113 protein-coding genes and 2 riboswitches (2 of these 115 running past the window's edge) are annotated in these 115,343 nt (G+C 35.9%); of the genes, 27 read left to right on the top strand and 86 right to left on the bottom strand.

What is annotated here, in order from left to right:
- A protein-coding gene (lgt, locus tag AAAT26_RS02095; RefSeq protein WP_024061640.1) for a prolipoprotein diacylglyceryl transferase crosses the window boundary here: on the bottom strand, positions 1-239 show its 5' end (the start). 586 nt of this gene lie to the left of the window's left edge; only the first 239 of its 825 coding nucleotides appear in the window; it begins with the start codon at positions 237-239; its stop codon lies beyond the left edge, outside the window.
- A gap of 156 nt (positions 240-395) precedes the next feature.
- Between lgt and AAAT26_RS02100 the strand changes: the two genes are divergently transcribed.
- From AAAT26_RS02100 to AAAT26_RS02110, 3 genes are all read left to right on the top strand, one after another.
- Positions 396-2,078: a glycosyl hydrolase family 18 protein gene (locus tag AAAT26_RS02100; protein WP_008601000.1), complete on the top strand. Its 1,683-nt coding sequence runs from the start codon at positions 396-398 to the stop codon at positions 2,076-2,078.
- 90 nt (positions 2,079-2,168) lie between these two features.
- Entirely contained in the window at positions 2,169-4,637 is a 2,469-nt protein-coding gene (gene leuS / locus AAAT26_RS02105; RefSeq protein WP_349208785.1) for a leucine--tRNA ligase, read from the top strand.
- Between the two features lie 75 nt (positions 4,638-4,712).
- Positions 4,713-5,192: a deoxycytidylate deaminase gene (locus AAAT26_RS02110; RefSeq protein ID WP_008713967.1), complete on the top strand. Its 480-nt coding sequence runs from the start codon at positions 4,713-4,715 to the stop codon at positions 5,190-5,192.
- A gap of 143 nt (positions 5,193-5,335) precedes the next feature.
- Here AAAT26_RS02110 and AAAT26_RS02115 read toward each other — a convergent pair whose 3' ends face one another.
- Positions 5,336-6,565, bottom strand: a complete 1,230-nt coding sequence (locus tag AAAT26_RS02115; protein WP_278621922.1) for an aminopeptidase — start codon at positions 6,563-6,565, stop codon at positions 5,336-5,338.
- Positions 6,566-6,676: 111 nt separating this feature from the next.
- Between AAAT26_RS02115 and AAAT26_RS02120 the strand changes: the two genes are divergently transcribed.
- The 6 genes from AAAT26_RS02120 to AAAT26_RS02145 all read left to right on the top strand — a co-directional run bounded on the left by AAAT26_RS02120 (position 6,677) and on the right by AAAT26_RS02145 (position 15,168).
- Entirely contained in the window at positions 6,677-7,246 is a 570-nt protein-coding gene (locus AAAT26_RS02120; RefSeq protein WP_077708441.1) for a ComEA family DNA-binding protein, read from the top strand.
- The gene (locus AAAT26_RS02125) at positions 7,203-9,431 is read left to right on the top strand and encodes a ComEC/Rec2 family competence protein (protein WP_349208786.1); all 2,229 of its coding nucleotides are present in this window, start codon (positions 7,203-7,205) and stop codon (positions 9,429-9,431) included. Before AAAT26_RS02120 ends, AAAT26_RS02125 begins: the two co-directional genes overlap by 44 nt.
- A gap of 11 nt (positions 9,432-9,442) precedes the next feature.
- The gene (gene holA, locus AAAT26_RS02130) at positions 9,443-10,420 is read left to right on the top strand and encodes a DNA polymerase III subunit delta (RefSeq protein WP_024061647.1); all 978 of its coding nucleotides are present in this window, start codon (positions 9,443-9,445) and stop codon (positions 10,418-10,420) included.
- A 2-nt stretch (positions 10,421-10,422) separates the two neighbouring features.
- Positions 10,423-14,214, top strand: coding sequence for a PolC-type DNA polymerase III (locus AAAT26_RS02135; RefSeq protein WP_119562971.1), 3,792 nt, complete (start codon positions 10,423-10,425; stop codon positions 14,212-14,214).
- A 127-nt stretch (positions 14,215-14,341) separates the two neighbouring features.
- Positions 14,342-14,653 (top strand): hypothetical protein, encoded by a 312-nt coding sequence (locus AAAT26_RS02140; RefSeq protein ID WP_229055772.1) that lies wholly within the window; start codon positions 14,342-14,344, stop codon positions 14,651-14,653.
- Between the two features lie 56 nt (positions 14,654-14,709).
- Positions 14,710-15,168, top strand: coding sequence for a hypothetical protein (locus AAAT26_RS02145; protein WP_316073066.1), 459 nt, complete (start codon positions 14,710-14,712; stop codon positions 15,166-15,168).
- Positions 15,169-15,263: 95 nt separating this feature from the next.
- On the opposite strand, the gene poxB is transcribed toward AAAT26_RS02145, so the two are convergent.
- Positions 15,264-17,006, bottom strand: a complete 1,743-nt coding sequence (poxB, locus tag AAAT26_RS02150; RefSeq protein WP_316073067.1) for a ubiquinone-dependent pyruvate dehydrogenase — start codon at positions 17,004-17,006, stop codon at positions 15,264-15,266.
- A 293-nt stretch (positions 17,007-17,299) separates the two neighbouring features.
- Positions 17,300-17,415, top strand: a riboswitch (FMN riboswitch).
- Between the two features lie 67 nt (positions 17,416-17,482).
- Between poxB and ribD the strand changes: the two genes are divergently transcribed.
- The 9 genes from ribD to AAAT26_RS02195 all read left to right on the top strand — a co-directional run bounded on the left by ribD (position 17,483) and on the right by AAAT26_RS02195 (position 27,021).
- The gene (gene ribD, locus AAAT26_RS02155) at positions 17,483-18,697 is read left to right on the top strand and encodes a bifunctional diaminohydroxyphosphoribosylaminopyrimidine deaminase/5-amino-6-(5-phosphoribosylamino)uracil reductase RibD (RefSeq protein ID WP_349208787.1); all 1,215 of its coding nucleotides are present in this window, start codon (positions 17,483-17,485) and stop codon (positions 18,695-18,697) included.
- On the top strand, positions 18,678-19,334 hold the full coding sequence (locus AAAT26_RS02160) for a riboflavin synthase (protein WP_316073069.1): 657 nt from the start codon (positions 18,678-18,680) through the stop codon (positions 19,332-19,334). The genes ribD and AAAT26_RS02160 overlap by 20 nt, the downstream gene beginning before the upstream one ends.
- A gap of 15 nt (positions 19,335-19,349) precedes the next feature.
- On the top strand, positions 19,350-20,552 hold the full coding sequence (locus AAAT26_RS02165; protein ID WP_156697552.1) for a bifunctional 3,4-dihydroxy-2-butanone-4-phosphate synthase/GTP cyclohydrolase II: 1,203 nt from the start codon (positions 19,350-19,352) through the stop codon (positions 20,550-20,552).
- A gap of 69 nt (positions 20,553-20,621) precedes the next feature.
- On the top strand, positions 20,622-21,083 hold the full coding sequence (ribH, locus tag AAAT26_RS02170) for a 6,7-dimethyl-8-ribityllumazine synthase (RefSeq protein WP_349208788.1): 462 nt from the start codon (positions 20,622-20,624) through the stop codon (positions 21,081-21,083).
- A gap of 195 nt (positions 21,084-21,278) precedes the next feature.
- A complete protein-coding gene (gene hslO, locus AAAT26_RS02175; protein WP_008713942.1) occupies positions 21,279-22,157 on the top strand; it encodes an Hsp33 family molecular chaperone HslO in 879 nt (292 codons plus the stop codon).
- Positions 22,158-22,266: 109 nt separating this feature from the next.
- Positions 22,267-23,061 carry an S-methyl-5'-thioadenosine phosphorylase gene (gene mtnP, locus AAAT26_RS02180; protein ID WP_008713941.1) on the top strand — a complete coding sequence of 265 codons (795 nt, stop codon included), beginning with the start codon at positions 22,267-22,269 and terminating at the stop codon, positions 23,059-23,061.
- A 42-nt stretch (positions 23,062-23,103) separates the two neighbouring features.
- Positions 23,104-24,168: an S-methyl-5-thioribose-1-phosphate isomerase gene (gene mtnA / locus AAAT26_RS02185; RefSeq protein WP_349208789.1), complete on the top strand. Its 1,065-nt coding sequence runs from the start codon at positions 23,104-23,106 to the stop codon at positions 24,166-24,168.
- A 199-nt stretch (positions 24,169-24,367) separates the two neighbouring features.
- Entirely contained in the window at positions 24,368-25,612 is a 1,245-nt protein-coding gene (locus tag AAAT26_RS02190; RefSeq protein WP_008713939.1) for an adenosylhomocysteinase, read from the top strand.
- Between the two features lie 119 nt (positions 25,613-25,731).
- Entirely contained in the window at positions 25,732-27,021 is a 1,290-nt protein-coding gene (locus AAAT26_RS02195) for an amidohydrolase (RefSeq protein WP_349208790.1), read from the top strand.
- A 70-nt stretch (positions 27,022-27,091) separates the two neighbouring features.
- Here AAAT26_RS02195 and AAAT26_RS02200 read toward each other — a convergent pair whose 3' ends face one another.
- Positions 27,092-27,841: a class I SAM-dependent methyltransferase gene (locus tag AAAT26_RS02200; RefSeq protein WP_004697068.1), complete on the bottom strand. Its 750-nt coding sequence runs from the start codon at positions 27,839-27,841 to the stop codon at positions 27,092-27,094.
- Between the two features lie 149 nt (positions 27,842-27,990).
- Here AAAT26_RS02200 and AAAT26_RS02205 point away from each other — a divergent pair, with 149 nt between their 5' ends.
- The 3 genes from AAAT26_RS02205 to AAAT26_RS02215 all read left to right on the top strand — a co-directional run bounded on the left by AAAT26_RS02205 (position 27,991) and on the right by AAAT26_RS02215 (position 30,723).
- On the top strand, positions 27,991-28,929 hold the full coding sequence (locus AAAT26_RS02205; protein ID WP_004697023.1) for a DUF1848 domain-containing protein: 939 nt from the start codon (positions 27,991-27,993) through the stop codon (positions 28,927-28,929).
- A gap of 140 nt (positions 28,930-29,069) precedes the next feature.
- Positions 29,070-29,978: an HAD family hydrolase gene (locus AAAT26_RS02210; protein WP_349208791.1), complete on the top strand. Its 909-nt coding sequence runs from the start codon at positions 29,070-29,072 to the stop codon at positions 29,976-29,978.
- Between the two features lies 1 nt (position 29,979).
- Positions 29,980-30,723: a DUF4241 domain-containing protein gene (locus tag AAAT26_RS02215; RefSeq protein WP_349208792.1), complete on the top strand. Its 744-nt coding sequence runs from the start codon at positions 29,980-29,982 to the stop codon at positions 30,721-30,723.
- 107 nt (positions 30,724-30,830) lie between these two features.
- Here the strand turns inward: AAAT26_RS02215 and AAAT26_RS02220 are convergent, their stop codons facing one another.
- Positions 30,831-30,980, bottom strand: a complete 150-nt coding sequence (locus tag AAAT26_RS02220; protein WP_004695850.1) for a hypothetical protein — start codon at positions 30,978-30,980, stop codon at positions 30,831-30,833.
- Positions 30,981-31,190: 210 nt separating this feature from the next.
- Here AAAT26_RS02220 and AAAT26_RS02225 point away from each other — a divergent pair, with 210 nt between their 5' ends.
- Positions 31,191-32,492 carry a WG repeat-containing protein gene (locus tag AAAT26_RS02225; protein ID WP_004697133.1) on the top strand — a complete coding sequence of 434 codons (1,302 nt, stop codon included), beginning with the start codon at positions 31,191-31,193 and terminating at the stop codon, positions 32,490-32,492.
- A 172-nt stretch (positions 32,493-32,664) separates the two neighbouring features.
- Here AAAT26_RS02225 and AAAT26_RS02230 read toward each other — a convergent pair whose 3' ends face one another.
- Together AAAT26_RS02230 and AAAT26_RS02235 are read right to left on the bottom strand one after the other, a co-directional pair.
- A complete protein-coding gene (locus tag AAAT26_RS02230; protein WP_004695848.1) occupies positions 32,665-33,282 on the bottom strand; it encodes a phosphatase PAP2 family protein in 618 nt (205 codons plus the stop codon).
- A gap of 190 nt (positions 33,283-33,472) precedes the next feature.
- Entirely contained in the window at positions 33,473-34,819 is a 1,347-nt protein-coding gene (locus AAAT26_RS02235) for a VanW family protein (protein ID WP_279009113.1), read from the bottom strand.
- A gap of 106 nt (positions 34,820-34,925) precedes the next feature.
- Between AAAT26_RS02235 and AAAT26_RS02240 the strand changes: the two genes are divergently transcribed.
- Entirely contained in the window at positions 34,926-35,936 is a 1,011-nt protein-coding gene (locus AAAT26_RS02240; RefSeq protein ID WP_349208793.1) for a site-specific integrase, read from the top strand.
- 123 nt (positions 35,937-36,059) lie between these two features.
- Here AAAT26_RS02240 and AAAT26_RS02245 read toward each other — a convergent pair whose 3' ends face one another.
- The gene (locus tag AAAT26_RS02245; RefSeq protein ID WP_349208794.1) at positions 36,060-36,371 is read right to left on the bottom strand and encodes a LysM peptidoglycan-binding domain-containing protein; all 312 of its coding nucleotides are present in this window, start codon (positions 36,369-36,371) and stop codon (positions 36,060-36,062) included.
- Positions 36,372-36,625: 254 nt separating this feature from the next.
- Between AAAT26_RS02245 and lexA the strand changes: the two genes are divergently transcribed.
- Positions 36,626-37,297, top strand: a complete 672-nt coding sequence (gene lexA / locus AAAT26_RS02250; RefSeq protein WP_004695840.1) for a transcriptional repressor LexA — start codon at positions 36,626-36,628, stop codon at positions 37,295-37,297.
- A 59-nt stretch (positions 37,298-37,356) separates the two neighbouring features.
- On the opposite strand, the gene AAAT26_RS02255 is transcribed toward lexA, so the two are convergent.
- From AAAT26_RS02255 to cobU, 29 genes are all read right to left on the bottom strand, one after another.
- Positions 37,357-38,292: a bile acid:sodium symporter family protein gene (locus AAAT26_RS02255; RefSeq protein WP_004695838.1), complete on the bottom strand. Its 936-nt coding sequence runs from the start codon at positions 38,290-38,292 to the stop codon at positions 37,357-37,359.
- A gap of 11 nt (positions 38,293-38,303) precedes the next feature.
- The gene (panC, locus tag AAAT26_RS02260; RefSeq protein WP_349208795.1) at positions 38,304-39,146 is read right to left on the bottom strand and encodes a pantoate--beta-alanine ligase; all 843 of its coding nucleotides are present in this window, start codon (positions 39,144-39,146) and stop codon (positions 38,304-38,306) included.
- Positions 39,147-39,216: 70 nt separating this feature from the next.
- Positions 39,217-39,609: an aspartate 1-decarboxylase gene (gene panD / locus AAAT26_RS02265; RefSeq protein WP_004695834.1), complete on the bottom strand. Its 393-nt coding sequence runs from the start codon at positions 39,607-39,609 to the stop codon at positions 39,217-39,219.
- Between the two features lie 272 nt (positions 39,610-39,881).
- Positions 39,882-40,769: a 4-hydroxy-tetrahydrodipicolinate synthase gene (gene dapA / locus AAAT26_RS02270; RefSeq protein WP_008600945.1), complete on the bottom strand. Its 888-nt coding sequence runs from the start codon at positions 40,767-40,769 to the stop codon at positions 39,882-39,884.
- 21 nt (positions 40,770-40,790) lie between these two features.
- Positions 40,791-41,822, bottom strand: a complete 1,032-nt coding sequence (locus AAAT26_RS02275) for an aspartate-semialdehyde dehydrogenase (protein WP_349208796.1) — start codon at positions 41,820-41,822, stop codon at positions 40,791-40,793.
- Between the two features lie 23 nt (positions 41,823-41,845).
- Entirely contained in the window at positions 41,846-42,643 is a 798-nt protein-coding gene (dapB, locus tag AAAT26_RS02280) for a 4-hydroxy-tetrahydrodipicolinate reductase (RefSeq protein WP_021148150.1), read from the bottom strand.
- Between the two features lie 76 nt (positions 42,644-42,719).
- Positions 42,720-42,892, bottom strand: a riboswitch (Lysine riboswitch).
- 41 nt (positions 42,893-42,933) lie between these two features.
- Positions 42,934-44,598: a DNA repair protein RecN gene (gene recN / locus AAAT26_RS02285; RefSeq protein ID WP_195394801.1), complete on the bottom strand. Its 1,665-nt coding sequence runs from the start codon at positions 44,596-44,598 to the stop codon at positions 42,934-42,936.
- A 4-nt stretch (positions 44,599-44,602) separates the two neighbouring features.
- Positions 44,603-45,058, bottom strand: coding sequence for an arginine repressor (gene argR, locus AAAT26_RS02290; RefSeq protein ID WP_004695825.1), 456 nt, complete (start codon positions 45,056-45,058; stop codon positions 44,603-44,605).
- A gap of 320 nt (positions 45,059-45,378) precedes the next feature.
- Positions 45,379-45,954 carry a tRNA 5-(aminomethyl)-2-thiouridylate-methyltransferase MnmM gene (mnmM, locus tag AAAT26_RS02295; protein WP_004695822.1) on the bottom strand — a complete coding sequence of 192 codons (576 nt, stop codon included), beginning with the start codon at positions 45,952-45,954 and terminating at the stop codon, positions 45,379-45,381.
- 24 nt (positions 45,955-45,978) lie between these two features.
- Entirely contained in the window at positions 45,979-46,863 is an 885-nt protein-coding gene (locus tag AAAT26_RS02300; protein ID WP_004697273.1) for an NAD(+)/NADH kinase, read from the bottom strand.
- Positions 46,864-46,872: 9 nt separating this feature from the next.
- Positions 46,873-47,676, bottom strand: a complete 804-nt coding sequence (locus AAAT26_RS02305; protein ID WP_004697112.1) for a TlyA family RNA methyltransferase — start codon at positions 47,674-47,676, stop codon at positions 46,873-46,875.
- A complete protein-coding gene (locus tag AAAT26_RS02310; protein ID WP_004695814.1) occupies positions 47,673-48,152 on the bottom strand; it encodes a divergent PAP2 family protein in 480 nt (159 codons plus the stop codon). The genes AAAT26_RS02305 and AAAT26_RS02310 overlap by 4 nt, the downstream gene beginning before the upstream one ends.
- 28 nt (positions 48,153-48,180) lie before the next feature.
- Positions 48,181-49,059, bottom strand: a complete 879-nt coding sequence (locus AAAT26_RS02315) for a polyprenyl synthetase family protein (RefSeq protein ID WP_004697474.1) — start codon at positions 49,057-49,059, stop codon at positions 48,181-48,183.
- 9 nt (positions 49,060-49,068) lie between these two features.
- Positions 49,069-49,275, bottom strand: coding sequence for an exodeoxyribonuclease VII small subunit (xseB, locus tag AAAT26_RS02320; protein WP_004697322.1), 207 nt, complete (start codon positions 49,273-49,275; stop codon positions 49,069-49,071).
- On the bottom strand, positions 49,250-50,473 hold the full coding sequence (gene xseA / locus AAAT26_RS02325; protein ID WP_349208797.1) for an exodeoxyribonuclease VII large subunit: 1,224 nt from the start codon (positions 50,471-50,473) through the stop codon (positions 49,250-49,252). The genes xseB and xseA overlap by 26 nt, the downstream gene beginning before the upstream one ends.
- A 2-nt stretch (positions 50,474-50,475) precedes the next feature.
- On the bottom strand, positions 50,476-51,429 hold the full coding sequence (locus tag AAAT26_RS02330) for a Kae1-like domain-containing protein (protein ID WP_004697239.1): 954 nt from the start codon (positions 51,427-51,429) through the stop codon (positions 50,476-50,478).
- Positions 51,429-51,833, bottom strand: coding sequence for a transcription antitermination factor NusB (gene nusB, locus AAAT26_RS02335; protein ID WP_215675661.1), 405 nt, complete (start codon positions 51,831-51,833; stop codon positions 51,429-51,431). Before nusB ends, AAAT26_RS02330 begins: the two co-directional genes overlap by 1 nt.
- A complete protein-coding gene (locus tag AAAT26_RS02340; RefSeq protein WP_004695803.1) occupies positions 51,823-52,218 on the bottom strand; it encodes an Asp23/Gls24 family envelope stress response protein in 396 nt (131 codons plus the stop codon). Before AAAT26_RS02340 ends, nusB begins: the two co-directional genes overlap by 11 nt.
- A gap of 11 nt (positions 52,219-52,229) precedes the next feature.
- Positions 52,230-52,610 (bottom strand): Asp23/Gls24 family envelope stress response protein, encoded by a 381-nt coding sequence (locus AAAT26_RS02345; protein ID WP_004695801.1) that lies wholly within the window; start codon positions 52,608-52,610, stop codon positions 52,230-52,232.
- A gap of 135 nt (positions 52,611-52,745) precedes the next feature.
- Complete coding sequence (gene efp / locus AAAT26_RS02350; protein WP_004695799.1) at positions 52,746-53,303, bottom strand: elongation factor P; 558 nt, start codon at positions 53,301-53,303, stop codon at positions 52,746-52,748.
- A 15-nt stretch (positions 53,304-53,318) separates the two neighbouring features.
- Positions 53,319-54,392 carry a M24 family metallopeptidase gene (locus AAAT26_RS02355; protein ID WP_004697030.1) on the bottom strand — a complete coding sequence of 358 codons (1,074 nt, stop codon included), beginning with the start codon at positions 54,390-54,392 and terminating at the stop codon, positions 53,319-53,321.
- 70 nt (positions 54,393-54,462) lie between these two features.
- A complete protein-coding gene (locus tag AAAT26_RS02360; RefSeq protein WP_008713895.1) occupies positions 54,463-55,161 on the bottom strand; it encodes a pseudouridine synthase in 699 nt (232 codons plus the stop codon).
- On the bottom strand, positions 55,161-55,799 hold the full coding sequence (gene cobC / locus AAAT26_RS02365) for an alpha-ribazole phosphatase (RefSeq protein ID WP_004697091.1): 639 nt from the start codon (positions 55,797-55,799) through the stop codon (positions 55,161-55,163). The genes AAAT26_RS02360 and cobC overlap by 1 nt, the downstream gene beginning before the upstream one ends.
- A 7-nt stretch (positions 55,800-55,806) precedes the next feature.
- A complete protein-coding gene (locus AAAT26_RS02370; protein WP_004697290.1) occupies positions 55,807-56,937 on the bottom strand; it encodes a pyridoxal phosphate-dependent aminotransferase in 1,131 nt (376 codons plus the stop codon).
- A gap of 24 nt (positions 56,938-56,961) precedes the next feature.
- Positions 56,962-57,846 carry a GHMP family kinase ATP-binding protein gene (locus AAAT26_RS02375; protein WP_349208798.1) on the bottom strand — a complete coding sequence of 295 codons (885 nt, stop codon included), beginning with the start codon at positions 57,844-57,846 and terminating at the stop codon, positions 56,962-56,964.
- Between the two features lie 73 nt (positions 57,847-57,919).
- On the bottom strand, positions 57,920-58,813 hold the full coding sequence (cobS, locus tag AAAT26_RS02380; protein WP_004695787.1) for an adenosylcobinamide-GDP ribazoletransferase: 894 nt from the start codon (positions 58,811-58,813) through the stop codon (positions 57,920-57,922).
- Complete coding sequence (cbiB, locus tag AAAT26_RS02385) at positions 58,813-59,805, bottom strand: adenosylcobinamide-phosphate synthase CbiB (RefSeq protein WP_004695785.1); 993 nt, start codon at positions 59,803-59,805, stop codon at positions 58,813-58,815. Before cbiB ends, cobS begins: the two co-directional genes overlap by 1 nt.
- Positions 59,806-59,817: 12 nt before the next feature.
- On the bottom strand, positions 59,818-61,335 hold the full coding sequence (locus AAAT26_RS02390; protein ID WP_349208799.1) for a cobyric acid synthase: 1,518 nt from the start codon (positions 61,333-61,335) through the stop codon (positions 59,818-59,820).
- A complete protein-coding gene (gene cobU, locus AAAT26_RS02395; protein WP_004695782.1) occupies positions 61,328-61,906 on the bottom strand; it encodes a bifunctional adenosylcobinamide kinase/adenosylcobinamide-phosphate guanylyltransferase in 579 nt (192 codons plus the stop codon). Before cobU ends, AAAT26_RS02390 begins: the two co-directional genes overlap by 8 nt.
- Positions 61,907-61,969: 63 nt before the next feature.
- Here cobU and AAAT26_RS02400 point away from each other — a divergent pair, with 63 nt between their 5' ends.
- Entirely contained in the window at positions 61,970-62,305 is a 336-nt protein-coding gene (locus AAAT26_RS02400) for a hypothetical protein (protein ID WP_004695781.1), read from the top strand.
- Between the two features lie 46 nt (positions 62,306-62,351).
- Here AAAT26_RS02400 and AAAT26_RS02405 read toward each other — a convergent pair whose 3' ends face one another.
- From AAAT26_RS02405 to AAAT26_RS02455, 11 genes are all read right to left on the bottom strand, one after another.
- Positions 62,352-62,867, bottom strand: a complete 516-nt coding sequence (locus tag AAAT26_RS02405) for a cob(I)yrinic acid a,c-diamide adenosyltransferase (protein ID WP_004695779.1) — start codon at positions 62,865-62,867, stop codon at positions 62,352-62,354.
- Between the two features lie 64 nt (positions 62,868-62,931).
- Positions 62,932-63,339, bottom strand: a complete 408-nt coding sequence (ndk, locus tag AAAT26_RS02410) for a nucleoside-diphosphate kinase (RefSeq protein ID WP_004695778.1) — start codon at positions 63,337-63,339, stop codon at positions 62,932-62,934.
- A gap of 22 nt (positions 63,340-63,361) precedes the next feature.
- On the bottom strand, positions 63,362-64,237 hold the full coding sequence (gene htpX, locus AAAT26_RS02415; RefSeq protein WP_349208800.1) for a zinc metalloprotease HtpX: 876 nt from the start codon (positions 64,235-64,237) through the stop codon (positions 63,362-63,364).
- A gap of 55 nt (positions 64,238-64,292) precedes the next feature.
- Complete coding sequence (thrB, locus tag AAAT26_RS02420; protein WP_278471549.1) at positions 64,293-65,207, bottom strand: homoserine kinase; 915 nt, start codon at positions 65,205-65,207, stop codon at positions 64,293-64,295.
- 2 nt (positions 65,208-65,209) lie between these two features.
- Positions 65,210-66,499 carry a homoserine dehydrogenase gene (locus AAAT26_RS02425; protein WP_349208801.1) on the bottom strand — a complete coding sequence of 430 codons (1,290 nt, stop codon included), beginning with the start codon at positions 66,497-66,499 and terminating at the stop codon, positions 65,210-65,212.
- Positions 66,500-66,523: 24 nt separating this feature from the next.
- Positions 66,524-66,973, bottom strand: a complete 450-nt coding sequence (locus tag AAAT26_RS02430) for an ACT domain-containing protein (RefSeq protein WP_004695770.1) — start codon at positions 66,971-66,973, stop codon at positions 66,524-66,526.
- Positions 66,974-66,986: 13 nt separating this feature from the next.
- Positions 66,987-67,979 carry a lysylphosphatidylglycerol synthase transmembrane domain-containing protein gene (locus tag AAAT26_RS02435; protein ID WP_349208802.1) on the bottom strand — a complete coding sequence of 331 codons (993 nt, stop codon included), beginning with the start codon at positions 67,977-67,979 and terminating at the stop codon, positions 66,987-66,989.
- Positions 67,976-68,830: a ChbG/HpnK family deacetylase gene (locus tag AAAT26_RS02440; protein ID WP_349208803.1), complete on the bottom strand. Its 855-nt coding sequence runs from the start codon at positions 68,828-68,830 to the stop codon at positions 67,976-67,978. The genes AAAT26_RS02435 and AAAT26_RS02440 overlap by 4 nt, the downstream gene beginning before the upstream one ends.
- A gap of 159 nt (positions 68,831-68,989) precedes the next feature.
- On the bottom strand, positions 68,990-69,784 hold the full coding sequence (locus AAAT26_RS02445) for a TrmH family RNA methyltransferase (protein ID WP_024061681.1): 795 nt from the start codon (positions 69,782-69,784) through the stop codon (positions 68,990-68,992).
- Position 69,785: 1 nt separating this feature from the next.
- Entirely contained in the window at positions 69,786-71,531 is a 1,746-nt protein-coding gene (locus tag AAAT26_RS02450; RefSeq protein ID WP_349208804.1) for an ABC transporter ATP-binding protein, read from the bottom strand.
- Positions 71,518-73,245: an ABC transporter ATP-binding protein gene (locus tag AAAT26_RS02455; RefSeq protein ID WP_349208805.1), complete on the bottom strand. Its 1,728-nt coding sequence runs from the start codon at positions 73,243-73,245 to the stop codon at positions 71,518-71,520. Before AAAT26_RS02455 ends, AAAT26_RS02450 begins: the two co-directional genes overlap by 14 nt.
- Positions 73,246-73,656: 411 nt before the next feature.
- On the opposite strand from AAAT26_RS02455, the gene tpx reads away from it, so the two are divergent.
- Positions 73,657-74,172 (top strand): thiol peroxidase, encoded by a 516-nt coding sequence (tpx, locus tag AAAT26_RS02460; RefSeq protein WP_004695758.1) that lies wholly within the window; start codon positions 73,657-73,659, stop codon positions 74,170-74,172.
- A 104-nt stretch (positions 74,173-74,276) separates the two neighbouring features.
- Positions 74,277-74,672, top strand: a complete 396-nt coding sequence (locus AAAT26_RS02465; protein WP_077708394.1) for a phosphate-starvation-inducible protein PsiE — start codon at positions 74,277-74,279, stop codon at positions 74,670-74,672.
- Positions 74,673-74,752: 80 nt separating this feature from the next.
- Here AAAT26_RS02465 and AAAT26_RS02470 read toward each other — a convergent pair whose 3' ends face one another.
- From AAAT26_RS02470 to pknB, 38 genes are all read right to left on the bottom strand, one after another.
- Positions 74,753-76,657: a type I glutamate--ammonia ligase gene (locus AAAT26_RS02470; RefSeq protein ID WP_287528599.1), complete on the bottom strand. Its 1,905-nt coding sequence runs from the start codon at positions 76,655-76,657 to the stop codon at positions 74,753-74,755.
- A gap of 234 nt (positions 76,658-76,891) precedes the next feature.
- The gene (locus tag AAAT26_RS02475) at positions 76,892-77,335 is read right to left on the bottom strand and encodes a GatB/YqeY domain-containing protein (RefSeq protein ID WP_287528600.1); all 444 of its coding nucleotides are present in this window, start codon (positions 77,333-77,335) and stop codon (positions 76,892-76,894) included.
- A gap of 82 nt (positions 77,336-77,417) precedes the next feature.
- Complete coding sequence (gene rpsU, locus AAAT26_RS02480; RefSeq protein ID WP_004695751.1) at positions 77,418-77,597, bottom strand: 30S ribosomal protein S21; 180 nt, start codon at positions 77,595-77,597, stop codon at positions 77,418-77,420.
- A 157-nt stretch (positions 77,598-77,754) separates the two neighbouring features.
- Entirely contained in the window at positions 77,755-78,099 is a 345-nt protein-coding gene (locus AAAT26_RS02485; RefSeq protein ID WP_221740999.1) for a histidine triad nucleotide-binding protein, read from the bottom strand.
- An 11-nt stretch (positions 78,100-78,110) separates the two neighbouring features.
- Positions 78,111-79,406: a tRNA (N(6)-L-threonylcarbamoyladenosine(37)-C(2))-methylthiotransferase MtaB gene (mtaB, locus tag AAAT26_RS02490; RefSeq protein ID WP_024061685.1), complete on the bottom strand. Its 1,296-nt coding sequence runs from the start codon at positions 79,404-79,406 to the stop codon at positions 78,111-78,113.
- 24 nt (positions 79,407-79,430) lie between these two features.
- The gene (locus tag AAAT26_RS02495; RefSeq protein ID WP_349208806.1) at positions 79,431-80,162 is read right to left on the bottom strand and encodes an RsmE family RNA methyltransferase; all 732 of its coding nucleotides are present in this window, start codon (positions 80,160-80,162) and stop codon (positions 79,431-79,433) included.
- Positions 80,159-81,022: a 50S ribosomal protein L11 methyltransferase gene (locus AAAT26_RS02500; protein ID WP_349208807.1), complete on the bottom strand. Its 864-nt coding sequence runs from the start codon at positions 81,020-81,022 to the stop codon at positions 80,159-80,161. The genes AAAT26_RS02495 and AAAT26_RS02500 overlap by 4 nt, the downstream gene beginning before the upstream one ends.
- A 55-nt stretch (positions 81,023-81,077) precedes the next feature.
- On the bottom strand, positions 81,078-82,235 hold the full coding sequence (dnaJ, locus tag AAAT26_RS02505; protein WP_004695739.1) for a molecular chaperone DnaJ: 1,158 nt from the start codon (positions 82,233-82,235) through the stop codon (positions 81,078-81,080).
- Between the two features lie 16 nt (positions 82,236-82,251).
- On the bottom strand, positions 82,252-84,093 hold the full coding sequence (gene dnaK, locus AAAT26_RS02510; protein WP_060919781.1) for a molecular chaperone DnaK: 1,842 nt from the start codon (positions 84,091-84,093) through the stop codon (positions 82,252-82,254).
- Positions 84,094-84,120: 27 nt separating this feature from the next.
- Positions 84,121-84,666 carry a nucleotide exchange factor GrpE gene (gene grpE, locus AAAT26_RS02515; protein ID WP_349208808.1) on the bottom strand — a complete coding sequence of 182 codons (546 nt, stop codon included), beginning with the start codon at positions 84,664-84,666 and terminating at the stop codon, positions 84,121-84,123.
- Entirely contained in the window at positions 84,666-85,694 is a 1,029-nt protein-coding gene (gene hrcA, locus AAAT26_RS02520; protein WP_101928258.1) for a heat-inducible transcriptional repressor HrcA, read from the bottom strand. The genes grpE and hrcA overlap by 1 nt, the downstream gene beginning before the upstream one ends.
- A gap of 397 nt (positions 85,695-86,091) precedes the next feature.
- Positions 86,092-86,694: a nitrite/sulfite reductase domain-containing protein gene (locus AAAT26_RS02525; protein ID WP_024061690.1), complete on the bottom strand. Its 603-nt coding sequence runs from the start codon at positions 86,692-86,694 to the stop codon at positions 86,092-86,094.
- Positions 86,695-86,775: 81 nt separating this feature from the next.
- Positions 86,776-87,960 (bottom strand): radical SAM family heme chaperone HemW, encoded by a 1,185-nt coding sequence (gene hemW, locus AAAT26_RS02530; protein WP_349208809.1) that lies wholly within the window; start codon positions 87,958-87,960, stop codon positions 86,776-86,778.
- Between the two features lie 4 nt (positions 87,961-87,964).
- A complete protein-coding gene (lepA, locus tag AAAT26_RS02535; RefSeq protein ID WP_128113903.1) occupies positions 87,965-89,764 on the bottom strand; it encodes a translation elongation factor 4 in 1,800 nt (599 codons plus the stop codon).
- A 38-nt stretch (positions 89,765-89,802) separates the two neighbouring features.
- Positions 89,803-90,864, bottom strand: coding sequence for a tRNA 2-thiouridine(34) synthase MnmA (gene mnmA, locus AAAT26_RS02540; protein WP_004695727.1), 1,062 nt, complete (start codon positions 90,862-90,864; stop codon positions 89,803-89,805).
- A 198-nt stretch (positions 90,865-91,062) separates the two neighbouring features.
- Positions 91,063-92,310, bottom strand: coding sequence for a methionine gamma-lyase family protein (locus AAAT26_RS02545; protein WP_349208810.1), 1,248 nt, complete (start codon positions 92,308-92,310; stop codon positions 91,063-91,065).
- Entirely contained in the window at positions 92,307-93,236 is a 930-nt protein-coding gene (gene miaA, locus AAAT26_RS02550; RefSeq protein WP_279007859.1) for a tRNA (adenosine(37)-N6)-dimethylallyltransferase MiaA, read from the bottom strand. The genes AAAT26_RS02545 and miaA overlap by 4 nt, the downstream gene beginning before the upstream one ends.
- Positions 93,233-94,045, bottom strand: a complete 813-nt coding sequence (locus AAAT26_RS02555; RefSeq protein ID WP_349208811.1) for a class I SAM-dependent methyltransferase — start codon at positions 94,043-94,045, stop codon at positions 93,233-93,235. The genes miaA and AAAT26_RS02555 overlap by 4 nt, the downstream gene beginning before the upstream one ends.
- Before the next feature lies 1 nt (position 94,046).
- On the bottom strand, positions 94,047-96,086 hold the full coding sequence (gene mutL, locus AAAT26_RS02560) for a DNA mismatch repair endonuclease MutL (RefSeq protein ID WP_349208812.1): 2,040 nt from the start codon (positions 96,084-96,086) through the stop codon (positions 94,047-94,049).
- Positions 96,086-98,719: a DNA mismatch repair protein MutS gene (gene mutS / locus AAAT26_RS02565; protein WP_349208813.1), complete on the bottom strand. Its 2,634-nt coding sequence runs from the start codon at positions 98,717-98,719 to the stop codon at positions 96,086-96,088. The genes mutL and mutS overlap by 1 nt, the downstream gene beginning before the upstream one ends.
- Positions 98,720-98,745: 26 nt before the next feature.
- Positions 98,746-99,546 (bottom strand): class I SAM-dependent methyltransferase, encoded by an 801-nt coding sequence (locus AAAT26_RS02570; RefSeq protein ID WP_270278759.1) that lies wholly within the window; start codon positions 99,544-99,546, stop codon positions 98,746-98,748.
- Between the two features lie 228 nt (positions 99,547-99,774).
- Positions 99,775-101,088, bottom strand: a complete 1,314-nt coding sequence (miaB, locus tag AAAT26_RS02575) for a tRNA (N6-isopentenyl adenosine(37)-C2)-methylthiotransferase MiaB (protein WP_349208814.1) — start codon at positions 101,086-101,088, stop codon at positions 99,775-99,777.
- Positions 101,089-101,096: 8 nt separating this feature from the next.
- On the bottom strand, positions 101,097-101,972 hold the full coding sequence (locus tag AAAT26_RS02580) for an Asp23/Gls24 family envelope stress response protein (RefSeq protein WP_004695710.1): 876 nt from the start codon (positions 101,970-101,972) through the stop codon (positions 101,097-101,099).
- Positions 101,973-101,987: 15 nt separating this feature from the next.
- Positions 101,988-102,815 carry a PHP domain-containing protein gene (locus AAAT26_RS02585; RefSeq protein ID WP_004695708.1) on the bottom strand — a complete coding sequence of 276 codons (828 nt, stop codon included), beginning with the start codon at positions 102,813-102,815 and terminating at the stop codon, positions 101,988-101,990.
- Between the two features lie 116 nt (positions 102,816-102,931).
- Positions 102,932-104,650, bottom strand: coding sequence for a proline--tRNA ligase (locus tag AAAT26_RS02590; RefSeq protein ID WP_008600855.1), 1,719 nt, complete (start codon positions 104,648-104,650; stop codon positions 102,932-102,934).
- Positions 104,644-105,729: a flavodoxin-dependent (E)-4-hydroxy-3-methylbut-2-enyl-diphosphate synthase gene (gene ispG, locus AAAT26_RS02595; RefSeq protein WP_004695704.1), complete on the bottom strand. Its 1,086-nt coding sequence runs from the start codon at positions 105,727-105,729 to the stop codon at positions 104,644-104,646. The genes AAAT26_RS02590 and ispG overlap by 7 nt, the downstream gene beginning before the upstream one ends.
- 18 nt (positions 105,730-105,747) lie before the next feature.
- Positions 105,748-106,764: an RIP metalloprotease RseP gene (gene rseP, locus AAAT26_RS02600; protein WP_349208815.1), complete on the bottom strand. Its 1,017-nt coding sequence runs from the start codon at positions 106,762-106,764 to the stop codon at positions 105,748-105,750.
- An 8-nt stretch (positions 106,765-106,772) separates the two neighbouring features.
- The gene (locus AAAT26_RS02605; protein ID WP_004695700.1) at positions 106,773-107,918 is read right to left on the bottom strand and encodes a 1-deoxy-D-xylulose-5-phosphate reductoisomerase; all 1,146 of its coding nucleotides are present in this window, start codon (positions 107,916-107,918) and stop codon (positions 106,773-106,775) included.
- 18 nt (positions 107,919-107,936) lie between these two features.
- The gene (locus tag AAAT26_RS02610) at positions 107,937-108,761 is read right to left on the bottom strand and encodes a phosphatidate cytidylyltransferase (RefSeq protein ID WP_021148115.1); all 825 of its coding nucleotides are present in this window, start codon (positions 108,759-108,761) and stop codon (positions 107,937-107,939) included.
- 3 nt (positions 108,762-108,764) lie between these two features.
- Positions 108,765-109,529 (bottom strand): undecaprenyl pyrophosphate synthase, encoded by a 765-nt coding sequence (gene uppS, locus AAAT26_RS02615; protein WP_349208816.1) that lies wholly within the window; start codon positions 109,527-109,529, stop codon positions 108,765-108,767.
- Complete coding sequence (locus AAAT26_RS02620) at positions 109,510-109,761, bottom strand: hypothetical protein (protein ID WP_004695694.1); 252 nt, start codon at positions 109,759-109,761, stop codon at positions 109,510-109,512. The genes uppS and AAAT26_RS02620 overlap by 20 nt, the downstream gene beginning before the upstream one ends.
- A complete protein-coding gene (gene frr, locus AAAT26_RS02625) occupies positions 109,761-110,321 on the bottom strand; it encodes a ribosome recycling factor (RefSeq protein ID WP_004695693.1) in 561 nt (186 codons plus the stop codon). Before frr ends, AAAT26_RS02620 begins: the two co-directional genes overlap by 1 nt.
- Positions 110,322-110,326: 5 nt before the next feature.
- Positions 110,327-111,052 carry a UMP kinase gene (pyrH, locus tag AAAT26_RS02630; RefSeq protein ID WP_004695691.1) on the bottom strand — a complete coding sequence of 242 codons (726 nt, stop codon included), beginning with the start codon at positions 111,050-111,052 and terminating at the stop codon, positions 110,327-110,329.
- 62 nt (positions 111,053-111,114) lie between these two features.
- Positions 111,115-111,795, bottom strand: coding sequence for a translation elongation factor Ts (gene tsf, locus AAAT26_RS02635; protein ID WP_004695689.1), 681 nt, complete (start codon positions 111,793-111,795; stop codon positions 111,115-111,117).
- Between the two features lie 98 nt (positions 111,796-111,893).
- Positions 111,894-112,646, bottom strand: a complete 753-nt coding sequence (gene rpsB, locus AAAT26_RS02640; protein WP_004695687.1) for a 30S ribosomal protein S2 — start codon at positions 112,644-112,646, stop codon at positions 111,894-111,896.
- A gap of 253 nt (positions 112,647-112,899) precedes the next feature.
- The gene (gene rpe, locus AAAT26_RS02645) at positions 112,900-113,550 is read right to left on the bottom strand and encodes a ribulose-phosphate 3-epimerase (RefSeq protein WP_349208817.1); all 651 of its coding nucleotides are present in this window, start codon (positions 113,548-113,550) and stop codon (positions 112,900-112,902) included.
- 1 nt (position 113,551) lies between these two features.
- The gene (gene rsgA, locus AAAT26_RS02650; RefSeq protein WP_349208818.1) at positions 113,552-114,415 is read right to left on the bottom strand and encodes a ribosome small subunit-dependent GTPase A; all 864 of its coding nucleotides are present in this window, start codon (positions 114,413-114,415) and stop codon (positions 113,552-113,554) included.
- A gap of 8 nt (positions 114,416-114,423) precedes the next feature.
- Positions 114,424-115,343: the 3' end of a Stk1 family PASTA domain-containing Ser/Thr kinase gene (gene pknB / locus AAAT26_RS02655; RefSeq protein WP_008600842.1), read on the bottom strand. 1,006 nt of this gene lie beyond the right edge of the window; 920 of the gene's 1,926 nt are visible here — the last part of the coding sequence; the start codon falls outside the window, past its right edge; the stop codon is at positions 114,424-114,426.

Genomic DNA, 115,343 nt, shown 5'->3' on the forward strand with positions numbered 1-115,343 from the left:
TCCAATAAATGATTACCGTAATAATCCCAATCAAAGAAAAAGACATCCCATAGGCGAGCACCGATGAGACCAGCTACGGCAACAGTAATGGAAAAGTCGATGATGTGTTCATGCCATCCGCGACCATCCTTTTTCAAAAGTACATAGGCAACAGAGGCACCACAGATGATAGCCAAAGCTAACATGGTACCATAGGCTCTAATAGGGAAGTCCCCTATGAAAAATAAATATTGATGCATACAAAACTCCTTATGTGATAATTTTTATTAGTACATAGATTAAATTATAAATTACATATATCCTTCGTGCAAGAAAAGAGATGAACTATATATAATATGGTATAATATAGAAATTGGTATTGTATCCCAGTATGGGACCTAGAATTAGGAGAGTACATGATTCGTAAATCTACTATTATAAAATCGTTAACGGCTTTAGTAATGTCCGCATTATCAAGTACATTCGTACATGCAGAAGTATTGGTTCCATTAGATCAATTTTTAGCTAATACTACACGTCATTACGAAGCAAATCAATATAAAACATCATATACCGTGTATGTTCCACAAAGTGAATTACAAGGTGATAAGGTTGTTTTAAATCCTACATCCGTAGGTGAACCTGTTAAATTGCCCATTACCAAAAAAGATGGTCTATCCTATGTAGATATTGAGTCTGAACCAGCTATGCTGGGTGTTAGTTATACAAAAAATAATGGTCAACTTATTTTAGGCCCTGCACCAGAAGCATCTACGGTGAAAGCGCCTTATACATTGCAAACACCATTGGCGTGGGCTTTTGATCCATGGACAGCGGAGGGCGCTCCATATCAGGCAAAACTCAATACGAGTGGTGATAATATCATTTCTCCAAGTTGGTTTAAATTACATAGCTTAGGTTTAGAAGCAAGTCCAAATATTAATATTGATTATGTGAAAGCGTATAAGAATAAAGGCTATCATATTTGGCCGTTGATTACTAATCGGTTTGACTCTAATTTTACAAGTGGTATTTTGGCGGACCAATCGGTATGGAAGAAATATGCTCATAATCTTGTTCAATATGCCTATATATATGGGTTTGATGGTTATAACTTTGACTTTGAAAACATCGATTATGCTGACCGCAATCGTTTAACAACATTTGTATCATATTTGTCTAATCATTTACATCAATATAATATTAAAACTTCTATCGATGTGACCGGGTATTCTGATAGTCCAGAATGGTCATTAGTGTATAACCGCAAAGCTTTGGCAGATACTGTCGACTATGTAGTTCTTATGGCATATGACGAAACTTGGGCTAAGAGTACTACTGCAGGTCCTGTTGCAAGTTATCCTTGGGTTCGTAGCCATACAGAAAGAATGCTCTCTGAAGTTCCTTCTCAAAAGCTAATATTAGGGGTACCATTCTATATGCGCTTATGGCATGATACAAATGGTTATGCTAAGGGTGAAACACTGGCTATGAAAAATACAGGGAATTACTTTGCTAATTACAGAGATAAAATGACTTGGGACGATCGATTAAAGTTATACTATTTATCTATTCCAACAGCTGCTGGTTCAGATCGTATTTGGTTTGAAGATAATACATCGTTAGGCTTAAAACTTGATCTGGTAAAAGAATTACACCTTGGTGGGTTTGCAGCATGGCGTAAAGGGTTTGAAGATATTTCTACGATTACTATGATTCAAGAAAAAGACTTAGGACGTGGTATTCCTAAATCTCCTACAGCAGTTGTTCCTGAACCTGTAGTTGAAGAAGCTAAACCATTAACTAAGCTTGAACAATACAAATTACGCTTAGAAGAAAAAGAAAAAGAAAAAGCAGCTAAAGCAGAAGCAAAACGGAAAGCTAAAGAAGAGAAAGAGGCTGCTAAACGCAAAGCAAAAGAAGAAGCTGAAAAAGTAAAAGCTGAGAAAAAACGCTTAGAAGAAGAGGCTAAAGCTAAAAAAGAGCATAATAAACAAACAGTTAAAGAGCAAAATGACTTATATACTGGTTATAGTTCGGATCAAAATACAAGCCCTAAAAATGATTTAACAAAAACTATTCAAGTCGTAAAACGCTAGTGTTTGACTGCTTTTACAGTACGTAGTAAAATAAAAACATTAATTATAAAATGGCAACTTATGAGGTTGACCATATGAGGAGGCCCCTACATGAACGAAAAATATGTAGCCCAAGATATTGAAAAAAAGTGGCAACAGTATTGGGAAGATAACCATACGTTTAAAACAGAATATGATGAATCAAAAGAAAAATATTATGTATTAGAAATGTTCCCGTACCCATCTGGTAATTTACACATGGGGCATGTGCGTAACTATTCCATTGGTGACGTAGTAGCTCGCTTCACGAAAATGAAGGGCTTTAACGTATTACATCCAATGGGCTGGGACTCCTTTGGTATGCCTGCAGAAAACGCAGCTATCAAACATGGTATTGCACCTAAAACATGGACTCTTGATAATATCGAGAACATGAAATTGCAACAAAAAGCACTTGGCTTGTCCTATGATTGGGACCGTGAAGTTGCAACATGTAAAGAAGATTACTACAAATGGACGCAATGGTTTTTTGAACAGTTCTATAAAAAAGGCTTAGCGTACAAAAAAGAAGCTAAAGTAAATTGGTGCGAAACTTGTCATACTGTATTGGCTAATGAACAAGTTATCGATGGTGCTTGCTGGCGCTGTGATAACCCAGTTGAGAAAAAAGACTTGTCTCAATGGTTCTTGCGCATTACAGAATATGCTGATCGCTTGTTAACTGATTTGGACACTCTTGATCATTGGCCACAACGCGTTAAATTGATGCAAAAAAACTGGATTGGCCGTTCTGAAGGTACAGAATTCTCCTTTGAAGTGCCGTCCATTAATGAACGCGTATCTGTATATACAACACGGGTTGATACGATTTATGGCGTAAGCTATGTTGTATTGGCTCCTGAACATCCATATGTAGAACGTCTTATTGAAAATGCTCCTAACAAAGCTGAATTAGAAGCTTTCATTACGCGTATGCGCAATATGAGCGATATCGACCGTACATCTACAGAGGCACCTAAAGAAGGTATGTTCACTGGTTCCTATGCAGTAAACCCTATGTCTGGCGAACAAGTTCCAGTTTGGATTGCAAACTATGTATTAGTAGACTACGGTACAGGCGCTGTAATGGGTTCCCCTGCACATGATGAACGTGACTGGGAATTTGCTCATAAATACGATTTGCCTATTAAACAAGTTGTAGCTCGGGAAGGTGAAGAATACAGCCTTGAAAAATGGCAAGAATGGTACCATGAAGATGGCATTCTAGTTAACTCTGGCGAATATAATGGCCAAACATCTGAAGAGGCTCGTAAAACTATTACAGCTGCTCTTAACGAACGCGGCATTGGTGAAGGTAAGGTAAACTTCCGTCTTCGTGACTGGTTGATTTCTCGTCAACGTTACTGGGGCGTGCCAATTCCTGTAGTATACTGTGAAACTTGTGGTGAACAACTCGTTCCTGAAGAAGAGTTGCCAGTACGCTTGCCAGAGGATGTTAAATTTGAATCTGGTGCTGTATCTCCATTGGCTACATCTGAAAGCTTCTTAAATACTACATGTCCTAAATGTGGTGGCCCTGCACGTCGTGAAACAGACACGATGGACACATTTATCGATTCCTCTTGGTACTTCTTGCGCTATACAGACGCTAAAAACGACCAAGCTCCATTCGATAAAAAAATTGCTAATTACTGGATGAATGTTGACCAATATATCGGCGGTATTGAACATGCTATCTTGCATTTATTGTACTCTCGATTCTTTGTGAAAGTTATTCACGATTTAGGCCTTATCGATGCAAATGAACCATTCCGTGGCTTGTTGACACAAGGTATGGTTCTTAAAGAAGGCAGTAAAATGTCTAAATCTAAAGGTAATGTAGTTTCTCCTGAAGAAATTATCAATACTTATGGTGCAGATACTGCTCGCTTGTTTATTCTATTCGCAGCGCCTGTAGATCGTGACCTTGATTGGTCTGACCAAGGTGTTGAAGGTTCTTATCGTTTCTTAGGCCGTGTATGGCGTATTGTTGATGCGTACAACGAAGAGGCTAAGAAAAATGTAACTGGTGATCTTACAAAAGACGAATTCGGATTGCGTCGTGAATTACACCGTGTTATCAAAAAGGTAACAGAAGACCTCGATAACAACTTCAACTTCAATACTGCTATTTCTGCTATCATGGAACTTGTAAATGCTATGTACGCTCATAAGGATAAAGCAGAAACAATCAATAGCGCATTAGCTAATGAATTGACACATTCCTTATTGCTTCTTTTAGCACCATTTGTTCCTCATATGACAGAAGAGTTGTGGCATGAATTGGGTGAAACTACATCCATCCATACTGAAAAATGGCCTGTATACGAAGAGGCAGCTCTCGTTGTAGATGAAGTAGAAGTAGTATTACAAGTAAATGGTAAAGTTCGTGATAAACTTACTGTTTCCGTAAATATTACAAAAGAAGAATTAGAAACATTGGCCAAAGAATCTAGCCGTGTTCAAGAATTTATAGAAGGTAAGAATATCGTAAAAGTTATTTACGTACCTAGTAAACTTGTAAATATCGTTGTTAAATAAGGATATTCTATTTGTTTAATATTGTAAGCCCCCAACTACATAGGTAGAAGGGGGCTTATTTTAAGTGAGGTAATTATGGCAAAACGTAGCGATTATATTTCCTGGAATGAATACTTCATGGGTGTTGCCATTTTGGCAGCACAACGTTCTAAGGATCCAAATACACAAGTTGGTGCATGTATTGTTAGTAATGATAATAAAATCTTGTCCATTGGTTATAATGGTATGCCTTTGAATTGCAGTGATGATGATTTCACATGGGAACGTGATACAGCTGATGATAATAAGTATTTCTATACCGTACATAGTGAACTGAATGCAATTTTGAATTATCGTGGCGGTTCTTTAGAGGGCTCTAAAATATATGTAACGCTTTTCCCATGTAATGAATGTGCGAAAGCCATCATTCAAAGTGGTATTAAAGCCGTTATCTATCGCGATGATCTCTATAAGGATACAAAAGAAGTAAAAGCATCCAAACGGATGTTGAAAACCGCAGGTGTAGACATTATTGAATACAAATCTACAGGCCGCACATTGAATATTACATTGTGATATAATAATTTTTTACCACTAATAAGAGCCCCTATATACGCTTGTATATAGGGGCTCTTTTATATGTAGCTTTCAATTATAAATTGCTATCTAATAGACAAGTTAGATAGGAAGTCCAGTTTTTATGGGAACGTTTCACTTGTTTATACTTGTAAACGGCCATCAATCATAATGTCTACTTCTTGACCGTCACGAGTGTAGCCTTTAATATTCATATGTTCATGACCAATCATAAAGTCTACATGTGTTAAGGAGTAGTTAAGGCCACGTTCTTTTAATTCTTCTTCAGATAAACCATCACTATCTTTGAGGCATGTAGGATAAGATGCACCAATCGCTAAATGGCAGGATGCATTTTCATCAAACAATGTTTCGTAGAAAATTTGGTTAGATTGGCTAATTGGGCTGAAGTGGTCCACCAAAGCAACTTCGCCGAGGTAGTGGGAGCCTTCATCGGTTTCTATTAACTCTTTTAATACTTCATAACCTTCTTTTGCAGTATAATCAACGATTTTACCTTCTTTGAAAGTAAAGGAGAAATCAGAAATAGTATTACCCTGGTAAATTAAAGGTTTTGTGCTGTATACAATACCATTAACACCATTATATTGGGGTGCGGAAAAAACTTCCTCTGTAGGAATATTGGCATTAAAAATAGTGCCATCCTTTGAAGATTCTTCACCACCTAGCCATATATGACCTTCTGGTAATTCTAATAAGAGGTCAGTACCATTTTCACAAGTATAACGCAATGCCTTTAAGTCTAATTTATTCAATGCTTCACAGCGGTGACGCAATTTTGCCATGTGATGACGATATGTGTCTTTCGCTTCTACACCTTCAATGCGGCAAAGTTTTAATAGGGTAGCCCATAGTTGTTCAATTTTCTGTTCATCTGTACCTTCATAGCCAAGTAAATCTGCCCATAGAACCGTTGGTACAGAAGCAACGCACCATGTAACAGAGGAGTTCATAATCGCTGTATGGTAGAAGGATAAAGCTTTATTTAAGTTACGAGATTGTAGTGAAATACGATTTGTTGGAATACCTTCTAACGCTTTTGGGTTCGCACTAATCAAAGATAAGAAAGCGGCCTTATCATCGATGTATTGCTTGTAGAATTCAGGAATCCAGTTAGCCGGTCTTTCTAATACAGATTCCTTAGCATGTAATAAACGTTGACGAGCGATTGGAGAACATCTCCAGTTGAGGACAACTTCTTTGGCACCTAATTCATATGCTTCTTCTGTGACAATAACTGCAAAGTCTTTGTTTTCTACATCTACAGAAATAACAAGAGTTTGATCTTTTTGTAAATTTACGCCATATTTTAACAAGGTATGTGCATATTTTTTTAATGTTTCTTGATTCATTGTATCTCCTTATATTCGACATCAATTATGAAACTCCTGCTGGTGTGACCAATAGAGTCAACAGTAGGAATTTATTCTTTCATAGGGAAATCTTTTAGTAGGAGGTGCACTATGAAAGTAAAATTGAAGCCATATATGACAATTATATTAATCCTATGTGTTTTAGTAGGAATTTATTTCCTATGGCCTATTATAACAGATGAAAGCGATTCTGTCTTAGTTGAAGGAGCAATAGATGGAAATTCTTCTATATCAACTGTTGAACAAATATCCAACAAACCTATAGCTTATATTACGGGCGCCGTAGTTTCACCTGGTTTATATGAGTTTGAAAGTAGTGCTACTGTAGGTGATGTAGTTCAGTTAGCAGGTGGGCTATTACCTTATGCTGATGTAGAATCAGTCAATATGGCAAAGTCGGTTAATGCGGGAGATCATATCCACATAGTATTTAACTTCCACGGTAATCCAGAGGTTTTATTGCGCGGTAACAAAATTAATATCAATACAGCTTCTGCAAAAGATCTTGATGCATTACCAGGCATAGGACCCGCTATGGCAAAAAGAATTGAAGAGTATCGTTCACAAAAAGGACCCTTTACATCCGTTGAAGGTATCAAGGGGGTGAAGGGCATCGGTGATGGCGTATTTAAGAAGATTAAAGATAAAATTACAATCTAAATTTAGGAATACAGAACGAGCGTTTGAGGAATCAATCTTCAATACTCAAGTATTAGTTAATACAAAGCCATTTATAACTTATAGCCAATGGGCACATACTATATTGGGATCTATAATAATTGGCACTATATTAGGATATGGTAAATATTATCCCGTACTTAGTCAAATGCATTATATTTTTGCGATTGCCTTAGCTATTATTGGTGTAACTGTTATTAAAATAATGCAATCTTATTGTAGGTGGCGTTTATATGCCAATTTATTAATATTAGTTTTTGCTGCAATGGGATTATCCTATTATCAAACAGACTTACGAATTATTAACTATAACAGCTATACATCTTTCTATTTACAGCAAGAAGGAGAATATTTTGGCACTGTCGTATCATATCCTGAATTAGTAACTATCGATAAACAGGAATATTACAAATATAATGTAGAGTTACATGGATTACATCCCTATAAAGATACTGCTAAAAACGACTATATTAAGGCACAGGGTCGATTACAGATTTACTCAAAGGTATCTACTACAAAGTATTTAATACGGCTAGGGGATCAAGCAATAATTGAAGGTACACCAAAAAGTTTATTTCTCATCGAAGAGGAAGGACGCATTAATCTTAGAGGTAGATATATGAGCTCTAATACAAGAGGTCGAATCTATGATGGTGTATATCGATCTGCTACTAATAAAGATTTACAAGCATTCCACTTTCAAGAAATATTTTCTGAAAAACTATATGGAAAAAGTTTATATTTATGTGGTCAAATACGAGAATCTATAGAAAAGAATATTGCTAGTAATCTAGATGGTCCACAAAAGGTATTAGCACAAGCCTTATGCTTGGGTGGTCATTATAGTGAACTAGGGGAAGAGCGAATGAAAGATTTTGCTTATACGGGTCTCATCCACATTTTATCTATCTCTGGCTCACATATTGCACTGCTATTAGCCTTAATTTACGGTTTAGGAAGACTCGTTAAATTACGGAAGCGCACATGCTTAATTTTAGGTATATTAGTAGCTTGTATATATTGCTGTATCGTTGGTGGAGATGCACCAGTTATACGTGCAACGATGATGAGTATACTCATGTGCATGGCTTATGTAAAAGGACGATTATATCAAGCTAAACAGGCTTTATGTATATGCGCTATTCTATGTCTTGTATATGATCCTTTTTCTTTGTTTGATGTAAGCTTTCAACTATCCTTTGGTGCAACCTATGGTTTACTTATATGGGGGAAGGTACTATATGAACGGATACAATGGCTACCAAAATGGATAAAAACACCTCTTGTATTATGTGTATCCGCACAATTACTCATATTGCCATTACAACTCTATTACTTTCACTATATTAGTATTGCTAGCTTACTCGCAGCTTGTGTTGTAGCACCTATATTAGATATATCCATCATTTTAATCTTTATAAGCACTGTTATTAGCTATGTAATGTCTATATCTTTTCCATGGTCTTTGATAGATGTACTATTACGCATATCGTTATATTTAAATCATGTCTTAGGGAGTAGTGGTAGTTTACTTTGGCTTGGTATGATGCATCTTTATTGTGTTTATGTATATTATACTTTACTAGGTCTGTTTACGTACTTTTTGACACATAAGAAGAAGTATACTGTATATGTAGTAATGTCCTTATTATGCATGGTTGCAGCCTATGGTGTTTCATACTATGTGACTCATCATCACAAGAATACGTTAATCCATTATATTCCTATGAAACAGTGTAATGTGCTGCTGTGTATAGCACCAAACCATGAACAGGCATATTTGTTAATCGATGCACCAGATTATATTAAAACAATGCCTAATGAAAGTCTAATTAATCAAACTATTAGGGCATATGGCATGAATCCTAGAATGGTAAAAGTTAAGTACTTTCACAGTAACGGTTCGGCAAGGGTAATATATAAAAATGGTATGAACCAAATAGTCGTATATAATGGACAAAGTAGAGAAAAAAATCTAAAATTAAATGATAAGGCTAATGTTTTATTTATAACGAGTCGATTTAGTGTAATGCATGAAATTGATCGTATTTCACCGCGTAGTACTGTTTTGTTTAGTAGTCCTCATGGTGCTTTACGCGATGTGGATCCATCATCAGAACATATGTATATAATGGGATACAGCTTTATTAAAGATATCTATCTGTGAAAGGAGGGAACATGGCACATATTCAACTCATCTATGGCGACGAACCACAATTAATTGAAGAAGAAAAACGTAAATTTTTAAGTGCCTATCCAGACCTTCCAGTGACTGTATTAGATGATGAGGTGGGCCCACAAAAAATAAGTGAAAAACTATGTGAAGATTCACTTTTTGGCGATCAAAAGGTCTTCTGTTTAGTTAATTTGCCTATCATTCGTAAAAGTGGCAAAAATAGTGATGCTTGGATTCCATTGTATGAACTCCTCTTGGAATATAATGGAGATAATCCTATCGTTTTGATTTATCATGATATGATTGATAAACGTATTAAGCAGAATAAAGAGATTTTAGAAAAAATACCAAATCATCAATGTAAGCGTCTTGAAGGGGCAGACCTCGTGATGTGGATACGTCAGTACTGTACGTCTAACGGCTTTAAAATGACGCCTGATGCACAGGAATATGTGGCTCATCTCATTGATTTGTGGCAAGAGGTACCTGTTTCTTTTATGAGAACTGAGTTTGACCGATATTTTTTACAGATTACTGGGGAAAAGGTTATTACCAAAGAATTTCTCGAAGAAAACGGTAGTGACTATGGAGCCAAAAACATTTTTACTTTTAAAGAGGCTCTATTAAAAAGAGATATCGATACATTACTTGAACTATTTCCATTTATGTTCGGCTATAAAGAATTAGACCGTGCTATGAGCTATATTGAGGGGCAATTACGTTTACAGTTGCTAGTTAGCGAATGTCGCCAAGTGGGTATGTCTGTTCAAGCCATACAAAACTTATGTAAGGATCATGATTCGTCATTTAAACCATATCCGATTAAGCTAGCTTACGAGGCGAGTCCGAGAATTTCAATTAAGGCTCTACGAGCTTTATTAAAAGGGCTTTATGAGATTATATTAGATAGCCGTAGCAGCAAGGGCGATATTTGGCGATTTAGAGATTTATGTATTACCTACTGTGGGTATAAGGGATAAAAATGAAAGTACGTTATCGTGTTGTACCAAAACAGAATAAGAAATCATCCTTCTATGTGAACTGTCATAGCCAACATGTGACGATTCAAGCAGCAGACTCTGCATTTTCCACATTGCTTAGTCTACGTGAAAGGTTGTCTGCATGGTATAAGGAAAAAAATATCTCTTTTGATGATATTCCAACAAATACAGATACAGCTTGTTGCTTTGCTTGGAAAGTAGATACTGAAACGGGTGAAGGGTTAGATACCTATTATTATGGCGGTGGCTGTGGTGCTGGTGAATGGATTGAAGCGGCTGAAGCACAACGTGAAGCTGAAGAGGCTAAAAATCAAGAACCTAGAGGCAAGTCTTTTGCGGGTTATGACCAACAACATGAATATGATGATGTAGACGAAGATGATTTTGCCCCATTTGTAGAAGCTATTGAATTAGGCTATTTCAACAATAGTCCAGTTGTTGTGTCTCGTTCTAATCATACGGCTGCCGAATCTAGCAGTAGTGATACTATCGCATCTGTGAGCAGTACACCTAAAGCAAGCAAAGGCTTTGGACCTAAAAAAACTACAAAATCTACGGCTAAAGGAAGTGAAGGGGATGGTAAATATCCTCGTCGTGTACCAAAGGATGCACCTACTGATGAAGGCATGATTTTAGGACCTAAAATTGAAGGGGTCACATCTAAAATCATGGGCACCTTGGATACACCTAGTGTAATTTTTGAAGGTGTCTTTGTTGGTTTAGATAAACGTGATACTAAGACGGGTAAAAGTATCGTTAACGGCAGCATTGTAGATGATACAAATAGCATTAAATTTATCAAGTTTACGAACAGTCCTGAAGAAGGGGATGAATTACTAAAACAACTAAAAGGCTTACAACGGGTTCGCGTACAAGGTAGTGTTAGCTTTGATGATCGTTTTGACAAGGATTATATTCTTTCTATTCGCAGTATTGAAGCAATAGAAACTACTAGTGTGGAACGAACTGAAAATCGTCCGGACTCTCGTGTGGAACTCCACTTACATACCAAGATGAGTGATAAAGATGCTCTTGTATCTGTAAAAGACTTGTTTAAAACAATTAAAAAATGGGGCCATCCTGCGGTGGCTATTACGGACCATGGCGTAGTACAAGCCTTCCCAGAAGCGCAAGCTCTTGGTAAGGAGTTAGGTGTTAAAGTTATCTATGGTGTAGAAGGTTACCTCATCGAAGATGAAACGGTAATAAAAGATGAAGAGCCTGTACTAGATAAAAAGAAAAAGAAAGAAAAAGATAAACGTTACCATATTATTTTATTAGCTAAGAATATGGTTGGTTTGCGTAATTTATATAAAATGATTTCCATTTCTCACCTTGAACATTACAAAGTTCGTCCGCGTTTGCCTCGCTCCGTTATTGAAGAACATCGTGAAGGTATTATCATCGGTTCTGCCTGTGAAGCAGGGGAGCTTATGCAATCCATTGTTCGTGGAGCTACAAAAGAAGAGCTTTTGGAAGTAGCATCCTTCTACGATTATCTTGAGATTCAACCACATACTAACAATACGTTTTTGGTTCGTAAAGGTCTCATGCCCGACGAGCAGGCACTTATTGATATGAATAAGACCGTTATCGAATTAGGAGAAGCCTTAAACAAACCTGTATGTGCTACTTGTGACGTTCACTACCTGACACCAGAAGAAAAAATTTATCGTGAAATCATGTTAACTGCATGTGGTTATCCAGATGCAGACGAACAGCCAGATTTACATTTACGTACTACAGATGAAATGCTTGCGTCCTTCCCTTATTTAAGCGAAGAGAAAGCATACGAAGTAGTCGTTACTAATACACGTGCTATTAATGATAGCATTGAAGATATTAAGCCAGTGCCTGATGGTACATATTCACCTAAGATTGAAGGTGCTGACGAAGCTTTCACAGAAATGTGCTATAGAAATGCGAAGGCTATTTATGGTGATCCATTGCCTCGTGTCGTACAAGAACGTCTCGATTATGAATTGGATTGTATTATTTCCAATGGTTACGGCGTATTGTATTACATCGCTCATAAGCTGGTAAAAAAATCTCTTGATGATGGGTATCTCGTAGGTTCCCGTGGTTCCGTAGGGTCATCCTTTGCCGCTACCATGTCTGAGATTACAGAGGTAAACCCATTACCGCCTCATTATGTATGCCCTAACTGTAAATATTCAGAATTCTTTGAAAAGGGTGAATATGCAGGGGGCTTTGACTTGCCTCGTAAAGACTGTCCTGAATGCGGTCATGCTTTACAAACAAATGGTCACGATATTCCATTTGCTATTTTCCTTGGTTTCGAAGGTGATAAGGTTCCAGATATTGACCTTAACTTCTCTGGTGATTACCAAGCAAAAGCTCACAAATATACGGAAGAACTATTTGGCCGTGATAATGTATTTAAAGCAGGTACAATCGGCACTATAGCTGATAAAACTGCTTTTGGTTATGTTAAAAAGTACGCCGAAATTAGAGACATTCAAGCTCGTAATGGTTTTTTTGAACATTTAGCAAAGGGCTTTACAAATGTGAAGAATACTACAGGCCAACATCCTGGTGGTATTATGGTATGTCCTCGAGATATGGATGTGCATCACTTTACGCCAATTCAACATCCAGCTAATAAAAAGGAAAGTGGCGTATTAACGACACACTTTGATTATCACTCCATTGAAGGTCGTATGACTAAGCTTGATATTCTGGGCCATGATGATCCGACCATTATTCGTATGTTAGAGGATTTGACTGGTATCGATGCTAAGACAATACCATTTGATGATCCAAAGACATTAAGCTTGTTCTCCTCTACAGAGGGGATTGGTTTAACACCTGAGCAATTGCAAGGTGACCAAGTAGCTAGCTTGGCTGTTCCAGAATGTGGCACGAAATTCGTACGGGGCATGCTTGAAGACTCTCGTCCCCAAACATTCTCTGATTTAGTTCGTATTTCTGGCTTTTCACATGGTACAAACGTATGGCTTGACAATGCGCAAGATCTCATTAAAAATGGTACTTGTAAGTTGAATGAAGCCATTTCAACACGTGACGACGTAATGAACTTCTTGATTCATCGTGGTATGGATAGAAAACATAGTTTCTTCGTAATGGAAAACGTTCGTAAAGGTAAGGGTATTGAAAAACGAAATAAACAAGGGCAAGCTACGACGGAATTTGAAGCAGAAATGCGTGAAAATAATATTCCTGAATGGTTTATTGAATCTTGTAAAAAGATTTCCTATCTATTCCCACGGGCCCATGCGGTAGCTTACGTAATGATGGCTTTCCGTATTGCTTGGTTTAAGGTATATCATCCATTGGCATTTTATGCAGCTTACTTCTCCATTCGTGCGAAAGCCTTCGATTTACGGATCATGACAGGGGACCTCAAAACACAATTGACCGAGTTTAACCGTATCAAGGCTCTTGATCGTGCTGCCAGTCCTAAAGATAAGGACCTTATGAGTGCCTTGGAAGTATCTATGGAGATGTATCAACGGGGCTATCGTTTTATTAATGTAGATATTCAACATTCCGAAGCTAGACGCTTTAGTATTAAGGATGGCGCTTTATTGCCACCATTCTTAGCCATTGATTCTCTAGGTGAAACAGTGGCTGATGCTATCGTCGAGGAAAGAAATGAACGTCCATTTACATCTCTAAAAGACTTACAACGCCGTTGTAAAGTATCAAATACCATCATTGATCTTATGAAAGACCTCAAATGCTGTGGTGAACTTCCTGAAGACGAACAAATGTCACTGTTTGGAGCATAATAAAATATAAGATAAGACTTAAATACAAAGTAAGCACTATATACCAAATGTTGATATAGTGCTTATTTTTATGTAGTTTGCTACAATATAATTAATATATATCATTGGTGCAAGGGAGTGTTATGTAATGATAAGTGGGGTATTAAAAGTTTTAGGAATCAACTCATCGGATTGTAATGATTATAAAGAACCCAAAATAAATTTGGAAGGTAATAATAGTGAATCTAACATCACTGAGGAAGTGCAAAATCACGATGTTGAACTAGAATTTTGGGATATTGAGTCTGAGGATACACCAGTACTAGAAGAATCAGATATTCCAGGTGTATACTTTAATGAATTCCTGGAATATGTAGATGAAGAGGGGAATATATTATCTCCATCAGAGGTCGATGCGATACGGTATAAAGAGGATTACGAGGATGACTATTATAGATAGAAAAAATTAAAGTGTAATTTTTATCTTGTTATTATATTAAAGTAAGTTGGTGAATTATGAGAGTTCCAATATATGAAGCTTTAGCACACTATAAAAAAAATGAAGAGCTACCTTATACAGAATATTTTGGATTAGGATTTTTTTCTGATATATCATTAGCTGAAGAGGCTCTAGTTGAATCTAAAATATTGTCTGGATTTTCTAAGTTAAATGATGATTCCTTTTCTATAAAAACTCACTATTTAAATGATTGTACTCATATAGGTGATGATATTAACTATGAAATAGTAAATAACAAAATTTATGGTATTTGGTATGATTACGATATAGATCCATATTATTCCAGTTCTGGATACATAGGTTTATTTAGCACTTTAGAATATGCAGAGAAAGCATTAGATTGGTATAAGACCTGGGATATATTTAATGTATATGGTTTAGATTGTTTAGGAATTGATACAATTACTCTCAATTTAAGGGGCTGGACTGAAGGTTTTATAACAGTATATGATTAAAATTATGCAATAAAAGAGGTGTCATCATTTGATGACGCCTCTTTTTGAAAGTTTTGCAGTTTATTTATTTTGGCAGATTTTGTAAATTGGCAATATTAGTATAGGGATTTATATTTCATCCAGTTTGTTTTGGCCATTTCTTTAAGCTCTGTACCACGGCCATCAAGGATTGCATTGATCAAGTATTTGCTGAAGCCCTTAGCTTGTTGATATGCAATTTTAGGAGGCATAGCAAGTTCTTGTTTATCTACGCGAACATTAACGATGACTGGGCCATTATGGTTAAGGGCTTCCATGATTTTTTCATCAACTTCGCTAGAGTTATGAATGCTCACACCTTTGATACCAGCAGCTTCAGCAAGTTTACCGAAATCTGGATTTACAAAGTCTGTAGCGTAGTCTAGATAACCAGAAGCTTTCATTTCCATAGCGATAAAGCTAAGTTCTTCGTTATTGAATACAAAGATTTTAACAGGTAAGTTAAGTTGTTTTAATGTTAACATTTCGCCCATCATCATTGTAAAGCCACCATCACCAGAGAGGGAGATGACTTGACGGTTAGGACATGCATTTTGAGCGCCAATAGCATGCATCATAGCATTCGCCATAGACCCATGGTTATAGGAACCTAAGATGCGACGTTTACCATTTGTTTTTAAGTGACGAGCAGTCCAAATAACTGGAGTACCTACGTCAAAGGTAAAGATTGCGTCTTCTGCTGTTAGTTTATTGAGGCGATTTACGAAGTATTGAGGGTGAATTGCTACACCATCTGGTTCAGCTACGGCATAACTATCTAAATCAGCTCTAAATTTTGTATATGCTTTACGTACAGTATCAATAAATTCAGTATCACCACGTTGGCCTACAAGAGGTAATAATTCTTTTAACGTATCTTTTACAGTACCAATGATACCTTGTGTAAGAGGTACGCGACGACCTAAAGCGCTAGGATCTCTATCTACTTGTATTACTTTCGCATTTTCTGGATAGAATGGACGGTAAGGGAAGTCTGTACCAAGCATTACCAATGTATCACATTGTTCAATAGCACGGTAGCCAGATGTATAGCCTAATAGGCCAGTCATACCTACATCATATGGATTATCCCATTCAACCCATTCTTTACCTCTGAAAGCATGTACAACCGGTGCTTGTAAGCGTTTTGCTAATTCTACTACTTCGTCATGAGCACCTTCACAGCCGGCACCACAGAATAGGGTAATACGTTTGCCTGTTTCTAAATGAGCCGCCATTTCTTCAATATCTTCTCGTTGTGGAACGATATGAGGTAAACGAGGTGGGTTCCACACAGGTAATTCATCAATTTCCATTTCCATAACTGCAACGTCCCCAGGAAGAACGATAACAGCAACATCTTGGTTACCAACAGCAGCGTTCATAGCACGGAATAGAATTTCCGGCATTTGCTTAGGATTGGATACAAGTTCGCAGAAACAAGAACATTCTTTGAATAGATTTTCTGGATGTGTTTCTTGAAAATAGTTCAAACCTACTTCAGATTGAGGAATGTGAGAAGCAATGGCCAATACTGGAACACGATTGCGATGGCAGTCGAAGAGACCATTAATCAAGTGTAAGTTGCCAGGACCAGAGCTACCAGCACATACAGTTAGTTTATGAGTTAGGGATGCTTCTGCACCGGCAGCAAAGGCTGCTGTTTCTTCATGTCGTACATGTTCAAAAGCAATTTTACCATTGCGGCGTAAACTATCATTTACAGAGTTTAGACTATCTCCAGTGATACCGTAAATGCGTTCGATGCCCGCATTGGCTAAGACTTCTATAAGTACATCAGAAATTCGTTTTTTTGCCATATTATCACCTATATTTAATAATTACTATCATTAAAATATGGTTATCCAAACCATATATACTATATTAGACTTGTTTAACTTGTAATTATGTGATAAAAGTTACTATTTACTGTATACATAGTTTATATATGTTTATATTAAAAGTAAATATATATTATTATTTATATTGTTCTAGTATTTGTGTTCTAAAAATTATATTTTAATTAAATTATTTAATATTCTTTCTCAATACAAAACTATTATTCTTGCATAACATTAATAAAAGTGTTACTATTAATTCATAAACAAAATAGATAAGTCTTTGGGGATAGGTGAAATTCCTTACCGGCGGTAAAGTCCGCGAACCTTTTTGGTATGAATCGGTGCAATTCCGATACCGACAGTAGAGTCTGGATGAGAAAAGACGAGGCACGTTTGTTGTGCGCATTTATGATGACCCAAGGACTATGTAATAGTCCTTTTTTTATTGAGGTGATATGGTGGATGACGTAGTATATATGAAGCGCGCCATTGAACTGGCAAAATTAGCCACAGGTCACACCTCACCAAATCCTTTGGTTGGTGCTGTTGTGGTAAAAGATAATACAATAATCGGTGAAGGTTATCACCATAAAGCTGGTACAGCTCATGCTGAGGTGCATGCACTAAATCAAGCAGGTGATAATGCCAAAGGTGCTACTTTATACGTAACATTAGAGCCATGTTCCCATTATGGAAAAACACCACCTTGTGCGCTTCGTATCATTGAGGCTGGTATAGCTAAAGTAATAGTAGGTAGTACAGATCCAAATCCACTAGTTTCTGGAAAGGGAATGGAGTTACTTCGTGAAGCAGGTATTGAGGTTGTTTGCCCCGTATGTAGTGATGAATGTGCTGAACTAAATGAGCATTTCTTTACCTATATACAGACAGGTAAGCCTTTTGTCACTCTAAAAAGTGCTATGTCACTAGATGGGAAAATTGCTACATCTACTGGACAATCTCAATGGATTACAAATGAGTCCTCTCGTCGCGATGGACATGTGTTACGTGCCACGCATGATGCCATGCTTGTTGGAATTGGTACAATTTTGGCAGATAATCCACAGTTAAATTGTCGTTTAACGGATAGTGAATTATCAGATGCGTTATTAGATAAAAGCATACTTGATGAACCGATTACGATTCATCAACCAGATGTAATTATCTTGGATAGTCTTGGTAGAACACCTACTACTAGTCGCGTCTTTGAAATAAATAATCGTAAGATTCATATATTCGTATCTAAAGGTTGTCCTAAGGATCGGATACAAGCCTTAGAACAAGTTGGTGCTCAAGTAACCGTAGTAGAATCTATTTCTACTCGTAAAAGCAAGAGCACAGACATTGTCATAGATATTAAGAAATTATCTATCGATGATATTCTTAGAAAACTAGGTGAACTAGGTTACACATCTATTCTTGTTGAAGGTGGATCTGCAATTATCAGTTCCTTTGTGGAAACGAAGAACTTTGATAAGGTCGTAACATATATTGGAAATACCATTATTGGTGGTAACGATGCAACACCTGCTGTAGGAGGTCGAGGTTTTGAAAGTTTAGAGGTTTCACCGCAATTAACTTTCACCAAGACTAAAGTATTAGATAATAACATTCGCATTGAAGCATATCGTCAAGGAAGGAGGGGCGCTTATGTTCACGGGAATCGTTGAAGAAATCGGCCGCATCGAAAACATAAAAAAGGGCCCTAAATCCTTAGCCATAACAATTCGAGGAGAAAAAATTTTTAGCGATTTAAAAGTTGGTGATTCCGTAGCTGTTAATGGGGTGTGCTTGACGGCCACAACGATTGGCAATAGTATATTTACAGCGGATGTGATGCCAGAATCCATTAAGATGACTACGTTTACTAATTTGAAAGTCCATCAACCAGTCAACTTAGAGCGATCTATGCTTGCTAATGGTAGATTTGGTGGTCATATTGTGGCAGGCCATGTAGATGGTACAGGTCGTATTATTAATCGTGAACAAACCGATAATGCCATTATCTTTACTATCGAAGCTCCAAAATCTGTTATGGATTATGTTATCTATAAGGGCTCCATTACCATCGATGGAATTAGCCTCACAATTATGCGACGAACAGACAGTAGTTTTTCCGTCTCTATCATTCCTCACACTTTGAGTGAAACCATTTTAGGTTTTGCTCATATTGGAACAGAGGTCAATTTAGAAACGGATATTGCTGGACGATATATTCGTCATTTTATGAATCTTGGTAGTGAACCTACCGAAGAAAAGCCTAAAAAATCTATGCAATCCCTCTTAGTAGAGAATGGATTTATATAAGTAAGGAGCGTTCCTATGAGCGAACAATTACATTCTATTAATGAGGTCTTACAAGACCTTAAAGCTGGTAAACCTGTTATTATCGTTGATGATGAAAGCCGTGAAAACGAAGGCGATCTTATCATTGCTGCAGAGTTTGCGACGCAAGAAAATATTAACTTCATGGTTAAATACGCCCGCGGTATCGTATGTACGCCTATGCGCCGCGAAGCGTTAGAAAAACTTGGCATTCCTGCAATGGTTACCAAAAATACTGATAACCATGAAACTGCTTTTACTGTGACTGTGGATCATGTAGATACTACAACAGGCGTGTCTCCTGCAGAGCGTGCTTATACAATTCAAAAACTATTAGATCCTAATGCGAAACCTCAAGACTTCCGTCGTCCAGGGCACGTATTCCCACTTGTATATAAAGAGGGCGGTGTACTGGTACGTCAAGGTCATACTGAGGCATCTATCGACCTTTGCCGTTTAGCAGGTTTACAGGAGGCTGCCGTTATTTGTGAAATTACAAAAGATGATGGTGACATGGCCCGTTTACCTGATTTGATGAAATTTGCTAAGGAGCATGATTTGAAAATTGCTTCTGTAGCAGAACTTATTGAATATCGTAAACAACATGAAGATATGGTTGAGCTTGGTGCTTGTTCTAAGTTGCCTACTAAATTTGGTGATTTTAATATTTTTGTATTTAAAAATGAATTAGATCATAAAGAGCATTTAGCTATCGTAAAGGGTAATGTTCAAGATTGTAGCAATGTGCTTGTCCGTATTCATTCTGAATGTTTAACAGGCGATGTATTTGGTTCTAAGCGCTGTGATTGTGGTGAACAATTAGACAATGCGTTGCGCGCTATTGAAAAAGAAGGCAAAGGCGTTGTTGTATATATGCGACAAGAGGGCCGTGGCATTGGTTTGACCAATAAAATTAAAGCCTATGCATTACAAGAACAGGGCCTTGATACAGTAGAAGCAAATGAACAATTAGGCTTCCCTGCAGATATGCGTGAATATTCCTTAGCGGCTCAAATTATCCGTTTCTTGGGTATTAAAAGCATCCGCTTATTAACTAACAATCCCGAAAAGCGTCATGGCTTAGAACATTGGGGAATCAATGTAACTAGCCGTGTACCACTCATCATTGCTGCAAATAAATTTAATGCAGGCTATTTAAAAACAAAAGAAGAAAAAATGGGTCATATGTTAGAAGACTAATTAACTTTCACCATATAACTCGGTCGTTACATATATATTTCCTTAGATGGAATAGAGGAGGTCAACATAATGATGGTTCAAGAAGGTAACTTATTAGGTACTGGTAAGAAATTTGCTATTATCGGTTCTCGTTTCAACGAGTTCATTACATCTAAATTAATCGGAGGCGCTGAAGATTGTTTACTTCGTCACGATGTTAAACAAGAGGATATTACAGTAATTTGGGTTCCAGGTGCTTATGAGATTCCTTTGATTGCTAAGAAAACAGCTTTATCTGGTCGTTATGATGCAGTTATTTGTGTAGGTGCTGTTATTCGTGGAGCCACTACTCATTATGACTATGTATGCAACGAAGTGGCTAAAGGTATCGCACATGTATCTTTGGAAACTGGTATTCCTGTTATGTTTGGTGTAGTAACTACTGAAAACATTGAGCAAGCTATTGAACGTGCTGGTACAAAAGCGGGTAATAAAGGTTATGATTGTGCTATGGGTGCAATCGAAATGGTTAATCTTATCGATCAAATCTAAGAATTGTATATAACACTCAGTATCTTATGGTACTGAGTGTTTTTATATCATCGAAAATATGTTCTTTTAACTTTAAATCATACTAGACGAACATATATTCTCTATTATTGAAAGTTAAATATTTGACATGATATACTATATAAGCAATATAAAAATAATACCTTAATAAAATAAGTAGAAATAAGGAATGATAGAATGGATTATATAAAACGTTTTACAACCCGAGAAGGGGTTCGTATGTCTTTAGCTGTAACAACAGATACAGTTGAAACGGCTCGTGTACGTCATGATTTATGGCCTGTAGCAACAGCTGCTTTAGGTCGTGCTATGACGGGAGCTATTTTGTTGGCTGGTGATTTTAAAAACCATGAAAACGTAAGTCTTCGTATTAAAGGTGATGGTCCACTAGGTGTAGTTCACGTAGATGCATTTTCTGATAATACGGTTCGAGGCTATGTAGATGAGCCACATGTTGATGTACCTTTAAAGCATGCTGGTAAGCTTGATGTAGGTGCTGCCGTAGGTCATAATGGTGAAGTACAAGTTACGCGATTTACACAATTAGCGCAAGACTATACTTCTACAAGCCCGATTCAAAGTGGTGAAGTAGCAGAGGATTTGGCATATTATTTATATGCATCTGAACAAGTACCGTCTACGATTAGTTTAGGTGTATTAGTAGATCCAGATTACCATACAGTTGTAGCTGGAGGTTTTATCGTACAAGCCTTACCGGATGCTACAGATGAAGCATTAGCACAAGTAGAAAAGAATATTAATGAACTTGGTCCTATTACAGAATATTTGAAAGCAAATCCAGATGGTAAAGGTCTTATGGAACGCGTTCTCGATGGTTTAACTGTGAATGAAGTATATAATGAACCAATTCATTTCCAGTGTCGTTGTGGTCGTGATCGCTTTGCCAGTGTGCTAATGACATTACGTGAAGAAGATAAGAATGCTATTTTGGAAGATGACGTAACAGAGCTTGTTTGCCATTATTGTAATGAAAAATATCATTTCACACGTGAAGAGTTACAAAATATGTTCACCCAAAAAGGTCCAATTCAATAAAAACTTTATAATATGTAGAAAAAATACAGGCTACTAGGTTTTTCCTATAGCCTGTTTTTCTATTCTATGAGAAAATAAAAGATAGAGTTATTAATAATAGGAGGTCACAATGAGTGCAATTGGCGTAATTGGTGGTACTGGTGTTTATGATCCGTCCATCTTTGAAAATATACATGAAGAATCCTTAATGACACCATATGGTGAAATAGATTATGTACAAGGTACATACCATGGGAAAACTGTAATCTTTGTAGCTCGTCACGGCAAAGATCATACAATTCCTCCACACAAAATTAACTATCGTGCTAATATTTGGGGCCTCAAAAAACTAGGCGTTACATTTATTATCTCCACGACAGCAGTAGGTTCTTTAAATGAGAACTTTAAGCCAGGTCATTTTGTGTTGACTGATCAATTCTTAGATTTCACAAAGAACCGCATCACTACGTTTTATGAAGGTGGGGACCGTCCAGTGGCACATCTTGATGTAACAAACCCATACTGCCCTGAATTGCGTGATATCCTTCAAAAGGTAGGTACGGAACAAGGCCTTACGATACACAATGGCGGTACCTATGTATGTACTGAGGGACCTCGTTTTGAGACTCCTGCAGAAATTAAAATGTTCCACATGCTCGGTGGCGATACAGTAGGTATGACAAATGTACCGGAAGTAAATTTAGCGAATGAAGCTGAAATGGCATATGCTACGATCTCTATGATTACCAACTATGCAGCAGGTATTTCTGAATCTGCTTTGACACATGCGGAAGTTGTAGAAATGATGGGCAATATGGCGGCGCAACTAAAATCTCTTATCTTAGGTGCTATTGATGCAATCGATGTGGATGTTCGTTATGATGCGCATAATCGCATGCATGAATATGGTGGTTTTAAGCTATAATCAACTCATAATGATACACAATAGTTCATCGAAGGAGAAGTTATGATTAATATTGAATGGCGTAAAGATACGCTGGTACTATTAGATCAAACTAAATTGCCTACTGAAATTACATACGTTCACTGTACAGATTGGCGCCAAGTGGCCGAAGCTATTAAAATGCTTCGCGTTCGTGGCGCACCTGCTATTGGCGTAGCTGCTAGTTATGGTCTCATTTTAGCTGCTATGGAAGCAGGACGTTTAGAGGCGCCATTTAGTGAACAACTTACAAGCTTATATGAGTTTAGTGAGATCTTAAAAGAAACTCGCCCTACGGCAATCAACTTAGCTTGGGCTGTAGATCGTGTAATTTCTCTTGTGAAAACTAATGTTGACAGTATGTCCTCAATGAGTGAAGTAGTAGACCTCATTACAAAAGAGGCTATTATCATTCACGAAGAAGATGTGTCTTTGAATAGACGTATGGCCGAAGCAGGCTCTACATTATTTGAAGGTAAAAAGAATATTCGCATCTTAACTCATTGTAATGCGGGTGCACTAGCTACAGGTGGTCTAGGAACAGCACTTGGTGTTGTTCGTAAATTACATGAAAATGGACAACTGGAACGCGTGTATGCTGATGAAACACGTCCATTATTACAAGGTGCTCGACTTACAGCCTTTGAACTTCACGAGGATGGTATTCCTATTACTCTTGAAACAGATAATATGGCCGCCTATGCGATGCAACATGGGTTAATTGATGCTGTTATCGTCGGTGCTGACCGCATCACTACAAAAGGGGATGTAGCCAATAAGATTGGTACCTATGGTGTGGCTGTACTAGCTAAATTCCACAATATTCCGTTTTATGTAGCCGCTCCTTATAGTACATTTGACTTTACTCTGGAAAATGGTGGAGATATTCCTATTGAGATGCGCAATGATGATGAAGTAACAGCTTTACACGGTGTTCAAATAGCCCCTAGTGGTATTGGTGTACTTAATCCTGCATTCGATGTAACACCTCATGAATTTGTAACAGCGATTATCACCGAAGAGGGAGTATTGACTCCAAATTATGAAGAGTCAATTGGTAAGCTACGCCAGATTGTAGAATCTAAATAATTTATGATTTTAATAATGTAGCTTATTAAGAAGCATTCGATATATAAGTAATTTATTATCTATATAAGCAATATATTATCTATATAAGTAAGTATCTATAACGATATTAACAAAATTATATAGTATCAATAAATCTAAGTAGATTTACTATCAACTATTTATTCTATTGTATCTACTTGTATGAGTAAAAGGAGATATTATGCAATCTTTAATTAGAGACATAAATTTAGCAACAGAAGGTCGCAAAAAAATTGATTGGGTTTCTAACTTTATGCCTACATTAAACACATTAGGTGACCGTTTTGAAGCAGAACAAACTTTCAAAGGCCAAACAATTGTTGTTAGTGTTCACTTGGAAGCAAAAACAGCATACCTTGCGACTGTATTAAAACGCGGTGGTGCAGATGTAATTGTAACGGGCTCCAATCCGTTGTCTACACAAGACGATGTAGCTGCAGGTCTTGTAGATATGGGCATTACTGTATATGCTTGGTACGATTGTACTGATGAAGAATATTTTAACTTCCTCCATAAAGCACTTGATCATAAACCACATATTATCATTGATGATGGTGGTGATTTAGTAAATCTATTGCATACTACACGTCAAGATGCAAAAGAACGTTTGTTAGGGGGGAGTGAAGAAACCACAACAGGTGTACATCGTTTATATGCATTAGAGAACGCTAAACAATTAACATTCCCTATGATTGCTGTAAATGACTCTTACTGTAAATATCTTTTCGATAATCGCTATGGTACAGGTCAGTCCGTTTGGGATGGTATCATGCGCACTACGAACTTGACTGTAACAGGCAAGAACGTTGTTGTTGCTGGTTATGGCTGGTGTGGTAAAGGCGTTGCGATGCGCGCAAAAGGCCTTGGTGCACACGTATATGTAACTGAAGTAGATCCAATTAAAGCTATAGAGGCTGTATTTGATGGTTTCAAGGTATTGCCTATGATTGAAGCCGCTAAGGTTGGCGATATCTTCTGTACTGTAACAGGTTGTAAAGATGTTATTGTAAAAGAACATTACAAAGTGATGAAAGATAAAGCTATCTTATGTAATGCTGGTCACTTTGACTGCGAAGTGAATGTTTCTGATCTTACTGAACTTGCTATAAGCCACGAAAGGGTTCGCCAAAACATCGAAGGCTATACTATGTCTGATGGTCGTAAACTCTATGTATTGGCTGAAGGCCGTCTAGTAAACCTTGCAGCTGGCGATGGTCACCCTGCAGAAATTATGGACTTGTCATTTGCTATGCAAGCCCTTGCTGCAGAGTATATCTTGAAAAACGGTAAAGAAATGGATCCAAAAGTATACGTATTGCCTCATGAATTAGATGTGGAAATCGCTAAACTTAAATTGAACTCCATGGGCTATGATTTAGATTCTTTAACACAAGAACAAATCGATTATCTAACAAAAGTAAACTAATACTGTATTGAAATATAATAGTTTCTGTAATACATTTTGTATCTAAACTATTACTAGCTTTCAAATTAAACAAATATAACCGAGCTATCATGGCTCGGTTATACCTATGAGGGAAGACTATGTCTGAATTATTGATTACTCATGTAGACGTCCTCACCGATGAGGGGGTTTTAAAAAATCATGCCATTGAAATTAATAATGGTTATATTACAGCTATTTTAAACGATAGAGAAGCTGAAAAGGTAAAAGACTCTGCTAAGGAAGTACTAGACGGTAAAGGTCAATTGGCTACGCCAGGTCTTGTAAATACACATACTCATATTGCGATGGGTCTATTTAGAAACTATGCAGATGATCTTGAGCTTATGGAATGGCTTGAAACGGCTATTTGGCCAACAGAAGCAAAATTAAATGACGATTATGTACGGTACGGCACACAACTCGGTATTGCTGAAATGTTGCGCACTGGCACCACTACATTTAGCGACATGTATTTCTTTATGAATACTACTGCTGAGGTGGTAAAAGAAACAGGTATTCGCTCTGTATTGTCACGTGGCTTAGCCGGTGTATCCCCAACAGCAGATCAAGCATTAGTTGAAAATGCTGACTTATTCCGCACTTGGAACGGCTTTGATAATGACCGCATCAAAGTATTGCTTGGACCACATGCACCATATACTTGCCCTGATGATTATATGGAAAAGGTGATTGCCTTATCGCATGAATTAAATTGTGGTATTCATATGCACTTGTCCGAAACAAAAGGAGAAGTGGAGAATGTTATGAAAGCTACTGGTAAGACACCAATTGCGCATATGCATGATTTAGGTTTATTCTGGAATACTACCTTAGCCGCACACTGCGTTCATGTGACAGACGAAGATATGGCTATTATGGCTGAAAATAATGTAGCCGTAGCTCATAACCCACAATCTAATTTAAAATTAGCTAGCGGTATTGCACCAGTACCTGAAATGATTGCCAAAGGTATTACGGTTGGTCTTGGTACAGATGGCTCCGCTTCTAATAATAATGCTGATATGCTTGAAGAAGTACGTCTTGCAGCAACATTACATAAAGCACGTCTTTATGATCCAAAGGCTATTCCTGCTCAAGCAGCATGGAACATGGGCACTGTAGAAGGTGCAAAGGCGTTGGGATATACAGATCTTGGAGTACTAGCTAAAGGCTATCGTGCAGATATTGTGTTATATGACGTATCTGGTATGCACTGGATGCCTCGTTACAATGATTTAGCAGCTCTTGTATACTCTGCTAATAGCTCCGATGTAAATACTACAATTGTGGGTGGTAAAGTTCTTATGAAAGACAAAGAACTGCTTACAATTGATGAAGAAAAACTACGGGCAGAGATTGATAAAGCTCAGGTATATTTTAGTAATTAGCAGTCAATCTAAACACAAAACCCACTCATGATAATCATAGAGTGGGTTTTGTGTTATATATTATATAGATTTATTTAATTGCTTTCACCAAGAACATGGGTACAGGAATATAAAACTCGTCTTCCTCATTGTAAATACGCGGACCTACAGTTAGATCAATGGTAACAGAACTAGCACCTAATTTAGTAAGTAGTTCTTTATCCCATTGAGGTCGTGTATAAGACGAAATGTCGAGCATATGATAAATGGTATGACACCGTTCTTTTAATTCGTTGCTTACATGTTCATGGGCATGATGAACAGATTGTGGTACATTATGATGATTACGAGCATGTTCCGCATCATAGTTTAAAATCAAACCGCCTGGGCGAATGACGCGAAACCATTCGGCATAGGCTTTGTCAGGATGGGGTAAATTCCACGTTACATTTCTGGCCACAACGATATCAAAGGTATTAGTATCAAATCCTAGATTCTCTGCATCCATCACAGAAAAGGTTGCATCACAATCGAGGGACTCTGCTAGTTGATTTGCCTCATCTATCATATTAGGTGTAATATCAATGCCATGCACTGTATGACCAAGCTGAGATAGTATAATACTAAAAAAGCCGGCTCCACATCCAATATCCAATATTCGTAAAGATCTATCAGAATCAAATATATGACAAGTTAATTCTTCTCTCCATAATTTTAGTTTGGGACTTTCTAATTCTTTTGCACGTAAAGCGCCAAAATCGTGAGATCGATCTGCCCAATAGGCTGTAATAAATTCTTTATCATCCTTCATAGGATGGTTGCGTTCAAAAGTATCATTCATAATTTAGTTCTCCTCATATTCTATAGTATGTATAGTACCATAAAATAATAATGAACTATACAGCAAAAATCACATTAACTCCATAAATACTTACTATTAGATATGATATAATACTCCTATGTTTTTATTTTACTGAAAGGGCAGGGGCTATGATATTACAGACTGGACAACGTACAGATATTCCTGCTTTTTATGGGCAATGGCTAATCAATCGTATACGTGAAGGATTTGTAGATGTTCGTAACCCTTATAATCCCCTACAGGTGACACGGTATCCAATTAATCAAGAGGTGGTAGATGGTATTGCATTCTGTACAAAGAATCCTTTACCGTTTATTCCACTACTAAATGAAATTGTTGATTACAGACAATACTGGCATATGACTATAACGCCTTATGGAACCGATATTGAACCCTACGTGCCAACTTATGCGTCTGTTATAGAAGGATTTAAACATATTTCTAAACAGCTTAATTCTCAATCTATGGTGTGGCGCTATGATCCTATCATTTTAACTAATGAATATACCGTTGATTTTCATTGTGAAAGCTTTTACAAAATGGCTCAAGCCCTTAAAGGTTATACAGATACAGTTGTTGTTAGCTTTTTAGATATATTTGATAAGGTGGTTCAGAATTTTCCAGAAGGATATAGACCAAGTTTAGATATTCAAACTAAGATCATTAAAGAATTTGTTTCCATAGCTCATTCCAATCATATGAATCTTAAAACCTGTGGAGAAGGAGTTATCTTTAAAGAGCTTGGTGCTGATACAGAGGGGTGTTTAACCTTAGATTGTTATGAAAGTGCCTGGAATATAAAATTAAAAGCACCTAAACGCGCGCCAGCACGACCAGAATGTAATTGTTATTTACATGGTGATATTGGTGCCTACGATAGCTGTAGCCACTTTTGTCGTTATTGTTATGCTAATACTAATCGAGCGGTGGTTCGATATAATCGTTTACATCATGATCCAAATTCTAGTTTACTTATTGGAAGACTTTCAAAAAGAGAAATTATTAAAGAAAGTACGGAAAAGAGCTGGATTATAAACGAAACTGTAACACAGGATAGCTTATTTTAGAGAGAATTACGAGGAATTACTAAAATAAATGAATTGACTTATCGTGTAAAATAGATACCAAAGGGGTTGTCAAGCAGGTATCTCAGGAATATAAGAGAGTGTAAATGTATTTTTTGTTTAGTTTAAAAGGAGGTGCATTTATGATAACGTATAAGAAAGATAGTAAAGATAATTTACTATCACCTGACTCGTCTATGCCCGTGTTAGCAATGTGTTATGACTTTGATAAGACATTAACCCCTGACGATATGCAGGCACAAGGTTTTATTCAATCGGTAGGCTATAACGAAGAGCAAATCAAACAATTTTGGCATGAATCAAATCAATTGGCTAAAAAACATGATATGGATAATAACTTAGCCTATATGTACAAAATGATTCAAGAAGCAGTAGGCCATTTCTATGTAACAAAAGATAAGCTCATGGAATACGGCAATCAAGTAGAATTATACGAAGGGGTACGGACTTGGTTTGAACGCATTTGTCAATATGGCTTAGAACAAGGCGTTAAGATTGAACATTATATTATTTCGTCTGGCTTAAAAGAAATGATCGAAGGCACTGAAATGGCAAAAGAGGGGGCTTTCACCAAAATCTATGCCAGTGCATTTATGTTCGATGATAAAGGTGTAGCTGTTTGGCCCGCACAAGCCATTAACTATACGAATAAGACACAATTTTTGTTCCGCATTCAAAAAGGAATTCTCGATATTAATGATACTGGTGTTAATGATTACATTAAGCCTGAAAATCAACGTGTGCCGTTCCGTAACATGATTTATATTGGGGATAGCGATACAGATATTCCTTGTATGAGTCTTGTGAACGCTAATGGAGGTCATTCTATAGGTGTTTATGATCCATTTAAGAAGGATAAAGAAAAGGTATATAAGATTATGCGTCATCATCGTATCCGTTATTATGCACCTGCAGACTATTCTAATGGTTCAAAACTAGATACCTTAGTGAAGCAAATTATTCGTAAAACCGCAGCCTATGAAGTATTAGAAGGCGAATATATTCATTGTAAATACGAAGCCGAGGAGTAATATGGAACAATCTAAATTAACTAGCGAATGGATTCAAACCTTTAACAGATTAGGTTCTGAAGGTAAATTAAAACCTACCGTACCATATCACGATTTATTTAACCGAAAGGAGTTAAAAGGATTTCCGTTACACACATTACCTATGTGGACGGTAAATTTTCCAACAGGTTATATTACGTGTTGTGATCCTCTAGTAACATTGCCAAGCAAACCAGATACATATCTTAGACAGGTAACACCAGGTACGTATTTGTTAGAGACTAAGATAATTGAAATGGAACCAAATGAGTATCGTTATGTAGCTAGTCGAGTTGTTTTTAGTGGCAATGAGCCTGTATACTATGAATTAGCATTAAAAGGGACAGAGGACTTAACCGATTTAGATGATGGAGATACCTATATTGGATTTACTGTAGATTCGGGTTTAGCTACAATTGTAGATGCACAAACAATTGAAACATATAATAAGTTTTATGAACAATGGCATATAAACTATCCTGAAAAAAATATATACGATGACTATTATAGTGATTTATTCCAATTAAATGCTATGGCCTATCCACAATACCAACGTTCTAAAGGTGATTGGATTAACTTTACAATTCCTGATACAGAATTGACAGTACCGATGATTCAATCTGGATTTGGTGATGGTTTATATCCAGTATACTGGGCATTTGATAAAGATGGTCAAATCTGTCAAATTATTATGGAATACATTGATTGTAGCGAAGCATATGAATAATACACTGGGTGTATAGTTAAGGAACTAATTTTATAAATCAAAATATATAAAAATAAGGCGCTTAGATAACTAAGCGCCTATTAATATGTTTATATTCATCTGAGAAATTAGATACCAAAAACCCAGTTAACTAACACGCGAATAATACTTAAACCAACAACCATTTCAGCAAGAAATCTTAAAGAACTCTCCATGCCATTTCCTAAATGTTTTAAACCGCCAATTTTGGCTTTACTTACAATATCACACCAGCACATAAAATTCCTCCATAAGAGTATGAGTAAATCAGATAATTTATATTACTATTTTACAATCTGATTCTAAAAAATTCAATATAAATTTTATGTAATAATAATACTTTATTGGCATATAGAATAATTAAGAATATGAAAAGTATAGTTTATTTAAAGAATATAAATATGTTAATATGAAATCAACTATTGATGTGTTGTGTAATGGAGTGCTTTATGAGAAAGTTTATATTAAGCTTTGCAATAGCATTGGTTGCATGTAATATAATAGCTGCAAAAGAATATATTACATTAGAATCCCAAACTGGCAATACCATTGTTGATGAAAAAGGACAATGGATATTGGGCCCATATGATAACTTACATGTGGAGTATATAAAAGGATATAATAATAACTATGTATATGGATCATTTTATGAAAATGGTCAAAAACGATATGTAAATTTAGTTGAACTAGCCTATTTACCAGTAGGGTATGAATATGAGTTCTATTATAAATTTGCTAAAGCTTTCACTAATGGGGGCTTTAAATTATTAAACTTAGATGGTACATATGCTATTAATGATGTTATTACTGATTATGATGATTTAAGTGATACTATAATATTAGGTAAAAAAGGAGAATATTGGTATGTATATAATAGAGTAAGCGGCAATCCAATTATTGATAGTCCTATTAGAAGTATCAAAGAGAGTATTACCAAATATTGGTCTAGAAAAGATAAAAAATATCTTTATAAATTATATACTATAGATGATTATACAAAATATCTTACAGAAAATGGTGTTTTACTTAGTGTTGATGAAGCTATAGACCTTATTAACAGTAATGATTATATAGAAATACGTAATAATGATGGTGCGGGAGGTGATTCATATTCTGATGAGAATTTTTATAGTAGAGCTCCATCAGATGTTTATGATTTATTTTCAGAAGTAGATGATAAAGGTAATACTTTATATGGTATGAAGACAAAGGATAATATAATCGTTATTCCTCCTAAATATAAATCTATAAAACATTTAGGTAAAGAGTTTAAGTACTTTGTTGTGACTGATGAAAATAATAGGTATGGTATTGTAGACTCATTAGATCAAACTATAGTTGCTACGAATAACTATTCTTATGAAAGATTAAGTGATCGTAGCTTTATTTTGAAAGATTCATATGGTAATAGTATTTTTAATGCTAGTTCAGGTGTATTTTATGCTGATGTTTTTGATAGTATAGATACATCAAAGCCTAATTATGTATTAAATAAAGTTACTACAGCAACTTATGATAAAATAAAATATGTAATTGATACAAACTCAGGTTATAAATTATTTAAATTACCACATTATGATGACGATATAACATCATTTTATAAAGCTTTATTTGTTTATAAATCTAAAGGGAAATATGGCCTAATGGATTATAACGGTAATATAATTATTGAACCTAAGTTTGATAAAGTTACTATTGATGAACCTGAGTTAGCGGAATATATAAAAGAAATAGATTCATATGATAAATAATTAATTTTTTACTGATTATTTTGATTAACTAAAATAAACTAGCTTATAGACTTATAGGCTAGTTTTTGTTTTGAACACAAATTACTTCCGATAACGATATATTATCGGAAGTAATTTATATAAGAAAATTGGGCCTAAATGGCCCAATCCTTTATTTCATCAAGTTTTTTGCTTATTTACGTTTAAATGTGTATGGTTCGTATTCTACATCATTATGACGGTTAGTCCACCAGTTCCAACCAATTCTTGCTAACTTCCAGGCAATAAATCCTACGATGATCCCTAATACTAAACCTGTTAATACATCTGTTGGATAATGCGCAAATAAGTAAACTCTAGAGAACGCTACTACTATTGAACCTAACAATGCTAAAATCCCTAAATATCGCTTCTGAGGCGCTATTTGAGTTAAGCCTAGGTAAATGGTCATAGATGATGCAAATGAACCAAAACTATGACCTGATGGGAATGAATAGCTTGTAGCTTTTGGTAGTGCAGATTCTAACGGCACCGTTACATTTGGAAAATCAACAAATGGTCTTAATCTCGCTACATTTGGTTTTAAACCTTGGTCGCCAATTATAAATACAAATCCTAAAGCAATAATAATTGCCACGCCTAAAACGCGATATTTTTTTTGTAGCATTAATAATAAGGCTATTATAATCCATAATGCGCCATTACTTGTGATTTTTGAAATAAATGCCATAATTGGTGTTAAAAAACTATATACAAAATGTTCATGTACATAGAAGATTAAAGAGTGATCAAATTGTAAAATTGTGTCCATAAATTCCTCTTCTATTCTACTCTCATCTAAATGATAATTATTGAGAATATCTTATGCTTTTTATTTTAATAATTAATCTATACTAATTTATTTACGTCTATAATGATTTCTCATTTACAGCCCAAATTATAGCCTAAACTATTTATATCTAATGGTCAATAGTTTAGGCTATATTTCATAAAAACTATAATTATGTTTTCTTTTTGTCACCTTTTTTTACTGCTGCTTCAGATGTAGTAGGCATTGTAATAATTGTATCTACTGGGTCATATACAGACTCAAAGGAATCGGTTTGAGTAACCCAGTTGCCATATGTAATGGTTCTATATGTATTCATTTTCAAGCCTACATGTCCTTCTTGTACCTCTTTTTCTTTTAAAGATGGATCTACCTTAGTTATTGTTTTATTAGGAATCTCACTGTAATCGCCTACAGAGATAGATACATTTTTTGGTTTATTTTGAGCTGTACCAATAATATAAATAGTTAAGGTTCCATTATTCATAACGCTTAAGATATAAATAGAATGCTGATATGGATTTCTAAACTTAAAATCTAAATAGCCCCAAGCTACAGTAGCATCTCTGCCAGCTTGAATATATCCAACTGGTTCAAAGTGAGGAGTTCGTTCAACAATATTCATTCCGGATAATAAAGCTGTATTAAAAATAGTAGAACTTACTTGGCAAATACCGCCACCAATGCCAGGAACTAATTTGCCATCAATCATAACAGGTGCATCATCATAGCCAGCTTCTGCAGTACGTTCGCCTACAACATCGTTAAAGGAGAATTGTGCGCCTGGCTTAATGAGTGTACCATTTATCTTATCAGAAGCTAATTGGATATTATGTGTTCTGCTTTCATTACCTGGATTATACTCCGTTGTGAAAGATGCTAATACAGTATTTAAAGGTTTTAGATCAGTATCGGTAACTTTTACTGTATTCTGCGTAGTAAATACCATAGAAAGTGAATTTATACTATCGCCAGATTGTAAATCATCTTTCAGCTTTTTGAGGGTGGCATCGATATCAATACGTTTACCTTCTTTTGCGGGATGTATTACTACTTGTCCATTTTCAACAGTAAGATATGCATCATGACCAGGTGTATCTATTGTTTTTGCTAACTCAGTGAGATATGTTTTCCCCTTTACTTCGTCTAACTTATATTGTGGTTTAAAATGATAACCATAAAATAAGCCATTAAATCTATGTGACAGTACTGTCCACATATCATCCTCATAGCCGTATGTAGAAATAGCTTTTACCATACCCTCTGTATCGAATTGAATGCCTAAATCATGATATGTAGCTTGTTGTTTTTTATTATTTCCCATATCGATAGATATAGTCTGAGGTATCTTATCGTTCAACTCTTGCAAACGCGCTTGTAATTTGTTCTTTGGTGTATTTGATAGATCTGTATCATTATAATATACACCATAAGAAATGTTTTCTGTTGGAATGTATGAGCAGCCAGTTGTACCTAAAAGAACAAGGACTGTTCCTACTAATATATATTTCTTCGTCATGTATTGGTAAATTCTCCCGAATAAGTTATTATATTCTCTAATTATAGCATATATAGATCTAATCTATGGTACAATTATATTGATATTTTAGGGGTAAGGGTGAATTATGTCAAAGTCTAAGAAACAACAAAAACATTTCTATTTGCGCAATAACGATGCGCTTATGAATAGTACAAAGTTGTCTATGAAAGCAAAACAAAGCATATTGTTATCTAAGGCCGAGAATACTCTTGATGCTTACGAATCGGATTGGGACGATTTTGTAGATTGGTGTACCTATCAAAAGGTATCTTATTTTCCAGCTACACCAGAAACCATAGTAAATTATATTAACGATCTAGCAGATTATGCAAAGGCAAATACAATTTCACGTCGTATAAGTGCTATATCTGAAAATTTTAATGCTTCTGGTCAAAGAAATAATCCATGTATGGCACCTATTGTAAAACAGGCCTTACGTGGCATTAGACGGTTAAAAGGAACGTTTCAACAAGGGAAAACACCAGTTTTATTAGAAGATATTGAAGATATTATAGACTGTATGGCTAAGCTAGATGTTCCGGAACTTCAATTATTGCGTGATAAAGCTATTCTTTTGATTGGCTTTATGGGTGCCTTCCGTCGCAGTGAGATTGCGGCTATTACAGTAGAAAATCTTCTATTTTCACCACAAGGTGTTGAAATCTTTGTAGCATCCTCTAAGGCCGACCAAGAGGGTCAAGGTGCAGTAGTAGCAATTCCTCATTTATCTGGTTCTCCGTTAGATGCAGTACGAGCCTTACAACAATGGTTACGTGCTTCTGGTATTACTGAGGGACCTGTATTTAGAGGGTTTACAAAAAATATGTCTTTACGTAAAACAGCTATATCCGATAAGATGATTTCAGAAATCGTAAAAAAATATATTTCTCTTATTGGTCTAGATCCGACCATGTATGGCGCCCATAGTTTACGTCATGGCTTTGCAACGACTGCAGCAGCTTATGGCGTTGAAGAACGTAATATTATGAGACAAACACGTCATCATAGTGTAAATATGGTTCGTCGTTATATTAATGAAGCGAATAAGTTTGTAGATAATCCTATCTCTACAATTTTTGAAAAGCGATTTAGATAACAATTATAAATCAGTTGATTTAGACAATAACTATAAATCGTTTAATAACATACATTAGATAACAAAAAGCAGCTATCTCTGTTAGAGTAGCTGCTTTTTTGCGTGGGATTAACCCATATATATTTAGTTTTGAGCCATATAGTCCACAGCTCTAACTGGACTATCAGATTTATTTGCTGGTACTTTCAAAACGGTACCAGGTACAAGCGCACCAGAATCACTAATATTGTTAAGTTCCTTCATAGCATATACCATTTCACGAACATCCATATCTTTATGAGCTGTGCGTGCTGCAATATCCCACATTGTATCGCCTGCTTGAACCTTTACTTCACGTACATTATTATGTGTATTTACCTCTGTTACAGAATTTGACATATTATAACCAAATAATACTGTTAAACACATGCCTAACATCATCAATATATTTTTCATCTCATACCTCACATTTACATCGAACATAATATCTGAGAACATTTGTTTGTTTACATGTTTATAATAGCACACGAACGAATGTTCGGTCAAGCATTTAAGAACAAATGTTTGCAAAAACTTTTAAAATTGCCTATAATAGGTATATAAGTTAAGTAAATATCTTATATTTTTATTATATAGTACATTATGTGGTAATTTTTACTCATAGATATATTGATACTATTTTGACCTTAGATTGGCTTTGGAGGTTTATCATGAGACGCCCTGCTACAGATATTAATACAAAACAGCGCCGTATATTAGACTTTATAAAAGATTCATTACATAATGAATATCGTTGTCCTACAGTTCGTGAAATCTGTACACATGTAGGCCTAAGTTCTACTTCTACTGTTCAATCTCACTTAAATGCTCTAGAAAAATTTGGCTATATTAAACGTGATCCCAATAAAAATCGTGCTATTACTGTATTAGAAGATACTAAACCTTCTATTTCAGTAGCCGATAATGAAACGTCTAGCTCTGATAACTTTGAGTTTTTAGGTGCTGGACTTAAACAAGTACCTCTTATCGGCACTGTACAAGCAGGTATGCCTATTACTGCAGTAGAAAACCTAGAGTCCACACTTACATTGCCAGTTCAATTGACTGGTGATTCTGACTGTTTCTTATTACGTGTTCAAGGCGAATCTATGATGAATATCGGTATGTATGAAGGTGATATGCTCATCGTGAGGCATCAAAATACTGCTAATAACGGTGATGTTGTTGTTGCTCGCATTGATGATGAAGCTACAGTAAAACGTTTTTATAAAGAAAATGGTCACATTCGTTTGCAACCTGAAAATGATGACTTTGATCCAATTATTGTAGATGATTGTCATATTGAGGGCCTTGTAATCGGTCTTGTACGAGATAGAATATAAGCAACAAAAAAACGGCAACATATTGTTGCCGTTTTTTGTTGCATGTATAAAATTTATTTTTAATGTAAACTATTTTCTCTCCGTAGAGTAGCAAAAATAGCACCTGATATATTATGCCATACACTAAAAATAGCCCCTACTAGCGTTGCTAATGGGTTTAATGCAAAATTTGTTGCTGCCAATGTTACGGCTAAACCACTATTTTGCATTCCCACCTCTATTGCTAGCGCTGTAGTTTTATCATATCTTAATTTAAGCAGTGCTCCTACACCTAATCCTAGTAGTAGACCTAGTATATTATGTATACCAACAACAATAAGTGTTTCAAGCCCAGAAATCAATAGTTTATCTTTGTTGATAGCAATAATGGCTGCTATTAACAGTATAATAGCAATCATTGAGAAGATCGGACTAATGCTGGTTAAAGTATTGATATGTGATTTACATACATATTGGATTACTGCGCCCAATAAGATTGGCACAATAATAACTTTTACCATAGTAATCATCATAGGTAGAACTTGAACATCTACCCATGCACCACCGATATATAAGATTAATAATGGTGTAACTATGGGAGCTATTAATGTTGAAGTAATTGTCATTCCTACAGATAAAGGGACATCACCATTGGCAATATAGGTTATAACATTACTGGCTGTCCCACCGGGACAACAACCTACTAATATTACACCAATAACAATATCTGGTGATAATGTGAATATATGGCAAATTCCCCAAGCTAATAGAGGCATTATCGTATATTGTGCAAGTACACCAATACAAATATCTTTTGGATGCCTAAAGATACTACATAAGCTTTCAAACTTAATAGTAAGCCCCATTCCAAACATGGCTATACCAAGTAAAAAAGGTGTATAAGCGATTGCCCAAGTAAAGTATTCTGGTACTATATAGGCAATGCATGAAAAGCCTAGGATTATAAAAATCAAGTATTTGGAAAGAACGTTGTTGACTGTAAGTAAATAATTCATAACTTCTCTCCTTAATTTGGATCGTATGAGAAGTTATCAATAAGTCGTGTAGAACCAATATATATGGCTATAGCCACTAATACTGGGGCAGTAACCTCTTGTACAGGTTGCATAGTCTTAGCATCAACAACTGAAATATAATCTATTTTAGCAAGCGGTTCGGTTTGTATAGTGTCTGTCATAGTATCAATGATACATTTAGCAGAGCAACCATATTGTATAGTTTGTGTTCCCAATTGAATAGCTTTATACAATATGGTAGCGGCTTTCCGTTCTTCACTAGACAAATATGTATTACGCGAAGATTTTGCTAAACCATCTTTTTCACGAACAATGGGAACACCAATAATATTGACAGGAAAATTTAAATCAAAGACCATTTTACGTATAATGGCTAATTGCTGTGCATCTTTTTCACCAAAATACGCATTTGTTGGTTGAGTAATATTAAAGAATTTTGCCACCACAGTGCAAACGCCTTTAAAGTGAATTGGTCTGCGAATACCACACAATGTATCAGATAAATCCGCAATGTTTACAAATGCCTTTTTATCTTGGTACATTTCCTCCGGATTTGGAGCAAAAATAAGATCGACACCATGTGATTCACATAACTTTTTATCGCTATTAATATCACGAGGGTAAGTACTCAAGTCTTCATTTTCTCCAAATTGAATAGGATTTACAAATATAGAGACAATGACCTTATCGTTATTTTTTCTAGCTTGATCTATTAATTCAGCATGTCCTTCATGTAAGAATCCCATGGTTGGTACAAAACCAATTGTGTAACCTTCTTTTCTCCAGCTATTTACTGTATTCCGTACATTTTCGATAGTTGTTATAAATTCCATTATATTCCTCCGTTATATTGTAAATACGAAGATAGTCCTATACAGTCTACTGTAATTCGATCAATGACAATTATTTTTGATCAACTAATAAACCATGTTTCTCATAGTTTTTTATATGACTTATCTTGTTATTATTATCTACAAATACAACGAGAGGATTATGGCTCTCAACTTCGCTTTCATCAAGCTGTGCATAACACATGATAATTATCTTATCATGTACTTGCACATGTCGTGCAGCAGCACCATTTAAACATATAACACCACTACCTGCTTCTCCGGCAATAGTATATGTACTAAAACGTGCTCCATTATTAATATTTACAATTTGAACTTGTTCATATTCTCGTATTCCGGATGCATTCAATAAATCTGTATCAATTGTAATGCTCCCTACATAATCAAGCTCTGCTTGTGTCACAGTAGCTCTGTGAATTTTACCTTTTAACATTGTTAGTATCATGCTAAACTCCTTGTGTTTTAAATGTACCCGCCATATTGGTCGGTTCGAACTTTCACAATTTGTCTGTTTATCATGAATTAACAGTAGACTAGAGTATAGTTAAAAATACTATCTCCAGAGAAATTATACCATAATTATAAATTTTTACATTAAAATACAATTAATATAATACAAATAATGTCACTCTAATCAAAAATAACAGTAAGATTGTAGTATAAAATAAAAACCAGTAGCTACAATGTAGTTACTGGTTTTTATTTTATACTGATATTTTATTTTAGATATTCTGCTAATGCTTTATCAATATATGCTGCTTCATCAGCCGTTGGTTCACACATTGGTAAATTAAATTTTCCCACAGGTAAGCCAATTTTACGGGCTGCATATTTAACAGGAATCGGATTTGTGGTGATGAACATCGCTTTTATAATTTCTGATAAAGCTTGATAAATACGAATCGCTTCGTAGTTATGGCCAGATTCATAAGCTTGAATCATAGCATTCATATCTTTGCCTGCTACATGAGATACTACAGATACGACTCCACATCCTCCAATAGATAACATCGGTAATGTAAGACCATCGTCCCCACTATATACCATGAAATCATCTCCAGGCATTAAACGCTTAATTTCAGAAGCAATCATTAAATTACCACTTGCCTCTTTGATAGCACAAATATGTGGATATTCGTTATGTAGTTGAACTAAGGTAGTTGGGAAAATACCTGTCCCCACACGACTTGGTACATTATACACCATGATTGGTAATGTAGTAGCTTCTGCAATAGTTTTAAAATGCAAATATTGACCTTGTTGGTTCGGTTTATTGTAATAAGGTACTACAACTAGCAAACCATCGATACCATCGATGTTAGAAACTTCCTTTACAAATTCTGCAGAAGCCATTGTATCGTTACTACCTACATTGGCAATAATCGAACCTTTATGTCCACATTCTTTTGCAATTGCATTAAATAAAGCTAATTTTTCGTCTCTAGACATAGTTGGGTTTTCACCCGTTGTACCACAAACTACAAGACCATCAGAGCCATTATCTAACAGATGATTGGCGATAGCAACACAATTTTCAATATTTACGGATCCATCATTATTAAAGGATGTCACCATAGCTGTTAACACTCGACCAAAGGTTTTCATATATGTCCTCCCCTTGATAGATTAAAATGCTTGTTTTTCCACCAAGTACTCAGCAATTTGCAACGCGTTAAGAGCTGCACCTTTACGAATTTGGTCCCCTACAATCCAGAAGTTCATACCGTTGTCATTGTATAAGTCTTTACGAATACGACCTATTTCACAGTCGTTTTGATTAGATGTATACAATGGCATAGGGTAAATTTGTTCAGCAGGATTATCTTTAACTTGTAAACCAGGGAATTTTTCACATGCCGCCTTGAAAGCCTCTACAGATACAGGTTCTGCTGTTTCTACCAAGACAGATTCAGAATGAGAGCGATATACAGGAACACGAACTGTAGTTGGAACTACTTGAATAGTTTCGTCATGAAGAATTTTTTGCGTTTCGTAAACCATCTTCATTTCTTCTTTAGTATAATCATTTTCTAAGAACACATCAATTTGTGGCAATAAGTTGAATGCTACAGGATAGTGTTTAGGAGCAGAGCCAGTTGGCAACAGATTTGCTGTCATTTCTTCGCCTACAGTATATTGTTTTACTTGATTTTCAAGTTCTTCAATACCTTCTTTACCTGCCCCAGATACAGCTTGGTATGTACTTACAACTACACGTTTAATTGGAGAGAGATCATGAAGAGGTTTTAATCCTAAACTCATGATAATTGTAGAGCAGTTAGGATTTGCAATGATACCTTTATGTTTCAAAATATCTTCTGGGTTAACTTCTGGTACTACGAGTGGAACTTCAGGATCCATACGGAATGCACTAGAGTTATCGATTACAATAGCACCGCGTTTAGCGGCTTCAGGCGCTAATGTTTTAGATATAGAGCCACCTGCAAATAGCGCAATATCAATATTATCAAAAGATTCAGGTTTTGCTTCTTCTACAATATATGTTTTACCATTCACAGTAAGTTCTGTACTTGCAGAACGAGCGGAAGCTAATAGTTTTAAGTTTTCATAAGGAAAGTTACGTTCTTCAATAAGTGTAATAAATTCAGCACCTACTGCACCAGTAGCACCTAGAATAGCAACATTAGGTTTTTTCATTGATACATCTCCTTGCACAAAAATTATAAATAATGTTCTAAACCGTATGTTAAGCCAGTTTTAGAACTAATTTTTTTACATGCTAATACTACGCCTGGCATAAAAGATAAACGGCTTAAGCTATCATGACGTATGGTTAATGTTTCATCATAACCACCAAATAATACTTCTTGATGAGCCACATAACCTGGAAGGCGTACACTATGAATTGTTACATCGTCAACCTTAGCACCACGAGCACCTGGTAAGCTTTCACGAGTTAAATCCTCATCAGCAGTTACCTTAGCAGCTTGTTTAGCATCGTTAATCAATTTAGCTGTTAAAATAGCTGTGCCAGAAGGCGCATCGTATTTGTGATTATGATGTAATTCTATAATTTCTACATTAGGGAAATATGGAGCGAGCTCTGCAGACACTTTCATCATCATTACCGCCCCAAGAGAAAAGTTTGGCGCCACTAAGCAATTCGCTTGATTGGAACGACCTATTGTATCAAGTTCATCACGTTGTTCTGCGGTCAATCCTGTAGTACCGATGACTACATGAATACCAGCGGATAACATTTTCTTCGCGTTTTCATAAATAACTGCAGGATTAGTGAAATCTACAATCACAGCAGGTTTATTTGTATCTAATACCTCATCGATGGAGGCATTTATCTTGATACCTAATTGTTCGATTCCTGCTACAGAGCCTACATCTTCCCCTGCCTTAGTCGGATCAATACCACCAACTAATGTTAAATCAGGATCGTTATGTACTGCTTTGACCACTTCACGACCCATTTTGCCGCCAGCGCCATTTACCATTACTCGAATCATATATACCTCCAAAAAAGCCAGTGGATGCATCCACTGGCCTTATAGATTATATAACTATATATACTCTTACAAAAAGCTCAATGATAGCACTCCACCAATACAAGATTGATGACAGTTGTCTATCTATTAAATAGACAACCAGAACGATGAGTCGCAATCATCGAACTTCGGCAAGCATCCCTTTTATCATGGATCAATGCATGCCTACTCCTCATGATTACTCTTAATACTCGCACCTCTATCAACATATTCATTTAATACTATTAGTATAAGTAATTATGCGATTTTAGTCAATTAAAATGGTCAATAAGTTCTTTCGCCGCCGCAAGTGCTGTAGCAGACATTTCCTTACCAGACATCATAGACGCGATTTGAGTTACTCGTTCTTCCTCATTTAAGACTACTAATGTAGAGATTGTACGATCATCTTGCTCGATTTTAGATAGATGATAGTGTTGTTTCGCAATACTTGCAGTTTGAGGCAAATGGGTAATACAAAATACTTGATTTGTTCTAGATAAATTAAGTATTTTTTCTGCCACCTTAAGTGCTATATCACCGCTGATACCAACGTCAATTTCATCAAATACCATCGTTTTAAAAGCGTCACTGCGGAATACTGATTTAAAGGCTAATGCAATGCGAGCTAACTCACCGCCAGATGCTACTTTATGTAGAGGTAATAACTGTTCCCCTTTATTCGCAGAGAATAACATTTCAATAGACTTTGCACCTAATGAGGATAACTCAGTCCCCTCTTCAATATGAAATTGAATATCCCCTTTGGGCATCCCTAGATCCACTAATTCTTGATGTAAGGCCGTAGCAATCTCTTTTGCATTTTTTTGACGTACCTCGTGTAAAACTGTTAACGCTTCTTCTGCTACCTTTTTTGCTTCTTCAAGACGTGTTTCTAATTCATCTTGAGCAAATACAAGGCCTTCTAGTTCTTCTAAACGAGATTGCGCCTTTTCTTCGTATGCTAGAATATCTTCTACGGTTTCACCATATTTTTTCTTTAAGCTATAAATTGTGGTATCTCGGTCTTGGCAATACTTATAACGCTCTTCATCGTAGCTGATAGTATCCCTATAACGATCTAAAGATTGTGCAGCTTCTTCTAGTTGGAAATAAGCAGAGTCCACCATTTCTGAGACTTCTTTTAACTCGCTGTCATATTTTACTAGATCATTAACCTCTACCTTAATCGAATTAATCGTATCAAGTAATGGTTGTCGGCCATTATAAAAGGCATCATAACAAGAACCTAATACCTTATCAATATGTTCAAAACTATCTAGACGCTTAAGTTCTTCCGCAATAGAAATATCCTCACCAATGCTTAACCCAGCATCTTCGATTTCGTCGATTTGATATCTTAACATATCGAGCTCTCGAGCACGCTCAGACATATTTTCTTGTAAATGATCTACATCTTGTTTTGCTTGCTTATAAATTTTATACGCATCAGTATAAGCTTTATAGGCTTCCTTTCCTTCTTTATTAAAAGTATCTAAATATTCATGGTGTGTATCAGCGTTTAGTAAACGTTGGTTGCTATATTGTCCGTGAATATCTGCTAAGTATTGACCAATCTCCTTTAAAGCTTTTAAAGGTATTGGTTGATCATTAGCCAATATACTAGATTTGCCATTACGGTTAAAAGATCTTGATAGAATTAACTGGCCTTCTTCTATCATGATATTTTTAGACTCTAATAGGTCTTGAATACTTTGGTGATTAGCAATATCAAATATTCCATCAATAACAAAACTATCTTTACCGTGACGAATAAACTCGCTACTTGCGCGTTCTCCTAATAGGATACTAAAGGCATCCATAAGAATGGATTTCCCTGCCCCAGTTTCGCCGGTAAAGATAGTAATGCCATCATTAAATGAAATATTCATTTGCTCAATCAACGCAAAGTTGCGAATGCTCATTTGCGTTAACATATTATTAGTCCTTCATTAAATCTTGAATTTTCGCTAAAATTGCTGGAACTTCAGCTTCGGATTTTGCAATTAACAAAATAGTATCGTCCCCTGCTAATGTACCAATAATTTCAGTCCATTTTGCATGGTCGATAGAAAATGCTACAGATTGAGCAGAACCAGGGATTGTATGTAATACAACTTGGTTTAAACTGTGATCAACCTTAATCAAAGAATCTTGGAATAGTCGGTTAATACGACTACGAGATAAAACTACATTTTCCTCTGGAGATAATGCATAACGATAATGTCCATCGCCTGTAGGAATTTTGATTAACATTAATTCCTTAATATCACGAGAAACTGTAGCTTGTGTAACTTCAATACCTTCTTCTAGTAAAGCCGCAGCTAATTCCTCTTGTGTTTCAATCGCCTTGGACTGCACGATCTCTTTAATTTTGTTATAGCGATAGCGTTTCATTTTGAACTCCCTTTTTTAAACCTTGCACATAAAAGAGAATAGTATCTTTCTGATAATATTATACCATATATTCATAATTAATATATGGTATAAATCGCATATATTATACGTCTTATGCATATTATATTAATATTTAAAATATTGTTAATATTCTATATATTGATAACGTGCAAATTCATAGCTCATAAGGTTCATCTATTTATAGGGAATTAATAATTTAAAAATAGAAAAATATACATGTATAATTAAAATCCCCTATAAAGGGGGTTTTACTAACTGAGTATGAGTTTTATTCATAATGAATAAAGATATATTTCGTTTTATCGTTTTTGCAATATAAATAACTCAGGTGGATTATGTATTTGGTTCATCGGATGCCAATGGCATACATTATATATTTTCTGATCTAAATCTGATAAATACGATTTAAGAGACTGCATTTCTTCAAATCCCTCTGTTGTTCCAGGGTAAGCAACTATTGTAATAACTCCAGACTTGGAAAGTTTGTGTAAACCTTCATTTATGGCATCAATGGTTTGGTGAGGTTTTGTTACAACTTGGTGATCTCCTCCAGGTAAATATCCAAGGTTAAAAATCATTAAATCAATAACTTCATCTTTTAATTGATGAGCTACTGCCAAATCATGAGAGTCATGAATAAACGTTAAACTTACTTCTGGTGCAATATCATTTGATTGTAAAAGCTCTTTGCTAGTTTTAATAGCTTTCATTTGAATATCAATTCCATATAGATGGCATGCTTTTTGTGCCCGTTTAGAAAGGTATAAAAGATCATGGCCATTACCACAAGTAGCATCTACTACCACTTTGGCATTTTCCATACATCGATCCCAGATTAAATGTTGGAATTGAACAGCATTGTTAATGTTAATCACAAAACCACCCCACTTGAGATTTGGTTATAACAATTCATCTCGACGAGATGCTAACTTTTTAAATAGTGTACCAAAGAAACATTGATCCTTGAATCGTACAAATAAACAATATACAGGGTTAGAGCTTATATGTAAGGTTTCTTTATTTGTAAAAGTATAGTCAAATGTACCATCAATACAAATATGTAATTGTGGTTCTCTTTCCGGCATTGTAATTTGAATCGTATCATGTTCCTCTAAAACAAGGCTTACACCTTGAATTAAGTGTGGCGCTACTGGGGTGACAATGATGGACCGATTATCTGGTTTCATGATTGGACCACCAGCCGATAGATTATAGCCGGTAGAACCTGTAGCAGAGGAAATAATTAAACCATCCGATGGATACATTTGCGTGTGTTGATTATTAATAGACATATTAATTCGCGCCATTTTAGCAGGCTCAGCACGAGTGATAACAATTTCGTTAATGATAGGAACTAGTTCTTCCTCTTTACCCTTATGACGTTCTATATAAGCATATAAATGTCCACGCTTTTCAATATTATAATCACCATTAGCAATACGTTTAATATGACTTTGCATTTGATGAATTTCAATTTGATTTAAAAAACCTAGTTCGCCAAGATTAATACCACAAACAGGTACATTATATGGATAAATTTGTCTTGCAAGATGGATGATGGTACCATCACCACCAAAACTAAAGGCAATATCTATTTGTTTGAAGATTTCTGGACGACTTAAAATATGAGTTTCAGGAATCTTAAGTACTCGTGCAGGTGCATCTGATTCGAGATCATCTGGCAAAAATACTTCGATACCTTCATCTTTACAAATATGTGCAGCCATTTTTAGAACTGCCATAATATTGCTTTTCCCCATATTGGGGAAGAATCCGATACGCATAGTAATCTCCTATAATGAATGAGCTTCTGCAACCACTGTATCAATCAAAATATCATCAATGGTTAAGGCCCCTTCTTCGTACTTTTTAAAATAACCTAAAAACTCTATATTACCTTCCATACCTTTAATTGGTGAGAAAGTTAAGCCATGTGTATACAATCCACAATCATACGCAACATGTAGAATACGATGTAAAACCTCTTTATGGATTTCACTATCTCGCACTATACCGCCCTTACCAACATTTTCTTTACCAGCCTCAAATTGTGGTTTTATTAAGGCCACCAGTGAGCCCGTATCTTTTAATAAATTAGTAGCTACTGGTAAAACTTTGTCTAAAGAAATAAATGCTACATCAATAGAAATAAAATCAACAAGTTCACCTATTTGTTCAGCAGTAACAGTACGGATATTTTGTTTCTCCATATTGATTACACGTGAATCTTGGCGTAATTTCCAAGCTAATTGATTATATCCTACATCGATGGCAAAAACCTTAGACGCACCGTTTTGTAATGCGCAATCTGTAAAACCACCTGTACTAGCTCCTATATCAATCATCACAGTCCCATGTAAATCGATAGGGTAAGTTTGAATAGCCTTTTCTAATTTAAGTCCTCCACGGCTTACATAAGGTAAAGTATTGCCTTTAACAATAATATTAGCATCCGCAGGAATCTTGGTGCCTGCTTTATCTATGCGCGTAGTATCCATAAATATAAGGCCCGCCATAATAGCTGCTTTTGCTTTTTCTCTACTTTCAAAAAGGCCTCGATTAACGAGGAGTATATCTAATCGTTCTTTATTGTTCATATTACACCATGATAAATACAATAAAACTGAATAAAGGCCACAAGAATACCAAGAATTAAACCACCAAATACTTCGATAGGTGTATGTCCCAACAACTCTTTTAATGCTTCTTTACGTGTAATGACAACAGGTATATTCTTTTTGGTAAAATAATCTACAATTTGATTAAGTATTTGAGCTTGTCGTCCTGCCTCTAATCGTACACCAGACGCATCATACATAACAACAATTGAAAATACTAAGGATAATATAAATAGATCCGTTACACCATTTTTAAGGTAAATCGCTGTTGTTGTAGCAATTACAAATGATGTATGTGAACTTGGAAAACCACCAGATCCAACAAGGCGCTCTGGTCGGAATTTACCATGTCTTAAGAGTTGCCATACAAATTTGATAGCTTGAGCCGTAAACCAGCCCCAAAATGCAGCTTGTGCGATATAATTATGTGCTATTTGTGGTAATATATCAATCATTGTTTATACCTTCTACAGGTAATACCCATTAATTCGTACGTTCTAAAAGATAATCAATTAATGCTGATAGTATAGTTGTATCATAAGAAACCAAGTTTAACGCATCATGAGCTTGGCTACCTACTAAGTAGGCTTGATGTTTTGCTTGATCTAAACCTAGTAAAGATACATAGGTAGATTTATGTTGGCGAATATCACTACCGGGTGTTTTCCCTAATTCTTCAATAGTACCGGTTACATCTAAAATATCATCAGTAATTTGGAATAATAATCCCAGGCAATTAGAATATTCCATAAGGAATGTTCGCGTAGTATTATTAGCACTTCCAAGAATAAGACCTAATTCTACAGAAGCGTTAAATAGTGCACCTGTTTTACCAGTATGTAAAACCTTTAATTCTTCTAAAGGAATATGTTTATCTTCACTGAGCAAATCAAAGGCTTGTCCCCCAACCATACCTTCTGGACCAGCCGCAGTAGCAACACATTGTATAGCATCTAGTTTTTGCTGTGCACTAGCAACTGTATTTGAAGTCATCAATTGAAAGGCATATGTTAATAACCCATCACCGGCTAAAATAGCAAGTCCCTCACCGTATACTTTGTGATTGGTCAAATTACCTCTGCGATAATCATCATTATCCATAGCTGGTAAATCATCATGAACTAATGAATACGTATGGATACACTCCATAGCACATAGAAATTCCTTATAATCCGCTGGCTCTTTATGAAGCATTTCTAGCACAGCCTTAGTTAAAATAGGTCGTATTCGTTTGCCACCTTGCATTAAACTATAATTCATAGATTCATAAAGTTGTTCAAATTCTTGATTTGGGCTATTAAGTACTTCGCCTAACCATTGTTCAATATTTTGTTTGCTAGATGCTAAATAATCTTTGAACATAGAATCTCCTTATTCGCTGATGCGGACTTCTTCGATAATTTGTTGTACTTCATCTTCAACAGAGTCAAGCATTTCAGCACATTCTTTTACCAAAGTTAAGCCCTTTTTATATTGTGATAAAAGCTCAGAAATGGTCATATCCCCATCATCTAATTGCTTAACAATATCTTCTAAGGCCTTATATTTTTTCTCATAACTTTTTAGTGATGCGGCCATCCTTGTGCGCCTCCTTTACCGTAGCAGTAATATAACCATCAGCTAGTGTAACTCGTATATCGTCATTTGGTTGTAATTGGGCAACCGAAGTAATAGGTTTGTTATCATGCTCAACCTTTGCAAAACCTTTAATCATCATTTGTAATGGATTTAGTGACTCTAACTGTTGTGCCAATAATACTAAGCTATGTCTCTCTGCATTACATCGTTCTTTAGTTGCATTAGTTAGAGTTTGTGAAAGCTCTTGTAAGTGTGATTTTTGCTTATGTAAAAATTGCAGAGCTGGAATGCCAAGTTTTCGATTAAAGAGCAATGTTAAATCTGTACGTTTTTGTTGTAGTGTATAGCGTATATATTCGTGTAAATACTCTTCTTTTTCTGTCAACTGATCTTGTAATGTAGTAATTGGAAGTACTGCCATTTCTGCAGCATGGCTAGGCGTAGCACCACGTACATCAGCTACATAATCACATAAGGTGTAATCTGTTTCATGACCTACCGCCGAAATAATCGGTGTATGAGCATTATAAATTGCCTCTACAACAGCTCTATCATTGAAACACCACAAGTCCTCCATAGATCCACCTCCACGACCAACGATGATAACATCAATATCTGGATCAGCATCTGCCGTAGCAATTCCTTTTGCTATAATTGGGCCTGCGGTACTACCTTGTACAGGAACGGAAAACAATTTAAATTGAACTAGTGGATTGCGTTGTTTACTAACATGTAGAATATCATGTAATACAGCACCAGATTGGGATGTAACAATACCAATGCAACTCGCCATATAGGGTAAACCTACTTTATGGCTATCATCAAAGTACCCCAAAGCAGTTAACTCTCGTTTTAGAGTGTCAAATTCGAGCTGTAACGGACTTTTAGCACCTATTTGCATATCTGATGCAATGAGATTTAAACGGCCCATTTTATTGTAAAAGTTAACAGATGCTTTTACAGTTACTAATAAACCATTTTGAATGGCATTAGCTAGTCCCTTTTGCATGACTGTACTAGACCACATTGTTACATCAATAGCAGATTCCTCATCTTTTAAAGAAAAATACATATGACCACTACTATGACGTTTTGCATTAATAATGGTACCACTTACATATACATTCTTTAATAGATATTCACGATCTAAGGTACGTTTTATGAGATTGTTTAATTGTGTAATGGTTAATACATTCACGATTATCCTCTAGATTCTTGTAAATAAGCAGCACCAAAAGCATTACCTGTGGCATTATCAACAGAGAATTGTGGTTGCGCCACATGTAATTGGAGATGATTTCGTTTACAATAGGTTTCCATCCGCTTACGAAGTAAACTATTACTCATCACACCACCTACAGCAATGAGTGCACGTACAGATTTCTCTTTAGTATGATAAGTAATCATTTTTTCTAGAGCATTTCCAATGGAAGTAAAAACAGCTCTAGCTAACTTAGATTTATCCATCTCACTCATAGCGTTATTTATACGTCGCATAGCAGCACTACAAGGACCGGCAAAGCTAATCCATCCGTCTTTTACAGATGATGGCAATGGTTCATATTCTGTAGTTTGTAATGCTAATGCCTCTAAATGTTTACCTGCAGGAAATGGTAAGCCCAATGCGACACCTATACGATCAACATATTGCCCCCCTTGTAAATCTTTAGAACCACCAACGATGTGAGATTCAAAAATACCGTTTCCTTGATAATGGCAATATACTAGTTCTGTCGTGCCACCTGATAGATGTAATGCCAAAAAAGGCTCATTAGGAATATTTTTTAAATCCCTCAAAGCAGCTAATATATGATTCTCTTGATGTGCAAAAATATGTAAAGGCACATTCATAAGATGACTCAAGGTTTCTCCTTGGCCTAACCCAACCATAAAGGCTGGCATATACGAATTTTCTTCGCGCCGTGGAAAACCACTAACACCTATACCGCTAATCGATACCTGAGGCAACTCTGACATTAACTTAGGCAATGCCTTTGTATGCTGAAAGACCATATTTGATTGTTGTAGTCCTCGCTCACCCAGTTTTACCTCTAAGATTTTACGTGCTTCCCCTACTATGTGAAAGTCGCTATCTACAATGGCACAACTTGTAGTGTAACAACTCGTATCAATGCCTAAGTAATATCGTTTCATTATTTACTCTTATTATATGCGTCTAAGATTGCATTAATTAATTTATAAGATGCATCAGAGCCAAACTCTTTAGCTAATTGAATGGCTTCATTAATAGCAATAGATGGCTCTAAAGGTTCCACTTTATTGTTCATTTCCCAAACGGCAATACGTAAGATAGAACGATCCACCTTATCTAAATTTGCTACTTTACGAGATTTACAGAATGGCTGTAATGTAGCATCAATTGCTTCAGTGTTTGATAGTACACCCTCTATAATACTATTTGCATATGCCTTATCCATTGCTTTATGAATGTTTCCTTCAGGAAATTGAACATCATTTTGATCAGTATGAAATTCATTGGCATATAACATTTGGAATGCGTATTGACGAGCCTCTCGCCGATTTCGCTTAGTTACCATGTAAAACTGGCTCCTTTTCTTTTACAATACCTTCAATATGCACATCAACCTTAATATGATCAAGATCTAGCATATTTTTTAAGGTTTGTTTGATTTCTAATTGCAATTGTTTTGATAATTCAATGAGATTATATCCATACAATGCTTTAATATAAATGTTAATTTCAATAAAACCTTTACGATGCTTTACATTGATACCAGGTAAGCTACGCTGACCAAAAGCATGTGTAATACCCTCTACCAACTCATCGTAAAAGCGTGGGCTTAAAGAATGAATACCAGGAATGGTTCCTAAAGTTTTTGTTGCTACATCAATGATGACAGAATCTGCAATATCAATGGTATCCGTGTCTAAACCATAATTTAATTGATTATCTGAACTCATAGAGATACCTCCTATGGCTGTTGAGGTGTTACTAAATCATCAAAAATAATGTCTTGTACAACTACATCAATAGTTTGAACCTCAATTTCTGTATAAGAGACTAAAGCAGTTTTAATGCGCTCTTGTAGACGTAAAACAACATCAGGAATACGATATCCATACTGAATGCACACATATAGTGTAACTGATATTGCTCCTTCATCGTTAAAGGATATCTTAACACCTTCATGATCGGATTTACGTCTAAAAAAAGTGTTAACGCCATCATTAAAGGTGGAACTCATATGATGAATTCCCTTTGTGTCAAGCGCTGTCATTGTTACAATTGTAGCATATACATCATCGTTAATCTTAATCTTACCCGACTCTAGTTCAGTATTTTTCTTGGTCATACTGGCCTCTTTCAAAAAAAGCACCTGTCCCTATATATAATTACATAGACGACAAGTGCTTACAGTGCAAATGTTACGATATATGGGGAATAAGATTCCTTGAAAAGATCTTGCCCCAATACATATCAATGAGTATTAGGCACGTTCGATGTATTGTCCTGTACGAGTATCAATACGAAGTACATCATCTACTTCAATGAAGAGAGGTACTTTTACAGTGTAGCCTGTTTCTAATACGGCTGGTTTATTACCACCAGTCGCAGTATCGCCACGGATACCAGGATCTGTTTCAACTACGCGAAGTTCAACAGCTACAGGTAAATCGATACCGATTACGATACCTTGGAAAAACATGATGGATACTTCCATATTTTCAAGAAGGAAGTTTTTAGCATCACCTAATTGTTCAAGGGTAAGTTCAACTTGATCATAAGTTTCGTTATCCATGAATGTATAAGAGCCATCAGATTCATATAAGTATTGCATACGACGACGATCAACATGTGCTTTAGGCACTTTTTCACCTGCATTAAATGTACGCTCAACTACAGAACCAGTTTGCAAGTTTTTCATTTTAGTACGTACGAATGCAGCACCTTTACCTGGTTTAACGTGTTGAAAATCAACTACTTGCCATACATTACCGTCAATTTCAACGGTTACACCTGGACGAAAATCATTACTGGAAATCATCTAACTCTTCTCCTTCTAAATACCTATTTCAATTAACTCTTTTGGACTATGTGTCAACACCTCATAGCCGTCAGATTTGACGATGACACTATCCTCTATTCTCAATCCGATAGTACCTGTTATATAAATGCCAGGTTCTACCGTAATGATCATATTTTCTGTAAATACCGTATCGGATTTAGTATTGGCTACTGGTTCTTCGTGAATCTCAAGACCTACGCCATGCCCAGTACCATGATTAAATTCCTTGGTATATCCATGTTCTTTAATATAATCACGACAAACTGCATCAAGTTCTTTACCAGTAATACCAGCCCGAACTGCAGCTACGCCACGTTTTTGTGCTTCTAAAACTATACCATACAGGTTCTTTTGTAATTCAGAGGCAGGCCCCATTACAATAGTTCTAGTCATATCAGAATGATAACCCTTATATACTGCACCAAAGTCAAAGGTAACAAAATCACCTGCTTCAATGACCTTATCACTGGCTACACCATGAGGCATACTAGAACGATTACCAGAAGCAACAATGGTTGCAAAGGAAGGTTCCTCTGATCCACGTTTTAACATTTCTGATTCTAATATAATGCGCGCTTCGTTTTCTGTCATCCCTACCTTTAGTTGTGGTAGCAAGGCAGCAAAAGCACCATCACCAATTTTAGCAGCTTTACGCAATAAGTCTAATTCATCTTCACGCTTAACCGCACGTAGTTTTGCAAAATTGATAGATGTAAAATTAAAGCGTTCATCTAATGTATCACATAAAGTTTCATACGTATCCACAGGCATTTGTTTGCCTTCTATACCGAATAAACCTTCGTGAATATGATGTTCATTGAATATATCTATAAGAGTGTCCATAACAGTTGTTTCATATTGAATAACTGTGTACCCTTCACATTGTTTTGTTGCTTGTTCAGTATATCTGAAATCAGTAATCATAAAGGCTTTATCTTGAGTAATGATAGCAAAGCCTGTAGTACCAGTAAAGCCTGCAAAATAATGTAAATTTATAGGGCTTATTAAAATGACGCCTGTTAATTCTTGCTCTTTAATATACTGTTGTAGCAGATTTAATCCATTCATAATCTTGCTCCTAGTCTATAAAGTACAATTAATCTTACCATAAAATACCTATATTGAATAGAATTTTATGCTACTTTTTAAAGCCCTCTATCTGTTCAACGGTCAATTCCATTGCAGAACCAACCTCTTCAATGCCACTTAAATCAATATGACCAATCGTAAGACGTTTCAAATATGTTACAGTACCACCTGCAGCACCAATCATGCGCTTAACTTGATGATACTTGCCTTCTTCAATTGTTACATGTACTGAATGTAACGATACAAATTCAATTTCTGCCGGTTTACATTGCGTACCATCTCCAAGAAGAATTCCCTCTTTAATACGTTGTATACCTTCATCAGATAGCGTTCCTTCAAATTCTACGTAATAAACCTTAGGCACATGTTTATTACCATTGATGATAGAATGTCCCCACACACCATCATTAGTTAATAGTAAAAGTCCTTCTGTATCCTTATCTAATCTGCCTACTGGAACTACTCCCATTTTTATGAATTCTGGAGGGAGTAAATCCATAACAACAGGGTGACTAGAATCTTCTACCGCTGTAACATAGCCCTTTGGCTTATGAAATTTTACATAATATAGTTGAGTAGTACTAACAATCTTACCATCAACAGCAACTATATCAACATCAATATCAATATGAGTATCTTTTTTCGTTGTTATACTGCCATTGATGGTAACCCTTCTATCTTTTATGATTTGATGGACTTCTTTTCGACTACCATAGGCTTTATTGGCTAATAATTTATCTAGTCGCATTATGCATGACCTTGTAATACATCTACGTGTGCTGTATCATTGAGCAAGTTTAAAATATTATGATCAAATTCTCCCATGCCATTATAGAATATACGATTAATTGCTGTATTACCTTGACTAAAATTCCAACAATGACTAATGGAAATATCTAATAATTTACACAATAATGTTCGTATAGTTCCACCATGACAAGCAATGAGAAGTGTTTCCTCCTCATTATTAACATTGATGAATTCCTCTAGACCTGCCCATGCACGGTCTTGTAAATTCTTAAAGCTTTCACCATTAGGAACCTTAACTAGATGTGGTCGCAAATACATTTCATCTATCAAACCAGGCCAACGATCTTCGATATCTGAAAATAACATAGCTTCCCAATCGCCAAAATTAAGTTCTCGTAAGCGTTTATCTACTGTAATAGGAGTAGTACGTTCACCGCGAATGACTTCAGCTGTAACTAAAGCACGACTCAAATCACTAGATAATATGCGATCAAATTTAACATCTTTAAGAGCCTGACCACATGCCTTTGCTTGATTTAAACCATTTTCATTAAGTGGAACATCTGTGATGCCTTGGTATTTTCCCATTTTGTTCCAATCAGTTTCACCATGGCGCACAATATACAATGTCTTCATAGTCTTCCTATACTTTCAAAATATCTGTTAATTTTTCTACTAACTTAACATTAGTATCATGATCTTTTATTGCAACGCGAACCCATTGATTATTTAATCCCATATAAGAATCACAGTTGCGAACAATCATATTATATTTTTTAAGCGCTTCATTAATCGACTCTGCTGTTATTCCTTCTTGTTCAATGTGGAACAACATAAAATTAGCTGAAGGCGGATATACAGTAATACCATCTATAGTATCTAATGAATTATACATAAAAAGTTGCTCTTCATGTAATACTTGTTTTGTTCGTTTCACATACTCTACATCATTCAAAGCCGCCTCTGTATAGGATTGAGCTAATGTGTTAACAGACCAAGTTGGAATAAAACTATTTAGTTGCTCAATGATAAGAGGATTGCTGAAAGCAGCACCAATTCGTAGCCCTGGCACGGCATAGAATTTTGTAAAAGAATGAACCACAATAATATTATCAAACTCGTTAACTAGGGAGCGCATGGAGTATTCATTATCTTGTAATGTATCGTTACCAACAAAGTCGATAAAGGACTCATCTATAACAAGTAAACTATTAGCATCTTTCAGCATGCTTGCAATAGTAAGAATATGGTTCTTATCAAGTAACGTACCATCTGGATTATTGGGATTACCTAGAAATACAATAATACGACCATCTTGCCCCTTTAACTCAGCTGCAAAAGTTTCTAATGCTAAATAAGGAACCTCAAAATAAGGTTTTCCATGTTCATCTTCCCGTGGTCGATAATAAATATCGCGTACTGGAATTCTACTTGCTTCTAAAGCCGCTTTATATTCAGAAAAACCTGGTGCGGGAACAAAAGCGCCCGTATAGCCAGGTAACCGACAAATTGCATATAATAGCTCTGCCGCTCCATTGCCAACTACAATTTGATTTTTATTCATACCATAGATATCAGCAATGGCATTTAATATATCATCATTTGTAGCATCCGGATAATGTGATATATATCGCAATTGAGATTCTAATGCAGATAAGCCACGTTGGCTAGGGCCTAGTGGATTGATATTAGCACTAAAGTCAATAACCTCATATGGTTCAATTCGTTGTTCATGGGCAAACTGAAAGATATTGCCCCCATGTATTTTAGACATACTATTCTCTTTCTATGAAATACTTTATCGTTTAATATAAGTTAATCCTTCATTCGTAGTTTCAACCGTATCTACATAGGTTAATTGTGGCAACTTACGCAAAATCTCATTCTTACAATCATCAATACGACCATAATCAACGGGGAATAATAGTCCCATAATGGTTCCGCTATGAGCGATGATTGTTCCCACACTATTATAAGAATTACCTACATCGTGAAAGTCATATAAATTAGGTTTATATAAAATACGCTGATTGCCAAAGGCACTCAATGTAGCAGCTTGGCCAATAAGCTTTATATCATGCGTTGTAAGACCCTGTTTAAACAAATCAAAGGATTCTTGTATAATAGATTCTTTTTCTAAAATTTTATTTTGTAAATCTGCTTGTTTATTAAAGCTAACTGTATCAATGCTACCGCCTTCGTCAAAAACGAGGATTTTTAAAGGTGGGCACATACCTAATGGCTTAGAGATAGTCCCTTTAATATAATCAAACTGAGTTACACCTTGATAAAAAGAGGCATCTGTAGGCTCTACAGATAGACAAATTTGCTCAAGTTCTTTTAATGATAAATCATAGTCCATGGCCAAAGCTGTAGCCATAGCTGTTACAGAAATATCTGCCGAACTTGAAGCCATGCCTTTTCCTTGTAGAATATCGGATCTTACATACACAGGCGGGCAAATTTGATTTTTCTTTTTTTTTTGGACCAACTCTTGTACTAATTTACGAGCTTGTGCCGATTTTGGTTGAAGTGCACAAAATTCTTTAGAAAAAGGTTGTATTACATTACTCAATGCGTAGGAGTATCGATTAATTGGACATGTCACTAAAAATGACTGACCATCAATAGAACCTTGTAGAAATTCCCCACATGTACCTGGGGCTCTTACATAATAGGTCACATTAAACTCCTTTCACATCAAATAAAGTATACGTTCTAAAAATATTAAAACTTTGAAAATCAAAAATTTAGAGTTAGAACATAGTTGGATTATTAACTACTGTAGCTGATAGTATAGATAAAATTATGCTATATACCAGTATCAATAATACTTCAGTTACTTCCACAACAAATCCATATGTATCACCAGTAGTGCCACCTAACGCTTTTACAATATAGCGGTTTAATAATCGGTTAATAATATACGTAATAATCATGCTAACAATATTGATTTGGAAAATACCTATAGTAGCATATACTAACACACCTAATCCTACCAAATATCCTACATCAGGTGCTGATAAAATTGCATAAGCACCATATAAAAGTGTATATAATACTAAACCGATTAATAGTAATAGAATAGGCATAAAGAACGTAGATATGGTGTTATAAGTAATAACATGTTTAGGTGCTAAATTAGCAAATGCTGCCCCCATCCCCTGTTCTCTAGCATATGGATAGGATCGAATACTAAAAACCATAGACCAACGGCTCATTAAAGGCATCATAATGAGTGCCATAGGAATAAATTCAGCCGATGGAATCGAAGCTAATAATTGCCATTTCAAAAGTGTAACAAATACAAAAGCAACAACTCCAAAGGAGCCTATACGACTATCTTTCATGATTTCTAGTTTACGTTCTCTTTCACGGCCGGAAAACAAACCATCGCTTGTATCCATCAAACCATCAGCATGAAGGCCACCAGTTATTAAAAACTCAGCCACAACGATAATTAACATCAATGGCATGATCGGAATAAATGGCGATAATACGCCATATAATATAGCTAATATGAGACCAATAATAAGGCCCACATAAGGAAAGGCTACAACAGATTTACCAAAGTCCTCTACAGACCATTCAGTTTGATTTACAATTTTTAAACGCGTTAAAAATTGTAGTGCTATAAAAAAAGGTGTCATTATACATTCATCCCATAGGTAATAACTGTACTAATGATGACCATTAGTATAGTCGTAACATACATCATATAAATTGTTCGAGTAATATGGTTACGGTTTAGCTTTTCAATAGGATCTCCCATATATTCACGGAAGGTCATTTTTTTAAAATACTGATTGTAACCACCTAAACGGATATGTAAGGCCCCTGCCACAGGTGCTTCTGCATACCCCCCATTAGGACTAGGATGTTTTTTTGCATCACGTAAACCGATTTCTATTGCCTTTTTAGCATCAAAGCGTAAAAAGAATGCAGAAATTACAAATAATACAAAGGTAATTCGGGCAGGAATCCAATTTAATATGTCATCAAAGCGTGCAGCTACGCGACCAAAGTACAAGTACTTTTGATTTTTATAGCCTAACATAGAATCCATAGTATTAGCAGTTCTATAAAGAATAGCCCCCATAGGGCCACCGATAATAAAAAAGAAAAAAGGTGCAATAATACCATCTACCGTATTTTCCGCGATTGTTTCTACTGTAGCCCGAGTGATTTCGCTTTCATCTAAGTCTTCCGTATCTCGTCCCACAATCCATGATAAACGTTTGCGAGCATCTACGATATTACCTTGTTTTATTAACTGACTAATGGTAAAACCTGCGCCAGCCAATGAACGTGGAGAAATGGCAATGTAGAGAATCACTACTTCGAAAGCATAGTATACCCATTCGTCTACTACTCCACCTAGCCATAACAATAAAGATACTATGATATATACCGATATAAGAATTAAACCTACTGCAATACCACCGTACCACAATTTCTTCGTATCATTATCAGTGTCTTTATAAAGAACGGCTTCAAAAAAAGATATTATACGTCCTATAATGGCCACTGGATGATATTTACTATTGGGATCCCCAATAATTAAATCCAATAAAAATGCTAAAACTGGTATGCACACAAAGTTATACTTTGAAAACCAGTGAAAAATTGCTAAATGTTCCATATATCTCCTCTACTATCCCAAGGTAGACATAATATAATCCATATCTAGATGTTCCTCCACAATATCAGCTAAGCGATTATATGCCGCATTTTTATGGTCAAAATAATGGAATACTACATCTAATGGTTGTAATCCCTTGCGTTCACGTAATTGATTGATAATAAAACGTCTAAACTCGTCATTATCAAATACACCGTGAATATATGTACCCATTACTTGATGATTACCATCAATAAAACCATCAATAACATTGACAGCCTCTTCACTGCGACTTGTAATTGTAAAGCAACGAGACACCGAATCTGCTAGTGGCGTAGTATCCCCCATATGAATTTCATAGCCTACTAAATTTTCCCCCCTAAAAGTACCATTTAAAAACTGTAAATTAGATACATTGAATTGTACTTGATGGGTTGTTTTTTGAGCCTTCATAGTCGTAGATGATTCAACAAGGCCAAGTCCTTCAATTTCCTCGATATCACCTTCCATATGATGAGGATCATAAATAGTTTTACCTAACATTTGGTTACCGCCACAAACACCGATAACAGGTGTACCTTGAGCAGCCAATTTTTTGATTTCATCAGCAAAGCCTGTATCACGTAAATATGTTAAGTCAGCCAATGTATTTTTAGAACCAGGTAATATAATTAAATCTGGCGTACCGATAACATCTCCAGGGCCTACAAAACGGACAGATACATCTGGCTCATAATTAAGTGCATCAAAGTCTGTAAAATTAGAGATTTTAGGTGTTTGCATAACTACGACCTGAATATCTTTAGTACCACTATTGCGTTTGTTCTCTAATGCAACAGAATCTTCTTCATCAATATCGAGGTTCTCAATGGCAGGAATAACACCTACCACTTTTTTACCTGTTTTTTCTTCAATAAATGTAAGAGCTGGTTCTAATAGTTTGATATCACCACGGAATTTATTGATAACGATACCTTTAATAAGATCGCGTTCTTCTGGTTCTAATAATTCTAAGGTACCAACAATGGACGCAATAGCACCACCTCGGTCAATATCTGCAATGAGAAAAACTGGAGCTTGAGTCATCTTGGCAATACGCATATTTACAATATCATTTGCTTTTAAGTTAACTTCTGCAGGACTACCGGCACCTTCGATAACCATCATATCAAAATTTGAGTCTAAGAAATCAATAGATTCTTTAACCTTATCTAAAGCGGTTAGTGAATATTTTGTATGATATTCTTTGGCACTATATACGCCAACAGGTTTCCCCATCAATACAACTTGAGACGATTGATTTCCTGTAGGTTTTAATAACACAGGATTCATTTGAACAATTGGATCAATACCAGCGGCTTCGGCTTGAGCGACTTGAGCACGGCCAATTTCATCGCCCCATTTTGTCACATAAGAATTGAGGGCCATATTTTGTGCTTTAAAAGGAACGGTCTTAAAACCTTTTCTATAAAAAATACGGCATAATGCAGTACAAAGAATACTTTTACCTACATTAGAACTCGTTCCTTGAAACATGATTTTCTTAGCCATTTATATGAACCTCCTGTGATTTCAATTCAATGGTAACACCACTAATTGTTAAATAGAGTTTATCTGCAACAGAAGCTACTGCTCGATTCACACGACCAGCAATATCTCTAAAATATCTAGCCAGTTTATTATCCGGCACAATACCTAACCCAATTTCATTGGTCACAAATATAACTGTTTTACCTTCACATGATTGTATCGAGTCTAATAAAGTGTCTAATTCTGAAAGTATTGTCTGTTCTAATCTATTAGCATCTTCTTGACCACGAATGGAGCCATAAGCCATCATGTGATTGGTAGTGAACATGGTTAAACAATCTATAAGAATTACATCTGCTGATTGACTGATATTTTCCCATTCATCAGCTAAATGTAAAGGTACTTCAAAATTATTCCATATTTTTCCTCGTCGCTCTTGATGTTTTTTGATGCGATCCACCATTTCCTCATCAAAAGCTTGGCCCGTAGCTACATAAGCTTTTGGCCCCTTTGTAGCCAATGCTAAACGTTCAGCAAATTCACTTTTTCCACTGCGTGCCCCACCGGAACACAATATAATTTGTGATTTCATAATGCACCTATACAAGAATTTATAATTTCAGTATCATTATAAGTATAACAAAGGAGCGATACTATGGAAATTATGAATATGAAACTAAAAATGATGGCTACGCTATGGGATAATACATATCGTGTTGCCATCGATGACGGACAAGGTAAATATATTGGTACTGCACGAGTAGTAGTGAATGTTCCTCTACCACCAGAAGCTTTACCTGAAAATGCACCGCAAGTTGAAGCACAACTATTAGTATTAGTTGAAGACTTTGATTTCGGCGCTGATAAAATTATAAACTTTGAAACAACATTAGCCAATTTATTAAGAGAAAAATTCCGTTATGAAATTCCTCATATCTTCTTTTACTATCCTAGCCCTCAAGATGTTTTAAACCAAACAATTTCACAATAGGTCTATAACGAGCAAAAAGCTATGTAAAATACATAGCTTTTTTTGTTTATTCAGCTCCAAGTTCTTCCTCTACACGACACAAGATAAAGCAAAGGTCGGATAGACGATTTAAGTATTTTAAATTAGATTCGTGAACACTTTCACCAGCGTCTAATACTCGCCATAAAGCGCGTTCCGCACGTCGAGTAATCGTTCTAGCTACATGTAAATAAGCAGAAGATTGTTTTTCACCGGGAATGACAAAACTAGATAAAGGTTCTAACTTTGCATCAAAGCGATCAATAACTTTTTCTAAATGCTTTACATATTGCTCAGTAATTACCGGAGCAGTATTTAAACTTGCAATATCAGCCATTAATGTCCATAAGTTTCGCTCAATATCGTATAATTCAGCAGCAACACGTGGATTTTCAGCATAAGCGCGAGCCAATCCTAAAAAAGCTTGTAATTCATCGATTGTACCATAAGCTTCTACGCGTAAAGATGATTTCTGTACACGTTCTCCCGTGTATAAACCAGTTGTACCAGCATCACCTGTTTTTGTATAAACACTACTTGCCATATGATTACCTCCTATAGATATACATGGATGTAGAAATAAAAGCTAAATGATCCCAACCTTGAGATTATTTGTATTCAGGGAACCAAAGATGAATTTCACGAGCAGCAGCTTCTGGAGAATCAGAAGCATGTACTACGTTAGCATCCATTGTTAGGGCATAGTCACCACGAATACTACCAGGGGCAGCATCTACAGGATTTGTTGCTCCGTTTAAAGCACGTACGGATACAATTGCGTTCTCACCAGCTAACACAAAAGCAAGAACTGGGCCTGATGTAATAAAATCAACTAATTCACCAAAGAATGGCTTTTCCTTATGTTCTGCATAGTGTTCTTCCGCTAATTCACGAGGTACTTGTAAGAGTTTTAATGCTTTAATAACAAGGCCTTTACGTTCATAACGGCTAAGGATTTCACCACTTAATTGACGTTTAACTGCATCTGGTTTAATTAAAACTAATGTTTCTTGCATGATACCCTCCAGTAGATACTAATTATAATATTACCTTTTCTTTATACTTTGGATTCATAGCTTGTTTCTTTAACTTTTGAATACGTTCTTCCGTGCGAGGATGTGTACTAAAAAGATTGCTCAAGCTTTCACCAATTCCCATCATAGGGTTAATAATAAACATATGGGCTGTAGCATTACTTGCATTAGGCAATGCACCATGTTTAGAGTAGTAGTCAATTTTTGCAAGTGCAGAAGCCAGTGCTAATGGGTTGCGACACATATCTCCGCCTCCCTCATCAGCTAAAAACTCACGAGTACGGGAAATACTCATCTGAATAAGACCAGCTGCGATAGGTGCAATAATGATCGTACCAAGAAGCGCCAAAGGGTTAGTGCCTTCTCGATCATCGGAGCGCCCAAATATGGCAGTGAATTGAAGTATATTGGCTATCATAGAAATAGCACCAGCCATCATAGCTGCAATTGTACTAATCAATGTATCTCGATTCTTAAGATGTGTTAATTCGTGTGCAAGCACACCTTCTAATTCTTCATCAGTTAATAGACGTTGGATACCTTCTGTAACAGCAACTGCTGCATGACTAGGATTTCTACCTGTTGCAAATGCATTCGGTACTTCACTGGGAATGATATAAACCTTTGGCATTGGTAAATTACCATTTTTAGCCAATTGATCTACCATTGCATATAGTTTTGGATTAGACTGTGCAGTAACAGGTTGAGCATTGTATTGGGCTAAAACGATTTTATCGCTGTACCAATAGGACATAAAATTCATACCCATGGATATGACAAACATCATAATCATACCGCTTCTGCCGCCAATCATATCACCAATAACCACTAAAATGGCTGTTAGAGTCGCTAATAAAAGTGTTGTTTTTATATTGTTCATAGTTTCCTCCAATTATTGTTATGGACTGTGCCTAACACTATAATTATACCATAAACTATATAATTAACGCTCCAGTTGTATCAGCTTCTAAGCAATATATTTTATTTTCAATCTCATTTGCTGTGAATACGGCCCCCATAGCCTTTGCTACCTCTTGTACATGAGTTTTATCAACATATGCAATCAGAGTAGAACCCGATCCACTGATAGTAGCACCGTAAGCTCCAGCAACTTTTGCGGCTTCAAAAACTTCATCACAATGAGGAATCAATGTCTTACGATAAGGTACATGCAAGTTGTCATCTAAGGCAACAGATAAATTACTTAATTGATGCGTAATTAAGCTTGTTACAAATAATGAAGCATGACTTACATTTTGTACAGCTTCTTTAAATGGAATATGATTTGGTAGCACAGAACGAGCATATTCAGTAGATACCATGACTTCTGGTACTACAACAGCAAAATGTAGCTCCGGAGGAATAGAAATGACCGTGTTTAGTACCTTATTTTTTAAACCTGTAGCACAACATAAATTTCCGTAAATAGCTGGCGCCACATTATCTGGATGACCTTCCATACGATTTGCTATAACTAGTAACTCTTCTTTTGAAAGTGGATGCTTTACCAATGCGTTCGCCAGTAAAAGCCCCCCTACGATAGCCGTACTACTACTACCTAGTCCACGAGAGGGAGGAATCAAGGTTTCAGAAGTTATATGACCATATCGAATTGGTTCTTGAGCAGTAGCAAAAACTTGATCCATAGCGAAACCAATTAGATTCTTTTTAGGATCTTCAGCGCGTAGAATATCTGCACCAAAACCTTCAAAAGTATATGTATATTCTGTAGCATTTTCATCTGGTGTAAAGCTGAATATATTATAAAGATTTAGTGCTAATCCTAAGCAATCAAAACCTGGGCCACAGTTTGCACTAGTGGCAGGTACTTGTACACGAACAGTATTCATAATTAAGCTTCCATAATACGAATGACACTATTAACAGCCTTAACGGAGCGCAAGCTATTAAAAGAGTCTATAAGATTTAAAATATAAGATCTTGGGCATTTAGATGTAACAATGGCAAGAACTGCAGTTTCTGGATCCATATTTCGTTGAACGATGGATAAAACAGAAATCTTTTGTTCTGCTAATTTTGCAGAGATTTTTGCTAGTACACCTGTTTTATTATCTACTGCTAAACGCAAGTAGTAGCTAGATTGAATTTTACCTGGAGAATAAATATCTTTTTGATCATAATAGAACGGTTTCAAACGTCCCGTTTCATTATAAGAAACATTCTTTGCCACTTCCATAATGTCAGATACTACAGAACTACCTGTCGGTAAGCTACCTGCACCACGACCATATAACATGACATCGTCGATACCATTCCCCTTTACATAAATCGCATTATAGGATCCGCGAACAGATGCCAATGGATGTGTAGTAGGAATAAATGCAGGGTATACATTTAGAGATAATCCTTGAGCAGTTTCTTTAGCAATACCTAATAATTTAATATTGTAACCAAACTCTTTCCCAAATTTTATATCTTCAGTATCAATACAAGTAATACCTTCTACAGTTACATCTTCAAAGAAAATACGACGGTTAAAACTAATGGATGCAAGTATTGCCAATTTACGAGCTGCATCAAGGCCTTCAACATCAGCTGTAGGATCTGCCTCTGCATATCCTAACTCTTGTGCTTCTTTCAATACATCTTGATAGCTTAAACCTTCTTCAGACATTTTAGTCAAAATAAAGTTTGTAGTACCGTTCATAATGCCAATGATTTCAGTAATACGATTACCGGCTAACGATTCATATAATGTGCGGATTATAGGAATACCACCTAAAACAGATGCTTCAAAACGTAAGTCTACCCCATTTTTACTCGCTAAGTCTAATAAGTATGGACCAGCTTCTGCTAGTAAGTCTTTATTTGCAGTTACCACATTCTTCTTAGCTTTTAAGGCTCCTTCTACGCAATTTTTTGCAAAGTTTGTACCACCCATCAATTCCACTACCATTTGGATGGAATCGTCTTTTAACACTTCATCAATATCAGTTACATATTTAGCTGTTTCTGGTAATGTAATATGACTATATTTTTCTGGATTTCGTACATAAATTTTTGAAATTTCAACATTGACACCTGTACGATTTTTAATTAATTCAGCATTGTCTTGCAATAAGTTAAAAGTACCTTGTGCAACAGTACCAAAACCTAATAAAGCAATTTTTATAGTGGTCATAATCGTCCTACTCTCTTAATTAGCCTATGCTTGGCCTAAAATCTCTACCTTGATAATACCCTTCATAGAGCGAATATCTAGCAATAAATCTTCTAATGAACCTTGTAAATCCTTGGTTTCAAAAGAAATACTACTATTCGCAATGCCTTGTAATGGAATATCTTGATTAATCGTTAAAATACTACCGTTACGTTCAGCAATGGCTTTCAAAACGCTTGATAACATACCAGATTCATTTGACATAGAAACATAAATACTAACAATTTTCCCTTGAGCAATTTCAAAAAATGGAAAAACATAATCCTTGTATTTATAATACGCAGATCGACTTAAATCCATTTTTTCAACTGCTTCGTTAATTGTTTTAACCTCACCTAGTTTTAGAATTTCTTTTACTTTTATCGTCTTTTTTATAGCCTCTGGTAAAATATCTTCTTGAACCAGATAAAATTTATCTTTTTTTGGTTTAGACATAGAGCACACTCCCTTATTGTTCTCTTGAAGTTTCTTGGGCAACGAATTGTCGTCCATATAATGTTAATACTGCATACATACCGATGAAGAATGGCATATATTCAGCCATAACACGCCATCCTACAGCGATGATGCCCACTGTTCCATTAGGTACAAAGGCACTAAATAATACTACAAATAGACCTTCTGCAATGCCTGTCCCCCCTGGGGTTGGTGCAAAATACAAAATAAGATTTAATAAAATCATGCGATCTAAAACATCGATAATAGGAATATCTGGTGTGAAAGCATACATTAAGGCGGGTGCAATACAATATAAGCATAATAAACTCAAACCAGATTCAATAAAAACTATTAAAGATTGGACAGGTTGTTTATAAAGTAAACCAAGACCTTGATTTAATGTTTCTAATTTAGAAAGCCAATCTTTAGTGTTATGTGCTTTAAATCGTTGTGCTAGATTATAGACAAATTGACGCATATATTTAGTCTGTAATATATAAGTTCCCACTAAGGCCGCTATAACAACAAGCACGGCAAAAATCAAAAGCATATCACGAGAGATATATGGAATTTCAATAGCATCTCGTAAAAATACTAATGGTAGCATAATGACCAAAAACATAATGGAAAATACGGTACGTATTAATACAATCGGTGTACCTTTAGATATAGGTACGCCATAACTTCTCAACACCAGTACTTGCGCGACAGCACCCCCGCTAGCTCCAGGTGTCAACATAGCCATAAAATAATTACTAAAAATAACTCGTAACACTGCTCGTATCGATAACTTGTAACCACCAATTTTTACGAGCCTTTGAAGTCGTAATCCATCAAAATACATACCTGCTACTAAAGCAACTAAAGCTAATAATAAGGAAATACTATTAAAAGATGATATGGCTTTCAATGCATCTAAATCAATAGTATAGTAAATGATACCAATTGATACAGCCAACAACAAGAGAAACATAAAGATGCCTCTCTTCATCATTTTACTCATACCAAGTCTCCATAATTAATGAGCTCTATATCATGTTGACTTATATATAATCGCGTATGACTGGAACAGAGTGCTTGCAACTCCTCTTCCCAATGATAACCCCAATTATAAAGCTTACTAAGAATACTACTATTACTACCTGGATGAACCATCAATTCATGGGTACCAGAATGTTTATTTACCGCTTTTAAAATACCCATTAGAGATTTCTGATTTATATGGCCTCCATTTACCATGCCCCAAAAATATTGGGTTGTAGTCATACAATTATTTCGTATGACTGGTCGCGCATTAGCCGCAACCGTTGATAAACCAACTTTACCAAGAAATCGAATTGGGGAATACATATAATTCATAAAGCCAGTAGACTCATCGGGTATACGTATAGCATGTATACCAAAGGATTTTGCCTGTTCAATCACAATTGGCAATACCGTTGGTAGCACATGCATATGTTGATGTCCATCAATATGAGTTACCCTTAAGCCGGTATCCATTATTTGAGCTATTTGTCCATGAATCTCTTTACGTAATTCACTATAATTGATTTTGCCAGAGTAAATACGTTTAATAAATTCTACATAGTTCTCTGGAAATACACCTTCTGGTGTGAGAAGTGATGAAACTTCTGATGGATCACATATTGGTTTCACCCCACCCACCAAGGTAATATGAATACCAATGCCCAACTTAGGGTTTTGTTTTGCCATACTTACGGCTTCTGTAAAAGCTTCTCCTCCTGCCATTAAAGAGGTACTGGTAATAATACCCCTACGATGACCATCAATAATACCAGCATTAACTGCACTATGAAGGCCAAAATCGTCTGCATTTACAATTAATTTGGACATAGTTATCTTCCTTTTCATGAAAAAAAGGGAGAACTTTGTTCTCCCACAAAGGATATATGTTATTGTACCAAATACACAACTAAAAAATCAATACAAAAGCCCTCTACTTGTATACTAGTAGAGGACTTTTTATAAGGTCATAAATTTTTATCATATATACTAAGGCATCAATTGTTCTTGTACTTTATACATACATAATGCAGCAGCTACGCTTACATTTAAGGATTCCATATCACCATACATAGGAATCATAATACGATTTGTACATAGATTCATAACCTCTGGTGTTACGCCATTCCCTTCGTTTCCTAATACTAGCATAGTTCGCTTAGCATAACGTACAGTATGATAAGGATTGGAATGTTCTAAAGCAGTTACATAGGTAGTCATATTAGACTCGGTTACCATATCATGTAACAGAGATAAGGTAATATCCTCATATAAAGGTATTTTATGTAAGGCGCTCATAGTACTGCGCACTGTCTTGTCATTAAAAGGATCCACAGTTCCTTTCATCAAAAATATACCTTTTACACCTGCTGCAACTGCTGTACGAATTATGGTACCTAGATTGCCAGGATCTTGAACTCCATCTAATGTAATATATAAACCATCATCAATGTGAATGCTTTCCATATCGTATTTTGGTTTTGATACAATAGCAACTACACCTTGTCCATTTACGGTATTATCCACCTTATCAAATATTGGATCTTGTGCAATAAATTTAGGTACAAATTGAACAGTATCTAAGTCTAATAAATCTAATACATGTTTATCTTGCGCTTTAGATTCACGTATAACAATTGTTTTTACTGCCCCCATAGCTGCAATATCTCGAATAGATCGAATACCTTCAACAATGTACTCTCCATATTTTTGGCGATTTTTACGCTGCCCTAAAGAGATAATTCGCTTTATGGTCTTATTATCTTTAGATTGGATATATTCCATACTAACTCCCACTGTGTTGATTATTCCAGAGATTATAAAAGGCCCCTTTTAAGTTGATAAGTTCATCAAAAGATCCTATTTCTATTATTTTACCATATTCCATATACACTATTTTATTGGCATCTTTAACTGTTGAAAGGCGATGAGCAATACTTACGATTGTTTTACTACCTCGAATATTTTCAATACTTGCTTGAATTTGCTTCTCCGTATGACTATCAATGTTAGCCGTTGCTTCATCTAACAATAGAATAGGTGTTTTTTTAATCAAGGTACGGCCAAAAGCCAATAATTGCTTTTGCCCATCAGATAATAAGGAGCCTAAATAACCAACCGGTGTGTCATACCCTTCCGGAAGGTGTTCAATCATAGAATGCAAGTTAACTTGTTTTGCTGCATTGACCATATCCTCATTAGAAATTGATGTATCAAAAAGTGTTAAATTATCTCTAATGGAACCCTTAAATAGATAAGCTTGCTGAAAAACATATCCCATTAAATGACGAAGTACAGAACTATCATATTGGGCAATATTTATACCGTTAATATAGATAGCCCCTCTTGTTGGTTTATAGATTCCCATCAACAATGATAAAAGTGTTGATTTACCACTACCAGAAGGACCTACAATACCGATGAATTCTCCAGCTTTAATAGTGAATGTAAAGTCCTCTAGCGCATAAACGTCGTTATTTTCATAGGAAAACCATACATGCTCGAATTCAATAGTCTCTATATGTTTAAATTCATCAGGAACTTCATTAGCCATCTGACGCTCTTCTTCCTCTAATAAGGGAACTAATCTTTCAGCACCAGCTAATGCGCTTTGTAGGGAGTTATATTTATCTGCAATTTCCTTTAATGGTTGGAAGAATCGGTCCATATATTGTATAAAGGCAAATACTGTACCAGCATCAGCTACGGAGTCTATTAAATTCGTAGTTGTAAAAATAACAATTAACGCAACAAAGAATAGACCATCTACGAGCGGTCTAAAAATAGAAAATGTGGTAACCTCAAAAAGACCTGCTTCTAAGAAACCTTTATTAACAGTATTATAACGTTCCTCAATTGCTCTTTCGCCACCATAGGATTTTACGATTACAATATAATTTAACAGTTCCTTGATGCTTGCATTAGAAGCAGCTACAGAACGTCTTACCTGACGGAATGCTTTGCGAGAAAACTTTTGAAACACCCAAATAATTCCACCCATTATAGGTAGTAAAATTGTCATGATTATTGCTAAAGGTACATTAATGGCATACATAAATCCTAATATACCAATAATCATTAAACCGCTACTTGCCAAATTCAGAATTACATCTGTATATAATGTACGTAATGACTCTACATCATTAGTAATGCGAGTTACCCAATTCCCAATTGGCAACTTATAAAATTCATCATGTGGTTTATTAAGAATCTTTTGGAATATAATACTACGAATATTATAGATAATTTTTTGACCAAAACTTTTTAAAAAGTAATTCTCTACAAAGATAAACAATACACTACCAATTATAGTAAAGCCATACATTAAAGCATAGTATTCAATAACAGCGATATCATTAGTGGCAAATCCAAGATCGATAACTTGCTTAGTTAAATATGGGCGTAAAAGTAATAGTACTAAATTTCCTGCGAGCGCAACAGTTGCTAAAAATAGAATACCTAAATAAGGCTTAATGTAGCCAGTTATATAGGAGAATAGAGCCCAGTCATTTTTTAGATCACGCTTCTTCATGATGGCCCCCTCCATTCTGCGCTTCATATAAGGTACGGTATAAACCATTGTTAGCTAATATTTCCTCATGAGTACCTTCTTCTACGATACGCCCCTCATCAAATACTAGTATTTTATCTGCTTTCTCTACAACCTCTAATCGTTGTGAAATACATAGAATCGTCTGATCTTTTACATTATGTAATGAATTTAATATGGTTGTAACTGTTACTGCATCTAAAGCGGAAAAACAATCATCTAGTAATACATATGGCGCATTTTTATAAAAGCCGCGAGCCATATTGATTCGCTGCTTCTGTCCACCTGATAAATCATGACCTTCTTCAGCAAGCTCATGTAAATCATCGTTTAACAAATCGCCTAAATCTCTATATAAATCTGCCTTTTGTGCTGCCACCTCTACAGTTTCGTGCATAGGTAAAGCTTTACCAAATTTAATATTATCAGCAATGGTCGTACTTAATAGGTAAGATTGTGTCGGCACATAAGCAATTGAGTTTCTAAGCTTTGATAAAGAAACAGTAGCTAAATCTTGATTACCAAAATAAATAGATTTTTCCGGACACTCTTGTAATCCAATAAGCAATTTAAACAATGTACTTTTGCCAGAACCGGGTTTACCAACTAAACCGATAAAAGAACCTTTTGGTATTGTCGTTGTCAACTGAGATAATGCATGCCCTTTAGAGTTTTCATAAGTAAAATCTAAGTATCGAATATGAATATCCTCAAGCGGCAATACTTCATCTGTATCATCTATTGTTTCTGTAGGCAAATGTAAAAAATCCATAATACGATCTAAAGAAGCAAGACCTTTTTGTACAATAGAAATAAGGCCACCAAAGCCTATTAAAGGTCCCACAATTAACATTATGAATGAATTAATAGTAACAAATTCGCCTATAGTCATTTTGCCTTCTACAGCTAAATGTCCACAAATAAAAATACTAATACTGATACAAATAAAGGGTGCAATTCTTGTCAACGGTGTTAATATTGCATCTAGTAGTGCAACATCCATATTCTTCTTATAATTAAGTTTATTTATTTTTTTAAAAGAATTAGAGATAATGCTTTCACGATTAAAAGCGCGAATAACATCCATCCCTTGAAATAACTCTTGTCCAAACTCTGTTAAATCGCTATAAGTAGCTTGTGCACTACGTTGTTTAATACGTAGCTTTCTGCCTAGTACAAATATAGCCACAATAATTAAGAATACAGGTGTCATAATTTTAAAAGCTAATACAGTATTAATCTTTTGAATTAAAATTATGGAGCCCACAATGGAATAGAAAATAATATCCACTATAATCATTACACCTAGACCAAGGGCAACACGTAGCGATGTTACATCGTTAGTCATGAGCGCCATAACCTTACCAGGTCCATTAGCCTCATAGTACGTTGTTTTTACTTGTAATGCTTTACTACACAAAATCTCACGAAAAAGATACTCCATGCGACGAATAGAGCCTAATAGGGTTCTGCGTGAGATAACTTTTAAAATAGTGATAATAATAAATAATAAAATGAAATAAAAAATATAAGTGACTAACCCTTCCTTATTATTGCTCAACGTATCTATAGCATTACCAATAAATTGAGGAACAAATAAAAAAGCCACGTCAATTGCCATCAACATAGTTAAGCCAATGGCATAGATCCAGCCTTCACGCCGGAAAAACTGCATAAATAAATCTATTGGTTTCATAGGTCCTCTCTAACATATCCTATTAAGTCTAATCAAAATCATTGCCTATATAATTACTAGTATCATTATATTGTAAATGAATTTAAATCAATACTGTAAAAGCTAAATCAACAAATTTTATTACGTTAACTTTTCTCTTTATAGTATACACATTTTTTATGATACATTAATACACCTATACGTATAACAGTTAGATTAAATATTTTATTACAGTAGCAGTTCTATTTCATCAATATTAATATTAGTTAAATGGCCTCTTTAAATTTTTACAGTAATCAATCGTAACGATCTTTTTAATTAATACTATATCGAATTTTTTAGTTTACTTATGGTAATGTAAATGTTATACTATGCATATAAAGAAATTATATTTTACATAATTAGAATTAAAACTCTTAGGAGGAATACAACATGGAAAAACGTACTGGCGTAGTAACATTTGCAGGTGGCCCTATCACATTAGTTGGCCCAGAAATTAAAGTAGGTCAACAAGCTCCAGACTTCACTGTATTGAGCAATGACTTGCAAGCTAAAACTTTAAAAGACTTCGAAGGTAAAGTAAAAGTTATCTCCGTTGTTCCTTCCCTTGATACAGGTGTTTGTGATGCTCAAACTCGTTGGTTCAACCAAGATGCAACAGCACTTTCCGAAGATGTAGTCGTATTGACAATTTCTATGGACTTACCATTCGCTCAAAAACGTTGGTGTGGTGCTGCAGGCGTAGATAAAGTTGTTACTTTGTCTGACCACAAAGATGCTTCCTTCGGTGAAAACTATGGTTTCTTGATTGAAGAGCTTCGTCTTTTAACTCGTGGCGTTGTAGTAATCAACAAAGATAACAAAGTAACTTATGTTGAATATGTACCTGAAGTAACTCAAGCAGTTAACTTCGATGCTGCATTAGAAGCTATTAAAGCTGATATCTAATCTTAAGATTTTTGCTAATAGCTTAATATAAAGGTAAAAAGACCGTACGGTGTACGGTCTTTTTATATGTCCTATAGTAATTTATTATTTTAATTGGAGTATGTATGTGGATTCGTATTTCTCAGCTTATATTAACCATTAAAAATATTGCACTTATTGGTGTTGGCATTGGTTTATGCATTGCTTTAATCAATAGTCTAGTAAATTTTGGTTTTATTGCATGGGCCAATATTCAAGGCTATAGTACTTATTCTTTATTGATTGAAGAGATAATTACCTTTTTTCTTTACTTTGAATTTATTGCACTCATAATTAAGTACTTTAAGAATAATTTCCATTTTCCTCTTGATTTCTTCTTATATATTGGTATTACCGCCATTGTTCGTTTACTAATTATCGATCATGAATCAGCTTTAAATATGTTATTATGGTCTATTTCCATTTTAGTTCTAGTTTGTTGTTTAGTACTAGTAGAAAAATTTCTTAATAACAAATCCTAATAGCATAAAAGAGACTCTACATATTAGTAGAGTCTCTTTTATTTTAAAACTTTTACGTTTTAACACTATCAACTAGCATCTTAGAAGATATTTTTAGCGTAGTTAGCGTATTTAGCTTCTAATTCTTCCATTTTATCATTCATTTCGATTTGTAATTGGGATGCTAAATCATATTCACCATCATTAAGTGCATCAATTAAACGAGTGAATAAGGATTTACGATCGTCACTATCTTTAGCAAGGTAGAAACGTAAGTCATTAACTTCTGCAAAGCGTTTATCATCTACACTATTTCGGCTATCAGTATGAATTGCAACCATGCTACGAACTGTATCCAAATTATTTGGAATTAATCGGTTAGCCAATACTAGTTTCCAACGTTTAAGAATGGAGGCAATAAAGGAGTCCATTAAATCTTTAGCAAATGCATTGCCTTGAGCCAATGTTTCTACTAATTCAGGATTATTTTGGTAACCCTTTATATTTTCCCATACAGTAGCTGGCGCAACACCAAACATTTGATTACGTTCTTCTTGTGTGAAATCATCAAACACATCTTTTTCAGTACGGTATGCACGATTTGTAGCAAGATAATCAGATGTTTCACCTACTTCTTTGGAAAGCTCTGCTTCCAATTGAGCTTGTGTTTTACCAGATGTAATGGCATATTTCATACCATCAAATGCAGAGATAAAGATCAATGCTAAAGCAGTATATGTATTGGTGTAAGGATTTGGAGAACGCAATTCATAACGTGTCGCCATAGGATTATCAATATCTCGAATTAAACCGCAAAGGATTGTACGGTTACGGCTAGGTTCAGATGGATCAGTACCTAAAGATGTAACAATACATACTGGCGCTTCAAATCCAGGTTTTAAACGGTTTAAAGAATCTGTTGTAGAGCTGATGAATGGATTAATAGCTTCATAGTGTTTTAAAAGTCCCATAATTGCACCAATGCCTAAAGAGCTAGCAGATTCTTTACGCATATCTTCTGGGCTAAATAAGTTAACAACTTTACCAGATTTTAATTTAGCCATAACACCAAAATGAGTATGTTCACCAGAACCAGCTACACCAATTATTGGTTTTGCATTAAATGTTACATCAAGACCATTTTCACGGAATACTTCACGAACAATGATACGAGCTTGTAATTCATTATCTGCTGTTTGTAATGGATTATTTGAGAATTTCCAGTCGATTTCTAATTGTTCTAATACAACTGCTTCATGACCATCTTCATCAAGTTTAGCTTTAACGCCACCTACTTCTTTATGACCCATTTCAGCAACCATACCATATCTATCAAGACGTTCAACAGCTTGTTCTAAAGCAGTGCGAACTGTACCATGAGTACGTTGCCAGTATTGTTCTTGTAATTTTTGAGATACGGATAATTCTTTTTTTGTAACTGTTCTAGATGGAGTTTTTACCCAGAATTCTAGTTCTGTTGCAGATGTGAAAATGATATCTACAACTTCATCAGCTTTCACATGCGGCATACCAGGTAAGCCATGTTCTTTAATCAAGTCCAATAATTCAGCACGAACATAGTCGCAGCTGCGTTTTAAAATAGAACGAGAATCTACATAACGATAGTTATGCATCAAGAATGCAGGAATACGAAGTGTACCAGTTGGTAAGCCTGTAACAGGATCAATATTTTCGTAGTTGTAATCAACAAACCAGTTTACACTTGGATCGCCCCACATATCTACACGAGCATTATTTAATGTAGCAATATTTGTAAGTACTACAGAGGAACCATCTGTTTGAACAGCACGACCTTCAAAGAAAGATTCGTAGTCATCGAAGAATGCTGACATAGGAATCTTTTCATCAGTATCATTACCTGCTAAGTCAATACCTACAAGAGATACGAACTTGATTTCAGGATGTTGTTCTAATAATGCAAGAACGCCTTCTTTCCCATATTGACCCGCTGGAATGTAATATAATAATTCGTTAGTTGTCGACATATTTGTTCCTCCTAAAAGAAAAAGACTCCAACAAATAAATATAAAACTATATATCTAAAGTGGAGTCTTCGTTGACCAATTATTTTATTGAGTTTATATTATCATATGTTGAAAATATATGTCAATAACTTTCTATAGAATTTCATTATTCTCTTAAAGTTATATCTAATACACCTATTACTATCAACTGTAATCAATAAGTGTATATAGAATAGTCGTTGATATCACTATATATTATCCAAGTAATTCTTTAACAATATTATTGACAACCTTACCATCTGCTCGACCTTTTGTTTTTGGCATTACATGTTTCATAACATTGCCCATATTTACGTTATCACCACATGCAGCAATGGCTTCTTGTACAATTGTACGAATTTCATCTTCGTTCAATTGCTCTGGTAAGTATTTTTGCAATACAGCCATTTCTTCTTTTACATGACTAATTAAGTCCTCACGGCCTGCTTTTTCAAATTCTGTTAAGGAATCTTGACGAGTTTTCATTTCCTTAGCTAAAATGCCAAGAATGCCAGCATCATCTAACTCAATTTTGTCATTGATTTCTGTATTTTTTATGGCACTATTGACCATACGAATTACAGATAACGCTGTTTTACCTTCTTCACGAGCTTTCATAGCTGCTTTCATATCTTCCTTTAATTGATCTTTTAAACTCATATTTCCTCCTTATGTATATAATAAAGAAACCCTAATTCTGGATTTCATAAAGCCATGAAAAGGCAGAATTAGGGTAATCATCTTATGCTCTGAATTTGCGTTTTCTTGCTGCTTCAGATTTTTTCTTTCTTTTTACGCTTGGTTTTTCATAGTGTTCGCGTTTTCTTACTTCAGACAAAACACCCGCTTTTTGGCAGGAGCGTTTAAATCGACGAAGAGCACTTTCAAGCGTTTCGTTTTTACCGACTTTGATTTCAGACATTTATATCCCTCCCTCCAAAAATAATCTCGGGAAGTGCTGATAATTTACATACGCACATATAATATTATATGTATAGGTATAGATGTTGTCAATATTTTCAAGTATATTTTATAGGTTTTTTAATGAGTATTATAAAAAGAATACATAATACTCAAAATTAGGCTTCTGGCCAGCCCATTTCTTCTCCACCTAAAAGGTGTGCATGCATATGGAATACAGTTTGACCTGCTTTTTTACCAGTATTAAAAATTAAACGATATCCATCTTTAGAGATACCAAGCTCTTTTGCTACATCACGAACAAATGGCAGTAACCCTTCAACATAATCTGCATTCTTTTCATTAAGATGTGCAATATTAGACACGTGATTTTTAGGTACGATTAATACATGAACTTTTTTTACAGGTTGAATATCATGAAAAGCATAGAATTTATCATTTTCTAACACTTTTTTAGACGGAATTTCACCATTGATAATTTTGCAAAAAATGCAGTCACTCATAATCTAACTCCTTACTCAATAATTAAATAATTATCTTCTAAACCTACAACAGTTCCACCAACGAGATCACCAATTTTACGTGTCCCATCTGACTTAACTTTACCATTTATATATTCATTTGTTAAGCCCATGTAGTATCCATTCTCTTCCTTTTCGATGAGAATCTCACCAGGCTTACCAATGCGTGATTTTGCGTATCGTTCATAACCAGATTGGCTAAGACCATTTAAAAGTGCTACACGAGTTTTCTTAACAGCTTCTGGTACTTGATCCGCCATAGTGGCTGCAGGTGTACCCTCACGAATGGAGTATGGGAAAGCATGAATGTGCGAAAATCCAATTTCACGTACTGTATTCAATGTTTCTTCGAAGTCTTCATCAGTTTCTTGAGGGAAACCAGCAATAATATCAGTTGTAATTGATAAATCTTTAATACGAGAACGTAAACTTGTAATTAAATCTTTATATTCTTGTAATGTATAATGGCGTTTCATCAACTTTAATACATGGTCAGAACCTGCTTGTAACGGTAAATGTAAATGTGGACAAACACGTTTATTCGTAGCCATTAATTCTACTAACTCATCAGAAACCTCTACGGATTCAATGGATCCGAAACGAATGCGGTATAAATTAGGAATCTCTAATAAAGCTTTTACCACATCAGCTAATGTTGGACGACCTGGTAATTCGACACCGTAATTACCCAAATGTATACCAGTTAATACGATTTCATGGAATCCATGATCTACTAAACGTTTTGCCTCTTGTACAATATCATCAACTTTACGAGATTTTAACTTTCCTCGAGTATAAGGAATGATACAAAAGGCGCAATAGTTATTACAACCTTCTTGAATTTTCATGAACGCACGAGCTTTGTCAGATTCATTACCATATAACGGCATTTCCTCGAAGTTAGATTCCTTCATGATATCCCGAACAGCATTAATTTGTCGTTCTGTAGATTCTAATTGCTCTACTAATTCAACAATTTTAGAACGATTATTGGTACCAATAACGAGATTAACACCATCTATAGCGGCAATCGCATCTGGATCAAGCTGAGCATAACAACCAGTTACAATAACATAGGCATCTTCATTTTGACGTTTCGCCTTGCGGATTAATTGACGGGATTTCTTTTCCCCCATATTCGTTACAGAACAGGTATTAATTACATATATATCAGCTTTTTCATCGAAGTCTACCGCTTCGTAATTATTTTGTAAAAATAAACCTTTCATGGCATCTGTATCATATTGGTTTACGCGACACCCTAAGGTTGTAAAAGCAACGGTTTTCATTGCACCTCTCTATTCGTATTTTATTTATAATTCTAATTCATATTGAATCATCGATAACGATCCAATAGCAGCAGTTTCAGCCCGTAAAATTGTATTTCCTAGCGATACTGATTTTCCACCATATTTTATAATAGCATTGATTTCCTTCTCTTGATAGCCCCCTTCAGGACCTATACAAATTAAAACATCAGTTACAGACTTATCGGAATGTAAAGTTTTAAGTACATCTTTGATAGTCTGACCTGCTTCATTTTCATAGGCTACCAATTTCAACGCATCAGATTCAATGTCTAATGCTTGTAAAAGCGTCTCTCCTACTACGAGTGTAGGCAAGTGATTTCGTCCACATTGTTGAGCTGCTTCTAGCATTATTTTTTCCCAACGATTTACTTTTGATTGAAGCTTTTTTTCATCATATTTAGCTACGCAGTTAACTGTCGGCACAAGATAAATTGTATCCACATTTAACTCCGTCGCCTTTTGTAGGACCCACTCTAGTTTTTCACCTTTTAATAAGGATTGAACCAGGATAGTACGATAAGATGCTACATTTCCTTCTACATATTCAATCAGTTGTGCTTGCGCTTTACCGTCTACTTCTGCTGTAATTTGATATATACCACAACGGTTATCGCTGCCGGTTACAGTTATAGGCTTCTCCATATTATGGCGAAATACATGTAGTACATGATGGGTCACATCTTTTGGTAATTCTATTATTTCATCTAATGGTGTAGGAATAAATATTTTTTTCATCGTTTTTCTAGCGCAAACGTATGCCAAGGCCCTGCAACGCGCTCCTCAATAATATGCCAATGAGCCTCAATATATGGCATGATTTCATCATAACGATCATCAATAATGCCACTAATAATCAAAATGCCCTTATCATCCAGTTTCTTACCAATTTGAGGTAATAGTATTTTAAGGGGATCCACTGTTAGATTAGCTAAAATTAATTGGGCAGTACCATTGAAATCACTATCCAAATTACCACAAATGATTTTAGCAGATACATGATTATTCTCACAGTTAATTCTAGCTTGATTTGCAGCATACTCTTCTATATCTATACCAACTAAATTTTTAATACCTAAATGGGCTGCTACTAATAAAAGAATACCTGTGCCAGTACCAATATCCAAACAAGTAACTGTATCAAGATCCATAGATTTACTATAGGATTTTAATAGCTCTGCACAAGTCCGTGTCGTCTCATGAGACCCGGTACCAAAGGAAATATCTGAATCAATTTCAATAATAATTTCATTATCTACATTATTGTATTCCTGCCATGCTGGTTTAATGATTAAGTTAGGTAAAATTTCTGTAGGTTCAATATACTGTTGCCAAGAGTTTAACCAAGTTGACTCATCAAGAATATCTGTATCTATCGATATAATTCCAATATTTGCTTCTGTAAGACGTTTTTTCAAATCAGACTTAATCATATCGGCATCTAGTGATGGATCACTGTACATAGACAATTTTATTAAATTAGGCTGATTTTCAACATCTTCTTCTATAATTCCATTGTCTGCATAATCGTCAAAAAGAGTAGTCACCTCATCGGTGGCTACTCTTTCACAGACAATGGATACTTCTATCCATTGCATATATGCTCCTTTATAGGGAATGTGATGGAACAAACCATTCCTTCACATGAGCTGTTCATTTCGTTAAACAGTCCTTGATTTTTTCAAAGAGACTTTTGCTCACTTGTAAGTTATTTACATCTTCATTACTTTCATTTGCAAAGCGTAACAATAGCTCACGTTGAGTGTCTGTCAACTTCTTAGGCGTTTGGACGGTTACCACAATGTGTTGGTCACCCCTTTGGTTAGGGTTACGCAAATATGGTATACCTTTGCCCTTTACGCGGAATGCCGTTCCCGTTTGAGTACCTTCCGGAATCTTTAACTCTACTTTACCATCTAAAGTGTTAACTTGTATAGTCGCACCAAGAGCAGCTTGAGCAAAGCTAATATTTACACGGCTAATAACGTCATTACCATTTCGTTCAAATTCCTTGTGAGGACGAACGAAGATATATACATAGAGATCCCCTTTAGGACCGCCTAAAATTCCAGGTTCCCCTTCATTAGCTACACGTAAACGAGATCCGCTATCTACACCAGCTGGAATCTTAATGGAAATCTTCCGTTTAGCCAACATTTCGCCAGTACCACGGCATTTAGAGCAAGGTTTTTCAATGCTTTTACCCGTACCATGACAGCGGGAACAAGTGCGAACGGACTGCATACGTCCAAATGGAGTATTTTGAATAACCGCTTCTTGACCAGAACCATGACAGTTTGGACAAGTATCGACACGAGAGCCTGGTTCACCACCAGTACCATGACAGTGATCACATTCTTCATGACGATGCACTTCAATTTCCATAGATTTACCAAAGGCTGCATCTTCAAAGGAAATATCGATATCTTCACGCAAGTCATTACCTTTTTGAGGGCCTTGTTGTTGGCGTCCACCACCAAACATGCCACCAAAAATGTCGCCAAAGATATCACCAAAGCCTCCAGCTTGACCACCGAAACCGCCAAAGCCGCCTTGGAAACCACCGGCACCAGCGCCGCCTCCTTGTTTGAAGGCGTCGTGGCCGAATTGGTCATATTGAGCTTTTTTAGTTTCATCAGACAAGACTTCGTAAGCTTCGTTAGCTTCTTTAAACTTTGCTTCCGCTTCCTTTGGATTATCTTTATTTACATCTGGGTGGTATTGGCGTGCCTTTTTACGGAAGGCTTTTTTGATTTCATCTTGAGAGGCATTTTTACTAACCCCTAGGATGTCATAATAATCTCGTGCCATTCGTTACCAACCCTTCTTATTTCTTGTCATCATCCACTACTGTGTAATCAGCATCAACAACATTGTCATCAGCTTTTGTTTGTTGTTGACCTTGTTCAGCACCGCCAGCTGCTTGTTGAGCTTGTTGAGCTGCTGCATACATTTGTTCTGCTAATTTATGTAATGGTTGTTCCAAAGCTTCACTATCTTTTTTGATATCTTCGATATTGCCAGCTTCGATAGATTTTTTCAATTTATCTTTCGCTTCTTCTACTTCTTTCATCAAAGAAGCGTCGCCTTTACCTTCAAGGTCTTTCAATGCTTTCTCAGCTTGATATACTAGGGAGTCCGCATTATTTTTAATATCTAATTCTTCTTTTCTAGCTTTATCTTCCGCTGCATGAGCTTCAGCTTCTTTAACCATGCGATCAATTTCTTCTTCTTTCAAGCCGCTAGAAGAAGTAATAGTAATCTTTTGTTCCTTTTGAGTACCTAAATCTTTAGCTTTTACATGTACGATACCATTAGCATCGATGTCAAATGTTACTTCGATTTGAGGAACCCCACGAGGAGCAGCTGGGATACCATCCAAGTTGAAACGACCCAATGTTTTATTATCTGCTGCGAACTCACGTTCACCTTGCAATACATGAATATCTACAGATGGTTGATTATCTGCTGCAGTGGAGAATACTTGAGATTTAGATGTAGGAATTGTAGTATTACGATCAATAATACGTGTGAATACACCGCCCATTGTTTCGATACCAAGAGACAATGGAGTTACGTCAAGTAACAATACGTCTTTTACTTCACCTACTAATACGCCACCTTGAATAGCAGCACCGATAGCTACACATTCATCAGGGTTAACGTTTTTTGTTGGTTCCTTACCCAATACTTTTTTAATAGCTTCTTGTACAGCTGGGATACGACTAGAACCACCAACTAACAATACTTTATCGATATCGGATGCAGATAAACCAGCATCACTCATAGCTTTACGAGTAGGTTCTATAGTAGCTTGTACCAAATCAGCAGTTAATTCTTCAAATTTAGCACGAGTCAATGTTACATCCAAATGTTTAGGACCAGTAGCATCAGCTGTGATAAATGGCAAGTTGATATTTGTGCTAGCTACGCCAGACAATTCAATTTTTGCTTTTTCAGCAGCTTCTTTTAAACGTTGATCAGCTAATTTATCATTGGATAAATCGATACCAGTTTCTTTTTTGAACTCTTCAATAAGGTAGTTCATAATGCGTTGGTCGAAGTCATCCCCACCAAGGTGGTTATTACCAGATGTTGCTAATACTTCAAATACACCGTCACCAAGTTCAAGGATAGATACGTCGAATGTACCACCACCAAGGTCAAATACAAGAACTTTACCATCTTCATCTTTATCTACACCATATGCAAGAGCAGCTGCTGTAGGTTCGTTGATGATACGAAGTACTTCAAGACCTGCAATGGCACCTGCGTCTTTTGTAGCTTGACGTTGAGCATCTGTAAAGTATGCAGGAACTGTAATAACAGCTTGTTTTACAGGTTCGCCCAAGTAAGCTTCTGCATCAGCTTTGATTTTTTGAAGAATCATTGCAGAAATTTCTTGAGGAGTATAAGATTTACCTTCTACAGTTACTTTGTAGTCTGTACCCATGTGACGTTTAATAGAAATGATTGTATTTTCTGGGTTAGATACAGCTTGACGTTTAGCCAATTGACCAACTAAACGTTCTCCATTTTTTGCAAACCCAACAACGGAAGGAGTTGTACGTGCACCTTCTTGATTTGTAATAACCGTAGGTTCGCCGCCTTCCATAACAGCAACACAAGAGTTTGTTGTCCCTAAATCAATACCAATTACCTTTGCCATAATATATACCTCCTAAAACTTTATAATCTATTCAACAACTTTTACCATTGCTGGACGTATACAACGACCATCAACAGTATAGCCAGTTTGCAAAACTTCACACACCGTATCGGATTCATATTCATCTGACGATACACGCATAATCGCTTGATGGAAATTTGGATCAAATGGTTGACCCATAGCTTCAATAACAGCTAAACCATGTTTAGATAACATAGCCATCAAATTTTGATGAATCATAATGAATCCATCGAGGAATACTTTTGCTTCCCCTTCTGCAGGACTTTGAACGGCCCGTTCAAAGTTATCCAATACAGGAAGAAGGTCCGTTAATACATCCCCTTTTACATATCCAGCAAGTTGCTCTTTTTCCTGGTTAGTACGACGTTTGAAATTTTCAAAGTCCGCTTGTAACCGTTTATAGCGATTATCAAAGTCGGCTTTAAGTTCTTCTAACACTTGAGCAGCATCAGCCACAGCTTCTTCAGTTTTTTCAACAGTTGGTTCCTCTACATTCGTAGTATCCTCTGTTTCCTCCACTGTTTCTTGTTTAATGTCTTGTTCTTCAGCCATTATTTGCCCTTTCTGTTTTGTTCTTTTACCATAGTTTCCATTATATGTTTCATATGGGACAACATGCCGATGATACGTCCGTATTCCATCCGCGTTGGACCAAGAATAGCAAGAGTTCCGATAGGCTGATCTTGATTCGTAAAATCAGCTTGTACCACACTCATTGAATGTAGCGCTTCAGTTTCATTCTCAATACCAATCTTGACCTTAACAGGTGTTGGAGAATCATCTTTTAATAACTGTCCTAATTGATTTTGTTCTTCCACTAAGGAAAGCAAGGGTTGTACCTTCTCAACAGACTTAAACTCTGGTTGATTTAACAACTCTGTGGTACCTACCGAATAGAACAACTTACGTTTATTAATAGCTCGTAATAATGTCTCCGAAAGGATTAATAAAATTCCCTGCGGTCCTTCCATATGGACCAATATAGATCCTAAAGCCTCAGCCGTTACATGACCAATACTTACATTCTGTAGTGCATTGCTAAATTGTATGGCTAGACTTTGTAAAAGCTCTGGTGAAACACTTTCACCAAAGTACATCAACTCATTATCGAGTGCTCCTGTTTCAGTAATAACTACCATAATGGCTTGATGACTATCTAGCGGTAATACATGAATGTATTTGATTAATGCTCTATCATGGGCTGGTGCTAAGAATAAACTCATGCTATGACTTACCTGTGAAAGTAGTTTAGCCATATTTAGAAAGAGTTCACTCGTTGATCCATTGGAACGCTTCCATAACATTTCAATTTTTTCAGCATCCTGTAATGGAACAGGTTGTCGACTCAGCATAGAATCAACATATAAGCGATAGCCCTTAGCTGAAGGAATACGTCCAGCCGATGTATGAGGTTGCTCTAAATAGCCTAATTCCTCTAAATCGGACATTTCGTTCCGCACCGTAGCAGGACTGATGCCAAGATCATAATTTTTAGCAATCGTTCGAGATCCTACAGGTTCTGCGGACTTAACATAGTCTTCAATTATGACTCGCAAGATGCGCTGTTTTCTTTCATCCATAATGACACCTCTTGTTAGCACTCATTAACTTTGAGTGCTAATCGCATGTATAATATTACCATATTAAAAAAAATTGTCAAGCTAAAAAATGCCAAAAAAGTCAAATAATATCAATTTAGTCAAAAAGACAAATCAATATTTTTGATTAATTAGTCAAAAAATCAAAGTGCAACAATAAGAAAACACTTATACTATCTACATTTATGACATATCCCAAAATTTAAAGATTAGAATATGTAGTTCTAATAAAATTTCTATTATTAAAACCTGAAATAGTATAAGTGTTTATATATAATAATTTAGTTGTCAATAAACTCTTAGTTAAAATACTTTTTTGGCCCAAGAATTTACGGACTATAAACTATAAATCAATTAGAACTAAAATGTACTAATTGATTTATAGTTCTACCCCTTCTAATGGATTGCCAAGACGCTCTAACAGTTTCCCCATACGTTCACGAGGTTCACCATATTTAGCATACCAATCAATCAAAATATCTACAGCTTTTTTAGATTGCTCAATAGTTAGTTTTCTTGCTAAAATTTTTCCTGCTTCAGGTCTCATGCCTGTATTACCACCAACAGCCAACATAAAACCTTGAGATGTACCGATAAAGGCAATATCCTTTACCATTGCATCTGGGCAGTTACGTCCACATCCACTGATGCCGATTTTGCACTTGTGAGAGGTTTTTCGGCCGTAATGTTTTCTCTCTACATAATCAGCCAATTCTTTAGTTTCCATTTGTCCATTTTTACAATGGCCTTTACCTACACAAGCAATTAAGGAATTAACACCTCTATGAATAACAGTGGTCACGCCATCAGGCAATTCAGAAATAAACTGCTCCTTATCATCTTTTTCAATACCTGTAATTTGTATACCTGTTACAACATGACGGAAGGATCCACCATATTTTTCAGCAAGTTCTATGCATGCTTTCATTTGATCTAAAGTAAATTCATTATGTAAACCGTGTAATATTACAGATGTCTTCATCGCTCCTCCTCAAATCTAGCATGCTTATTCACCATCATCCTATTTATACTAACATATTAGATTTTGAGAAACTGTGAGAAATTACTCACGAATAAATTGACTAAATACATAGTTCCCATGCTTGGCACCTTCAGCGGTTAAATGATAACTTCCATTTTGATACTCTAATAGACCTTTACTAACTAAATCATCTAAAGCAGTACCAAATAAATCATGGACAGATACGCCAAATTTATCTTCGAATTTTTGCTCATCAAGGCCCCATTTAGTGCGAAGGGCTAAAAAGGAAAAATCCTCTTGAGCTCGCTCTAAAGTAATCGTCTCCGTATCAATAGTAGGCATAATATATCTGTCAACAGATTGTATATAGGGCATTACATTACGATTATTACTACGGCGTACTCCGTCATAGAAGGAATGAGCACCAGCACCAAAGCCTAAATAATCTATATAGTGCCAATATTTTAAATTATGACGACTATAGGAATTAGCCTTGGCGAAATTTGAAATCTCATATCGTTCAAAACCCAATTCTTTTAAACCAGCCATCATTGTATCATACATTGATTCATCTATACTTTCACTAGGAATGAAAATAAGATTTTTCTGAACTAAATGATATAAATAGGTCCCCACTTCTACTTGTAATCCATAAGTAGAAATATGATTAATAGGCAACTCTTCTACGACTGCTAAATTACGTTTAATATCGTCTAAGGATTGTCTTGGTAATCCATAAATCAAATCAATATTAATATCAGAAAAGCCCGCCTCTTTAGCATCATAAACGGCTTGTTTTGCCTGTTCCCCGTTGTGACTGCGATGAAGCATGGTAAGTGCCTTATCGTCAAATGTTTGAACACCAAAGCTAATACGATTAAAACCAAATTTAACTAATTTCGTTAAATAATGTAAATTTACTTCCCCAGGATTCGATTCAATAGTCATATGACAATCGTCAGTAATTGTAAAAGTGTTTTTGATTTTATCAAGAATCATCTGTAGATGTTGAATCGATAATTCTGTAGGCGTACCTCCACCAAAATAAATTGTATCAATAGCTTTAGATGTTGACTCTGGATGTTCAGAGACCCATAAATCGATTTCTTGAACTAAAGCATATACATAGGTTTCGTAATAATCTTGTAAATTTTGGTAAGCAGGAAAATCACAATACATACATTTCTGTTTACAAAAAGGGATATGGACATATAGCCCCATATCCCTCAGTGTAGACAGATTCAGAATATCAGAATCTGTTTTCATTTTATTAGTCCTCAACCTTGAGAATAGCCATGAATGCTTCTTGTGGAATCTCTACGGAACCGACAGACTTCATACGTTTCTTACCGGCTTTTTGTTTTTCAAGTAATTTACGCTTACGAGAGATATCGCCACCGTAACATTTTGCCAAAACATCCTTACGCCAAGCTTTTACAGTTTCACGAGCCACAATTTTTGTACCTACCGCCGCTTGAATAGGAATTTCAAACATTTGACGAGGAATCAATTCTTTCAATTTCTCAGCTAATGCACGACCACGTGCAGCTGCACGGTCTTTGTGTACAATAATGGACAATGCATCCACAGGATCTCCATTTAAGAGAATATCCATCTTAACCATTGGAGATTGTTTATATCCAATCAATTCGTAGTCAAGGGATGCATAACCTTTTGTAGCGGATTTTAATTTATCAAAGTAATCATAAATGATTTCACTCAATGGCAAGTGATAAACGACAGATACTCGTGTTTCATCCAAATATTCCATAGATTGATATTCACCGCGTTTATCTTGGGACAACTCCATAATAGTACCAACAAAATCTTTAGGTACAATTGTTGTAGCCTTTACATAAGGCTCTTCAATGTAATCAATTTCCGTTGGAGGTGGTAATTTAGCAGGATTATCGACTTCGAGCATTTCCCCATTTGTTTTGTACACTTTGTAATTTACAGATGGAGCCGTCGTAATAAGTGTCAAATTATATTCACGTTCTAAACGTTCTTGAATTACGTCCATATGCAAAAGGCCGAGAAACCCACAACGGAAACCAAAGCCCAATGCCAATGATGTTTCTGCTTCATATTCTAAGGCAGCATCATTAAGCTGTAACTTTTCTAATGCATCTCGAAGGTTTTCATAGTCTTTAGACTCTGTTGGGTAAAGGCCACAGTACACCATAGATACAGCCTTACGATAACCAGGCAATGGCTCAGTTGCAGGATTATTAGCTAATGTTACAGTATCGCCTACATGGCAATCTTTTACATTTTTGATGCTAGCTGCAATACAACCTACTGAGCCACATTGTAATTCTTGCACAGGTACAAGATTGGGAGTAAAAATACCGAGTTCTGTAACATCAAAGTCCTTTTTATCATGCATCATGCGAATTGTATCTTTTGCTTTTATAGACCCTTCTTTTACGCGGACATAAGCAATAGCACCTTTATACGCGTCAAAACGGCTATCAAAAATCAAAGCTCTTGTTGGCTCATCAGATTTATCTGGTGGTGCAGGAACTTTATTTACAATAGCTTCTAAAATATCAGGAATACCGATACCTGATTTGGCAGAGCATAATACAGCATCAGATGCGTCTAAACCAATAATATCTTCAATTTCTTGTTTAACGCGATCAGGATCTGCTGACGGCAAATCAATCTTGTTAATAACAGGAATGATTTCAAGATCATGTTCTAAAGCGAGATATACATTTGCCAACGTTTGTGCTTCCACACCTTGTGCAGCATCGACTACGAGTAATGCCCCTTCACAGGCTGCAAGAGAACGAGATACTTCATAGCTGAAATCGACGTGGCCTGGAGTATCGATGAGATTCAAAATATATTCTTCACCGTCTTGCGCTTTATACAAAATACGAACAGATTGCGCTTTAATAGTAATGCCGCGTTCACGTTCAAGGTCCATGGAGTCCAAAACTTGAGCCTCCATTTCACGTTTTTGTAATGTACCAGTATATTCAATTAATCTATCAGCGATGGTTGATTTACCATGGTCGATATGAGCTATAATACAGAAGTTTCGAATCTTTTTCGTTGACATACTATGTAAACAAGTTCAAAGAACTTGCATTCTCCTTTCTAACATACGCGATCGATAACAGCACCTCCCAATAATTGAGTGCCATTATAAAAGGCTACAGACTGACCTGGGGTAATAGCCCGTTGTGGTTCTTCAAAAATAACCTCCATTGTATCGTCATCTAAAATACGTGCTGTGCAAGGAGAAGGGTTAGCTGCATAGCGAATTTTTCCTTCTGCCTTCAATTCCTTATGAATTGTATCATCTAAGAAGTTATAGAACTTACAAATCATACGATTTGTAAAGAGACGTTCATTAGGACCCACGATGACCTCATTACGATCCCCATTAAATCCAATAACATATAAAGGGTGTTTATAAGCAATACCAAGGCCTTTACGTTGACCAATCGTATAATTAAATAAGCCGTTGTGCTTACCTAATACCTCACCATCTTCGGTAACGATATTACCAGACTCTGGCTTACCCTTCATTTCTTCTACCACTAGCTTTTGATAATTCCCATGAGGCAAGAAACAAATATCTACGCTATCTGGTTTTTTAGCGACTGGCAAATCGTATTCAGCAGCTAATTTACGTGTTTCAGTCTTACATTGACCACCTAATGGAAACATAAGATGACTCAAAATACGTTGGTTCATATTGTACATAACATAACTTTGGTCTTTTGTAGGATCAACACCTTTATGTAACTCATATAGACCTGTTTCTTCATTATAATTTACTTGTGCATAATGACCAGTTACCATATGTGTGGCACCTAATTCAAGAGCACGATTGAGCATCAAGTCAAACTTGATGTTCTTGTTACAAAATACACAAGGATTTGGCGTACGACCATAGGCATATTCTTTTACAAAGTAATCTACTACGTTTTCGTAGAATACATCACGAGCATCGATAACATGATGCTCGATACCAAGAAAATCACACATCTTCTTAGCATCAGTTACGGCAAGAGGCACCTCATCATAGGGCGTACCACTCACCCATAACCATAGGGTAATACCAAATACTTTATAGCCTTGTTTTAATAGCATTGCAGCAGTTAAAGAACTGTCTACGCCGCCACTCATAGCTACAGCGATAACTTTTTCCATACTTTCTCCTTTTAATGATCTCTTGATCATAAAACTAATCAGGGTGAAAGCCTGACGTGTAAAACACTAGTTCGGTGTAAAAGTCCGAGTAGTATTGCTATAAAATTATAGCAACTTATATTATAGCCTAGAAATAGGTATATTGAAAAGATTTGAAATAAAAAGAATCCCTTTCACAAAAGAAAGAGATTCTAAACATTATCTATGTTTTATATGTTTTAATAGTTCTTCAGCAGCTCCTAAAATACCAAGCATGGAATGTTCAAACACTAGGCCACCCTGCATGAAAATTGTATATGGTGGACGTATAGGACCATCGGCACTGAGTTCAATAGAGGAACCTTGTACAAAGGTACCACCAGCCATGATGATTTTATCTTCGTACCCAGGCATATCCCCAGGAATAGGATGTACGTGAGCATCTACAGGAGAATAGGCTTGCATACCTACACAGAAATGCTCCATGTCTTCCCCATTTTTCAGATTAATGGCTTGAATCAAATCATAGCGATCAGCATTTACCTTAGGGAATACATCATAACCTAGTAACTCACCTACAGCAGCCGTATATACAGCACCTTTAAGAGCTTGTAATACTACGTGAGGTGCCATAAATAAACCTTGGAAGAACAAGCGATAACCAGGAGCATATGAACCCATATGATCGCCAAGTCCAGGAGCTGTCAATTGATACGCTGCATCCTCTACAAGGTTTTCTCTACCAACAATATAACCACCAGTTGGTGCTAAACCGCCACCTGCATTTTTAATGAGAGAGCCAGCCATAATATCAGCACCAGCTTCTAATGGTTCTTGCAGCTCTGTAAATTCACCGTAACAATTATCTACGAAACAAATCGTTTTAGAGTTTTTAGCTTTTACAGCATCTACAATAACCTTAATATCTGCAATAGATAAAGGTTCACGTGTGCTATAGCCTCGAGACCGTTGAATCACTACTACCCGCGTATTATCGTTAACAGCGTTAGCAATAGCTTCAACATCATAGGTATTATCTTTCAATGGAACCTCAGTATAGGTAAAGCCTTTTTCTACTAAAGAACCACGTACTTCACGAGCGGCACCGATAACGGATTGCATTGTATCATAAGGAGCCCCTACGGCATAGATAAACTCTGTCCCTTTAGAGCCATTTCCCATCAAAGAAATTAATGTAGTAGCTAACGCATGTGTACCAGAAACAAAATGAGGACGAACGATAGCCTTTTCACCTTTAAATACATAGGCAAATACTTCATCTAATTTTTCACGCCCTACGTCGTTATATCCATAACCAGTAGTACCAGTGAAATGATAATCAGATACTTGGCATTCCTTAAAGGCTTCTAATACTTTTTTTGTATTGGCCAATGCAATAGGTTCAAATTTCTTAAATTCTGGTTCAGCCATTTCTAGGGCTTTACTGCGTATTTCTTCTAATGTCATGCTAATCCTTCTCTATGGATTAAATCCATAGCTTTATTAAATATAAAATCTTTAGGTGTATTGCTATCAATATGTATCCATTCTATATATGGCATACGTTTATACCATGTAATTTGGCGCTTAGCAAAGTGACGTGTATTCTTCTTAATTAAGTCACGACACTCATCTAATGTTATATTGCCATTTATATAGTCTACAACCTCTTTATAGCCAATACCTTTAAAAGCTTGGCAATCTGGATTCACTCCAGATTTTATGAGTTGTTCCACCTCTTCAATTAAACCCACATCAAACATCATATCAACGCGTAAATTGATACGTTCATATAATTTATCACGATCTCTCATGAGACCGATGACAGGCCCTTTATAGGATACACCATCTTTTGTCTGATTTCGCAACGAATCTACATCACCATGATGCAATATCTCAATAGCTCGATACAAACGATGTTTGTCGCTATATTGTATCTCTATATTATGCTCTTTACCTAATGTGAAAGCATATTCTCGTAAGCCTTCAATACCTTTTGTACTATAGAGCTCATCGAGTTCTGCTCGCAAATATTCGTCAGGTTTAACATCATTAAAGTTGTAGTTCTCCAATAATGATTGGACATACAGTCCTGTACCACCAGACAGAATAGGAAGGATATTTCTATCTTTTAATCTTGCAATTATTTCTTTAGCTTGATCTTGAAAAATAGATACCGAATATGAATCATTTGGTTCCAGTATATCGATGAGATGATGTTTCACCCGATTAAGTTCATCCACCGATGGTTTAGCGGTACCAATATTGAATTGTTTATAAACCTGGTAAGCATCACCAGAAATAACCTCAGCATGTAGCTGTTCTGCTAAGTCCAAGGTAAGATCTGTTTTGCCTACCGCAGTAGGTCCAACGATGGTAATTAAGGGATTCACAATAACTCCTTCATATATACACCATAGCCTATGCGGCTATATTTTCCTCCTACCCATTGGTGAGGTGGATATTTCTGAAAGACAGAACTAAATGGTCGTTCTTTAATGATAACACCATAAGAGGCAACACGCATAGCTTCCTCCATAATTTTATCATCAATATGACTTTCCACAGTATGTCCACGAAGTGGTTTAAATTGAGGACTATCCTCTACAGGGACCTCAAACATGGGATCAAAATAAATAATATCTATACTTTCATCTGGTAGATTAGGTACATAGTTTTCAAAGGTATCATAACTTACCTCAATACGACGTAATGCGTCCGTCACACTTTTCACATTATGCGAATAATGAGCTAAACCATAAGATGTGGCAAGCCATATAGGTAAAGAACCTTCTAGACCTTTTATTTTAGCCTGAGGAAAGGCATAGCTCACAACGATACTGTCACTACCAAGACCAATTGTACAATCAAGAAACAAAAATTCTTCTTTATCAGTTATTTCATTAGTACTTAGTATTGTCTGAACAGCATTAATTAAATGATCTCCTTCTCCACGTTGCAAACGTAGTATACGTAATTGAGCCATGGATAAATGAAATCTATGTTGCTGATTATCAGGAAAATGAATAGTTAAGCCATTACCAGAAAGAACAGCAATAAAATCACATGGATGAGCATTAAATAATGCTGGTATAGATAATTTTCCTCTTTTTATATAGGCCATATGCATAGAGGAAGCCAAAGCTTTGGCTTCCTCTTGAATGGCCTCATTAGATTTTTGAGCTGTAGTTAATATATTCATATTAAGACCGTAAGAATAATTTACCTAATTCATCAGGTGTAAATTTGATAATCGTAGGACGACCATGAGGACATACATATGGTTTTTCGGTACTAAATAAGTCCTCAATTAAGGTAGTCATTTGATACATATTTAAATTATGACCTGCCTTGATGGCCCCTCTACAAGATGCATAAGCTAACATTTCATGTCGTAATTGGGCCTTAGTAGGCTGTTGATGATCATGTAAGTAAGAGAATATATATTGCAGAATTTCAAATGCTTTTGACTCTACTAAATCTACTGGAGCCCCTACTAATTTTATCTTAGTAGGACCACCTAACTCTACATCAAATCCAAGATCAAGTAATGTTTCTCGTTCTTCCTCTACTAAATTCATTTCATCATCTGTGGCCTCACTATACTGAGGAACCAAAATAGATTGCATAGGAATCGATTCAGAAGACTTACACAACTTATCATAACGCACACGCTCATGTGCAGCATGTTGATCTATGATATATAGATCATCACCTTTTTTAGCTAATATATAACAAGATGCAACTTGACCCATTGGTAAAAAGCCCGAGTTTTGAATTGTACGATCTTCTATCTCTTCGTTACGAATATCGTGAGACAAGGATTTAAACTTCTCTACATCTTCCGAAGTATAACTAGTGTATGCAGTAGGAACAGCTTCAAAACTTTCATCTACAAAAGAGGATTGTTCATAAGTAGCCTTAGGTGCAGGTGGTGTATACCCCTTTGTTTTAAGATTTTCCACAAACTGCGAAGTTTCACCGCGCATGACTTCATAGCCTTTTGTACGGCGTCCACCAAAAACCTTATCATAATCTATAGCTGTTGCTATATGTTCAGCTGACTGCATCGAATCGTGTACAACAGTAGGTGCTTGATAAGAATTATAAGTAGTATTACCAGCTAAGAATGTACTATTAGAACTAAAATTCTTAATATCACTATTACTAGCAATATCATTACCATATTTATCGGATATGTTAGCAACTGTACCCGTCATATAAGATGATGACTCTCGTTCGTATCTCTCATGGAGTGGATTATTTAAAGCATTTAAGATACCGTGATATACGGCTTTAAATATAATCTTATCATCTGAGAATTTAACTTCACTCTTGCGAGGATGTACGTTTATATCAACCATTCTCGCAGGAACAGTAATATTTAGTACCACCAAAGGATGACCATTTTTCGGCAATAGTGCATGGTATGCATTATCGATGGCCTTCATTATGGTTTTATCAGAAATCACGCGATTATTGACGATAATGGTCTGCCATATCCTTGTACTTTTAAGAAGTGTGGGCTTACTCACTACGCCATCGATATAGATAGAATCACTTTCATAGGCAACAGTAAAAATATCATCTTTGGTTTTATATCCATATAGCGCAGCTACAGTATCACTAATATCGCCATTTCCTGGTGTAATAATAGCTACCCGATCATCGATGATAAGCTTAAAAGAAATATGTGGATTACTTAGAGCTAATTTCCCTACAATATCTTGAATTTTAGAGGCTTCTGTACGCTCCGTTTTCAAGAATTTACGACGAGCCGGCGTATTATAAAATAAATCTTTAATTTCGATAGTTGTACCAGGTGCCGCACCATAAGGAATGCAATCGGTAAAAGTGCCGCCATCAACAGTAATACGAGTCCCCAAATCAGAGTCTGCTTTACGAGTAGTCAAAGAGAAATGAGATACAGAGGCAATACTAGCCAAAGCCTCCCCACGGAAGCCTAGGGACGCAATATCAAAGAGGTCCTCTACTTGTTGAATTTTAGAGGTTGCATGACGTAGAATCGCCAAGCGAGCATCTTCCTCCGTCATACCGATACCATTATCAGTAATCCGCATATAGGCCACACCGCCTTCACCAATTTCAACCTCAATATTAGTGGCAGACGCATCAATGGAGTTTTCAATGAGTTCTTTAATAACTGATGCGGGACGTTCAACGACTTCACCGGCAGCTATCTTATTGATTGTCGTTTCATCCAATACGTGAATGGTTGCCATTATTTCCCGCCTCCTTTACGAGCCTCCTCTTGTAGTTCATATAATTTATTTAATGCTTCAATTGGAGTCATACTCATTACATCGACTTCCAGTAAGCTATCTACTACGAAATGGGTAAATAAATTGCCTAGTGGAGAATCACTAACTTGCTTAACAGGTGGTTTTGCCACATTAGTAAGTTGAGCGCCCATAACTCGATTATTTAAGTCACTTGCATCATGACTTTGATCTTCCAAGGATTCTAAAATCACTTCAGCTCGTTTTAATACAGAGTTAGGTAGGCCCGCCAGTCTAGCAACATGGATACCATAACTGCGATCTGCACCACCTTTAATGATACGACGCAAGAAAGCAACATCTTTCCCTTTTTCTTTAACTGCAACGGTATAATTTTTTAATTTACTATAGCTTTCTTCTAAGCAAATCAATTCATGGTAGTGCGTTGCAAATAAAGTCTTGCTATGAATGTGCTTACAAATATGTTCCACTACGGCTTGTGCGATACTCAAACCATCAAAGGTACTCGTACCCCGACCAATTTCATCGAGAATAATTAAACTATTATGAGTAGCATTTTCTAAAATATACGCTACCTCTTTCATTTCTACCATGAACGTGCTTTGACCAGTAGAAATATCGTCGCTAGCACCGACACGTGTAAAAATACGATCCACAGGTGAGATAGATGCCTCACGAGCAGGGATAAAGGAACCAATCTGTGCCATAATCATTAAGATAGCCGCTTGACGCATGTAAGTAGATTTACCTGCCATATTAGGGCCTGTAATGAGTAAAAATTCTTCATCATCATGATTTAGAACGATATCATTTGGTACAAATACCTCACGTTTTAAAAACTTTTCAATAACTGGATGACGACCATCACGAATATTGATTTGACCATTCATTACAATAGTTGGACAAATATAATTTTCTTCATAAGCAACCAAAGCAAGAGAGCACAATACATCAAGGTCTGCAAGAGCACGTGCCGTTTCTTGCACATCTTTGATAACGAGTTTAATGTCATTGCGTAATTGTTGATATAGTTCGTGTTCCAACGCGATGATTTTATCTTTCGCACTGAGAATTTTAATTTCAAACTCTTTTAACTCAGGCGTAATATAGCGTTCAGCATTGGCCAGGGTTTGTTTTCGTATGAAATAGTCCGGTACTTGTTCTGATTTACTATGGGATACCTCGAAATAGTAGCCAAACACTTTATTATAACCAGTCTTAATTTTTGAAAGCCCTGTAGCTTCTTTAATATCCGCTTCCATCTTAGCAAGCCATTGCTCGCTATTAGTCGCTAAAGAACGTAGCTCATCTAAATCAGCATTAAATCCATCTTTAATAACACGACCGTCTTTTAATGTCAACGCTGGTTGCTCTGCAATAGCTCGACATAATAAGTCATAAATATCTTTATGATCTTGCATGCGCTCATTAATAGATGTTAAAGCTAGACTTGAACATGTACCTAATACATTCTTAATATCAGGTAGAACTGCTAATGACTCACGAAGAGCCGTTAAATCTCTGGGAGACACAGATCCGGTTTCAACACGACCAACGATGCGTTCAAAATCGTAAATACAATCTAAAAAGTTACGAATATGAGAACGTTCAGCACCGCGTGTAATAAGTTCTGAAACGGCTGCTTGACGACGTTGTATTTGATTTATATCAGTTAATGGACTTTCAAGCCATTGTTTTAAAAGGCGTGCCCCCATTGGTGTCAACGTACGATCTAGTACATCCAGTAAAGTACCTTTTTGTCCACCATCGCGTAAATTATGAGTAATTTCAAGGTGCCGCAAAGAAGATGTATCAAGAATAAGGCGATTACCTACACTTAATTGATGTACATAGTTGATATGAGAAATTTCAGATTTAATGATATCCTCTAAGTACAAAAGCATATAACCTAATGCTTCCCATACATCCTCTTCCATAAGGCCTAAATCACCGAAATGAGTTACAGCTTTTTCAGCTACTTCACGTTGTGTATAGTATGTAAAAAAAGGAGAAAATACGACATTACTAAATTGATTTTCAATAAAATCCTGAATATCTTGCGGTAATATCGTTCCTTCAGGCAATATGATTTCACTTGGTCTATACATGCTGAGTGCATCGTACATATCACTGCGTTTTTCACAATCAGTAATGCGGTGCCAAATAACTTCCCCTGTAGATACATCAGAAAACACAAGAATCCACGTATCTTTTACCATATAAAATAATGATAAAAAGTTATTTGACCGTGCATCGTTACCATTTTCTGTCATCACTGTACCAGGAGTAACAACTTTAATAACATCCCGCTTAACAATGCCTTTAACTGCTTTAGGATCTTCTAGTTGTTCACAGATAGCAACTTTATATCCTTTTTTTACAAGCGTTTCTATGTAGCTTTCAGCCGCATGAAAAGGAACGCCACACATCGGTGTGCGTTCCTCATCTCCTGTAGGACGACCTGTTAAGGTAATATTAAGTTCACGTGATGCGACTAAAGCATCCTCATTAAATAATTCATAAAAATCACCTAATCGAAAGAACAATAATTCTTCAGAGTATCTAGATTTAATATCTAAATACTGCTCCATCATAGGTGTTTGCTTTTTACTCATATTCACCTCATATATTATGAGTCATATCACAGATTCCGCTTATATTCGTATATTCCCATACGATTATTAAACAAATATATAAACGGGTATAATAATTTATAAACAATAGGTGCTAAGGATAACATACTTCCTGTAAAATTAATCAGTCCAGTCTGTTTAAGCTTAGGATTCATAACTACAATTTCATGACCGTCCTTAGTTCCCCACTGAAAAGAAACATTCATTTTACTAAGCATATCATGTTGTTTAGTGCGTTTCGCCACATATGGAGAAATCATATCAAGATATAACGTAAACTCTTCAAAAGAATCAGTCAGCAAGCCTAAAAACTGCTTCATTTCATCCAGTGTAAGATACATAACTACACCTTCACTAACAAGCAGTAGTTTTCGTCCATTTATCTCAATATTTTTAGTCCACAATTCATCAGTTATAGAACTCACTAAATTATGGACTCGTTCATGAGGCTCAAAAAATTGTGTACGTGCTTCAATCACTCCGGCAAAGTCGATATTATACCAATCAATATAACCGTTGTCGACTCGATAAAACATAGTATCTAAACCGGCACCTAATGATACGACGATACAATCTGGATATAGAGATATAAAGTTTCGTATCTCATCATCGATTACTTTAGCCCGTCCTAAAATTCCATAATAGGACATCTTAACATCTTTAAATTGATCAAAATCATAATCAATATGCTTTAAAATATCCCAGGATTTCTGATCCTTTAATACGGATTGTTCTGACTCATAATCTTTCGCTCTCGCATATAGTGTCAATAATGCCGTTTCGCCTACAGCGTTTAAATCAAGTTTCATAGTTACACCTTCTTTGTAAAAATACAAAATGTAAATGGTGTTCATACCTATGAATATCTTCAATATACAACTTTTATATTATTCTATTATTATAACACATATGATTTCTAATCAGCATCTATGGTAAAAAAGAACATCGCCACCACATGTTTAGCAAACTAATTTTAGATAAAAAATCTAACCTTAGAGTTAACATAATAGTGACGAGTTCTTTTTGATTCTAATAATTTATTTTACAATACTACCATAACAAACCCATGTTTGAGCTTTATCGATATGAGCTGGTACAGTTTGACCAATTGATAGGGAGTCATCCTTAGGGAATAAAACCATTTTATTACCAGATGTACGACCGAACCACATGTCTTCATCACGAGGACTTGGTCCCTCTACAATAATATCAAATACTTGTCCTTCCATAGGTTTATTTAATTCATAAGAGATTTCATTTTGTACATCCATCAATGTTTGTAAGCGAACGCGCTTAATCTCTTCTGGAATTTGATCATCCATAGTTGCTGCTGGCGTTCCAGATCGCTTAGAGTAGATAAACGTATACGCCATGTCATAGCGCACATCTTTTAATAATTGTAATGTAGCTTGAAAATCTTCCTCAGTTTCTCCTGGGAAACCTACAATGATATCCGTAGTCACCACCACATCTTTTATTTTTTTACGGCAATAAGAAAGTAATTCTTTATAATGCTCTACCGTGTAATGACGATTCATTTTCTTTAAAATACGATTGGAACCAGATTGAATAGGTAAATGTAAATGCGTCACAATATTGGATGACCTACCAAGAGCATCAATCATAGACTTACTCATATCTTGAGGATGACTTGTCATATAGCGAATACGTTCTATACCAGGAATACCATCAAGAGCATCAACTAATGTACCAAAATCTGTACCATCTTTAAAATCTAGGCCATAAGAGTTTACATTTTGCCCCAATAAAGTGATCTCTTTAAATCCTTTAACCCCTAGGTCTGTAACCTCTTTAACAATGGCCTCTACAGGACGGCTAATCTCTCTACCACGTACATGGGGAACAATACAATAGGTGCAAAATTTATTACAGCCATTCATAATAGGTACCCATGCATAAAAAGAGCCATTTGGTTTTGCCTCTAATTCAGGCAATACAGAGTTATCCATATCTACGCTGATTTGATGCGTATGTCCATGTTGTACTTCTTCAATCATCTCGTTAATATGTTGAATATTATGAGTGCCTAATACAATATCAATATGAGGAGCTCGTTTAAACATTTCTGCTTGATTTTTTTGAGCCATACATCCTGTGACGGCGATAATCAAGTTTTTATTATTACGTTTTAGTCTTTTTAGCTCACCTATACGCCCATAAACTTTAGTTTCTGCATTTTCACGCACTGCACAAGTATTTAGCAGAATTAAATCTGCAGTTTCAACATTCTCTGTTGGTATATACCCAACAGATTCCAGCTGATGCGATAATCGCTCAGAGTCGGCGGTATTCATTTGACAACCATAGGTGTAAATATAATAAGACTTCATTCTAACTCCTACACTTTAACAATCTTTCGTTTTGTTTCAATAATATTCTTAACTTTAATGGACATGCGTTCAATAGACATGCCGGTAATATATTCAATTTCATTGCGAACAGATTTTTGTACCTGTTGCATCAACGGTTTAACAGGATATCCATGTTCAATAACTACAGCCATATCAACAACAAGACCGTTTTGACCTTTGTCGCTTTTTTTAAAAGAAATTATACTGGTCTCATCAACACCAGCTACTTTTTTTAACCCATTTCTAATCAATTTAATAATTACTTCATCGTCAAAAGTGAGTCGACCATAGTAGCTAAAAGCAGGCCGTACAACAGAACGTTCAAATCCTTCAGAACCAATTTGACCTAAGGTATCTTGATCTTGTTTTTTCAAAGTCCTGCGGCGCCACATGGTTTTGATTGGATCAATCAAATACCCCCTAAAGTGTGGCTTTAATTCCATAGTCGGCACAGGAATTATATGTTTACCCTCTTTAAGACGTGCATGTTGTGCCTTTTCAATTTCCTTAGGTGTTGCAACATCTTCTATACGAATATATCGATCAGGTTCTTGTAAGCCTAAAGCTTTAGTAATCTTCTTAACCATATTATCAGAAGTGCCGATAATCATAAGCTTATTAGGTTTAATCTTATCTAATTGTTCTCGTACGGATTTAACTTGTACTTCGTCTTGAAAAATAGCACGACGAACAGCTTTTAAACGACTAGACTCTTTTTTTGCAGAAAAGCCAGCTACAATTTTATTATCATGAATCAAAATACCATCATCGATGATACATTCAATTTTATTTTCATGAGCAACTACGAGGGCACGATGACTTTTACCTGTGCCACTACTACCTACAAATGCAACGACTTCCATAGTCTACCTCGTCATTTATAACAAACTAATAAATTCTGATACATCCTTACCAGATACTAAGTAATCACCAAATCTATCAGGTTTCTTGCCTACAATACCATGGTAATCAGAACCACCAGTAATAAATAGCTTATGCTTTTTAGCGAATTCTTTATATCGCTCCACATCATCATCATTATGCTTTGAGTGATATACCTCCATACCATCAAAATCATAATTTAACATTTCCAACACATATTCATCACTGGTAACCAATTTAGGATGAGCCATAACAGCAAGTCCTCCAGCTTTATGTATAATATCAATAATATAAGGAACCTCTACTTTTACCTTAGGAACATAGCAAGGACTATCTTTTCGAAGAATACCTTTAAATACATCATTAATATCCTTGGCATAACCACCATCAATTAAAAGTTTACCAATATGTGGGCGACCATAAGCTTTAGTATCAGGAAATTGTTTAATGAGCTCTTCTTTTGTAATATAATATCCTTCATTATTACAACGACGGATAATTTCATCGATACGTTCTTCACGTTTTCCTTTAAAAAACGTAATAAAATCGATTAAATCTTTATTATTTTCATCAAAACAATATCCTAAAATATGAATTGACTTATCTTTATAATCAGCACTAAATTCACAGCCATTTACGATTTTAATAGATTCATTAGGATCTAACTTCTTTTGAGCAGCACGCAATGCTTGAATGCCGTCTATTTCATCATGATCGGTTAAAGCCATCATAGATACATTACAGTCTATGGCATGTTGCAATAGATCTTTAGGTGTTTCAACACCATCTGAAAAGATGGAATGCATATGAAAATCTACAAGCATATAGCACCTCCATTCCAAATATTCTATCATTTAATTATGACTTATTTAATCTATTAATTCAAGTTTAGAAAGAAAAATTGCGACCCTAATGAACATTCACTAGAATCGCAATTCTATTATAAGTTTTGAAGCAATTCTGTTACTTTATCAGATACAGAATCAATAGCACATGGAAGAGCTTCTCCAGACTTACGGATTTGAATTTCTACTTCGTTATTCTCAAGAGTATTTTTACTTACTGTAATGCGAAGTGGATAACCAATCAAATCAGCATCTTTGAACTTAACACCTGCACGATCTTTACGATCATCTAACAATACATCTACACCAGCATTTTGTAATGCAGTATAAATAGTTTGACTAGTAGACATTAATGCTTCGTCTTTTGCATTAATTGGAACAATAACTGCTTCAAATGGAGCGATAGAACGTGGCCAAATAATACCATTTTCATCGTGATATTGCTCAATAGCAGCAGCTAGTGTACGAGATACACCGATACCATAGCAACCCATAATCATTGGATTAGGACGACCATTTTGATCTAAGAATGTAGCTTGTAATGCTTCAGAATACTTTGTACCCAATTTAAATACTTGACCCACTTCGATGCCTTTAGCATGTTCTAAAGCACCCCCACATTTAGGACACACATCGTCCTTCGTGATTAAACGAATTGGAGCAACAATAATATCTTCTACATTAAAGTCCCGTTTTGGATTGATATTAACGTAGTGAGCATCTTTTTTATTAGCGCCACCACAAACATTGTAAGTTTCCATAACAGATTCATCAACAACAATAGCAAATTCTTCTGTTTGTTTTAAACCAATAGGACTGATGAAACCAGCTATTAAACCTACTTTTTCCAATTCTTCAGGGGTGGCCATCTCAGGCTCTACAGCACCAAGAACGGCATGTTGTACAGCGACTTCATTTACTTCATGGTCACCACGAACAATGGCTAATACCACTTTACCATCAATAGAAAATACTACCGCTTTGATAGTTTTATGTAATGGTAAATTTAACATGTCTGCCACAGCTTCAATAGAACTTGCATTTGGTGTATCCACAACAGATAACTCATGAAGAACTTCTTCGTCTTGCTTCATGATACCAGGCTTGCCGATTTCAATGTTAGCTGCATAATCACACTTAGTACAATATACGATATCAGCTTCACCAGCTTCGGCAATGGCCATGAACTCATGCGTACCACTACCACCGATTGCACCACTATCAGCCTCTACTGGGCGGAATGTAAGACCACAACGTGTAAAAATACGTGTATATGCATCGTACATAGATTTATAGGATTCATCTAAACCCGCTTCATCTACATCAAAAGAATAAGCATCTTTCATAATGAATTCACGGCTACGCATCAAGCCATAACGTGGACGACGCTCATCACGGAATTTACTTTGAATTTGATATAAGTTGACTGGTAATTGACGATATGAGTTAATCTCATTTTTAACGAGGGTTGTAATCATCTCTTCATGTGTTGGTCCTAGACAAAACTCATTATCATGACGATCATTGATACGCATCATTTCTGCGCCATATGCGTTCCAACGGCCAGACTCTTTCCAAATTTCTGCAGGCTGTAAAATTGGCATCATAATTTCTTGAGCACTAGCACGATCCATTTCTTCACGTACAATAGCTTCAATCTTTTTAATACTTCTCCAACCTAATGGTAAAAAACTATATAAACCATTTGCAGTTTTACGCATAAAACCAGCGCGAAGCATAAGCTGTTGGCTTACTACATCAGCGTCAGATGGAACCTCACGCAATGTAGGTGCATATAATTTAGTGGCTAACATAAAGACTCCTCATCTAAATTTTCTAAATATTGGTCAATTTCTCTAAACAATGTATCTACTAATTCGGCTTCTGGTACAGTCTTAATAACTTTCCCTTTACGGAAAATAATACCTTGACCATCACCACCAGCAATACCAAAGTCGGCCTCACGCGCTTCCCCTGGACCATTTACAACACACCCCATAACGGCAACCTTAATAGGCGCTTTTATGGATGCTAGACGTTCTTCTACAATACCAGCCATATCAAATAAATTTACTTGGCAACGACCACATGTAGGACAAGATATCATAGTGGCCCCAAAATTTCTTAATCCTAAGCTACTTAAAATACTTCTACCTACTTCAATTTCGTGAATTGGATCTCCAGTTAAGGATACCCGTAATGTATCACCAATGCCATCGAGCAATAATGCACCAATCCCCATAGCAGATTTAATAGTGCCTTGTTTAATAGTACCAGCTTCTGTTACACCTAAATGTAACGGATAAGGAATCTTATCAGATAACTTACGATATGCTTCCACCATTAGAGGTACTTCCGTTGCTTTAATAGATAATTTCATTTGACGATAATCGAGTTTTTCTAAAATTCTTACGTGTTCTAAAGCTGTTTCAACCATACCATCCGCTGTAGGATGTCCTCCATGAGCATCGAGAATATGCTTTGGTAAAGAGCCTGCATTAACACCAATGCGAATTGGGATTTGTTTAGGTTTTGCCTTTTCAATAACGGCTAAAACCTTATCTTCACCACCAATATTTCCTGGATTAATGCGCAATCCATCAACATTATTTTCAATAGCTTCTAAAGCTAATCTATAATCAAAGTGAATATCGGCGATCAAAGGAATTGAAATGCCCGCTCTAACAGCCTTTAAAGCCTTTGCAGATGCCATTGTAGGAACGGCGACACGAACCAGTTCACAACCAGCCTCTGCTAAATGATTAATTTCTGCAATTGCCTTCTCTGTATGTACTGGATCCGTAGTAATCATAGATTGAATACTTACCGGTGCATAATCGCCGATTTTAACTGTACCTACATAGATACCATTTGTTGGTTTACGTACAATCATTGTAATCTCCCATCTGTCTTATAGTAAACGGAAAATATCCTGCGTTGTTACATATAAGAATAATGCTACCATTAAGGCAACCCCAACCATTTGTATATACATAAGAGCTTTAGCAGGTAATCTACGGCCTGTTATAGCTTCCGCCAAGATAATAATCAAGTGACCACCATCTAAAACAGGTAATGGTAAAAGATTAATAACCCCTAAGTTAATACTAAGGAATGCAGCAAAACTTAATAGTGGTGCAAATCCTGATTGTGCAATAGCACCTGCCATTTGGGAAATTCCTACTGGACCAGATAATTCGGCTGCTTGTGTGCCACGAATCATATCGTAAATCCCACTGACCATAGCAACAATAGTTTGCCCCGTCCGACTAACAGCAAGGCTCAAAGATTCACCAATACTATAAGTTTCACGAGTAAAGCTAGGGTAGATGCCAATCTTAGGACTATCTTGTTCCATTTTAGGTATTACCGTAGTCTCTATAGTTTTTCCTTCACGCTCTACAACAACAGTTACATCATGGTTTGCTGTGCCTTGTAAGTTAGGACGAATATCATCCCAAGTACTAATTTTTTTACCATCAATCGTAATAATTCTATCGTTAGCTTCTAAATGAGCCTGTTCTGCAGAACTACCGGCAATAATGTTACCAATTACAGGTTCATTTGTATATGTAAGATTTCCTACAGTCACATTTAGGCCAAAGAAAAGTACAATGGCTAATATAAAGTTAAATACAGCCCCTGCAGAAATAACAATAAATTTTTTCCACGCAGGTTTATTATAAAAGGAGCGCTCATTAAGAGGCTCGTCAGGTGTCATACCAGCAATACGATTAAATCCTCCAAGAGGAATTATACGAATAGAATATAAAGTTTCCCCTTTTTGTACTTTAAATATGGCTGGACCAAAACCTATAGCAAATTCATCAACTTGCATACCTGACATCTTAGCTGTAATAAAATGGCCTAATTCATGAATAAACACGATTAAACCAAATACAAATATTGTGGCTAATGCCGTAATCATATATTCTCCTATAACATCAACGATGTTGCCTTTTCACGGGCCCATCTATCGATGGATAATAAATTATCTAATGTAAAATCATCTTCTGGTCCCATAGATTCAAGAACAGAAGTAACGACTTTATAAATATCACCAAAGGCGATTTTATCTTCTAAAAAGGCATATACTGCCGTTTCATTGGCTGCATTAAATACAGCAGGTTTAAATCCACTAGCACGTCCTACCTCATACGCAAGTCGAAGTGCAGGAAAATCGTCATATCGTGGAGGTAAAAACTCCAATTGTAGAGCTTGAGTAAAATCAAGATGATTCATACTTAAAACTTCACGTTTTGGATACGTCAAAGCATATTGAATGGGCTCGCGCATATCTGGATTACCCATTTGCGCTAATATCGCACCATCCTTCATACGTATCATAGAATGAACAATACTTTGAGGATGTACTACTACATCAATATGATCAAAATCGAAACCAAATAACCAGTGAGCTTCTATTACCTCTAATCCTTTATTAAATAAGGATGCAGAGTCTATAGTTATTTTATTACCCATATTCCAGGTAGGATGTCGCAAACAATCTGCAGCAGTTGCAGTTTGAATTTTACTAGAATCCCATGTGCGTAAAGGACCACCAGAAGCAGTGACAATTAAAGAATCAACATTGTCACGTTTCTGTCCTTCTAAGCACTGAAATATAGCACTATGTTCACTATCGATAGGTAGGATTTGCACGCCATGTTCTTTAGCTAAAGCCGTAATTAATGGACCTCCAGCAACAAGAGTTTCTTTATTAGCAAGACCTATAGTCTTACCTTGTTTTATAGCTTCCACTGTAGGCTCAATGCCCGCAGCACCTACAATAGCAGTAACAATCATTGTTGCCTCTTGAATTGTAGCTGCTGCAATGAGGGCTTCCTTACCACCTATCAATTTTGTAGGACCTGTATAGCGTGCTTGTAATTCTTTAAAAGCACCTTCATCTACAAGACCCGCCACCAAAGGTTTATATTCTTTAATCTGATGTTCTAAGAGGTCAATATTATGATGTGCCACTAAGGCAACCACCTTGAATTGATCTGGATGTTGAGACACCACATCAAGCGTCTGTGTACCGATTGAGCCAGTACTGCCGATAATACTTAGGTATTTCATAAGTGTACCTCTATGAAATTAGTACGAAAATAGTAATATATATATTAATGTAATAGGAGCCGCAAATAATAAACTATCAAAGCGATCCAATACACCGCCATGACCTGGTAATAATGTACCAGAATCTTTTACATTACATAGTCGTTTAATCTTTGATTCAAACAAATCACCTAATGGTGCTAATATACCGCTAATCATACCTACATGGATTCCCATCCACCAAGGAATGCCAACGATATACGAAAATACTGCACCTGTAAGGATACAGCCGATAAATCCACCAATAAAACCTTCTAGTGTTTTATTAGGACTAATGGATGGTACTATTTTACGTTTACCAAAAGCTCGACCTGAAAAGTATGCAAAGGTATCGCTAGCCCAAGTAGTAAACAATAATAACCAAAGTGTAATAGTGCCCCAGTTATATAGTTCAAAAGGCATTGATAAATTCATGTAAATTGAATCATGACGAATCAAGAGCAATGAAGTCATACCCATACCAATATATAATAAACCAAATACACTAAAGGATACACTAGACATCGAGTACTTAGTTTCACCAAATGTACACAACATATAATTGGCAAATAAACTTAATACTAAAATAGCTATAGCTATAATATACTGATGACATGCAAGAGCAATCATTAGCAATAAAATGCTAATATATCCCCATATAATGGATATCCGAACACGTTTAGCTTTACCAAGTAATACAAACTCACGCCACCCTAATAAAGCTAAAAGTGTAATTAGCACATCATACACTAATCCACCAAATGTAATGGCCCCTAAGGCAATAATAAAACCAATAACAGCGGTAATAACACGTGTTTTTAACATTTTTTATTCCTCATCACATAAGCCACCAAATCGGCGTTCTCGTTTCTGATATGCCGCCACAGCTTCAAGTAAAGTTTCCTTAGTAAAATCTGGCCAATGCAAATCGGTAAACCAAAATTCAGCATACGCTAGTTGCCATAACAAAAAATTACTAATTCTAAAATCACTACTAGGACGAATTAATAAATCTACATCACTAAACTCTTTAGTGAATAATTGAGAACTTATATATTCTTCAGTAATTTTGTCCATTGTAATAACGCCATCCGCAACGGATTTTACAATGTCGCGGATAGTTCTAACTATTTCATCACGCCCACCATAGTTAATCGCTAACTGTAATGTGAGGCCTGTATTATTCTGAGTTAATAATTCTGCATCTTGAATGATTTTTTGTAGGTCTTCTGAAAGCCCTCCAATAAAACCAATAAATCGAATGCGTACATTATGTTCATGCATAAACTTAACATTATTATTTAAGTATTCTTTTATGAGAGACATAAGTAAAGAAACTTCCTGTTCAGGACGTTTCCAGTTCTCCGTGGAGAAACCATATACCGTAAGAGCTCTAATTCCGATCTCATCTGCGGCCATAACAATTTCTTTTAATACATCTGCACCAGCACGATGCCCCATGGAGCGCGGCATGCCTCTGCGTTTAGCCCATCGTCCATTACCATCCATAATAATAGCAACATGTTGTGGAATTATATTACGATCAATGACAGGCGTATCAGAACGTTTACGGTTAAATAATTTCTTTAGCATAGTCTACCTCGATAGAATTTCCGAAGTCGCTGGCAATCATTGGTCTATATAGTAGTATATGTAAGCACTCATCAACCTTTGTAATACGTGCCACATAAAATCCTTTATCTGAAATTTCAAAGAAGCGATTAAAGGATCCACCAATCATTACCTTAAAAGGAATATGGGCAGCCTGCAAACGAGACTTTGCAAGCTGCCATGGTATTCCAATAAGGCTATTAGAATCTAACATTATACTTCTAATACGTCCTTTTCTTTTACTGCTTTTAACTCATCGATTTGCTTAACTTTAGCATCGGTAAGCTTCTGGATTTGATCTAAACCATCTTTAGCATCATCTTCAGTAATCGTTTTAGCTTTCTCTTCTTTTTTTAATGCTTCATTTACATCGCGACGAATGTTGCGCACTGCAACTTTTGCATCTTCAGCCTTTTTATGAACTACTTTAACGATTTCTTTACGACGTTCCTCAGTTAATTGAGGAATACTTAAACGAATTTGTGCACCATCATTACCAGGGTTCAAACCTAAATCAGATTGTAAAATTGCTTTTTCAATAGCACCAATCATTGTTTTATCCCAAGGTGCAATCACAATCATTCGAGGTTCAGGCACGGAGATATTCGCAACTTGATTAATGGGTGATGGACTTCCATAATAATCAACCATTACTTTATCAAGTAGTGCTACACTAGCACGGCCTGTACGAATAGATGCGAATTCATGTTTTAAAGCCTCAATAGACTTATTCATGCGGTCTTCTGCTTGTTGTAACAATTCTTTAATTTCCATATGAATTATTCTCCTCGAACAATGGTCCCTATTTCTTCACCTTTAGCAGCTTTTGTAATATTACCAGGAATATCCATGCTAAATACAATAATAGGAATATTGTTATCTTTACATAAAGTTGTAGATGTAGCATCCATTACTTTTAATTCTTTTGTGATAATCTCGTTATATGTTAATTCATCAAATTTAACAGCATTAGGATTTGTCTTAGGGTCAGAATCATATACGCCATCTGCAAATTTCTTTGCCATTAAAATAGCATCGGCTTCAATTTCAGCGGCCCGTAATGCAGCTGTTGTATCTGTAGAGAAGTAAGGTTTACCAAGGCCAGCACCGAAGATGACGATACGTTTTTTTTCTAAATGACGAATAGCGCGACGACGAATATAAGGTTCTGCAATTTCTTGCATTTCGATAGCCGTTTGTACACGTGTATCTACACCAGCTTGTTCTAATGCATCTTGCAATGCTAAGGAGTTCATCACTGTTGCAAGCATCCCCATATAGTCAGCAGTAGCACGATCCATACCTTGATTGCTACCAGCTAAACCTCTCCATAGGTTACCACCACCAACAACAATTGCGATTTCTAAATTAGTGGATTTTGCTAAAGCAGCAATTTCTTTTGCAAATTCTTCGACAACATCAGGATTAATACCAAAACCTTGTTCACCTGCTAATGCTTCACCACTCAACTTTAAAACAATACGTCGAAAGTTTCTTTTTGCCATATTTTTACTCCTCTATTGCAAAATAAGAGAACACTGTACGGTGTTCTCTTATTGTTTATTAATTATTTACCAACAGATGCCATTACTTCTGCTACGAAGTCATCTTGGCGTTTTTCAATGCCTTCACCTAAACCATAGCGAACAAAACGACGTACGTTGATGTTTTCACCGATTTTTGCAATACTTTCATTAATGATGTCTGTAACAGTTTTATCACCATCTTTAATGAATACTTGTTCTAATAGGCAATTTTCTTTATAGAATTTTTCGATACGGCCAGCAACCATTTTTTCTAAAACAGCTTCAGGTTTTGGTTTACGACCAGCTTTAACGTCTTCTTCAGCTTCTACTTTAGCTTGTTCCAATAATACTTGTTTTTCGTGTTCAATGACTTCAGTAGGAACTTCTTCACGGTTCAAGTATGTAGGATTTACAGCCGCAATTTGCATTGCGATATCACGTGCTAAATTTTGGAAATCATCAGTTTTTGCAACGAAGTCAGTTTCACAGTTCACTTCCACTAAAACACCGATACGACCACCTGCATGAATGTAGGATTGTACTACACCTTCAGCTGCAATACGACCAGCTTTTTTAGCTGCCGCAGCCAAACCTTTTTCACGAAGAAGGTCAACCGCTTTATCGATATTACCGTCAGTTTCAACCAATGCTTTTTTAGCGTCCATCATACCTGCGCCAGTCATGTCGCGCAATTCTTTTACCAAAGCAGCAGTAATTGCCATTATTTTGTTCCTCCTAGTATTAATTAAGGTAAGGATATAGTCCTTACCCCAATTATATATGTTATAGATTTATCTTTCAAATGCTAATACGACAACGATTAAGCTTTACCGTCTCTAACCATTTCAGCAGAGTCAGCTACCATGTTATCTAATGCTTCTTCGAAGGATTCGCCTTGACGACCTTCAAGAACAGCGTCAGCCATTTTACCAGCCAACAATTTAACAGCACGGATAGCGTCGTCATTTGCTGGAATTGGGAAATCAACTTCATCTGGGTCACAGTTAGTGTCAACTGTTGCAACTACTGGAATGCCCAATTTTTTAGCTTCCGCAATAGCAATTTTTTCTTTTTTAGGATCTACTACGAAAAGAGCACCTGGCATTTTAGGCATATCTTTGATACCACCAAGGTATTTTTCCAATTTATCCATTTCATGACGAAGACCGATAACTTCTTTTTTAGGCAATACTTCGAAAGTACCGTCTTCTGCCATAGCTTCCAATTGTTTTAAACGTTTAATACGAGTTTCAATTGTTTTGAAGTTAGTCAACATACCGCCTAACCAACGTTCGTTAACGAAGAACATGTTAGCACGGATAGCTTCTTCTTTAATAGCTTCTTGAGCTTGTTTTTTAGTACCTACAAACAAGATTACTTCGCCTTGGGAAGCAACTTCACGCAAGAAATTGTAAGCTTCTTCTACTTTTTTAACTGTTTTAGACAAATCAATGATATAAATACCATTGCGTTCAGTGAAGATGAATTTCGCCATTTTAGGGTTCCATCTTCTAGTCTGATGACCAAAGTGTACACCAGCCTCTAATAATTGTTTCATTGATACTACTGCCATTGTGGCACCTCCTGTTAATTAACCTCCGCCGCTTCATCCTTCGGGTCACCCAAAATTAGGCACAGTACCGAAGTCCACTGACGTGCATATTTTTCATACCTAATAATTTTAACAAAAAATCATAGCAAAAGCAAGCAAGGAGTGAGGAATTCTTTAAGTATTCCTCACTCCTTATTTTAAATACATTCTCTTTCTTATTGATGTACGATCTTATATTCAAATTTGAATTATAGAATATTATGAAACTATTTATTTAATTATTGCGAATGGAGTCAATCATACTTGCACGATTTTCTGCTCCAAACACTGCAGAACCAGCAACTAAAACTGTAGCCCCCGCTCTTTTAATCGGTACACAAGTAATATCGTTAATACCACCGTCCACCTCAATGACTGCCGTTGAATTGTCTAATTCTTCTAACAATATCTTAGCTTGTTTAACTTTTTTTATGGCATTCTTAATAAAAGATTGTCCTCCAAATCCTGGATTCACAGACATAATTAAAATCATATCTAAATCTGCAGCTACATCTTCTAGTAGAGATACAGGTGTACTAGGATTCAATGCTACACCAGCCTTCATCCCACACTGCTTGATATGTTGAATCAAACGATGCATATGAGGTACAGTTTCTTGATGAAAAGTAAAATATTCTACACCAATTTTTGCAAATTCTTCTACATAATCACCAGGATTAGTAACCATCAAATGCACATCAAATGGTAATTTTGTATATGGACGAATGGCTTTCACAATGGGAGCACCAAAGGTTAGATTCGGAACAAAGTGTCCATCCATGATGTCGATATGTAATAAGTCAGCCCCCGCTGCTTCAATAGATTTTAATTCCTCGCTTAACACCGCAAAATTTGCGGAAAGCATAGATGGTGCAATTTTTATCATATTAAAACCTCTTTCGTTGACTTTCTATATCATTACGTATAGACATATAAGCATCATATCGTCCTTGATGAATATGACCAGCTTCTAGAGCAGCTTTAATCCCACAAATGGGTTCATGTTCATGATAGCAAGGATTAAATTTACAAGTATCAACATATTCACCAAATTCTGGGAATAATGTAGGCAATCTTTCAAGGGAAACATCATTAAATTCAATAGCACTAAATCCAGGTGTATCCATGATAAAAGAATCTGCATCTAAACTATATAAAGAAGCATGACGAGTAGTATGTTTGCCACGTTTAATCTTATCACTTACCTCCCCAGTCTGGAACGCAAATTTTGGGTCTACCGAATTTAAAAGACTACTTTTACCAACACCAGATGGTCCTGCAAAAGCCGTTACCTTATGTTGAAGCACATGACGTAAATCATCAATGCCTGTCATATTATATGTGGATGTCATCAAAACCTCATAGCCGATTGATTTATAAAGATCAACCATAGCTTTCGTCTCTGAATCCATCAAGTCACATTTATTGATACATAGTACAATAGGTATATCCGCATGTTCAATCATAACGAGCATTTTATTGAGTAATAACTCATTAATATCTGGTTCATGGGCAGCCACAACTAATACAACTTGGTCAATATTAGCTACTGCAGGGCGAACCATCGAATTATGACGTTCATGGATGGATTCAACGAACCCATCCTCCGAAATCGTAACGCGGTCCCCTACAAGTAAACTATAGCGTCCTTGCTTAAGTCTGCCACGAACCTTACATTCATGAATGGTACCTGTATCATCTTGTACATAAAAGTACCCATTCATATTTTTGACAACAATGCCTGTAATCATAGTACCTCTTATAATGCAGTTTCTTGCACTAATGCACCATTGAGGTACACCTCAATACGTACATTACCTACACCAGACACTTTTTTAACAACACGATCTCCAGGTTTATTCGTATCATCATAGATTACGGCAGAACCTTCATCATCTTTTACGACAATTTTAAGTTCTTGATTTTTAGAACCAGCTGGTACAGTAACATCTATAGTACCAGTTGTTTTATTACCACTGTTTCCTTCTTTTTTATCGGATTTCTTTTTATCATCTTTGAACTCAGTCGTAAGATTTAATGTGGAACCTTCGTCAATTTCATCACCAGCTTTAATGCTTTGCTCTATAACCACAGATTTTTCTTCCACAGATCCAGATACTTGGTTTACACCTAGTTGAATATTACTCAATGTATCACGAGCATCTTTTAATGTCATACCAACAAGATTAGGTACTTTGACTTTCTTAGCCTTCGCTTTATTTACTACGAGATCAATTGTTGTCCCTTTAGACACTTTAGAATCTCCTGAAGGACTCTGAGCAATAATTACACCATCTTTTTTACCATCTACAGATTGCTGTGTTATTTTCCCCACAACTAAACCTAAATCTTTAAGTCGTTGACGGGCTTGATCGACAGTTAAATCAGTTAAATCTGGCACCGTAATATCGCCTACACCTTTAGAAACTACAAGGTGAATCGTCCGTTGCTCTTTAACCTTTTCTCCAGCCCCAGGTGTTTGAGAAATAACTTGACCAGCTGGCACATCAGGATTCGTAACTTCACTTGTAGACACACGCAAATGTTTATCTTCTAAGATATTTTTTGCTACAGAAACTTGTTTGCCTACCACATTAGGTACATCTACTGTTGTATTACTCCAGAAATTTCCGTAGCTTAAGAAAGCACCTAAAAATGCTACTAAAAAAATGACAGCAG

It is taken from the genome of Veillonella parvula, from assembly GCF_040094895.1.
Classification (GTDB): Bacteria; Bacillota; Negativicutes; order Veillonellales; family Veillonellaceae; genus Veillonella; species Veillonella parvula_L.

What these genes read in the sequence shown, in the direction of transcription:
- AAAT26_RS02100 (WP_008601000.1), top strand. Translation starts at nt 396, where the DNA reads ATGATTCGTAAATCTACTATTATAAAATCGTTAACGGCTTTAGTAATG.
- leuS (WP_349208785.1), top strand. Translation starts at nt 2,169, where the DNA reads ATGAACGAAAAATATGTAGCCCAAGATATTGAAAAAAAGTGGCAACAG.
- AAAT26_RS02110 (WP_008713967.1), top strand. Translation starts at nt 4,713, where the DNA reads ATGGCAAAACGTAGCGATTATATTTCCTGGAATGAATACTTCATGGGT.
- AAAT26_RS02115 (WP_278621922.1), bottom strand. Translation starts at nt 6,565, where the DNA reads ATGAATCAAGAAACATTAAAAAAATATGCACATACCTTGTTAAAATAT.
- AAAT26_RS02120 (WP_077708441.1), top strand. Translation starts at nt 6,677, where the DNA reads ATGAAAGTAAAATTGAAGCCATATATGACAATTATATTAATCCTATGT.
- holA (WP_024061647.1), top strand. Translation starts at nt 9,443, where the DNA reads ATGGCACATATTCAACTCATCTATGGCGACGAACCACAATTAATTGAA.
- AAAT26_RS02135 (WP_119562971.1), top strand. Translation starts at nt 10,423, where the DNA reads ATGAAAGTACGTTATCGTGTTGTACCAAAACAGAATAAGAAATCATCC.
- AAAT26_RS02140 (WP_229055772.1), top strand. Translation starts at nt 14,342, where the DNA reads ATGATAAGTGGGGTATTAAAAGTTTTAGGAATCAACTCATCGGATTGT.
- AAAT26_RS02145 (WP_316073066.1), top strand. Translation starts at nt 14,710, where the DNA reads ATGAGAGTTCCAATATATGAAGCTTTAGCACACTATAAAAAAAATGAA.
- poxB (WP_316073067.1), bottom strand. Translation starts at nt 17,006, where the DNA reads ATGGCAAAAAAACGAATTTCTGATGTACTTATAGAAGTCTTAGCCAAT.
- ribD (WP_349208787.1), top strand. Translation starts at nt 17,483, where the DNA reads ATGGTGGATGACGTAGTATATATGAAGCGCGCCATTGAACTGGCAAAA.
- AAAT26_RS02160 (WP_316073069.1), top strand. Translation starts at nt 18,678, where the DNA reads ATGTTCACGGGAATCGTTGAAGAAATCGGCCGCATCGAAAACATAAAA.
- AAAT26_RS02165 (WP_156697552.1), top strand. Translation starts at nt 19,350, where the DNA reads ATGAGCGAACAATTACATTCTATTAATGAGGTCTTACAAGACCTTAAA.
- ribH (WP_349208788.1), top strand. Translation starts at nt 20,622, where the DNA reads ATGATGGTTCAAGAAGGTAACTTATTAGGTACTGGTAAGAAATTTGCT.
- hslO (WP_008713942.1), top strand. Translation starts at nt 21,279, where the DNA reads ATGGATTATATAAAACGTTTTACAACCCGAGAAGGGGTTCGTATGTCT.
- mtnP (WP_008713941.1), top strand. Translation starts at nt 22,267, where the DNA reads ATGAGTGCAATTGGCGTAATTGGTGGTACTGGTGTTTATGATCCGTCC.
- mtnA (WP_349208789.1), top strand. Translation starts at nt 23,104, where the DNA reads ATGATTAATATTGAATGGCGTAAAGATACGCTGGTACTATTAGATCAA.
- AAAT26_RS02190 (WP_008713939.1), top strand. Translation starts at nt 24,368, where the DNA reads ATGCAATCTTTAATTAGAGACATAAATTTAGCAACAGAAGGTCGCAAA.
- AAAT26_RS02195 (WP_349208790.1), top strand. Translation starts at nt 25,732, where the DNA reads ATGTCTGAATTATTGATTACTCATGTAGACGTCCTCACCGATGAGGGG.
- AAAT26_RS02200 (WP_004697068.1), bottom strand. Translation starts at nt 27,841, where the DNA reads ATGAATGATACTTTTGAACGCAACCATCCTATGAAGGATGATAAAGAA.
- AAAT26_RS02205 (WP_004697023.1), top strand. Translation starts at nt 27,991, where the DNA reads ATGATATTACAGACTGGACAACGTACAGATATTCCTGCTTTTTATGGG.
- AAAT26_RS02210 (WP_349208791.1), top strand. Translation starts at nt 29,070, where the DNA reads ATGATAACGTATAAGAAAGATAGTAAAGATAATTTACTATCACCTGAC.
- AAAT26_RS02215 (WP_349208792.1), top strand. Translation starts at nt 29,980, where the DNA reads ATGGAACAATCTAAATTAACTAGCGAATGGATTCAAACCTTTAACAGA.
- AAAT26_RS02220 (WP_004695850.1), bottom strand. Translation starts at nt 30,980, where the DNA reads ATGTGCTGGTGTGATATTGTAAGTAAAGCCAAAATTGGCGGTTTAAAA.
- AAAT26_RS02225 (WP_004697133.1), top strand. Translation starts at nt 31,191, where the DNA reads ATGAGAAAGTTTATATTAAGCTTTGCAATAGCATTGGTTGCATGTAAT.
- AAAT26_RS02230 (WP_004695848.1), bottom strand. Translation starts at nt 33,282, where the DNA reads ATGGACACAATTTTACAATTTGATCACTCTTTAATCTTCTATGTACAT.
- AAAT26_RS02235 (WP_279009113.1), bottom strand. Translation starts at nt 34,819, where the DNA reads ATGACGAAGAAATATATATTAGTAGGAACAGTCCTTGTTCTTTTAGGT.
- AAAT26_RS02240 (WP_349208793.1), top strand. Translation starts at nt 34,926, where the DNA reads ATGTCAAAGTCTAAGAAACAACAAAAACATTTCTATTTGCGCAATAAC.
- AAAT26_RS02245 (WP_349208794.1), bottom strand. Translation starts at nt 36,371, where the DNA reads ATGAAAAATATATTGATGATGTTAGGCATGTGTTTAACAGTATTATTT.
- lexA (WP_004695840.1), top strand. Translation starts at nt 36,626, where the DNA reads ATGAGACGCCCTGCTACAGATATTAATACAAAACAGCGCCGTATATTA.
- AAAT26_RS02255 (WP_004695838.1), bottom strand. Translation starts at nt 38,292, where the DNA reads ATGAATTATTTACTTACAGTCAACAACGTTCTTTCCAAATACTTGATT.
- panC (WP_349208795.1), bottom strand. Translation starts at nt 39,146, where the DNA reads ATGGAATTTATAACAACTATCGAAAATGTACGGAATACAGTAAATAGC.
- panD (WP_004695834.1), bottom strand. Translation starts at nt 39,609, where the DNA reads ATGATACTAACAATGTTAAAAGGTAAAATTCACAGAGCTACTGTGACA.
- dapA (WP_008600945.1), bottom strand. Translation starts at nt 40,769, where the DNA reads ATGAAAACCTTTGGTCGAGTGTTAACAGCTATGGTGACATCCTTTAAT.
- AAAT26_RS02275 (WP_349208796.1), bottom strand. Translation starts at nt 41,822, where the DNA reads ATGAAAAAACCTAATGTTGCTATTCTAGGTGCTACTGGTGCAGTAGGT.
- dapB (WP_021148150.1), bottom strand. Translation starts at nt 42,643, where the DNA reads ATGATTCGAGTAATGGTAAATGGCGCTGGCGGCAAAATGGGTCGTGAA.
- recN (WP_195394801.1), bottom strand. Translation starts at nt 44,598, where the DNA reads ATGTTAACGCAAATGAGCATTCGCAACTTTGCGTTGATTGAGCAAATG.
- argR (WP_004695825.1), bottom strand. Translation starts at nt 45,058, where the DNA reads ATGAAACGCTATCGCTATAACAAAATTAAAGAGATCGTGCAGTCCAAG.
- AAAT26_RS02300 (WP_004697273.1), bottom strand. Translation starts at nt 46,863, where the DNA reads ATGCGTATCGGATTCTTCCCCAATATGGGGAAAAGCAATATTATGGCA.
- AAAT26_RS02305 (WP_004697112.1), bottom strand. Translation starts at nt 47,676, where the DNA reads ATGAACAATAAAGAACGATTAGATATACTCCTCGTTAATCGAGGCCTT.
- AAAT26_RS02310 (WP_004695814.1), bottom strand. Translation starts at nt 48,152, where the DNA reads ATGATTGATATATTACCACAAATAGCACATAATTATATCGCACAAGCT.
- AAAT26_RS02315 (WP_004697474.1), bottom strand. Translation starts at nt 49,059, where the DNA reads ATGTTCAAAGATTATTTAGCATCTAGCAAACAAAATATTGAACAATGG.
- xseB (WP_004697322.1), bottom strand. Translation starts at nt 49,275, where the DNA reads ATGGCCGCATCACTAAAAAGTTATGAGAAAAAATATAAGGCCTTAGAA.
- AAAT26_RS02330 (WP_004697239.1), bottom strand. Translation starts at nt 51,429, where the DNA reads ATGAAACGATATTACTTAGGCATTGATACGAGTTGTTACACTACAAGT.
- nusB (WP_215675661.1), bottom strand. Translation starts at nt 51,833, where the DNA reads ATGGTAACTAAGCGAAATCGGCGAGAGGCTCGTCAATACGCATTCCAA.
- AAAT26_RS02340 (WP_004695803.1), bottom strand. Translation starts at nt 52,218, where the DNA reads ATGAGTTCAGATAATCAATTAAATTATGGTTTAGACACGGATACCATT.
- AAAT26_RS02345 (WP_004695801.1), bottom strand. Translation starts at nt 52,610, where the DNA reads ATGACCAAGAAAAATACTGAACTAGAGTCGGGTAAGATTAAGATTAAC.
- efp (WP_004695799.1), bottom strand. Translation starts at nt 53,303, where the DNA reads ATGATTTCCAGTAATGATTTTCGTCCAGGTGTAACCGTTGAAATTGAC.
- AAAT26_RS02355 (WP_004697030.1), bottom strand. Translation starts at nt 54,392, where the DNA reads ATGAATGGATTAAATCTGCTACAACAGTATATTAAAGAGCAAGAATTA.
- AAAT26_RS02360 (WP_008713895.1), bottom strand. Translation starts at nt 55,161, where the DNA reads ATGCGACTAGATAAATTATTAGCCAATAAAGCCTATGGTAGTCGAAAA.
- cobC (WP_004697091.1), bottom strand. Translation starts at nt 55,799, where the DNA reads ATGAAGACATTGTATATTGTGCGCCATGGTGAAACTGATTGGAACAAA.
- AAAT26_RS02370 (WP_004697290.1), bottom strand. Translation starts at nt 56,937, where the DNA reads ATGTCTAAAATACATGGGGGCAATATCTTTCAGTTTGCCCATGAACAA.
- cobS (WP_004695787.1), bottom strand. Translation starts at nt 58,813, where the DNA reads ATGACACCTTTTTTTATAGCACTACAATTTTTAACGCGTTTAAAAATT.
- cbiB (WP_004695785.1), bottom strand. Translation starts at nt 59,805, where the DNA reads ATGGAACATTTAGCAATTTTTCACTGGTTTTCAAAGTATAACTTTGTG.
- AAAT26_RS02390 (WP_349208799.1), bottom strand. Translation starts at nt 61,335, where the DNA reads ATGGCTAAGAAAATCATGTTTCAAGGAACGAGTTCTAATGTAGGTAAA.
- cobU (WP_004695782.1), bottom strand. Translation starts at nt 61,906, where the DNA reads ATGAAATCACAAATTATATTGTGTTCCGGTGGGGCACGCAGTGGAAAA.
- AAAT26_RS02400 (WP_004695781.1), top strand. Translation starts at nt 61,970, where the DNA reads ATGGAAATTATGAATATGAAACTAAAAATGATGGCTACGCTATGGGAT.
- AAAT26_RS02405 (WP_004695779.1), bottom strand. Translation starts at nt 62,867, where the DNA reads ATGGCAAGTAGTGTTTATACAAAAACAGGTGATGCTGGTACAACTGGT.
- ndk (WP_004695778.1), bottom strand. Translation starts at nt 63,339, where the DNA reads ATGCAAGAAACATTAGTTTTAATTAAACCAGATGCAGTTAAACGTCAA.
- htpX (WP_349208800.1), bottom strand. Translation starts at nt 64,237, where the DNA reads ATGAACAATATAAAAACAACACTTTTATTAGCGACTCTAACAGCCATT.
- thrB (WP_278471549.1), bottom strand. Translation starts at nt 65,207, where the DNA reads ATGAATACTGTTCGTGTACAAGTACCTGCCACTAGTGCAAACTGTGGC.
- AAAT26_RS02425 (WP_349208801.1), bottom strand. Translation starts at nt 66,499, where the DNA reads ATGACCACTATAAAAATTGCTTTATTAGGTTTTGGTACTGTTGCACAA.
- AAAT26_RS02430 (WP_004695770.1), bottom strand. Translation starts at nt 66,973, where the DNA reads ATGTCTAAACCAAAAAAAGATAAATTTTATCTGGTTCAAGAAGATATT.
- AAAT26_RS02435 (WP_349208802.1), bottom strand. Translation starts at nt 67,979, where the DNA reads ATGAGTAAAATGATGAAGAGAGGCATCTTTATGTTTCTCTTGTTGTTG.
- AAAT26_RS02440 (WP_349208803.1), bottom strand. Translation starts at nt 68,830, where the DNA reads ATGTCCAAATTAATTGTAAATGCAGACGATTTTGGCCTTCATAGTGCA.
- AAAT26_RS02445 (WP_024061681.1), bottom strand. Translation starts at nt 69,784, where the DNA reads ATGGAATATATCCAATCTAAAGATAATAAGACCATAAAGCGAATTATC.
- AAAT26_RS02450 (WP_349208804.1), bottom strand. Translation starts at nt 71,531, where the DNA reads ATGAAGAAGCGTGATCTAAAAAATGACTGGGCTCTATTCTCCTATATA.
- AAAT26_RS02455 (WP_349208805.1), bottom strand. Translation starts at nt 73,245, where the DNA reads ATGAAACCAATAGATTTATTTATGCAGTTTTTCCGGCGTGAAGGCTGG.
- tpx (WP_004695758.1), top strand. Translation starts at nt 73,657, where the DNA reads ATGGAAAAACGTACTGGCGTAGTAACATTTGCAGGTGGCCCTATCACA.
- AAAT26_RS02465 (WP_077708394.1), top strand. Translation starts at nt 74,277, where the DNA reads ATGTGGATTCGTATTTCTCAGCTTATATTAACCATTAAAAATATTGCA.
- AAAT26_RS02470 (WP_287528599.1), bottom strand. Translation starts at nt 76,657, where the DNA reads ATGTCGACAACTAACGAATTATTATATTACATTCCAGCGGGTCAATAT.
- AAAT26_RS02475 (WP_287528600.1), bottom strand. Translation starts at nt 77,335, where the DNA reads ATGAGTTTAAAAGATCAATTAAAGGAAGATATGAAAGCAGCTATGAAA.
- rpsU (WP_004695751.1), bottom strand. Translation starts at nt 77,597, where the DNA reads ATGTCTGAAATCAAAGTCGGTAAAAACGAAACGCTTGAAAGTGCTCTT.
- AAAT26_RS02485 (WP_221740999.1), bottom strand. Translation starts at nt 78,099, where the DNA reads ATGAGTGACTGCATTTTTTGCAAAATTATCAATGGTGAAATTCCGTCT.
- mtaB (WP_024061685.1), bottom strand. Translation starts at nt 79,406, where the DNA reads ATGAAAACCGTTGCTTTTACAACCTTAGGGTGTCGCGTAAACCAATAT.
- AAAT26_RS02495 (WP_349208806.1), bottom strand. Translation starts at nt 80,162, where the DNA reads ATGAAAAAAATATTTATTCCTACACCATTAGATGAAATAATAGAATTA.
- AAAT26_RS02500 (WP_349208807.1), bottom strand. Translation starts at nt 81,022, where the DNA reads ATGCAATGGATAGAAGTATCCATTGTCTGTGAAAGAGTAGCCACCGAT.
- dnaJ (WP_004695739.1), bottom strand. Translation starts at nt 82,235, where the DNA reads ATGGCACGAGATTATTATGACATCCTAGGGGTTAGTAAAAATGCCTCT.
- dnaK (WP_060919781.1), bottom strand. Translation starts at nt 84,093, where the DNA reads ATGGCAAAGGTAATTGGTATTGATTTAGGGACAACAAACTCTTGTGTT.
- grpE (WP_349208808.1), bottom strand. Translation starts at nt 84,666, where the DNA reads ATGGCTGAAGAACAAGACATTAAACAAGAAACAGTGGAGGAAACAGAG.
- hrcA (WP_101928258.1), bottom strand. Translation starts at nt 85,694, where the DNA reads ATGGATGAAAGAAAACAGCGCATCTTGCGAGTCATAATTGAAGACTAT.
- AAAT26_RS02525 (WP_024061690.1), bottom strand. Translation starts at nt 86,694, where the DNA reads ATGAAGACATCTGTAATATTACACGGTTTACATAATGAATTTACTTTA.
- hemW (WP_349208809.1), bottom strand. Translation starts at nt 87,960, where the DNA reads ATGAAAACAGATTCTGATATTCTGAATCTGTCTACACTGAGGGATATG.
- lepA (WP_128113903.1), bottom strand. Translation starts at nt 89,764, where the DNA reads ATGTCAACGAAAAAGATTCGAAACTTCTGTATTATAGCTCATATCGAC.
- mnmA (WP_004695727.1), bottom strand. Translation starts at nt 90,864, where the DNA reads ATGGAAAAAGTTATCGCTGTAGCTATGAGTGGCGGCGTAGACAGTTCT.
- AAAT26_RS02545 (WP_349208810.1), bottom strand. Translation starts at nt 92,310, where the DNA reads ATGACATTAGAAGAAATACGCAGTAAAGCCCTAGAAATGGCTGAACCA.
- AAAT26_RS02555 (WP_349208811.1), bottom strand. Translation starts at nt 94,045, where the DNA reads ATGAATATATTAACTACAGCTCAAAAATCTAATGAGGCCATTCAAGAG.
- mutL (WP_349208812.1), bottom strand. Translation starts at nt 96,086, where the DNA reads ATGGCAACCATTCACGTATTGGATGAAACGACAATCAATAAGATAGCT.
- mutS (WP_349208813.1), bottom strand. Translation starts at nt 98,719, where the DNA reads ATGAGTAAAAAGCAAACACCTATGATGGAGCAGTATTTAGATATTAAA.
- AAAT26_RS02570 (WP_270278759.1), bottom strand. Translation starts at nt 99,546, where the DNA reads ATGAAACTTGATTTAAACGCTGTAGGCGAAACGGCATTATTGACACTA.
- miaB (WP_349208814.1), bottom strand. Translation starts at nt 101,088, where the DNA reads ATGAAGTCTTATTATATTTACACCTATGGTTGTCAAATGAATACCGCC.
- AAAT26_RS02580 (WP_004695710.1), bottom strand. Translation starts at nt 101,972, where the DNA reads ATGGAAGTCGTTGCATTTGTAGGTAGTAGTGGCACAGGTAAAAGTCAT.
- AAAT26_RS02585 (WP_004695708.1), bottom strand. Translation starts at nt 102,815, where the DNA reads ATGCTTGTAGATTTTCATATGCATTCCATCTTTTCAGATGGTGTTGAA.
- AAAT26_RS02590 (WP_008600855.1), bottom strand. Translation starts at nt 104,650, where the DNA reads ATGTTAGCCACTAAATTATATGCACCTACATTGCGTGAGGTTCCATCT.
- ispG (WP_004695704.1), bottom strand. Translation starts at nt 105,729, where the DNA reads ATGATTGTACGTAAACCAACAAATGGTATCTATGTAGGTACAGTTAAA.
- rseP (WP_349208815.1), bottom strand. Translation starts at nt 106,764, where the DNA reads ATGATTACGGCATTAGCCACAATATTTGTATTTGGTTTAATCGTGTTT.
- AAAT26_RS02605 (WP_004695700.1), bottom strand. Translation starts at nt 107,918, where the DNA reads ATGAAATACCTAAGTATTATCGGCAGTACTGGCTCAATCGGTACACAG.
- AAAT26_RS02610 (WP_021148115.1), bottom strand. Translation starts at nt 108,761, where the DNA reads ATGTTAAAAACACGTGTTATTACCGCTGTTATTGGTTTTATTATTGCC.
- uppS (WP_349208816.1), bottom strand. Translation starts at nt 109,529, where the DNA reads ATGCTAAAGAAATTATTTAACCGTAAACGTTCTGATACGCCTGTCATT.
- AAAT26_RS02620 (WP_004695694.1), bottom strand. Translation starts at nt 109,761, where the DNA reads ATGTTAGATTCTAATAGCCTTATTGGAATACCATGGCAGCTTGCAAAG.
- frr (WP_004695693.1), bottom strand. Translation starts at nt 110,321, where the DNA reads ATGGAAATTAAAGAATTGTTACAACAAGCAGAAGACCGCATGAATAAG.
- pyrH (WP_004695691.1), bottom strand. Translation starts at nt 111,052, where the DNA reads ATGGCAAAAAGAAACTTTCGACGTATTGTTTTAAAGTTGAGTGGTGAA.
- tsf (WP_004695689.1), bottom strand. Translation starts at nt 111,795, where the DNA reads ATGGCAATTACTGCTGCTTTGGTAAAAGAATTGCGCGACATGACTGGC.
- rpsB (WP_004695687.1), bottom strand. Translation starts at nt 112,646, where the DNA reads ATGGCAGTAGTATCAATGAAACAATTATTAGAGGCTGGTGTACACTTT.
- rpe (WP_349208817.1), bottom strand. Translation starts at nt 113,550, where the DNA reads ATGATAAAAATTGCACCATCTATGCTTTCCGCAAATTTTGCGGTGTTA.
- rsgA (WP_349208818.1), bottom strand. Translation starts at nt 114,415, where the DNA reads ATGATTACAGGCATTGTTGTCAAAAATATGAATGGGTACTTTTATGTA.